This window comes from Streptomyces sp. NPDC006332 (assembly GCF_040612855.1).
Classification (GTDB): Bacteria; Actinomycetota; Actinomycetes; order Streptomycetales; family Streptomycetaceae; genus Streptomyces.
The window spans coordinates 1-113,739 of record NZ_JBEXRA010000004.1 but is presented as its reverse complement, the minus strand read 5'-3'; the positions used below and the strand labels follow the sequence as shown (position 1 = coordinate 113,739).

General features: G+C 70.0%; 100 protein-coding genes, 12 tRNA genes, 1 other RNA gene and 1 pseudogene (1 of these 114 only partly in view). 60 read left to right on the top strand and 54 right to left on the bottom strand.

Annotated features, from left to right (window positions below):
• Positions 1–519, bottom strand: the 5' portion of a protein-coding gene (locus ABZ027_RS05580) for a bifunctional DNA primase/polymerase (protein ID WP_356764637.1). 357 nt of this gene lie to the left of the window's left edge; only the first 519 of its 876 coding nucleotides appear in the window; its start codon is at positions 517–519; its stop codon lies off the left edge, out of view.
• A 209-nt stretch (positions 520–728) separates the two neighbouring features.
• On the opposite strand from ABZ027_RS05580, the gene ABZ027_RS05575 reads away from it, so the two are divergent.
• From ABZ027_RS05575 to ABZ027_RS05555, 5 genes are all read left to right on the top strand, one after another.
• Complete coding sequence (locus ABZ027_RS05575; protein ID WP_356764635.1) at positions 729–1,715, top strand: OB-fold domain-containing protein; 987 nt, start codon at positions 729–731, stop codon at positions 1,713–1,715.
• A 32-nt stretch (positions 1,716–1,747) separates the two neighbouring features.
• Positions 1,748–2,173 (top strand): MaoC family dehydratase, encoded by a 426-nt coding sequence (locus ABZ027_RS05570; RefSeq protein ID WP_356764908.1) that lies wholly within the window; start codon positions 1,748–1,750, stop codon positions 2,171–2,173.
• Positions 2,170–3,336 carry a lipid-transfer protein gene (locus tag ABZ027_RS05565; RefSeq protein WP_356764633.1) on the top strand — a complete coding sequence of 389 codons (1,167 nt, stop codon included), beginning with the start codon at positions 2,170–2,172 and terminating at the stop codon, positions 3,334–3,336. Before ABZ027_RS05570 ends, ABZ027_RS05565 begins: the two co-directional genes overlap by 4 nt.
• A gap of 170 nt (positions 3,337–3,506) precedes the next feature.
• Positions 3,507–4,076 (top strand): SigE family RNA polymerase sigma factor, encoded by a 570-nt coding sequence (locus ABZ027_RS05560; protein ID WP_356764631.1) that lies wholly within the window; start codon positions 3,507–3,509, stop codon positions 4,074–4,076.
• A gap of 147 nt (positions 4,077–4,223) precedes the next feature.
• Positions 4,224–5,900: a long-chain fatty acid--CoA ligase gene (locus tag ABZ027_RS05555; RefSeq protein ID WP_356764629.1), complete on the top strand. Its 1,677-nt coding sequence runs from the start codon at positions 4,224–4,226 to the stop codon at positions 5,898–5,900.
• Between the two features lie 145 nt (positions 5,901–6,045).
• Here ABZ027_RS05555 and ABZ027_RS05550 read toward each other — a convergent pair whose 3' ends face one another.
• Entirely contained in the window at positions 6,046–10,818 is a 4,773-nt protein-coding gene (locus ABZ027_RS05550) for a PAS domain-containing protein (protein ID WP_356764627.1), read from the bottom strand.
• Between the two features lie 266 nt (positions 10,819–11,084).
• Positions 11,085–11,627, bottom strand: a complete 543-nt coding sequence (locus ABZ027_RS05545) for an SSI family serine proteinase inhibitor (RefSeq protein ID WP_356764625.1) — start codon at positions 11,625–11,627, stop codon at positions 11,085–11,087.
• A gap of 166 nt (positions 11,628–11,793) precedes the next feature.
• On the opposite strand from ABZ027_RS05545, the gene ABZ027_RS05540 reads away from it, so the two are divergent.
• The 3 genes from ABZ027_RS05540 (at position 11,794) to ABZ027_RS05530 (ending at position 12,846) form a co-directional block, all read left to right on the top strand.
• A tRNA-Ser gene (locus ABZ027_RS05540) sits at positions 11,794–11,884 on the top strand.
• Between the two features lie 190 nt (positions 11,885–12,074).
• Positions 12,075–12,147, top strand: a tRNA-Arg gene (locus tag ABZ027_RS05535).
• A 372-nt stretch (positions 12,148–12,519) separates the two neighbouring features.
• On the top strand, positions 12,520–12,846 hold the full coding sequence (locus ABZ027_RS05530; RefSeq protein ID WP_356764623.1) for a hypothetical protein: 327 nt from the start codon (positions 12,520–12,522) through the stop codon (positions 12,844–12,846).
• A 150-nt stretch (positions 12,847–12,996) separates the two neighbouring features.
• Here ABZ027_RS05530 and ABZ027_RS05525 read toward each other — a convergent pair whose 3' ends face one another.
• Positions 12,997–14,163: an NAD(P)-dependent alcohol dehydrogenase gene (locus ABZ027_RS05525; protein WP_356764621.1), complete on the bottom strand. Its 1,167-nt coding sequence runs from the start codon at positions 14,161–14,163 to the stop codon at positions 12,997–12,999.
• A 147-nt stretch (positions 14,164–14,310) separates the two neighbouring features.
• On the opposite strand from ABZ027_RS05525, the gene ABZ027_RS05520 reads away from it, so the two are divergent.
• A complete protein-coding gene (locus ABZ027_RS05520; RefSeq protein WP_356764619.1) occupies positions 14,311–14,901 on the top strand; it encodes a TetR family transcriptional regulator in 591 nt (196 codons plus the stop codon).
• A 35-nt stretch (positions 14,902–14,936) separates the two neighbouring features.
• Here the strand turns inward: ABZ027_RS05520 and ABZ027_RS05515 are convergent, their stop codons facing one another.
• From ABZ027_RS05515 to ABZ027_RS05505, 3 genes are all read right to left on the bottom strand, one after another.
• Positions 14,937–15,623 (bottom strand): hypothetical protein, encoded by a 687-nt coding sequence (locus tag ABZ027_RS05515; protein ID WP_356764617.1) that lies wholly within the window; start codon positions 15,621–15,623, stop codon positions 14,937–14,939.
• 134 nt (positions 15,624–15,757) lie between these two features.
• Complete coding sequence (locus ABZ027_RS05510; RefSeq protein WP_356764615.1) at positions 15,758–16,306, bottom strand: GtrA family protein; 549 nt, start codon at positions 16,304–16,306, stop codon at positions 15,758–15,760.
• 133 nt (positions 16,307–16,439) lie between these two features.
• Positions 16,440–16,928: a MarR family transcriptional regulator gene (locus ABZ027_RS05505; RefSeq protein WP_356764613.1), complete on the bottom strand. Its 489-nt coding sequence runs from the start codon at positions 16,926–16,928 to the stop codon at positions 16,440–16,442.
• A gap of 88 nt (positions 16,929–17,016) precedes the next feature.
• Here ABZ027_RS05505 and ABZ027_RS05500 point away from each other — a divergent pair, with 88 nt between their 5' ends.
• From ABZ027_RS05500 to ABZ027_RS05465, 8 genes are all read left to right on the top strand, one after another.
• Positions 17,017–17,436, top strand: a complete 420-nt coding sequence (locus ABZ027_RS05500; RefSeq protein WP_356764611.1) for an HGxxPAAW family protein — start codon at positions 17,017–17,019, stop codon at positions 17,434–17,436.
• Between the two features lie 48 nt (positions 17,437–17,484).
• A complete protein-coding gene (locus ABZ027_RS05495; RefSeq protein ID WP_356764609.1) occupies positions 17,485–18,360 on the top strand; it encodes a DUF2797 domain-containing protein in 876 nt (291 codons plus the stop codon).
• A 164-nt stretch (positions 18,361–18,524) separates the two neighbouring features.
• On the top strand, positions 18,525–19,265 hold the full coding sequence (locus ABZ027_RS05490; RefSeq protein WP_356764607.1) for a response regulator transcription factor: 741 nt from the start codon (positions 18,525–18,527) through the stop codon (positions 19,263–19,265).
• A complete protein-coding gene (locus ABZ027_RS05485; protein WP_356764605.1) occupies positions 19,262–20,902 on the top strand; it encodes a HAMP domain-containing sensor histidine kinase in 1,641 nt (546 codons plus the stop codon). The genes ABZ027_RS05490 and ABZ027_RS05485 overlap by 4 nt, the downstream gene beginning before the upstream one ends.
• Positions 20,903–20,916: 14 nt before the next feature.
• A complete protein-coding gene (locus ABZ027_RS05480; protein WP_356764603.1) occupies positions 20,917–22,509 on the top strand; it encodes a glycosyltransferase in 1,593 nt (530 codons plus the stop codon).
• On the top strand, positions 22,509–24,737 hold the full coding sequence (locus ABZ027_RS05475; protein WP_356764601.1) for a glycosyltransferase family 39 protein: 2,229 nt from the start codon (positions 22,509–22,511) through the stop codon (positions 24,735–24,737). Before ABZ027_RS05480 ends, ABZ027_RS05475 begins: the two co-directional genes overlap by 1 nt.
• A 57-nt stretch (positions 24,738–24,794) precedes the next feature.
• Entirely contained in the window at positions 24,795–26,291 is a 1,497-nt protein-coding gene (locus tag ABZ027_RS05470) for an MFS transporter (RefSeq protein WP_356764599.1), read from the top strand.
• Between the two features lie 144 nt (positions 26,292–26,435).
• On the top strand, positions 26,436–27,206 hold the full coding sequence (locus tag ABZ027_RS05465; RefSeq protein WP_356764597.1) for a TetR/AcrR family transcriptional regulator: 771 nt from the start codon (positions 26,436–26,438) through the stop codon (positions 27,204–27,206).
• Between the two features lie 32 nt (positions 27,207–27,238).
• Here ABZ027_RS05465 and ABZ027_RS05460 read toward each other — a convergent pair whose 3' ends face one another.
• Both ABZ027_RS05460 and ABZ027_RS05455 read right to left on the bottom strand, forming a co-directional pair.
• Positions 27,239–27,715, bottom strand: coding sequence for a PPOX class F420-dependent oxidoreductase (locus ABZ027_RS05460; protein WP_356764595.1), 477 nt, complete (start codon positions 27,713–27,715; stop codon positions 27,239–27,241).
• Between the two features lie 93 nt (positions 27,716–27,808).
• Entirely contained in the window at positions 27,809–28,183 is a 375-nt protein-coding gene (locus tag ABZ027_RS05455; RefSeq protein ID WP_356764593.1) for an STAS domain-containing protein, read from the bottom strand.
• Positions 28,184–28,393: 210 nt separating this feature from the next.
• Between ABZ027_RS05455 and ABZ027_RS05450 the strand changes: the two genes are divergently transcribed.
• From ABZ027_RS05450 to ABZ027_RS05440, 3 genes are read left to right on the top strand one after another with little or no spacing between them, the layout of a single operon-like run.
• Complete coding sequence (locus ABZ027_RS05450; protein ID WP_356764591.1) at positions 28,394–29,116, top strand: ANTAR domain-containing protein; 723 nt, start codon at positions 28,394–28,396, stop codon at positions 29,114–29,116.
• Between the two features lie 53 nt (positions 29,117–29,169).
• On the top strand, positions 29,170–29,889 hold the full coding sequence (locus tag ABZ027_RS05445) for a GAF and ANTAR domain-containing protein (RefSeq protein ID WP_356764589.1): 720 nt from the start codon (positions 29,170–29,172) through the stop codon (positions 29,887–29,889).
• Between the two features lie 51 nt (positions 29,890–29,940).
• Positions 29,941–30,327 (top strand): hypothetical protein, encoded by a 387-nt coding sequence (locus ABZ027_RS05440; protein WP_356764587.1) that lies wholly within the window; start codon positions 29,941–29,943, stop codon positions 30,325–30,327.
• Positions 30,328–30,365: 38 nt separating this feature from the next.
• Here the strand turns inward: ABZ027_RS05440 and ABZ027_RS05435 are convergent, their stop codons facing one another.
• From ABZ027_RS05435 to ABZ027_RS05425, 3 genes are all read right to left on the bottom strand, one after another.
• Positions 30,366–31,190, bottom strand: coding sequence for a YceI family protein (locus tag ABZ027_RS05435; protein WP_356764585.1), 825 nt, complete (start codon positions 31,188–31,190; stop codon positions 30,366–30,368).
• A 101-nt stretch (positions 31,191–31,291) separates the two neighbouring features.
• Complete coding sequence (locus ABZ027_RS05430; protein ID WP_356764583.1) at positions 31,292–33,874, bottom strand: MFS transporter; 2,583 nt, start codon at positions 33,872–33,874, stop codon at positions 31,292–31,294.
• A gap of 13 nt (positions 33,875–33,887) precedes the next feature.
• Positions 33,888–34,406, bottom strand: a complete 519-nt coding sequence (locus ABZ027_RS05425; protein WP_356764581.1) for a MarR family transcriptional regulator — start codon at positions 34,404–34,406, stop codon at positions 33,888–33,890.
• Positions 34,407–34,601: 195 nt separating this feature from the next.
• Between ABZ027_RS05425 and ABZ027_RS05420 the strand changes: the two genes are divergently transcribed.
• The gene (locus tag ABZ027_RS05420) at positions 34,602–34,802 is read left to right on the top strand and encodes a hypothetical protein (protein WP_356764579.1); all 201 of its coding nucleotides are present in this window, start codon (positions 34,602–34,604) and stop codon (positions 34,800–34,802) included.
• 462 nt (positions 34,803–35,264) lie between these two features.
• On the opposite strand, the gene ABZ027_RS05415 is transcribed toward ABZ027_RS05420, so the two are convergent.
• From ABZ027_RS05415 to ABZ027_RS05380, 8 genes are all read right to left on the bottom strand, one after another.
• Complete coding sequence (locus ABZ027_RS05415; protein ID WP_356764577.1) at positions 35,265–36,146, bottom strand: RNA polymerase sigma factor SigF; 882 nt, start codon at positions 36,144–36,146, stop codon at positions 35,265–35,267.
• A gap of 291 nt (positions 36,147–36,437) precedes the next feature.
• Positions 36,438–37,307, bottom strand: a complete 870-nt coding sequence (locus ABZ027_RS05410) for an RNA polymerase sigma factor SigF (protein WP_356764575.1) — start codon at positions 37,305–37,307, stop codon at positions 36,438–36,440.
• 150 nt (positions 37,308–37,457) lie between these two features.
• Positions 37,458–37,751, bottom strand: coding sequence for a Dabb family protein (locus ABZ027_RS05405; RefSeq protein WP_356764573.1), 294 nt, complete (start codon positions 37,749–37,751; stop codon positions 37,458–37,460).
• Complete coding sequence (locus tag ABZ027_RS05400; RefSeq protein WP_356764906.1) at positions 37,748–37,927, bottom strand: hypothetical protein; 180 nt, start codon at positions 37,925–37,927, stop codon at positions 37,748–37,750. Before ABZ027_RS05400 ends, ABZ027_RS05405 begins: the two co-directional genes overlap by 4 nt.
• 105 nt (positions 37,928–38,032) lie before the next feature.
• Positions 38,033–38,117 (bottom strand) — tRNA-Ser (locus ABZ027_RS05395).
• Positions 38,118–38,184: 67 nt separating this feature from the next.
• A complete protein-coding gene (tadA, locus tag ABZ027_RS05390) occupies positions 38,185–38,616 on the bottom strand; it encodes a tRNA adenosine(34) deaminase TadA (RefSeq protein ID WP_356764904.1) in 432 nt (143 codons plus the stop codon).
• A 56-nt stretch (positions 38,617–38,672) separates the two neighbouring features.
• Positions 38,673–39,212: a hypothetical protein gene (locus ABZ027_RS05385; protein ID WP_356764903.1), complete on the bottom strand. Its 540-nt coding sequence runs from the start codon at positions 39,210–39,212 to the stop codon at positions 38,673–38,675.
• A gap of 332 nt (positions 39,213–39,544) precedes the next feature.
• On the bottom strand, positions 39,545–39,847 hold the full coding sequence (locus ABZ027_RS05380) for a hypothetical protein (protein WP_356764571.1): 303 nt from the start codon (positions 39,845–39,847) through the stop codon (positions 39,545–39,547).
• Between the two features lie 139 nt (positions 39,848–39,986).
• Between ABZ027_RS05380 and upp the strand changes: the two genes are divergently transcribed.
• Positions 39,987–40,622: a uracil phosphoribosyltransferase gene (gene upp / locus ABZ027_RS05375; RefSeq protein WP_356764569.1), complete on the top strand. Its 636-nt coding sequence runs from the start codon at positions 39,987–39,989 to the stop codon at positions 40,620–40,622.
• A 97-nt stretch (positions 40,623–40,719) separates the two neighbouring features.
• Here the strand turns inward: upp and ABZ027_RS05370 are convergent, their stop codons facing one another.
• The 5 genes from ABZ027_RS05370 to ABZ027_RS05350 all read right to left on the bottom strand — a co-directional run bounded on the left by ABZ027_RS05370 (position 40,720) and on the right by ABZ027_RS05350 (position 43,336).
• The gene (locus tag ABZ027_RS05370) at positions 40,720–41,361 is read right to left on the bottom strand and encodes a LytR C-terminal domain-containing protein (protein WP_356764567.1); all 642 of its coding nucleotides are present in this window, start codon (positions 41,359–41,361) and stop codon (positions 40,720–40,722) included.
• A gap of 246 nt (positions 41,362–41,607) precedes the next feature.
• Complete coding sequence (locus ABZ027_RS05365; protein ID WP_003999914.1) at positions 41,608–41,904, bottom strand: type II toxin-antitoxin system VapB family antitoxin; 297 nt, start codon at positions 41,902–41,904, stop codon at positions 41,608–41,610.
• A gap of 190 nt (positions 41,905–42,094) precedes the next feature.
• A complete protein-coding gene (locus tag ABZ027_RS05360; protein WP_356764565.1) occupies positions 42,095–42,220 on the bottom strand; it encodes a hypothetical protein in 126 nt (41 codons plus the stop codon).
• An 89-nt stretch (positions 42,221–42,309) separates the two neighbouring features.
• On the bottom strand, positions 42,310–42,636 hold the full coding sequence (locus tag ABZ027_RS05355) for a hypothetical protein (RefSeq protein ID WP_356764564.1): 327 nt from the start codon (positions 42,634–42,636) through the stop codon (positions 42,310–42,312).
• A gap of 94 nt (positions 42,637–42,730) precedes the next feature.
• Positions 42,731–43,336 (bottom strand): HhH-GPD-type base excision DNA repair protein, encoded by a 606-nt coding sequence (locus tag ABZ027_RS05350; RefSeq protein WP_356764562.1) that lies wholly within the window; start codon positions 43,334–43,336, stop codon positions 42,731–42,733.
• Positions 43,337–43,451: 115 nt separating this feature from the next.
• Between ABZ027_RS05350 and ABZ027_RS05345 the strand changes: the two genes are divergently transcribed.
• The 3 genes from ABZ027_RS05345 to ABZ027_RS05335 all read left to right on the top strand — a co-directional run bounded on the left by ABZ027_RS05345 (position 43,452) and on the right by ABZ027_RS05335 (position 46,706).
• Positions 43,452–43,931 (top strand): cupin domain-containing protein, encoded by a 480-nt coding sequence (locus ABZ027_RS05345; protein WP_356764560.1) that lies wholly within the window; start codon positions 43,452–43,454, stop codon positions 43,929–43,931.
• A gap of 58 nt (positions 43,932–43,989) precedes the next feature.
• The gene (locus ABZ027_RS05340; protein ID WP_356764558.1) at positions 43,990–44,757 is read left to right on the top strand and encodes a glucose 1-dehydrogenase; all 768 of its coding nucleotides are present in this window, start codon (positions 43,990–43,992) and stop codon (positions 44,755–44,757) included.
• Positions 44,758–44,891: 134 nt separating this feature from the next.
• Positions 44,892–46,706: a copper resistance protein CopC gene (locus tag ABZ027_RS05335; protein ID WP_356764901.1), complete on the top strand. Its 1,815-nt coding sequence runs from the start codon at positions 44,892–44,894 to the stop codon at positions 46,704–46,706.
• 3 nt (positions 46,707–46,709) lie between these two features.
• Here the strand turns inward: ABZ027_RS05335 and ABZ027_RS05330 are convergent, their stop codons facing one another.
• From ABZ027_RS05330 to ABZ027_RS05320, 3 genes are all read right to left on the bottom strand, one after another.
• Positions 46,710–47,558 carry a DUF72 domain-containing protein gene (locus tag ABZ027_RS05330; protein WP_356764556.1) on the bottom strand — a complete coding sequence of 283 codons (849 nt, stop codon included), beginning with the start codon at positions 47,556–47,558 and terminating at the stop codon, positions 46,710–46,712.
• Positions 47,559–47,661: 103 nt separating this feature from the next.
• Complete coding sequence (locus ABZ027_RS05325) at positions 47,662–47,958, bottom strand: zinc-ribbon domain-containing protein (protein WP_356764554.1); 297 nt, start codon at positions 47,956–47,958, stop codon at positions 47,662–47,664.
• 76 nt (positions 47,959–48,034) lie between these two features.
• Positions 48,035–50,602 (bottom strand): SpoIIE family protein phosphatase, encoded by a 2,568-nt coding sequence (locus ABZ027_RS05320; protein ID WP_356764552.1) that lies wholly within the window; start codon positions 50,600–50,602, stop codon positions 48,035–48,037.
• A 217-nt stretch (positions 50,603–50,819) separates the two neighbouring features.
• Here ABZ027_RS05320 and ABZ027_RS05315 point away from each other — a divergent pair, with 217 nt between their 5' ends.
• Complete coding sequence (locus ABZ027_RS05315; RefSeq protein ID WP_356764550.1) at positions 50,820–52,436, top strand: MFS transporter; 1,617 nt, start codon at positions 50,820–50,822, stop codon at positions 52,434–52,436.
• Between the two features lie 49 nt (positions 52,437–52,485).
• On the opposite strand, the gene ABZ027_RS05310 is transcribed toward ABZ027_RS05315, so the two are convergent.
• Positions 52,486–52,761: a hypothetical protein gene (locus ABZ027_RS05310; protein WP_356764549.1), complete on the bottom strand. Its 276-nt coding sequence runs from the start codon at positions 52,759–52,761 to the stop codon at positions 52,486–52,488.
• Positions 52,762–53,029: 268 nt separating this feature from the next.
• Between ABZ027_RS05310 and ABZ027_RS05305 the strand changes: the two genes are divergently transcribed.
• Together ABZ027_RS05305 and ABZ027_RS05300 are read left to right on the top strand one after the other, a co-directional pair.
• On the top strand, positions 53,030–54,430 hold the full coding sequence (locus tag ABZ027_RS05305; protein ID WP_356764547.1) for a DUF2252 domain-containing protein: 1,401 nt from the start codon (positions 53,030–53,032) through the stop codon (positions 54,428–54,430).
• 114 nt (positions 54,431–54,544) lie between these two features.
• A complete protein-coding gene (locus ABZ027_RS05300; RefSeq protein ID WP_356764545.1) occupies positions 54,545–54,967 on the top strand; it encodes an SHOCT domain-containing protein in 423 nt (140 codons plus the stop codon).
• A 42-nt stretch (positions 54,968–55,009) separates the two neighbouring features.
• Here the strand turns inward: ABZ027_RS05300 and ABZ027_RS05295 are convergent, their stop codons facing one another.
• Entirely contained in the window at positions 55,010–55,867 is an 858-nt protein-coding gene (locus ABZ027_RS05295) for an oxidoreductase (RefSeq protein ID WP_356764543.1), read from the bottom strand.
• Between the two features lie 74 nt (positions 55,868–55,941).
• Here ABZ027_RS05295 and ABZ027_RS05290 point away from each other — a divergent pair, with 74 nt between their 5' ends.
• Together ABZ027_RS05290 and ABZ027_RS05285 are read left to right on the top strand one after the other, a co-directional pair.
• On the top strand, positions 55,942–56,595 hold the full coding sequence (locus ABZ027_RS05290; protein ID WP_356764541.1) for a DNA-binding response regulator: 654 nt from the start codon (positions 55,942–55,944) through the stop codon (positions 56,593–56,595).
• Between the two features lie 81 nt (positions 56,596–56,676).
• On the top strand, positions 56,677–57,012 hold the full coding sequence (locus ABZ027_RS05285; RefSeq protein ID WP_356764539.1) for a YnfA family protein: 336 nt from the start codon (positions 56,677–56,679) through the stop codon (positions 57,010–57,012).
• Positions 57,013–57,146: 134 nt separating this feature from the next.
• Here the strand turns inward: ABZ027_RS05285 and ABZ027_RS05280 are convergent, their stop codons facing one another.
• Together ABZ027_RS05280 and ABZ027_RS05275 are read right to left on the bottom strand one after the other, a co-directional pair.
• Positions 57,147–58,568: an ATP-binding protein gene (locus ABZ027_RS05280; RefSeq protein ID WP_356764537.1), complete on the bottom strand. Its 1,422-nt coding sequence runs from the start codon at positions 58,566–58,568 to the stop codon at positions 57,147–57,149.
• A 447-nt stretch (positions 58,569–59,015) separates the two neighbouring features.
• Entirely contained in the window at positions 59,016–60,476 is a 1,461-nt protein-coding gene (locus tag ABZ027_RS05275; RefSeq protein WP_356764535.1) for a hypothetical protein, read from the bottom strand.
• A 787-nt stretch (positions 60,477–61,263) separates the two neighbouring features.
• Here ABZ027_RS05275 and ABZ027_RS05270 point away from each other — a divergent pair.
• Positions 61,264–62,379, top strand: coding sequence for a site-specific integrase (locus tag ABZ027_RS05270; protein WP_356764533.1), 1,116 nt, complete (start codon positions 61,264–61,266; stop codon positions 62,377–62,379).
• A 5-nt stretch (positions 62,380–62,384) separates the two neighbouring features.
• Here ABZ027_RS05270 and ABZ027_RS05265 read toward each other — a convergent pair.
• A tRNA-Ser gene (locus tag ABZ027_RS05265) sits at positions 62,385–62,472 on the bottom strand.
• A 75-nt stretch (positions 62,473–62,547) separates the two neighbouring features.
• On the opposite strand from ABZ027_RS05265, the gene ffs reads away from it, so the two are divergent.
• Positions 62,548–62,638, top strand: an RNA gene (gene ffs, locus ABZ027_RS05260) — signal recognition particle sRNA small type.
• A 201-nt stretch (positions 62,639–62,839) separates the two neighbouring features.
• On the top strand, positions 62,840–65,332 hold the full coding sequence (locus tag ABZ027_RS05255) for a DNA polymerase III subunit gamma and tau (RefSeq protein WP_356764531.1): 2,493 nt from the start codon (positions 62,840–62,842) through the stop codon (positions 65,330–65,332).
• 57 nt (positions 65,333–65,389) lie between these two features.
• On the opposite strand, the gene ABZ027_RS05250 is transcribed toward ABZ027_RS05255, so the two are convergent.
• Positions 65,390–66,619 carry an RNA-guided endonuclease TnpB family protein gene (locus tag ABZ027_RS05250; protein WP_356764529.1) on the bottom strand — a complete coding sequence of 410 codons (1,230 nt, stop codon included), beginning with the start codon at positions 66,617–66,619 and terminating at the stop codon, positions 65,390–65,392.
• Between the two features lie 269 nt (positions 66,620–66,888).
• Between ABZ027_RS05250 and purD the strand changes: the two genes are divergently transcribed.
• The 4 genes from purD (at position 66,889) to ABZ027_RS05230 (ending at position 73,339) form a co-directional block, all read left to right on the top strand.
• The gene (gene purD / locus ABZ027_RS05245) at positions 66,889–68,166 is read left to right on the top strand and encodes a phosphoribosylamine--glycine ligase (protein WP_356764527.1); all 1,278 of its coding nucleotides are present in this window, start codon (positions 66,889–66,891) and stop codon (positions 68,164–68,166) included.
• Between the two features lie 303 nt (positions 68,167–68,469).
• Positions 68,470–70,434, top strand: coding sequence for a hypothetical protein (locus ABZ027_RS05240; RefSeq protein ID WP_356764525.1), 1,965 nt, complete (start codon positions 68,470–68,472; stop codon positions 70,432–70,434).
• Positions 70,435–70,775: 341 nt separating this feature from the next.
• Positions 70,776–72,302 (top strand): N,N-dimethylformamidase beta subunit family domain-containing protein, encoded by a 1,527-nt coding sequence (locus tag ABZ027_RS05235; protein ID WP_356764523.1) that lies wholly within the window; start codon positions 70,776–70,778, stop codon positions 72,300–72,302.
• A 137-nt stretch (positions 72,303–72,439) separates the two neighbouring features.
• A complete protein-coding gene (locus ABZ027_RS05230; RefSeq protein WP_356764521.1) occupies positions 72,440–73,339 on the top strand; it encodes a phosphoribosylaminoimidazolesuccinocarboxamide synthase in 900 nt (299 codons plus the stop codon).
• 109 nt (positions 73,340–73,448) lie between these two features.
• Here the strand turns inward: ABZ027_RS05230 and ABZ027_RS05225 are convergent.
• The 8 genes from ABZ027_RS05225 to ABZ027_RS05190 all read right to left on the bottom strand — a co-directional run bounded on the left by ABZ027_RS05225 (position 73,449) and on the right by ABZ027_RS05190 (position 78,171).
• A tRNA-Gly gene (locus tag ABZ027_RS05225) sits at positions 73,449–73,521 on the bottom strand.
• A gap of 23 nt (positions 73,522–73,544) precedes the next feature.
• Complete coding sequence (locus ABZ027_RS05220; RefSeq protein WP_356764519.1) at positions 73,545–74,159, bottom strand: response regulator transcription factor; 615 nt, start codon at positions 74,157–74,159, stop codon at positions 73,545–73,547.
• Positions 74,156–75,511 carry a histidine kinase gene (locus tag ABZ027_RS05215; RefSeq protein WP_356764518.1) on the bottom strand — a complete coding sequence of 452 codons (1,356 nt, stop codon included), beginning with the start codon at positions 75,509–75,511 and terminating at the stop codon, positions 74,156–74,158. Before ABZ027_RS05215 ends, ABZ027_RS05220 begins: the two co-directional genes overlap by 4 nt.
• Positions 75,512–75,565: 54 nt before the next feature.
• Positions 75,566–76,345, bottom strand: a complete 780-nt coding sequence (locus tag ABZ027_RS05210) for an ABC transporter permease (protein ID WP_356764517.1) — start codon at positions 76,343–76,345, stop codon at positions 75,566–75,568.
• Positions 76,342–77,337, bottom strand: coding sequence for an ABC transporter ATP-binding protein (locus ABZ027_RS05205; RefSeq protein ID WP_356764515.1), 996 nt, complete (start codon positions 77,335–77,337; stop codon positions 76,342–76,344). Before ABZ027_RS05205 ends, ABZ027_RS05210 begins: the two co-directional genes overlap by 4 nt.
• Before the next feature lie 153 nt (positions 77,338–77,490).
• Positions 77,491–77,566 (bottom strand) — tRNA-Gly (locus tag ABZ027_RS05200).
• A gap of 80 nt (positions 77,567–77,646) precedes the next feature.
• Positions 77,647–77,718: transfer RNA gene (locus tag ABZ027_RS05195), tRNA-Gly, on the bottom strand.
• A gap of 135 nt (positions 77,719–77,853) precedes the next feature.
• Positions 77,854–78,171, bottom strand: coding sequence for an Lsr2 family protein (locus ABZ027_RS05190; protein WP_356764513.1), 318 nt, complete (start codon positions 78,169–78,171; stop codon positions 77,854–77,856).
• 351 nt (positions 78,172–78,522) lie between these two features.
• Between ABZ027_RS05190 and purS the strand changes: the two genes are divergently transcribed.
• The 8 genes and pseudogenes from purS (at position 78,523) to purM (ending at position 86,248) form a co-directional block, all read left to right on the top strand.
• Positions 78,523–78,786 (top strand): phosphoribosylformylglycinamidine synthase subunit PurS, encoded by a 264-nt coding sequence (gene purS / locus ABZ027_RS05185; protein WP_356764512.1) that lies wholly within the window; start codon positions 78,523–78,525, stop codon positions 78,784–78,786.
• Positions 78,783–79,487, top strand: coding sequence for a phosphoribosylformylglycinamidine synthase subunit PurQ (gene purQ / locus ABZ027_RS05180; protein WP_356764510.1), 705 nt, complete (start codon positions 78,783–78,785; stop codon positions 79,485–79,487). The genes purS and purQ overlap by 4 nt, the downstream gene beginning before the upstream one ends.
• On the top strand, positions 79,484–81,742 hold the full coding sequence (gene purL, locus ABZ027_RS05175; RefSeq protein WP_356764508.1) for a phosphoribosylformylglycinamidine synthase subunit PurL: 2,259 nt from the start codon (positions 79,484–79,486) through the stop codon (positions 81,740–81,742). Before purQ ends, purL begins: the two co-directional genes overlap by 4 nt.
• A gap of 102 nt (positions 81,743–81,844) precedes the next feature.
• Positions 81,845–81,952, top strand: a pseudogene (locus tag ABZ027_RS05170) (ArsR family transcriptional regulator); the annotation flags it as partial.
• A 163-nt stretch (positions 81,953–82,115) separates the two neighbouring features.
• On the top strand, positions 82,116–82,913 hold the full coding sequence (locus tag ABZ027_RS05165; protein ID WP_356764506.1) for a sterol carrier family protein: 798 nt from the start codon (positions 82,116–82,118) through the stop codon (positions 82,911–82,913).
• Positions 82,914–82,994: 81 nt separating this feature from the next.
• Positions 82,995–83,477 (top strand): META domain-containing protein, encoded by a 483-nt coding sequence (locus ABZ027_RS05160; protein WP_356764899.1) that lies wholly within the window; start codon positions 82,995–82,997, stop codon positions 83,475–83,477.
• Between the two features lie 72 nt (positions 83,478–83,549).
• Positions 83,550–85,079 carry an amidophosphoribosyltransferase gene (purF, locus tag ABZ027_RS05155; protein WP_356764504.1) on the top strand — a complete coding sequence of 510 codons (1,530 nt, stop codon included), beginning with the start codon at positions 83,550–83,552 and terminating at the stop codon, positions 85,077–85,079.
• Positions 85,080–85,180: 101 nt separating this feature from the next.
• Positions 85,181–86,248: a phosphoribosylformylglycinamidine cyclo-ligase gene (gene purM / locus ABZ027_RS05150; protein WP_356764502.1), complete on the top strand. Its 1,068-nt coding sequence runs from the start codon at positions 85,181–85,183 to the stop codon at positions 86,246–86,248.
• Between the two features lie 162 nt (positions 86,249–86,410).
• Here purM and ABZ027_RS05145 read toward each other — a convergent pair whose 3' ends face one another.
• Both ABZ027_RS05145 and ABZ027_RS05140 read right to left on the bottom strand, forming a co-directional pair.
• A complete protein-coding gene (locus tag ABZ027_RS05145; RefSeq protein WP_356764500.1) occupies positions 86,411–86,665 on the bottom strand; it encodes a DUF3073 domain-containing protein in 255 nt (84 codons plus the stop codon).
• Between the two features lie 295 nt (positions 86,666–86,960).
• Positions 86,961–88,055, bottom strand: a complete 1,095-nt coding sequence (locus ABZ027_RS05140; protein WP_356764498.1) for a Glu/Leu/Phe/Val dehydrogenase dimerization domain-containing protein — start codon at positions 88,053–88,055, stop codon at positions 86,961–86,963.
• A 222-nt stretch (positions 88,056–88,277) separates the two neighbouring features.
• Between ABZ027_RS05140 and ABZ027_RS05135 the strand changes: the two genes are divergently transcribed.
• Together ABZ027_RS05135 and bldC are read left to right on the top strand one after the other, a co-directional pair.
• Positions 88,278–89,120, top strand: coding sequence for a hypothetical protein (locus ABZ027_RS05135; protein WP_356764497.1), 843 nt, complete (start codon positions 88,278–88,280; stop codon positions 89,118–89,120).
• Between the two features lie 551 nt (positions 89,121–89,671).
• Positions 89,672–89,878, top strand: coding sequence for a developmental transcriptional regulator BldC (gene bldC / locus ABZ027_RS05130; RefSeq protein ID WP_003949541.1), 207 nt, complete (start codon positions 89,672–89,674; stop codon positions 89,876–89,878).
• A gap of 461 nt (positions 89,879–90,339) precedes the next feature.
• On the opposite strand, the gene ABZ027_RS05125 is transcribed toward bldC, so the two are convergent.
• The 7 genes from ABZ027_RS05125 to ABZ027_RS05095 all read right to left on the bottom strand — a co-directional run bounded on the left by ABZ027_RS05125 (position 90,340) and on the right by ABZ027_RS05095 (position 97,057).
• Positions 90,340–90,627 (bottom strand): DUF6274 family protein, encoded by a 288-nt coding sequence (locus ABZ027_RS05125; RefSeq protein WP_356764495.1) that lies wholly within the window; start codon positions 90,625–90,627, stop codon positions 90,340–90,342.
• A 213-nt stretch (positions 90,628–90,840) separates the two neighbouring features.
• Positions 90,841–90,915 (bottom strand) — tRNA-Asp (locus tag ABZ027_RS05120).
• A 94-nt stretch (positions 90,916–91,009) separates the two neighbouring features.
• Positions 91,010–94,963 (bottom strand): ATP-dependent RNA helicase HrpA, encoded by a 3,954-nt coding sequence (gene hrpA, locus ABZ027_RS05115; RefSeq protein ID WP_356764493.1) that lies wholly within the window; start codon positions 94,961–94,963, stop codon positions 91,010–91,012.
• A gap of 146 nt (positions 94,964–95,109) precedes the next feature.
• A tRNA-Phe gene (locus ABZ027_RS05110) sits at positions 95,110–95,183 on the bottom strand.
• 24 nt (positions 95,184–95,207) lie between these two features.
• A tRNA-Asp gene (locus tag ABZ027_RS05105) sits at positions 95,208–95,282 on the bottom strand.
• 37 nt (positions 95,283–95,319) lie between these two features.
• Positions 95,320–95,392 (bottom strand) — tRNA-Glu (locus ABZ027_RS05100).
• A gap of 81 nt (positions 95,393–95,473) precedes the next feature.
• Positions 95,474–97,057 (bottom strand): metallophosphoesterase, encoded by a 1,584-nt coding sequence (locus tag ABZ027_RS05095; RefSeq protein ID WP_356764491.1) that lies wholly within the window; start codon positions 97,055–97,057, stop codon positions 95,474–95,476.
• Positions 97,058–97,168: 111 nt separating this feature from the next.
• On the opposite strand from ABZ027_RS05095, the gene ABZ027_RS05090 reads away from it, so the two are divergent.
• The 9 genes from ABZ027_RS05090 to ABZ027_RS05050 all read left to right on the top strand — a co-directional run bounded on the left by ABZ027_RS05090 (position 97,169) and on the right by ABZ027_RS05050 (position 109,028).
• Positions 97,169–97,519, top strand: coding sequence for a metallopeptidase family protein (locus ABZ027_RS05090; RefSeq protein ID WP_356764489.1), 351 nt, complete (start codon positions 97,169–97,171; stop codon positions 97,517–97,519).
• Positions 97,520–97,620: 101 nt separating this feature from the next.
• Entirely contained in the window at positions 97,621–98,166 is a 546-nt protein-coding gene (locus ABZ027_RS05085) for a hypothetical protein (protein WP_356764487.1), read from the top strand.
• 260 nt (positions 98,167–98,426) lie between these two features.
• Entirely contained in the window at positions 98,427–100,505 is a 2,079-nt protein-coding gene (locus ABZ027_RS05080; protein WP_356764485.1) for a DEAD/DEAH box helicase, read from the top strand.
• A 134-nt stretch (positions 100,506–100,639) separates the two neighbouring features.
• Positions 100,640–102,220, top strand: a complete 1,581-nt coding sequence (locus ABZ027_RS05075; RefSeq protein WP_356764483.1) for an amino acid permease — start codon at positions 100,640–100,642, stop codon at positions 102,218–102,220.
• Between the two features lie 109 nt (positions 102,221–102,329).
• Positions 102,330–102,402 (top strand) — tRNA-Lys (locus ABZ027_RS05070).
• A gap of 335 nt (positions 102,403–102,737) precedes the next feature.
• A complete protein-coding gene (locus ABZ027_RS05065; RefSeq protein ID WP_356764482.1) occupies positions 102,738–103,307 on the top strand; it encodes a hypothetical protein in 570 nt (189 codons plus the stop codon).
• Entirely contained in the window at positions 103,304–104,002 is a 699-nt protein-coding gene (locus ABZ027_RS05060) for a hypothetical protein (RefSeq protein ID WP_356764480.1), read from the top strand. The genes ABZ027_RS05065 and ABZ027_RS05060 overlap by 4 nt, the downstream gene beginning before the upstream one ends.
• Positions 104,002–108,741, top strand: a complete 4,740-nt coding sequence (locus ABZ027_RS05055) for a putative T7SS-secreted protein (protein ID WP_356764478.1) — start codon at positions 104,002–104,004, stop codon at positions 108,739–108,741. The genes ABZ027_RS05060 and ABZ027_RS05055 overlap by 1 nt, the downstream gene beginning before the upstream one ends.
• Positions 108,741–109,028 carry a hypothetical protein gene (locus ABZ027_RS05050; protein ID WP_356764476.1) on the top strand — a complete coding sequence of 96 codons (288 nt, stop codon included), beginning with the start codon at positions 108,741–108,743 and terminating at the stop codon, positions 109,026–109,028. Before ABZ027_RS05055 ends, ABZ027_RS05050 begins: the two co-directional genes overlap by 1 nt.
• A gap of 82 nt (positions 109,029–109,110) precedes the next feature.
• Here ABZ027_RS05050 and ABZ027_RS05045 read toward each other — a convergent pair whose 3' ends face one another.
• Positions 109,111–109,371 (bottom strand): winged helix-turn-helix domain-containing protein, encoded by a 261-nt coding sequence (locus ABZ027_RS05045; RefSeq protein ID WP_356764475.1) that lies wholly within the window; start codon positions 109,369–109,371, stop codon positions 109,111–109,113.
• 26 nt (positions 109,372–109,397) lie between these two features.
• On the opposite strand from ABZ027_RS05045, the gene ABZ027_RS05040 reads away from it, so the two are divergent.
• The 3 genes from ABZ027_RS05040 (at position 109,398) to ABZ027_RS05030 (ending at position 110,829) form a co-directional block, all read left to right on the top strand.
• Entirely contained in the window at positions 109,398–109,742 is a 345-nt protein-coding gene (locus ABZ027_RS05040; RefSeq protein WP_356764473.1) for a hypothetical protein, read from the top strand.
• A 419-nt stretch (positions 109,743–110,161) separates the two neighbouring features.
• Entirely contained in the window at positions 110,162–110,509 is a 348-nt protein-coding gene (locus ABZ027_RS05035) for a DUF6247 family protein (protein WP_356764471.1), read from the top strand.
• The gene (locus ABZ027_RS05030) at positions 110,506–110,829 is read left to right on the top strand and encodes a hypothetical protein (protein ID WP_356764469.1); all 324 of its coding nucleotides are present in this window, start codon (positions 110,506–110,508) and stop codon (positions 110,827–110,829) included. The genes ABZ027_RS05035 and ABZ027_RS05030 overlap by 4 nt, the downstream gene beginning before the upstream one ends.
• 245 nt (positions 110,830–111,074) lie before the next feature.
• Here ABZ027_RS05030 and ribA read toward each other — a convergent pair whose 3' ends face one another.
• Together ribA and ABZ027_RS05020 are read right to left on the bottom strand one after the other, a co-directional pair.
• Positions 111,075–111,713: a GTP cyclohydrolase II gene (ribA, locus tag ABZ027_RS05025; protein WP_356764467.1), complete on the bottom strand. Its 639-nt coding sequence runs from the start codon at positions 111,711–111,713 to the stop codon at positions 111,075–111,077.
• A gap of 127 nt (positions 111,714–111,840) precedes the next feature.
• A complete protein-coding gene (locus tag ABZ027_RS05020) occupies positions 111,841–112,353 on the bottom strand; it encodes a MarR family transcriptional regulator (protein WP_356764465.1) in 513 nt (170 codons plus the stop codon).
• Between the two features lie 62 nt (positions 112,354–112,415).
• On the opposite strand from ABZ027_RS05020, the gene ABZ027_RS05015 reads away from it, so the two are divergent.
• Positions 112,416–113,552, top strand: a complete 1,137-nt coding sequence (locus ABZ027_RS05015; RefSeq protein ID WP_356764463.1) for a dihydrofolate reductase family protein — start codon at positions 112,416–112,418, stop codon at positions 113,550–113,552.
• The last annotated feature ends 187 nt before the right edge of the window (positions 113,553–113,739 follow it).

Sequence of the window (113,739 nt, the reverse complement as noted above, 5' to 3'; positions counted from 1 at the left end):
CGAGCCGGGGCCGACGAGGTAGCCGCCCGCTCCCCGGATGTCGATGCCGGCGGCGAGCCGGCCGGCCGAGTTGGGGACGACCACGTCCGGCGGTCCGCTCAGCCAGAGGTGCCGGCCGCCGCTCGGGGTGAGCACGACGACCGTGTCGGGGATCGTGAACAGGTGCCGAAGGGCGAGCTCGCGCAGGGCGGCCGAGGCGTCCGTACCGGACTTCGTGTCGAGGTCGACACCGACCAGGTGGTGTGGCGGGAGGCCGCACGCGATGCCGTACCCCGTGGCCCAGGGCGCGGCGGCGAACAGCTCGCGGACGCGCGCCGGGTCGGTGGCGGCGTCGTAGACCCCGTGGCCGAAGCGCCCGCACTCGCCGTGGCAGGGCAGGGCCGTTGGGTCGTCGCGGTGGGGTGAGCGCAGGGCCGGGAGCTTGGTCCGGGACAGGGGGAAGACGGCCAGTCCGCGTTCGGCGGCTGACAGGGCGTGCGCGAGGGCCAGCGTCGTGGCCTGCCGGTTGGTGGTGGCCATGGCTCTATTTTCGTACGGATGTTCGAAAAAGGGAAGAGGAGGCGACCATGACCATGGCTCGCCGGAGGGTGGGGTGATTCGGGTCCCGTGGTGGTGAGCAGGGGTGTCGGAGCGGCCTGTCCGCGGAGGGACGCCTTGACACCTCTCCGTATCTGACGGACAGTCAGAAACCTTCGTGGGGACGTGATGTGGACGGTGAGGGGGCGACGATGGGTGAGCAGGCGGAGGTGCGCGGCGAGGATGATCCCGGCGCCGGCGGCGAGCAGGGGGCCGGTGCCGCCCCGCTCACCCTGGACCTGCGGCTGAAGGCCTTCGAGGGGCGGCAGGCAGCCGTGGCCGGCGTCGGCAAGGACCCCGTCAACGCGCCCATGATCCGGCACTGGTGCGAGGCGATGGGCGACGCCAACCCGGCGTACACCGGCGCGGACGCGATCGCCCCACCGACGATGCTCCAGGTGTGGACCATGGGCGGCCTCTCCGGTCACACCGCGCGGACCGGGGCGTACGACGAACTGCTCACCCTCCTCGACGAGGCGGGCTGCACCTCGGTGGTCGCCACCGACTGCGAGCAGGAGTACGGCAGAGCCCTGCGTCCCGGTGACGAGGTCACCTTCGATTCGGTCATCGAGTCGGTGTCCGATCGGAAGACGACCAAGCTCGGCACCGGGTACTTCGTCACGACCCGGATGGACGTCCGGGCGGGCGACGACCTGGTCGGCACCCACCGCTTCCGCATCCTCAAGTACGCCCCGGCACGCAGACCGGCGGACAAGCCGCCACGATCCCGCCCCGCAGCGCGCCCCCGTCCCGTCGTCAACCGCGACAACGCCGGGTTCTGGGACGGCGTACGACAGCACCGGCTGCTCATCCAGCGGTGTACCGCCTGCGCGACACTCCGTCTGCCCTGGCTGCCGGGCTGCACCGCGTGCGGCTCCCCCGACTGGGACACCGTCGAGGCGGGCGGCGAGGGCAGGGTCTTCTCGTACGTCGTCCTGCACCATCCGCCCTTCCCCGCCTTCGACCCGCCCTACGCGGTGGCCCTGATCGAACTAGCGGAGGGCGTCCGCATGATCAGCAACGTGGTCGGCGTGCCGTACGACAAGGTGCGGATCGGGCAGTCGGTGCGACTCGAATTCCAGGAGTACGAGGACGAGTTGGTGCTGCCGGTCTTCCGCGCCGGGGAGGAGACCGGATGAGAGGAGACCGGATGAGGGCGGCCGGACACCGCGTGCGGGCCGGGGACCAACTCCCGCCCCTGGAGATCCCGATCACCCGCACCCTCGTCGTCGCCGGCGCCATCGCCTCCCGCGACTACCAGGACGTGCACCACGACGCCGAGCTGGCCCGGCAGAAGGGCTCCCCCGACATCTTCATGAACATCCTGACGACCAACGGCCTGGTGGGCCGGTACATCACCGACCACTTCGGCCCCCGGGCGGCGCTCCGCAAGGTGGCCATCAGGCTCGGCGCCCCCAACTACCCCGGCGACTCGATGGTGTTGACGGGCACGATCGAGGACGTGACCGACGAAGCGGACGGCGACACCGTGACCGTCCGCGTGGTCGGAGCCAACGCGATCGGCAGACACGTGACCGGCACCGTGACGGTCACCCTGCCGAAAGCGGAGCCCAACAAGCCGAGGAGGCCGCGGTGAGCGCCCGTTCGCGGGACGCCCTCGGCGGACGGGCGGCGATCGTCGGCATCGGGGCCACGGAGTTCTCCAAGGACTCGGGGCGCAGCGAGCTGCGGCTGGCGGCGGAGGCGGTGCGGGCGGCGCTGGACGACGCCGGCCTTGGGCCGGCCGACGTGGACGGCATGGTGACCTTCACGATGGACACCAGCCCGGAGATCACCGTCGCCCAGGCCTGCGGGATGGGGGAGCTGTCCTTCTTCTCCCGCGTCCACTACGGCGGCGGGGCGGCCTGTGCCACCGTCCAGCAGGCCGCGCTCGCCGTGGCCACGGGCGTGGCCGAGGTGGTCGTCTGCTACCGCGCCTTCAACGAGCGGTCGGGCCGCAGATTCGGCTCGGGCGTGCAGCACCGGGAGCCGTCGGCCGAGGGGGTCGCCCTGGGCTGGTCCCTGCCCTTCGGGCTGCTCACTCCGGCGTCCTGGGTGGCGATGGCGGCCCAGCGGTATCTGAACACGTACGGTCTGACCCCGGAGGCCTTCGGGCAGGTGGCGGTCACGGACCGCCGATACGCGGCCACCAATCCGGCCGCCTACTTCCACGGCCGCCCCATCACCCTCGCCGACCACGCCGCCTCCCGCTGGATCGTGGAGCCGCTGCGCCTGCTGGACTGCTGCCAGGAGACCGACGGCGGCCAGGCCCTCGTCGTCACCTCCGTCGAACGGGCCCGGGACCTGCCCCACCCGCCGATAGTCGTCTCGGCGGCGGCCCAAGGCGCCGGCCGGGGACAGGAGCAGATGACGAGCTTCTACCGTGACGACCTGACCGGCCTGCCCGAGATGGGCGTGGTGGCCCGGCAACTGTGGCGGACCTCGGGCCTCACCCCCGCCGACATCGACGTGGGGATCCTGTACGACCACTTCACGCCGTTCGTGCTGATGCAGCTGGAGGAGTTCGGCTTCTGCGAAAGGGGAGAGGCGGCGGATTTTGTACGCCGGGGCGCGTTGCCGTTGAACACCCACGGGGGGCAGCTCGGCGAGGCGTATCTGCACGGGATGAACGGCATCGCGGAAGGCGTACGACAGATTCGCGGCACGGCCGTGAACCGGGTACCGGGTGCGAGCCGGGTCCTGGTGACCGCGGGGACCGGGGTGCCGACATCGGGCCTGGTCCTGACCACGGACGGGTGAACCGCGGGGATCGCGGAGGGGCGACCCGCAGGGGTAATCCCGCAGCAGGCCCGGTCCGCTCGTCCACCTTCAGGAGGTGCAGCCAGCTCCACCCCTACAACCTGAGGGGGACTCGTCTTCGGGACCTACGGCCGATGAGCCGCAGGCGCCCTCGCTCATAGCGTTGAGCCATGACCACACCCGTCTGCACCAGCGCTTCGACGGCCGCCGCACCGGCGACGCAGACCCGTCCGTACCCCACTTCGTACCCCACGTTCGCGTCGTACGTGAAGGCCCGCCAGCCCGTGCTGCTGCGCACCGCCCGGTCGCTGACCGCGAACCCGAGCGACGCGGAAGACCTGCTGCAGACCGCGCTCACCAAGACGTACGTGGCCTGGGAGCGCATCGAGGACCACCGTGCGCTCGACGGTTATGTGCGCCGCGCGCTGCTCAACACGCGCACCTCGCAGTGGCGCAAACGCAAGGTCGACGAGTTCGCGTGCGACGAGCTGCCCGAGCCGGAACCGGCGCCCGCCGGCGACGACCCGGCCGAGCAGCAGGCACTGCACGACGCGATGTGGCAGGCGATCATGAAGCTGCCCGCCCGGCAGCGGGCCATGGTCGTCCTCAGGTACTACGAGGACCTCAGCGAGGTCCAGACGGCAGAAGTGCTCGGGGTGTCCGTCGGCACGGTGAAGTCGGCGGTGTCCCGCGCGCTGGGCAAACTCCGCGAGGATCCCGAGCTGGTCCTGGTCCGTTAGGTCCAGTCGGGCAGCCCCTTACAGGGTGCGACGCCTCCGTACCGTCCTCACGCCATGAGCGCAACATGACGTGATCGATCACCCTCCCCTAGTGACATACCGAGCGGTATGCGCGCAGAATGCGGTGACCTTACTACCGCGTAGGCGATGTCGCCACGGGAGGACGCCGTGCTGAGCACCATGCAGGACGTACCGCTACTGATCTCCAGGATCCTGACCCATGGGTCCACGATCCACGGCGCATCGCAGGTGATCACATGGACCGGTGACGACGAGCCGCACCGACGCTCCTTCGCCGAGATCGGCGCGCGGGCCGCGCAGTTGGCGCACGCCCTGCGGGAGGACCTCCAGGTCGCCGGGGACGACCGGGTGGCGACGCTCGCCTGGAACAACTCCGAGCACGTCGAGTGCTACTTCGCGATCCCCTCCATGGGCGCGGTCCTGCACACGCTCAACCTCCGCCTCCCGCCGGAACAACTGGCCTGGATCGTCAACCACGCCGCCGACCGGGTGGTGATCGCCAACGGTTCGCTGCTCCCGCTGCTCGCCCCGCTGCTCCCGCACCTCAAGACGGTCGAGCACGTGGTGGTGACCGGGCCGGGGGACCGCACCCTCCTCGCGGACGCCGCCGTCCAGGTGCACGAGTACGAGGACCTGATCGCCGGGAAGCCGACCACGTACGACTGGCCGGAGCTGGACGAACGCCAGGCGGCCGCCATGTGTTACACCTCCGGGACGACGGGCGACCCCAAGGGGGTGGTCTACTCCCACCGTTCGGTCTACCTGCACTCCATGCAGGTCAACATGGCCCAGTCGATGGGCCTGACCGACCGGGACACCACGCTCGTCGTGGTCCCCCAGTTCCATGTGAACGCCTGGGGCCTGCCGCACGCGACCTTCATGACCGGCGTGAACATGCTGATGCCGGACCGCTTCCTGCAGCCCGCCCCGCTCGCCGAGATGATCGAGCGTGAGAAGCCGACGCACGCGGCCGCCGTCCCCACCATCTGGCAGGGCCTGCTGGCCGAGCTCTCCGCCAAGCCGCGCGACGTCTCCTCCCTCACCCAGGTCACCATCGGCGGCTCGGCCTGCCCTCCCTCGCTGATGGAGGCGTTCGACAAGCTGGGCATGCGGGTCTGTCACGCCTGGGGGATGACGGAGACCTCGCCGCTCGGCACGATCGCCCGTCCTCCGGCCCACGTGGTGGGCACGGACGAGGAGTTCGGGTACCGGCTCACGCAGGGCCGTTTCCCGACGAGTGTCGAGGCGCGCCTGACCGGCCCCGGCGGCGAACGCCTCCCCTGGGACGGCGAGTCGGCGGGCGAGCTGGAGGTCCGGGGCCCCTGGATCGCCGGTTCCTACTACAACGGCCCCGGCGCCGAACCCCTCCGCCCCGCCGACAAGTTCAGCGAGGACGGCTGGCTGAAGACGGGCGACGTGGGGTCGATCTCGCCGGACGGCTATCTCACCCTCACCGACCGCGCCAAGGACGTCATCAAGTCCGGCGGGGAGTGGATCTCCTCGGTGGATCTGGAGAACGCGCTGATGTCCCACCCGGCCGTCGCCGAGGCGGCCGTCGTCGCCGTCCCCGACGAGAGGTGGGGCGAGCGCCCGCTGGCCACGGTCGTCCTCAAGGAGGGCGCCACCGCCGACTTCGAGTCCCTGCGCGCCTTCCTCGCCGAGGAGGGACACATCGCCAAGTGGCAGCTCCCGGAGCGCTGGTCGATCGTCGAGGCGGTACCGAAGACGAGCGTCGGCAAGTTCGACAAGAAGGTGCTGCGCAGGCGGTACGCGGACGGGCAACTGGACGTCACGCAACTGTGAAGCCCTGACCGACCCACGCGCCGCCCCACGGGACGACGACGCCCGTGCCGAGCGGAGGATTCACCTCCCCGCTCGGCACGGGCACGCAGGGGCCGCGTGGATGGCCGGCGCGGCTACGAACGCACCCCGCCGGTCGCGTCGAGCGTCAGTTGGTGCCGATGCGGGCCAGCAGGTCGACGATCCGTGACTGCACCTCGGTGCTCGTGGACCGCTCCGCCAGGAACAGCACCGTCTCGCCGGACGCCAGCCGCGGCAGGTCCGCCTGATCGACGGCGGCGGTGTAGACGACGAGCGGGGTGCGGTTGAGCTGGCCGTTCGCGCGCAGCCAGTCGAGGATCCCGGCCTGTCGCCGATGCACCTGCATCAGGTCCATCACGACGAGATTCGGCCGGAGCTGCCCGGCGAGCGTCACCGCGTCCGCGTCACTCGCCGCACGGGCCACCTGCATCCCGCGCCGCTCCAGCGTCGCGGTCAGCGCGAGCGCGATCTCCGCGTGCTCCTCGATCAGCAGGACGCGCGGCGGGTGCTGCTCGGTGTCACGCGGCGCCAGCGCCTTCAGCAGTACGGCGGGATCGGCGCCGTACGCCGCCTCCCGCGAGGCCTGTCCGAGCCCGGCCGTCACCAGCACCGGCACTTCGGCCGCGACCGCCGCCTGCCGCAGCGACTGCAGCGCGGTCCGGGTGATCGGTCCGGTCAGCGGGTCCACGAACAGCGCGGCGGGGAAGGCCGCGATCTGTGCGTCGACCTCCTCGCGCGAGTGCACGATCACCGGCCGGTAACCACGGTCGCTGAGCGCCTGCTGGGTGGTGACGTCCGGGGCCGGCCACACCAACAGCCGCCGCGGATTGTCGAGCGGCTCCGGCGGGAGCTCGTCGTCCATCGGCTGCGGCCGTGGCGGGTCCGCCACCTCGATGGCACCGCCCGGACCGTCCAACGGCTCGGGTCCCTCGGCCGCGTTCTCGTCCGGCGCCCCTATGGCGTACGACCGCCCGGAGCCCTCGGTCGCCTGGGCGAGCCGGGACTGCCCGGCCAGCGACGGCTGCGGCGGCTGGGCCTGCGGCGGTACGAGGGCCTGGTCGGCCTGCGGATGCGGGCGGGCCGTCTGCTCCGGGTGACCGGTGGGTTCGGTCCGGGTACCGAGCTTGCGACGCCGACCCGAGCCGCCCGACTGATGCGGGGGAGGCGTGGCCGACGGACCGGCCGAGGCGGGGGTGGTCACCGGATGGGGCGCCTGGGCATGCCGCGTGAACGGCACCCCCTGTCCGAGAGTCCGCACGCTGATGGCCCTGCCCTGAGTGGAGTTCGGGTCGAACGCCGGGTCAGGAGGTGTGGTGGGCGCGGGGGGCGCGGCCACGGGTGGTGCGGGTGTGGCGGCGGCGCCGGGTGCGGGCGTCGCGGGCGTCGCGCCGGCCACACCGGTTGCGCCCGTCGCCTCGGCGGGGAGGGGCTGGGCGACGTGGGGGTGCGCTGCCGGGGGGGCCGGGGTGCCGGGAGCGGGGGTGGCCGTCTGCGCGGGTGGCGCCGCCGGTGCGCTCTGCGCCGCCGGTGCGGGCTGCGCGGGTGGTACGGGCTGTGGGTGCTGGGGCGCGGCGGGGCTGCCCTGACCGGGAACGGCCTGGCCAGGGGCGATCTGACCGGGCGCGGCCTCGGCCGGGAGCGGCTGGCCGGTGGCGTTGGCGTGCGGCACGTCGGGTGCAGCCGGCGCGGGCTGCCCGGGTACGGGAGCGCCGGGCACGGGCTGTCCTGGCACGGGCTGCCCGGCTACCGGCTGGCCCGGTGCGGCTTGCTCGGGGGGCAGACCGACCTGACCGGTGCCGTTCTGCGCGGGAACGGCTTCGGGAGCCGTCGTGGACGCGGGCGCGGCGGCAGGGACACCCTGCCCCGGTGCCGACGGCACCGCGGTGACCGGAGCGACTGCGGCGGACTGCACCCCGATCGGCAGGCCCGGCGCCATCTGAACCCCGTGGATGACCGTGCTCGGCATGGGCGCTGGGACGCCCGGCTGACCCGCCTGCCCGTCCGGCACCGGCTGACCGGGCAGCGCCGACTGTCCTGCCGTACCGCTGTGTCCTGCCGTACCGCCCTGGCCGACCACGCCACCCTGACCGGCGGCCGGTGCGGCCCCCTGGCCCGGGTGGCCCTGAGACACACCCGGCTGGGGCACGCCTGCCGGGACCTGCGCCCCCTGTGCCGCGACGCCCTGGGCCGGAACCTCCTGCGCGGGAGCCGCGGCGCTCTCCGACTCCGCCGGCCGGCCGACTGCCCGCCGACGGCGCCCCGTGGGCGCGTTGGTCGGGTGCGGCTGCGGCGGAGTGTGATCGTCGGCCTGGCTGCGCGGCACGGCGTCGTGCCGACCGTCGTCGACACCGGCGCCGGTGGCAACCGCCTGGCCAGGAACCTGCACCTGAACCTGTTCCGGGACCGGGCCCGCGGCGGGCGCGGCAGCGGTGGCGACGTCAGTGGCGTCGCCGACATCGGTGGTGGCCGCGGCAGGCGGCACGGCCTGCCCGTTCGGGCCCTGGGTGGTTCGGTCCGCCGCGGCGGGCGGCAGGGCGAACACCGTACGGGGCCCCGCCTCCTGCGTGGCGGCGGCGCGCTCCGTCGCGGCGGCCAGCGCCCGCCGTCGGCGCCCGGTCGGCTGCTGCGGACTCTCGGCGTCGGCCGGCGGACGGGCGGTCCGGGCCGGATCGGGGGAGGCCACGGCCGGCAGGGCCGGGGGCAGCGCGTGCTGTTCACCGGCGTCGAGCCGGGCACGACTCCCCTCGGGTACGGGCACCCCCTGCGGCGGTACCGTCCCGCCCAGGCCGTTCCCGGCTGCCGCGGTCCCGGCCGCGTGCTCGGCGGCGGTGCGGACCGCCCCTTCCGAAACACCAGCACCACCCGCGACATCGCCACCGGCTCCAGCGGCCTCAGCACCGCGGGTACCACCGACACCGTCACCACCGGCGATCTCGGCGGGCCGTCCCCGGCGCCGCCCGCTACCGCCGGACGCCTCACCGGCCTCGCTCCCGGCCTGGGCCGGGACGGGCGCGGGTTGCTGCGCGGCGGCCGCCCGCCGCCTGCGCCGCCCGGTCGGCGCCACGGCCTCCGGGTCGGTTCCGTCGGCCTCGGGGCCCGGCACCTCGATCTCCAGGAAGGCGTCCGTGGTGGCCCGCCGGGCCCGCCGCCGTCCGCCGCCCGAGGTGGCCTGTTCGGGCAGCGCGACCTCGCCGGGCCCGGCCTCCAGGGCCATCGGTCCCGGAGCCGCGACGGCCCCGGCCCCACCCCCGAGAGGCACTTCGAGGACGTAGGCGTTGCCGCTCATGCCCGGCACTTCGTGTGTCTGCAGCACGCCGCCGTGGGCCCGCACGATGCCGCGCACGATCGGCTCGTGCACCGGGTCTCCCCCGGCGTACGGCCCGCGCACCTCGATCCGTACGACCTCGCCGCGCTGCGCCGCGGCCACGACGACGGTGTTGTCCATGTAACCGCCCGTCGACACGGGCGCGTTGCCGGTCGCGTCGACGCCGGCGACATCGGCGACCAGGTGGGCGAGCGCGGTGGCGAGCAGCCGGGAGTCGACCTCGGCCTCGATGGGCGGCGCGTGCACGGCGAACTGCACCCGTCCGGGCCCGATCAGCTCCACCGCTCCCTCGACGCCCGCCGCCACCACGGCGTCGAGCATCGCCTTCGTACGGGTGATGCTCGCCGCCCCGGTGTCGAGGCGCTGGTAACCGAGGACGTTGTCGATGAGGGTCGTGATCCGCGAGTAGCCCGCCGACAGGTGATGGAGTACCTGGTTGGCCTCGGGCCACAGCTGCCCGGCGTCGTCGGCGGCCAGGGCGGACAGATCACGGCGCAGTTCGTCGAGGGGTCCGCGCAGCGACTGCGCGAGCAGCGTCAGCAGCTGCTCGTGGCGTCCGGAGAGGGCCTCGTAGCGGTCCTTCTCGCGCTCACCGAGCGCCGCGTACCGTTCCTCGCCCGCGGCGAGCTCCTCCTCGTGCTGCTCCTGGATCTCCTCCAGCTCGGTCACGTGCTTCTGGCGCAGCGCGGTGAGCTCGGAGGCGTGTTCCTCGGCGAGCCGTTCCAACTCCTCCGCGTGGCGCTTCTCGACGGTCGCCTTCTCCTCGGCGAGCGCGTCGTAGGGACGCCGGTCGGCGAAGGTCATCACGGCGCCGACGAGTTGGTCGCCGTCACGGACGGGCGCGGTCGTCAGGTCGACCGGAACGCTGTCGCCCTTTTTCGACCACAGCACCTGCCCGCGCACCCGGTGCTTGCGCCCGGAGCGCAGGGTGTCGGCGAGCGGCGACTCCTCGTACGGGAAGGGCGTGCCGTCGGTACGGGAGTGCAGCACGAGGTCGTGCAGTTCACGACCGCCGAGGTCGCTGGCCCGGTAGCCCAGTATCTGAGCGGCGGCCGGGTTGACGAGGACGATCCGCCCGTCCGTGTCCGTCCCCACGACGCCCTCGGACGCCGCGCGCAGGATCATCTCGGTCTGCCGCTGCGAGCGGGCGAGTTCGGCCTCGGTGTCGACGGTGCCGGTCAGGTCCCGCACGACGAGCATCAGCAGCTCGTCGCCGCTGTAGCCGTAGCCGTCGTAGGCCTGTTGGCCGTTCTCGAGGGTCGCGCTGGTCACCTCGACCGGGAACTCGGTGCCGTCGGTCCGCCGGGCGATCATCCGGGCCGGCTTGGTCCGCCCGCGTGGATCCATGTGGTCGGGCCGCCGCATGGACCCGGGGATGAGCTTGGAGTCGAACTGCGGCAGCAGATCGAGCAGTCCCCGCCCGACCAGAGCGGTCCCCGGCGTCTCGAAGGCCTCGAGCGCGATGGTGTTGGCGTTGACGACGGTCCCATTGGCGTTGACCAGCACCAACGCATCGGGAAGCGCATCCAGTATGGCTGCGAGGCGAGCAGCGCCTCGGGATGGCCTGCTGCTCACGCGACGCTTCCTCCCTGTTACCGCACCTTGCCGACCGCTCGGGCCATCTTGCCAACCTGCCCGCGACGTGTCACCCGAGGGAGTCTACGGGCAGCGGTTGCGCTCGCGACGCCGGATGAGAGGGAGGTCGCACGACGAAGTGACGTAGAACATGTGACCGCATACCCGACCGCCCGCCTGGGCTCCCGGTTCACCTCGATGTGACCTGGGCGGAACCTTTCCGGGACCTTTACGGAGCCGGGGCCTCCGCCATGGAACGGCGGGAGTCAGAAATCCGAGCTCAACTTGGGCAGCAGGGGCACGAAGCGGTCCCAGCGCCCGATCTCGCAGCCGTTGCCGCGGTCGAACGTCGCGTCGACGGGTCGCCCGGCCCAGGTTCCGGTGACATGAGCGGTGGCGGGCCCGCCGTACTGCAGGGTGCAGACACTGTCCGCGGGCACCGGCCCGAAGACGTCCCTCCCCCACCAGGTGTTCCGGTCGACGACGGCACACGCGCCGCCGACGTCCGGGTGAGTCCCCCGAGCGGGATGACAGTTCACCTCGTACGTCCCGTCGACGGAAGCGCCCGCCTGCCGCACGGTGACGGTGAGGTGATCACCGACCGGCTCGCCCCGGTCCTCGTCCGGAACGGGCGGGGGTGCGAGGACGGCGGCAGCGGCAGGGGGGAACCGGGTGGACGGCGGGGCAGGGGCGGCTGCCGCCGGCAGGGCGGACGCCATGGGCACGGACCCGACGGCGCCGACTGAGCCGACGGCGAGAAGGAGACGGGTGAACCCTGCGAACCGGCTGCGCCGGGCGACGTGTGTCATGACCTGACTAACGCGGTGGGCCGCGGGACGTTGCGCCCCCCGACCGCCGGTAACGACTTTGCCCTGCGGCCCGCCCGCCTAGTACCGTGGGAGGCGATTGGTGACACCGCGCTCGACTGTGTCATCATCTGCACGCACCACTCGCGCTCGCGCGGGAGGTTGTGCTGGAGGCGTCGCCTAGTCCGGTCTATGGCGCCGCACTGCTAATGCGGTTTGGGACTTCAATCCCATCGAGGGTTCAAATCCCTCCGCCTCCGCACCAGATCACGAAGCCCCGGTCCACAGGCCGGGGCTTCGTCGTCTCCCCGACATCCCTCTTCTGGAGTATTTCCGCAGGTCACAAGGGGTATGGCTAACGGATTTCACATGGCGGCGGCAGTCATGTAATGTTCTTCCTGTCGCCGCGAGCGGGCCAGAAGGACCAGGAACGGCACAAAAACAAAGCAAGCACTCGTAGCTTAACGGATAGAGCATCTGACTACGGATCAGAAGGTTGCAGGTTCGAATCCTGCCGAGTGCACACAGGTCAAAGGCCCCGGAGCGATCCGGGGCCTTTGGCGTTTCAGAGGCGTACAGCACAATCCGGGCGATCACCGGGTCCCTCTTCCGCTCCATCGCTCACTGCGTTCTGCCGACGGGCGTTTCGATGCTGCCGTACCACTCTCGGCGACGCTTCCGACTACCTTCGCCCTGGCCTCTCCGGAGCCGCCCGGTGTGTACAGTGCGGGCCCCGACAACCACTGGGGGAGACGGGGAGATGGCAGGCGCCGAGTGCACCGCATGCAGGATTATCGGGGGCATTGAGCCGCTCCCGGGTGGGACCCTCCTCAGGACAGCGAAGTGGGTCGTGCAGCATTCGAAGGGCCCACTGGGTCTGGGCACGCTGGCGGTCATGCCGATCCGGCATGTTGTACATACGTCCGACCTGTCACGCAGTGAATCCGCCGAGCTTGGTCCGCTGCTGCAGCGAACAAGCGCAGCGGTGACCGCCACCATGAGCCCAGAACAGGTCTATGTCTGCCTCTGGTCCCACGCCGACGCGATTCCCGGACACCTTCACTTCGTGGTGCAGCCTGCATGCCGAGATGACATGACCCGGTACAACGCCTACGGGCCGGTTCTGCAACTGGCCATGTCCGAAGCCAATCGGCTGCCGAGCGAGGCAGCAGTCGAAGAGGTCTGCGTTCGCCTACGGGCCGAGCTCCGCGCCTCTGGGTAACCCTCACGTCGCGGAAGCTGATGCACTTTCTCTCGTCAGTGCCACGTCAGGAGCTGGCGCAGGTAGCTGCGGCTGAGGCTCTTGAAGTCACCATGGTTGCTGGGACCTGTTGGGTCGGGGCGGTTGCCGGGCGTGCATTCGTTCATGGCCTCAGCGTCTGACGACGCGTGCGCGTGCGGGACTTGGGGACTCGCTCGTGGCTTCCGGTTGCTCCGCCATGGTGGTCCGGGGTCGGTCCAGGTCGGACATGTCGAGGACGAAGCGGTAGCGGACGTCGTTGTGTTGGAGGCGGTCGAGGGCCTCGTTCACGTGCGACGAGGGGAGCAGTTCGATGTCGGCGGTGATGCCGTGGTCGGCGCAGAATTCCAGCAGGGCGGCGGTGGCGGGCCTGCCGCCGCTGCCTGCGGAGCTGAGCTTCTTGCGTCCCACCAGCAGGTCGGTGGTCTCCACGGTGACGGGGCCGAGATGCCCGAGCTGGCTGAGCGTTCCGTCCAGGGCGACCAGGCGTAGGTAGGGGGCGAGGTCGTGTGGGGCGGAGACGGTGTCGATGACGACGTCGAACCGTTCATGGGCGTCGGCCATCTGCTTCGGGGCGGTGGAGACGATGAGATCGCCGGCGCCGAGGCGACGGGCGTCGTCGGTCTTGTCCGGTGAGCGGCTGATGACCGAGGTGTCGGCGCCGAGCGCCACGGCGATCTTGACGGCGAGATGGCCGAGGCCGCCCAGTCCCGCGACGGCGACGCGCGTTCCCGGGCCCACGCCCAGGGCATGCAGTGGTTCCCAGACGGTGACTCCGGCGCAGAGCAGCGGAGCCGCGGCGGCAGGGTCCAGGGCGGCGGGGAGGGGGTAGGCGAACCGGTCGCGGACGACGTACTCGCGGCTGTAGCCGCCCAGGGTGGTCGACCCGTCGTGGCGGTCCCGGCCGCCGTAGGTGAGGGTCGGGAAGGCGTGGCAGAAGTTCTCCTGGCCGAGCCGGCACATGGCGCACGTGCCGCACGAATCGACGATGTTGCCCACCGCCACCGGATCACCGACGGTGAAACCGGTGACCTCGGGCCCGGTCTCGGTCACCACGCCCGTGAACTCGTGCCCCGGCACCAGGGGCGTGCTGCCGGTGTCGCCCCTGTCGGCGTGAGCGTCGTGGGTGCGGACGGCATGCAGGTCGCTGTGGCAGACGCCGCAGTAGTCCACGCGGATCGCGAGGTCGTCGGGGCGTAGGTCGCGCCGTTGCAGTGGTGTCCGGCGCAGTGTCTCCAGCGATGGCCGCCGCGGTGGCGTCCCCGTGGTCGTCGCCTGCCAGCCGACTGTGGTCCTCATGGCACTCCGCTCCTGATCGACAGTGATAGAGAGTGAAAGAGGGTGATAGACAGACTGTTCGGTCTGTTTGGTTGGCAAGCTACAGGGATGTGGGGCGTCAGGCAAACCAACTGTTCTGTTTGGTAGCGTGACGGAATGCGTGACGGAATGGTTGACCAGCCTCTGACCCCGCGTGGAGCGGCGACGCACCGGCGCATCATCGAGGTGGCGACCCAGGAGTTCGCCGAGCACGGGATCGCCGGAGCGCGCGTCGAGCGGATCGTGGCCGCGGCACGCACCAACAAGGCCCAGCTCTACGCCTACTTCGGCAGCAAGGAAGGGCTCTTCGACGCGATCTTCTTCGGCTCCCTGGAGCGGATCGTGAACGTCGTCCCGATCGACGCCACCGACCTCGCGGACTGGGCCGTGCGCCTCTACGACGAGTATCTGCGCCGCCCCGACCTGATCCGCCTCGCCACCTGGGCGCGTCTGGAGCGACGCCCGGCGGGCCACCTGGTGGACGACCCCGACCGCCTCGACGACGACAAACTGCGTGCCATCGCCGAGGCGCAGGCGGCCGGCCTGGTGCGCCCGGGGGACCCGTTCGACGTGATGGCCATGGTGATCGCCATGTCCATGGCCTGGTCGCCGGTCAGCAACGTCTACGCGGCGACCGCAGAGGAGCCCGCGGAAGTCCACGAGCGGCGTCGTGCCCTGCTGCATGAGAGCGTCCGCCGCGCGATGGCGGCCGACCAGTAGTCGACTGGCGCAGTCGGAGGACCTGGTCGGAAGACCTAGCCGTAGAACGGGCCGGGGGTGCTCCAGGTCGTGTGGCCGAAGACGTTGTCGTCGGCGATGGTGACCTTGATGTTGCTGACCTTGAGGCCGTACTGGGCCGGGGTCATGCCCGTGGGGCAGTTCACCGTGACCGCGGGGAAGTTCATGTAGAACTGCGGGCCCGCGTCCCGGGTGGGGTTCTGGCGGTGCTCGTAGAGGACCCAGTTGGCGTCCGGGGTGTAGTAGGTCGGCAACAGCTCCTGCTGCTCGGTGCGGATGACGAAGCTGGTGCCATGGTCGAAGGTGCCGTCGGGGCGCAGGCACCCGAAGGTGCGGGCGGTGTCGGCGTAGGCCTGGAACCGGTCGTCGGTGCTGCTCAGGCCGGCGATGTAGCCAGGCTGGTTGCGGACGTTGTGCAAGGTGACGTCCAGTTTGAAGCCGCCGCAGCCCGGAGTCGGGTCGTAGTCGTGGTAGATGTTCAGACACTTACGGTCGCCGAAGTAGGCGGCGGGATCCGGGTTGTAGGGCTTCGGGACGACCGTGCCGTGGAACTTCACCGTCGCAGAGACGCCGTCGGCGGTGTGTGCCGGGATGTCGACCGTGGTGGTGGCCTGGGCGGTGCCCGGGCCGGACAGGGCGAGGCCGGTGGCGGCGAGCAGGGCGATGGTCACTCGCGCCAGTGCTCTTCGGGTTGCTTTTCGCATGTGAAGGAGACCCCCTCGTGCACGTGGTGCACTCGCATACGGACAAGGGCGGGCGAACAAGAGCGGGCGAACAATGACAGACGCACCGTGACAGACGAACGGTGGCATGGGCACGCTAGTCGGTCATCGCTCGGTCATCCGGCAAAAGCCTTGGTCCTCACAAACGGAAGGTTCCAGTCGTCCGGTGGGCGGGGCGTCCGTGTCGCCGACTGCTTCCGGTCGCCGTCGGCGAAGACGAACAGGCGCAGGACCAGGAAGCGGCCGATGCCTGCGAGGCCGGACGCGGTGAGGTAGACCGTCTGTTCCCACAGCAGACTCGGCGACGAGTGCACCGCGTGGAGGATGAACATCGCGGCGCAGGTCGCCACGTAGGCGGCCGTCGCCGAGCCCGCGGACTGCAGGTGGCGGCGCCGGCCGGGGCGGCGGCCGGTGCCGAAGGTGAAGAGCGCGTGCAGCTCGGTGCACAGGAGAGTGGACGCGACGGTGATCACCGCGTTCGCGGCCACCCAGGGCATCGTCCTGGCCAGCAGCGGTACGGCGAGGCCGGCGAGGAGACCGACACCGCCGCCGCAGATCACGAACCGTAAGAAGGAGGCGAGGGGGCCCGGAGTCGCGAGGGTGCCGCGGACGGGCCGGGGCTCGCCGCGCGTGGGCTGCGGCTGCGGCGGGAGCGGCGACTCCATGACGTTTCCTTCCGGACGGGGCGGGCTTCGCTGGGTTCAACGATGCCTTCGTCCGCTAGCGGGAACGATGGAGCGGACTACCGGACTGGGGGTATGGCCAGCCCCACCACGCGGGGGTCGACGCCCTCGTGGGTCACTTCCCCTTGGCGTCCCGGTCCCGGAGTTCCTCGATGTAGCTGTGGGCCACGGTCGTCGCGCGGGTGAACCAGTCGGTGATGGCGGCCAGTTCGTCGGCGGCGTAGTCGGAGAAGAGGTCGTTCAGGCGGGCGTAGTGGGGCTCGTAGAGGGCGACCACGCGAGTCACGGCGTCCGGGACGGCGGCCACGCGGACGCGGCGGCGGTCCGCAGGGTCGGGGACGCGGGTGACGTAGCCGGCGCGTTCGAGGCGGTTGAGGATGCCGGTCACGCCGCCGGTGGTGACGTGCGCGCGTTCGGCGATGTCGCCGGCCGTCAGGAGGTTCTCGCCCGCCTGGAGGACGTAGGCGAAACACAGGAGGTCGGAGACGTTCAGGCCCAGTCGCTGGGCCATCTCCTGTTGGCCGAGCAGGTGGGCCGCGACGAGGGAGTCCATCGCCGACAGCGCCTGGGCCGGAGTGGCAGGGGGGCGCGACTTGGCTGGCATTGCGGGTTCCTGTTTCCCTTAGCTTGTGAGAGGTTCATGAAGTAAATTACTTACGCTGTGAGATACCCGTACCGAGGAAGGCGGGCACGTGAGCGCACATCAGTATGACGAGGGACACACGGTCGCAGGCTGGACCGGTTTCGGCATCGCGACCGTCGGGACGGCGGTGCTGGGGCTGGGCGTGTGCACGGTGTCCACCCCGCTCCTGGTGGCCGGGGCCGCGATCGACGTCGTGAGCCTCTTCGCCGCCTGGGCACTGCATCTCGCCGGCTGGGGCAAGGCGCCGGGGAAACGGCCGAGGGAGCAGTGGGGGATGCGGGTGCGGGACACGGGGGCGCGGGGCGGGCATCCCGGGTGTGTCGGGTGCCGGATGGCGGGGCGGGGAGTTCGGCGTACGGCTGCGGCTGCGGCTGCGGCTACGGCTACGGCAGGGGGTGGGGCGGCGTCCGGTGTCGTGCCTGTTTCCGCAGGTGAGGTGGAGCCTGCCGCCGCCACCTCCGGTGGCTGACCCTCGCGAAGCCGTCATTGTCAGTGGTGCCCCCTACTCTCGGAAGTGATGGCACAGGCATGGAAGTGCTCGGGGCTGCGGTGGTCCGCGGACGGTCCCGTGCTGCTGTGGGACGGCGGGCGGCGCAGTGCGCTGACCTGGGGGAAGAGGGTGGCCTTCGGGGTCGTGGAAGGGGGCGGTCGGACATGTGTGGGTGCGCGGGGGCATCCCTGTCCGGTGCGGGCGGCCGTGTCGGGGCGGAGTACGGGGGCGCGGTGCGAGGAGTGCGCGCGGCTGGACCGGGCGCACTCCGTCGCCGCCGACACCCTCGCGGACGACCCGCGACCGTACCGGGTGTATCTGGCGTGGTTCGGGCCCGGGATGGTCAAGGTCGGGATCACCGCCGAAGAGCGCGGCTCGGCCCGGCTGTTGGAGCAGGGCGCCGTCTGCTTCAGCTGGCTGGGCACCGGCCCACTGATGGCGGCCCGGCGTACCGAGGAACTGCTGCGTGCCGCGCTCGGCGTGCCGGACCGGATTCCCTACGCCGAGAAGCGGGCGGTACGGGCCCGGTTGCCGGGGTCGGCGGCGGAACGGGCCGCTGAGGTCACGGAGTTGCACGGGCGTGCGGTGGCCCTCGGCGGCTGGCCGGAGTCGCTCGCGCCCGCGCCCTGCCGACCCGTCGATCACGTCGACGCGTTCGGGCTCACCGACCTTCCGGCCGCCGTCGGCGAGGTCGCCGAGCTTGCCGCCGGGGGCATGGTGAGCGGTCGGCTGGTGGCGGCCGCCGGACCGGACCTGCACCTGGCGACGGGGACCGGCGCAGTGGTCGTTCTCGACACGCGGCTGCTCACCGGGTGGGAGCTGGTTCCCGCCGAGGGGGAGCAAGTCACCGTGCCGGTACGGCAGTTCAAGGCGTCGCCGAGCGTGCAGTCGGGGCTGTTCTGACCCAGGGAGCTCCGGGATGCTCCGGGCCGGTGAGGGAACCGGCCGGGATCATGAGGCGCCCATGAAGGGTTCCCAGGGCGTCCCTGAGAGTGGCCTGTGCGTTTCTCAGGAAAATCACAGACTGGCGAAAGGGTGTTCTCAGGGGGCCCCGACATGGTTTCACCATGACCACGACCTCGCCCCAGGGGCGCACCGAACTGCTGAGGCCGGACGGGAGCCCCGTCCGAGTGCTTGTGGTGGACGACGAGTTGTCGATCACCGAACTGCTGTCCATGGCCCTCCGCTACGAGGGCTGGCAGATCCGGAGTGCCGGTGACGGCACGGGCGCCATACAGACCGCCCGTGAGTTCCGCCCCGACGCCGTTGTCCTGGACATGATGCTGCCGGACATGGACGGACTGGCCGTGCTGGGACGGCTGCGGCGTGAGCTGCCGGACGTGCCGGTGCTGTTCCTGACGGCGAAGGACGCCGTCGAGGACCGGATAGCCGGGCTCACCGCCGGGGGCGACGACTATGTCACCAAGCCGTTCAGCCTCGAGGAGGTCGTGGCCCGGCTGCGGGGTCTCATCCGGCGCTCCGGCGCGGCCGACCGGCGCTCCGAATCCGTCCTCGTGGTCGGGGACCTCACCCTGGACGAGGACAGCCACGAGGTGTCGCGGGCCGGCGAGGGCATCCACCTCACCGCCACCGAGTTCGAGCTGCTGCGGTTCCTGATGCGTAACCCGCGGCGCGTGCTCAGCAAGGCGCAGATCCTCGACCGTGTGTGGTCGTACGACTTCGGCGGCCAGGCCAATGTGGTCGAGCTCTACATCTCCTACCTGCGCCGCAAGATCGACGCGGGTCGTGAGCCGATGATCCACACCCGGCGCGGCGCCGGTTACCTGATCAAGCCCGCCGTGTCATGAGCGGACGACGACGGCCGCGTGCGCAGAAGCGAGCAGGTAAGCCGCGCACCCTGCGGACCCGGCTCGTCGTCGCGTCGGTGGTGCTGATCGCGGTGGTCTGCGCGGTGATCGGAACGGTGACGACGCTGGCGTTGCGGTCGCATCTGTACGAGCAGTTGGACGGCAAGCTGCAAGAGACCGCCATGCGCGCGGTGGGCGGCCGCATGGACGGCAAGAAACCGCCCGGCGGCGATGACAAGATCCCGCCCGTCCCCACGAACGACACCCCGGCGAGCGCCAAGGCCGCGAAGTTCGTCAAGCAGCCCCCGACGCAGCCCAAGACCATCGCCGCGTATGTGAAGAACGGCAAGATCGCCAGTGCGGCCATCGCCGAGCAGGAGAAGGACAGCAACGGCGTCTTCAAGGAGATGCGGGCCGGCGGTCTCAACACGGCGCAGCAGGCGGTCCTCGCCTCGGTGGCCAAGGACGACAACGCCCACTCCGTGGACGTGCCCGGCATCGGGGAGTACCGCGTCACGTATGTCAGCAGCAGGGACGGCAGCGACTCGTACTACATCGCCCTCCCCACCGACGACGTCAACAGCACCATCAACACCCTGATCCTCGTGGAGCTCAGCGTCACCGCCGCCGGTCTCGGCGCCGCCGTCATCGCCGGGTACGTCCTCGTCGGCGTCGCCACCCGCCCCCTCCGCCGGGTCGCCGCCACCGCCACCCGCGTCTCCGAACTCCCCCTGCACACCGGCGAGGTGAACCTCAGCGAGCGGGTGCCCGAGTCCGAGACCGATCCGCACACCGAGGTCGGGCAGGTGGGCGCCGCGCTCAACCGGATGCTCAACCACGTCCACGGGGCCCTGCACGCCCGTCAGCAGAGCGAGACGCGGGTACGGCAGTTCGTCGCGGACGCAAGCCACGAGCTGCGCACCCCGCTCGCCTCCATCCGCGGGTACGCCGAACTCACCAGACGCGGCAGGGAGGAGGTCGGGCCGGACACCCGGCACGCCCTCGGGCGCATCGAGTCCGAGGCCGGCCGGATGACCCTCCTCGTCGAGGACCTGCTGCTGCTCGCGCGCCTCGACGCCGGGCGGCCGCTCCAGTTCGAGCAGACGGACCTCGTACCGCTCGTCGTGGACACCATCAGCGACTCCCGCGCGGCCGGCATGGACCACAACTGGCGTCTCGACCTGCCCGACGAACCGGCCCTGGTCTCCGCGGACGCGGCCCGGATCCAGCAGGTGCTGGTCAACCTGCTGGGCAACGCCCGCAAGCACACACCGCCCGGTACCACCGTCACCGCGCGGGTGCAGCGGCGCGGCACCTGGATGTGCGTGGACGTCGAGGACAACGGTCCGGGCATCCCGTCCGACCTGCTCCCGCACGTCTTCGAGCGGTTCGCGCGCGGTGACTCGGCGCGTTCGAGGGCCACCGGCTCGACCGGTCTGGGGCTGGCGATCGTGCAGGCCGTGGCGAGTGCGCACGGCGGTGCGGTGACCGTGGACAGCGTTCCCGGGCGCACCGTGTTCACCATGCACCTGCCCGCGTCGGGTCCCGCGATCCCGCATCCGGCGCCCGAAACGAACTGGCAATCGCACTCACAGGCACAGCACAGCGCCGCCATATGGGTGCAACAGGGGGCCTGACCAGAGTCGTTGGCATGCGAACCGACTCTTCTCCCGGCACCCTGCCGGCGCGGGAGCACCTCCCGGCCACAGACGCCGGAACGCCTGTCCTGGACGTCGTGATCCCCGTCTTCAACGAGGAGAAGGACCTCCAGCCGTGTGTGCTGAGACTGCGCGAGCACCTCAAGCACACGTTCCCGTACACGTTCCGCATCACGATCGCGGACAACGCGTCGACGGACACCACCCCCCAGGTGTCCGCGCGGCTGGCGGCGGAACTCCCGGAGGTGCGGGCGTTCCGGCTGGAGCAGAAGGGCCGCGGCCGGGCGCTGCGGACCGTCTGGTCCGCGTCGGACGCCCCCGTCCTCGCCTACATGGACGTGGATCTGTCCACCGACCTCAACGCCCTGCTGCCGCTGGTGGCGCCGCTGATCTCGGGCCACTCCGACCTGGCGATCGGCTCCCGGCTCGCCCGTAGCTCCCGGGTGGTGCGCGGGCCCAAGCGGGAGTTCATCAGCCGCGCCTACAACCTGATCCTGCGGGGCTCGCTCCAGGCCCGCTTCTCGGACGCCCAGTGCGGTTTCAAGGCGATCCGCCGCGATGTCGCGCAGGTGCTGCTGCCGCTGGTGGAGGACACCGGCTGGTTCTTCGACACCGAGATGCTGGTGCTCGCCGAGCGCGCGGGACTGCGTATCCACGAGGTCCCCGTCGACTGGGTCGACGACCCGAACTCCACGGTGCACATCGTGAAGACGGCGACCGACGACCTCAAGGGTGTGTGGCGGGTCGGCAAGGCCCTGGCCACCGGGTCGCTGTCCCTGGACCGGATCACCCGGCCGTTCGGCGACGACCCGCGCGACCGGGAGATCCAGGACGTACCGAAGGGGCTGGCCCGCCAACTCGTCGGGTTCTGTGTCGTCGGCGGGCTGTCCACCCTCTTCTACCTCCTGCTCTACACCCTCTTCCGGCAGTTCGGCGGCTCCCAGGTGGCCAACGCGCTCGCGCTGCTGGTCTCGGCGGTCGCGAACACCGCGGCCAACAGGCGACTGACCTTCGGGGTGCGCGGGCGGGGCGGCGCCGTCCGACACCAGGCGCAGGGGCTGGTCGTCTTCGGTATCGGCCTCGCGCTGACCAGCGGCTCCCTCGCCGCCCTGAACGCGGCGAGCTCCGAGCCGGCGCACTCCACCGAGCTGGCGGTCCTGATCGCCGCGAACCTGGCGGCGACCGTGCTGCGCTTCCTGCTCTTCCGGGCCTGGGTGTTCTCGGACCGGCGTGCGGACGACAGCCCGTACACCGTCCCCGTCCCGCACGACCCGGCCTCCCCCGCCCACACCACGGCGCCGCAGGCTCAGCAGCCGTACGCCCCTCAGCCCTACGGCGGGCAGCCGTACGCACCTCAGCCCTACGGCCGGCAGCCGTACCCACCACAGCCCGACGGACAGCACCGGTACGTCCAGCAGCCGCCGCTCCCGCAGCGGCCCACGGCGCCGACGTACACCAGCGGGCCCGAGAGCTCGTACCAGACCACCCAGTTCCGCGCCGGTGAAGCCGCGGACCGCACCCGGGGGGACGCGACCGCGCAACTGCGGCCGGTGCGCCCCGCCGACACCGACCCGAGGAACTCCTGATGAGCACCGACACCGACCGGACGACCCCACCGGGCCCCAGCGCCTGGGGACCGCCGACGGCCACCACGAGTACGGCCGTGCGCGAACCGTCGCTTCCCGAGGCGCCCCCGCCGACCGCTCCCGAATCCGGTGAACCCCGGCAGCCGTTCGTACGGAGACTGTGGCGGGGCCGCCCCGAGGACCCGCGCTGGGCGCGCCCGGCGTTCCTCGGCCTGCTCCTCGTGACAGCCGTGCTCTACCTGTACGACCTGAGCGCCTCCGGATACGCCAACTCCTTCTACTCCGCGGCCGTCCAGGCCGGCAGCGAGAGCTGGAAGGCGATGTTCTTCGGCTCGCTGGACGCGGGCAACGCCATCACCGTCGACAAGCCCCCGGCCTCGCTGTGGCCGATGGAGCTGTCGGTCCGGATCTTCGGCCTGAACTCGTGGGCGATCCTGGCCCCCGAGGTACTGATGGGCGTCGGCACGGTCGCCGTCGTGTACGCCTCCGTGCGCCGCCGGTTCAGTCCCGCGGCCGGTCTGATCGCGGGCGTGGTGCTCGCGTTCACCCCCGTCGCGGCGCTGATGTTTCGGTTCAACAACCCGGACGCCATGCTGGCCCTGCTGATGGCTCTGGCCTGCTACTTCGTCGCCCGGGCCGTGGAGGACGGCCGGACGAGGTGGCTGGTGTGGGCCGGGGTCGCGATCGGTTTCGCGTTCCTCGCGAAGACCCTGCAGGCCTTCCTGATCCTGCCGCCGCTGGCCATCGTGTACGCGGTCTGCGCGCCGGTGAGGCTGAAGAAGCGTTTCGGGCAGCTGGCCCTCGCGACGGTCGCGCTGGTCGTCTCGGGCGGCTGGTGGGTCACGATCGTCGAGCTGTGGCCCGCCTCCTCCCGCCCCTACATCGGCGGTTCGCAGAACAACTCCTTCCTGGAGCTGACCTTCGGCTACAACGGCCTCGGCCGGCTGAACGGCGACGAGACCGGCAGCGTCGGCGGCGGTGGTGGTGGCGGGAACACCGGTAGCGGCATGTGGGGCGAGACCGGCTGGGACCGGATGTTCAACTCCGAGATCGGCGGCCAGATCTCCTGGCTGCTGCCCGCCGCGCTGATCCTGCTGGCCGGCGGCCTGGTCGCCACCCGGAAGCTCAAGCGGACCTCGACGACCCGCGGCCTGTTCCTGGTGTGGGGCGGATCGCTGCTGATCACCATGGCCGTCTTCAGCTACATGGCGGGGATCTTCCACCAGTACTACACGGTCGCCCTCGCCCCCTACCTGGCCGCAGTTGTTGGCATGGGCGCGGGGCTCCTGTGGGAGAGGCGCTCCGACATCCGGGCGTCGCTCACCCTGGCGGCGGCGGTGGTCGCGAGCGCCGCCTGGGGCTATGTCCTCCTCAACCGCACTTCCGACTACCTGCCCTGGCTCAAGTGGCTGGTCCTGGTCGGGGGATTGACCGGGGCGCTCGGGCTGATCTTCGTCGCCCGGCTGGGCAGGCAGCTCGCGCTGGCCGCGGTGGGGCTGGGCCTGGTGGCCGCACTGGCCGGGCCGACGGCGTACACCCTCAGCACCCTGGGGGAGGGCCACACCGGCTCCATCGTCACGGCCGGTCCGGCGGGCGCGAGCATGATGGGCGGCGGTCCGCGTGGCGGCCGGGGCGGCTTCGGGGGCGGTGGGATGCCGGGCGGGCAGAACGGCAACGGCCCAGCGCAGGGCCAGAACCCGCAGGGCAACGGCTTCCCGGGTGGCGGCGCCGGCGGCTTCGGCGGCGGGATGCCGGGCCAGAACGGCAACGGCACACCTCAGGGCCAGGGCCAGGGCCAGAACCAGCAGGGCGGCCCGACGATGGGCGACGGCGGCGGCATGCGCGGTGGTGGCGGTGCCGGTGGCCTGCTCAACGGCGCCTCCGTCAGCTCCGAGGCCAAGAAGCTGCTGGAGGCCGACTCCGACACCTACACCTGGGCGGCCGCGGCCATCGGCGCCCAGAACGCCGCGAGCTACCAACTCGCCACGGGTGACGCGGTGATGGCGATCGGCGGCTTCAACGGCACCGACCCGTCCCCGACGTTGGCCCAGTTCAAGACCTACGTGGCGGACGGCAGGATCCACTACTTCATCTCCTCCGGCACCGGCGGCGGCATGAGCGGCGGCAGCGACGGTACGTCCTCGCAGATCACCACCTGGGTCGAGGCCAACTTCAAGAAGGTGACGGTCGGTTCGGCCACCTTCTACGACCTGACACGGAAGGCATGACCAAGCAACAGGCGTGAGTGCTGTACGTCGTATAGCAACTGCTCTACGGTGTACGGCATGACCGCATCCCCCCAGGAACAGGCCCCAGCTCCCGCACGGGCCGACGGCCACCCCCAGCGCTGGCTGATCCTCGGTGTCATCTGTCTCGCGCAGCTCACCGTGCTGCTCGACAACACCGTCCTGAACGTGGCGATCCCCTCGCTCACCCGTGAGCTGGACGCGTCCACCTCCGACATCCAGTGGATGATCAACGCGTACTCGCTGGTGCAGTCCGGCCTGCTGCTCACCGCGGGCAGCTCCGCGGACCGCTACGGCCGCAAGAAGCTGCTGGTGGCGGGGCTCGCCCTGTTCGGCATCGGTTCGCTCGTGGCGGGTCTGGCGACCACCAGCGGTCAACTGATCGCGGCGCGCGCCGGCATGGGTGTCGGCGGGGCACTCCTGATCACCACCACGCTCGCCGTCGTGGTCCAGATCTTCGACGACACCGAGCGGGTGAAGGCGATCGGGCTGTGGTCGACGGTCAACTCGCTCGGGTTCGCCGTCGGCCCGCTGCTCGGCGGGGTGATGCTCGACCACTTCTGGTGGGGCGCGATCTTCCTCATCAACATCCCGGTCGCGGCCATCGGTCTGATCGCCGTGCTCGTCCTCGTCCCCGAGTCCAGGAACCCGCAGGGGGACCGCCCCGACCTGCTCGGCGCGCTGCTGTCCACCATCGGCATGACGAGCGTCGTCTACGCGATCATCTCCGGACCGGACGACGGCTGGACCTCGGCGCCCACCCTCACCTCCGCCGCGATCGGGGTCGTGGTGCTGGGCGGGTTCGTGGCGTGGGAGCTGCGCACCCCGTACCCGATGCTGGACATGCACTTCTTCCGCAACCAGAGGTTCACCGGAGCCGTCGCGGGCGCGGTCCTCGTCGCCTTCGGGATGGCCGGATCGCTCTTCCTGCTCACTCAGCACCTCCAGTTCGTGCTCGGATACGACCCGTTGGAGGCCGGTCTGCACACGGCGCCGTTCGCGCTCACCATCGTCGCGCTGAACCTCACCGGGGTGAGCGCGCTGCTCCTGCCGAGGCTGGGCACACCGCTGACCATCGCGTCCGGGATGACCTGCCTGGCGGCGGGGCTCGCGTCGATCGCGCTGCTCGGCGGGGACGGGTACGGCGGCATGCTGCTCGGGCTGATCATCATGGGCGTCGGTGTCGCCTTCGCCATGCCTGCCATGGCCAACGCGGTGATGAGCGCGATACCGCCCGAGAAGGCGGGCGTGGGCGCGGGCGTCAACGGGACGCTGGCGGAGTTCGGGCAGGGGCTTGGGGTCGCGGTGCTCGGCGCCGTACTGAACTCACGGTTCGCGGCGGCGGTTTCGGTGGCGGCGGTCTCGCTGCCGACGGCGTTGGCCGAAGCCGGGTCGGCCGGGGAGCGGCGGCAGATCACGGACGCGTTCGCCTCCGGGCTGGAGACCAGTCAGTTGGTGGGGGCGGTGGCCGTGCTGTTCGGGGGGTTGGTCGCCGCCGCGTTGTTGCGTCGGGCTGAGCGGGCAGACTCCGCTTAGTGGCCCGGGTGGCCAGGTCGGTCGGCGGCCGCGGGTCCGCCGTGTCGTGGTCGCGCGCCACGCGGCGGTGCCGCATCCGGGTGCGGGCCGGCGCCCGGCCGGGCGCCTAAGCTGGCCGGCGTGTGACGTCGAGGAAGGTGCGCCATGGTGAAAGCGGCCCAGCGGGCGGCGCGGACCAGTGTGTGGCTGGAGGGAAAGGCGCGTCGCGGTGGGCGGGGTGGCGGGCAGCCGTCCGGGCTGGACCGGGAGCGGATCACCGAGGTCACCGTGCGGCTGCTGGACTCCGAGGGACTGGACCGCTTCTCCATGCGTCGGCTCGCCGCCGAGCTGAACGTCACCGCGATGTCCGTCTACTGGTACGTCGACACCAAGGACGACCTCCTCGAACTCGCCCTGGACGCGGTCTTCGGCGGGCTGGACCTGCCCGACCCGGACGCCGACGAGGACTGGCGCGACCAGCTGCGCACCCTGGCCCGGGCGTACCGGGCCCTGCTGGTCCGCCACCCCTGGCTGTCGCCGCTGGTCGGCCGCTACCTCAACATCGGCCCCAACAACATGGCCTTCGTCCGGGTGATGCAGCGCGTCATCCGCAAGGCCGCCCTGCCCGTGCACGGCGTCACCGGGGCCATCTCGGCGGTCTTCCAGTTCGTGTACGGCTACGGCACGATCGAGGGTCACTTCTTCGCCCGGGTCGCGGACGCCGGCATGTCCCCGGACGAGTACTTCCGGCACTCCCTGAGCACGGTGACGCTGGCCCCGGACGCCGCCGAGGTGATCCAGGAGTCCACGGAGATCATGGAGGCCCGCGGCGGCGACACGGTCGAGGAGATGATGGAACGCGACTTCGAGTTCGCGCTGGAGCTGCTGCTGGCCGGGATCGAGGCGATGGTGGAGCGGGGCCGGGACAGGCCCTGAGGGCGCCCTACGGGGTGCCGTTCAGCCCTCGTTCACCCCTCGTCGCCGGAGACCAGCCGGGCCGGGAAACCGCCGGTGGCGACCGGGCCCCAGCGGTCCGGCGTGATCCGGATGATCGACTTGCCCTGCTTGAGCATGGCCGCCCGGTACTCGTCCCAGTCGGGGTGCTCGCCGGCGATGTTGCGGTAGTACTCCACGAGCGGCTCGACGGAGTCCGGCGAGTCGACGACCTCGGCGGTGCCGTCGACCTGGACCCACGGCCCGTTCCAGTCGTCGCTCAGCACGATCAGGCTGACCCGCGCATCCCGCCGGGCGTTGCGGGTCTTGGCGCGTTCGGGGTAGGTGGACACGACGATCCGCCCGGAGTCGTCGACGCCGCAGGTCAGCGGAGACCCCTGCGGGCCACCGTCGGACCGGCGGGTCAGCAGGATCGCGTGGTGCCGGGGCCGTACGAAGTCCAGCAACTCGTCCAGCGATACGGAGGTGTTGGTCGCGATGTTCGGTGCCATGGCGTCAGCCTAGGACCCCGGCCCACGACAGCCGCCCAGGACACCCGCGCACGGCACCTGTCCCGTACACCAGTACGCCACGGGTGGCGCGCCCTACTCCTTCAGCGCCTCACCCAGGTTGTCGTACACCGGCACGTCCCGCCGCGCCCCCGTCAGCTCCAGCACCCGGTGGGCGGCCCCGTCGGGCAGCGCCACCACCCGCACCCGCACCCGGGGACGCAGGCGCAGGCGGACCTCGTCGATGAGGCGGACGCCCTGGGAGTCCATGAAGCGGGTCGAGGTGAGGTCCAGCACCAGGACCCGCAGCCGACCGGTGCGGGCGTCGGCGGCGGACATGACCCGGCGCAGCAGGCTCTCGGCGTTGCTGTGGTCGATCTCGGGCGGGAGGACCATCAGCGTCGTGCAGCCGGGCAGATCACGTAGATCACGCAGCTCGCAGGGATGGGGGAGGAAGGTCACGACACTCACCTGGCAGACGTTCGTCCGGATTCAGGGGAGGCCACTTCCTGACCTGTCGTCCCCCATTCCACCACGCCGACCACCGCGCCCGGAAGTGGTCCCCGCCTCCGTCAGCCGGGCGTCACTTCGACGCAACCAAGCAAGTAAAGTGCTGTCCATCCTGTGCTCGCAGTCAGGAATGTGCTGCGGAGCTCTCCTGCGCACGTCCTTTGGGCGTGCATGCCGAAGAGGTTCGTGGTGGCTGCGTCCGAGTTTCCTGTTTTGCCCCCCTTTGCCGCCGATTTCGAGCTGGCGGAGGCCTTGACGGTGGCAGCTCAGCAACTGCACGACACGCTGACCCCGCAGAACACCATGCGCACCGCGGTCCGGCTGGCCGTACACCTGCTGCCCGCCGCCGACCACGCCGGCATCTCCGTGATCGAGCGCACCCAGCACCGCCGTGCCGTCGCCTGGACCGACGACGTGGTGCGTTCGGCGGAGTCCCGGCACACCGGACGTGACCAGGCGCCGTACTGGGAGAACCTGTGGACCACGCCCGTCGTACGGCTGGAGGACAGCGAGGCCGACGACAGCGGCACCGCCCTGTCCGAACTGGGCCTGCGCTCCGCGCTGGCGCTGCGGCTGCGCGCCGACCGCCGCCGGCTGACCGTCCTCACGGCCTACTCCCGCAAGCCGCGCGCCTTCGACGAGGCGTCCACCCGCCTGGGCCGGCTGTTCACCGCGCACGTCAGTCTCGCCCTCGACTCGGCCACCGTCCGGGAGCAGTTGACGGAGGCGATGCGCACCCGGGACCTGATCGGGCAGGCCACCGGCATCCTCATGGAACGGATGGACATGGACGCGGCGGAGGCGTTCGAGTCCCTGGTCAAGGCCTCGCAGCGGGAGAACATCAAGCTGCGCGACCTGGCCCGGCGCATCGTGGATGCGAACAACGCCACATGACCGGCCGGGAAAGCCGGGGAGTTAACAGGCGTTGACGGGATATCCGTACGGTCATGAGCCCCGAGATGTCCGACACGCTGGAAATGGCCATCGTGCGCAGCAACGGTCTCGACACGCTGTTGCGCGATCTGACCGACCGCGCGGTGCAGGCAGTACCCGGCGCGGTCGCGTGCAGCATCACGGTGCGCCGCGCCGACCGGCTGCTGACCCTGGCCGGCAGCCAGGGCCTGCCCAACGGCCTCGACCAGCGCCAGTACGAACACGACTCGGGGCCCTGCGTGGAGGCCGCCGAGACGAGCCGCGAGCAGTACGCACCCGACCTGGAGACGGAGACCCGCTGGCCCAGGTACACGTCGTACGCGCTCTCCACGGGCGTGCGCTGTGTGCTGGCGATCCCCATCGAGGTGGAGGGCGAGAGGGGCGCCGCCCTCAACCTCTACGGTGTCGAGACGGGGTCGCTGGGTCCGGGCAGGGGCGCGGCCTTGGCCTTCGCCGCCCGGGTGGGTGACGCGATCAACGTCGCCCTGCGCGTCGAGCGTCGCCAGGAGTCGGTCGCCGACGTGCGCACCGCGCTGCTCTCCCGCAGCGTCATCGACCAGGCCGTCGGCATCCTCATGGCGCAGGAGCGGATCGACGCCCAGATCGCCCTGGAACGCCTGCGCCGGGTCTCGCAGAACCACAACGTCAAACTCCGTGACCTGTGCACCGACCTGGTGGCACGGATGAGCCGCGGCGACGGGCGCGCGTCCGACCGCTCGTCCGGACGGAACTGAGTTCGTACGGACGCCTGCGCTGTCGGGCCCGCAGCACCTACCGTGGCCCGCATGAGCGCGGAAGACCTCAGTCGCGAGGACCAGTGGCCGCTGCCACCCGCCTGGATGTGGGACTGCGCCGAGTGCGTCCGCCGCTACGAGGCGATGAAGCACGTGCAGGCCGTCATCGCCGGGCTCACCGCGGAGGACCCCGGCGTCGACTGGGACGTCACCGACAGCGTCGTCGGCACGCAGATCAGCCTGAGCCGTCATCTGGCCGAGGCGCACCGCGCGTCACTGCCCGACTGGGACCCCTCCTGTACGACCTGCGCCGACCACCGCGACTCACTCGCCAGGGCGTCCCGGTCTCCCGAACTGCTCCCGGGCGCGGTCATGGTGGCCGAGGAGCACCGCGCCCGTCATCTGTTCGCCCCGCCGCGCGTCGTCGGACTGATGTAGGCGTTGCCGGGCAGGACCGGCCTCATGAAAGGACCCCCTCAGGCCGCCTGCGGCAGCGACTCCCCCTGCACCGCCTGTACGTCCAGCTCCACCTTCAGCTTCGTGCCGATGGCGGCGATGCCCGCCTGGACGACCTGGTTGTAGTTCATCGCGAAGTCCTCGCGGTGCAGTTCCGCCGTCGCCCGGTAGGCCGCCCGGGTGCCGCCCCAGGGGTCGGCGCCGGTGCCGAGGTAGGCGAGGTCCAGGTCGACCGGCCGGGCGACGCCGTGCAGGGTCAGCTCCCCGTGCACGGTCCAGCGGTCCGAACCTGCCGCCGTCAGCCCGGTCGAGTGGTACGTGATCTCCGGGAACCGCTCGACGTCCAGGAAGTCCGCGGACCTCAGGTGGGTGTCGCGCATGCCGTTGCCGGTGTCGATGGACGCCGCCTGGATGACCGCCTCCACCCGGGACTTGGTCACGTCGTCCGGGGCGACCTCGATCGAGGCCGTGAACTCCGTGAACCGTCCGTGCACGGTCGAGATGCCCAGGTGCTGGGCGGCGGCGGCCACAGTGGAGTGCGCCGGGTCCACGGTCCACGGCCCCGGCGGCGGCAGTTCGGTCCCGCCCTGCCGGGCCAGCGTCACCGTGCCGACCTCGGCCCGGCCGCTCGCCGTGACCACGGCACTCGCGGCGGCGGGCGCGTACCCGACGGCCGTGACGATGACGGTGTACGCCCCCGGCGCCAGCGCGGTCGTGTCCCGTACGGCACCCTCGGCGTCGGCCTCGGCGCGCAGCACCTGCGAGCCGGTCATGTCGGTCACGGTGACCACCCCGTGCGAGACGGCCCATCCGTCTCGCGTACGGATCTTCGCGGTCAGTCCCATCACGTTTCTCCCTGCGAAAGTATTACAAATTGACCATAAAGAGACCGGCCCGTGCCAGGCACGCTCCGAGGGAGACGTGCCCGGCACGGGCCGGGTCCGAACTACTCGCCGGGGTGGGAGAGTTCGATGTCGTGGCCGTCGACGCCCTGGCCGTGCACAGTCAGCGCGGTCGCGACCGGTGCGTACCCGGTCGCGATGACCGTGTAGTCGCCCCCGTCCAGATCGGTGAAGGCGTACGCCCCGTCGTCCCCGGTGGTGGCGGTGGCGACCACGTTGCCGGCCGCGTCGACCAGGGTCACCCGGGCGTCCGCCAGCGGACCGTGCGGCGCCCGCACGACCCCCTGCAGCTGGGCCCCCGCGTCCAGGTCCACCTCGACCCGGGTCACCCCGGTGCCGCCGACCTCCACCGGCAGGGCGCGCGGACGGTATCCGGCGGCGTTCACCGCGACCGTCACCGCACCGGGCACCAGCTCCGTGAACGAGAACTCGCCCTGCTCACCGCTGACCGCGGTGGCCAGCAGGTCCCCGCGCACGTCGGTGACGATGACCATGGCGTCCTTCACCGGGCTGCCGGTGTGGGCGGCCCGCACCAGCCCGCTCAGGCCACTGGTACCGCTCAGCAGGATGTCGTACGCCACCGGCTCCTCGCCCACCACGACGGTGGACGCCTGCGGCTGGAAGCCGTCCGCCGAGGCGATCAGCACGTACGAGCCCGTGCCCGGAGCGTCCAGCCCGTAGGAGCCGTCCGACTGCGCGACCGCGCGGCCCAGCTGACGGCCGGCCAGCGAGATCAGCGTCACCGCCGCACCCGGGACCGCGACACCCTCCGCGCCGCGCACGAAACCGTGCACCGGCACACCGGACGAACCCTCGGGACGGGCGATCGTGGCCACCGCGGCGAGCCGCTGCGTGCCCTCGGGACCCGTCCGGGTCTCGGTCGTGGACTCGGTGACGGCCCAGCTCGGGACGTGCGCCTGGGCGGAAGCGGGAGCACCGGCGGGAGTCCCTGCCGCGGGAGTCTGCGCCTCGGCCGGTGCCTGCACCTCGGCGGGAGTCTGTGCGGCGGCCGGGGCCGCCTGGTCCGGGGTCTCCTCCGAGGCGGTCTGCGCGAGTGCGCCCTTCGTCCGCAACGGGACCTCCTTGATGAACAGCGTGATGAGGAAGGCGAACAGGGCCAGGCCCGACGCGATCAGGAAGACGTCGGCGATGCCGTGGCCGTACGCGCTCTCCATGACCGTGCGCAGCGGCGCGGGCAGCTTGTCCATGTCCGGGATGGAGCCGGAGTCGGAACCCCCGGCCATGGAGGCGTACTTGGGGCCGAGGTCGGCGATGCCGTCCTTGGCGTAGTCGGTGATGCGGTGGGCCATGACGGCGCCCAGCGCGGAGACACCGACCGCACCGCCGAGGGAACGGAAGAACGTGACCGTGGAGCTGGCCGAGCCGAGGTCGGCGGGGGCCACCTGGTTCTGCGTGGACAGCACCAGGTTCTGCATCATCATGCCGATGCCGAGGCCCAGCAGGGCCATGAAGATCGCCATCTTCCAGTAGTCCGTGTCGTACCGGACGGTGCCCAGCAGGCCCAGGCCCGCCGTGACCAGCACGCCGCCGGTGACCAGCCAGACCTTCCACTTGCCGGTCCGGGTGATGAACTGCCCGGAGACGGTGGAGGAGATGAACAGACCGCCGATCATCGGGATCGTCATGACACCCGACATCGTCGGCGACTTGTCCCGGGCCAGCTGGAAGAACTGGCTGAAGAAGACGGTGCCGGTGAACATCGCGACGCCCACGAAGAGCGAGGCCAGCGACGACAGGGTGATGGTGCGGTTGCGGAACAGCCGCAGCGGGATGATCGGTTCGCTGGCCTTGGACTCGACGAGCACGAACAGCAGGCCGAGCACGATCGAGCCGCCGACCATCGCGTAGGTCTGCCACGACACCCAGTCGTACTTGTCACCGGCGAAGGTGACCCACAGCAGCAGCAGGGAGACCGCGGCGGAGATGAAGAACGCGCCGCCCCAGTCGACCTTCACGTCCCGCTTCACCACGGGCAGGTGCAGGGTCTTCTGCAGCACGATCAGCGCGATGACCGCGAACGGCACACCGACGTAGAAGCACCAGCGCCAGCCGAGCCACGAGGTGTCGGTGATGACACCGCCGAGCAGCGGACCGCCGACGGTGGCGATGGCGAAGGTCGCGCCGAGGTAGCCGGAGTAACGCCCGCGCTCACGCGGCGAGATCATCGCGGCCATCACGATCTGCGCGAGGGCGGACAGACCGCCGACGCCGATGCCCTGCACCACTCGGCAGGCGATCAGCATGCCCGGGTTCTGTGACAGACCCGCGGCGGCCGATCCCAGCACGTAGATGACGAGGGCTATCTGGACGAGAGCCTTCTTGCTGAACAGGTCGGAGAGCTTGCCCCACAGGGGCGTGGCCGCCGTCATGGACAGCAGCGCGGCGGTGACGACCCAGGTGTAGGCGGACTGGCCGCCGCCGAGGTCGCCGATGATCTCGGGAAGCGCGTTGGTGACGATCGTGGACGACAGGATCGCCACGAACATCCCGAGCAGCAGCCCGGAGAGCGCCTCCATGATCTGCCGGTGCGTCATCGGCTCGCCGTCGGAGGCCCCTCCTCCGTGCTTGGTGTGGGCCCGCACACCGGCTGGTGTGGTCGTTGCCATGAGCTTCCTTCTCTTACTTGGTGATCGCGGGTGTACGGGTGGACCGGTCCGTGGACCGTTCGAGCGAGGGCGTGGTGGGCGGCCGGGGTTCCGGATGCGTGACACGGCAGTCGTCGAAGCTCGACCTGAGCCGCGTCATGAGGTGGGTGAGCTGTACGACCTCGTCGTCACTCCAGTCGTCCAGCCGTTCGGCGAGCATCTGGCACGTCCGTCGCGACAGCTCGTCCAACCGGTCCCGGCCCGCGGGCGTGAGGCGCAGAATGCGCGAGCGTTTGTCCGCCGGATCGGGGGAGCGTTCGATCAGACCCCGGTCGGCGACGTGGGCCACGTGCCGGCTGGTCACCGACATGTCCACGGCGAGCAACTCGGCGAGCTTGCTCATGCGCATGTCGCCGTAGCGGCCGAGGAGGGTCAGCACGGCGGCGGAACCACTGGGGCAGTCGGGCGGCAGAAGACGTCCCAACTCCCTGCGTACGGCGCCGAAGGCACTGAACTGACGCATCAGCTCCTCGTACTGCGCCTGCCCTGCCATCACACCTCCCTTGTTTGTTGCTTAGGGCAACCATAGAAGCTGTTGGTTGCTACAGGCAAATAGAATCCCGGGGCAGCCATCCAAAAACTTGGCAAAGGCATGTATTGCGAACGTAAACGTGCAGGTAAGGGGGTGTTGTGAGGGCTGACGGTCTCCACTTGGGCCTCACCCCCGGATTCGCTAGGGTCTCGGGGCATGGCTAACACCCAGGGCCCCCAGGGCAACAACGACCCGGCCGGCAGCACCCAGATGTTCCGCGCGTTCGTCGACGAGGCCCCTCAGGGCCGCCGGCAGCAGGCTGCTGCCGCCTCCAGCGGTCCCCGCCTCGGCCTCATTCTCGGCGTGGTCGCCGCCGTGGTGGTCGTCGCCGCCGTGGCCTGGCTCGCGCTGAAGTAACCACGCGCGCTGAAGTAACCACCTTCACCGGCCGGTCGCCTCGCACGTCCGATGTGCGTGCCCCGGCGGCACGCACCCCCTCTCGGTTTCGCTCCGATCGGGGGTACCCCCCTCGCGTCGACGCACACCATCCGGGTACTCAGCCGTGCGCGTACGCCCGAACTCGGGGTGCCCGAACTCGGGGTGCTCGGAGTCAGGGTGCTCGGACGCGGGCGGAAGCGAGCTGTCCGTCCCGCCGTCGTGCCACCGCCGTACCCGAGCGCCGGGGTGGGGCCGACGGCCGTGCCTGTGCCGGCCGGTCGGCACCGCCTCGTCGCCTCGCCGTCTCCGCCCGCGGCCAGGTCCGCGTCAAGACGGACGACGGCCGCCGACGCGCCGATCAAGGCGCCCCGACGGCCATGTGCTCACGTCGCTCGGAGCACCGCCGTCATGGGCTGGCGCTCCGTCATACCGGAACCCGGGTCAGTCCGAGATGAGGCCTTCCCGCAGCTGCGACAGCGTCCGCGTCAGCAGCCGGGAGACGTGCATCTGGGAGATGCCGACCTCCTCGCCGATCTGCGACTGGGTCATGTTCGCGAAGAAACGCAGCATGATGATCTGCCGCTCGCGGGGCGGGAGCTTGGCCAGCAGGGGCTTGAGGGACTCGCGGTACTCCACACCCTCCAGGGCGGTGTCCTCGTAGCCGAGGCGGTCCGCGAGGGAGCCCTCGCCGCCGTCGTCCTCCGGGGCCGGGGAGTCCAGCGAGGAGGCGGTGTACGCGTTGCCGACCGCGAGGCCGTCGACGACGTCCTCCTCCGACACCCCGAGCACCGCGGCGAGTTCGGCCACCGTGGGCGAGCGGTCCAGCTTCTGGGAGAGCTCGTCGCTGGCCTTGGTGAGGGCGAGCCGCAGCTCCTGGAGGCGACGCGGGACGCGCACCGACCAGGACGTGTCTCGGAAGAACCGCTTGATCTCGCCGACCACCGTCGGCATCGCGAACGTCGGGAACTCCACGCCCCGTTCGCAGTCGAAACGGTCGATCGCCTTGATCAGGCCGATGGTGCCGACCTGGACGATGTCCTCCATCGGCTCGTTGCGCGAGCGGAAGCGCGCGGCCGCGTAGCGGACCAGCGGGAGGTTGAGTTCGATGAGGGTGTCCCGGACGTACGCGCGCTCGGGGCTGTTCTCGTCGAGTGCGGCAAGCCGCAGGAAGAGGGAGCGGGACAGGGTGCGGGTGTCGAGAGCTCCCGAGCTCGGGAGGGCCGGGGCCGGCGCGGCCTCGACGGCCGTTACGTCGTCGAGTGCGGGCGCAGGCTCGCTCTTTGTGAGCGTGAGCACCTTCGAGCTGCCCTGGTCTGCGGACATGCCACCCCCTTTGGGTCGCGAGGACGGTCGTGGCGGACGCTCCCACGGAGGAACGCAGCCTTCACCTGAATACCGGAGCCGAAGCCTCGGCAAACGCGCTTCCCGCAGAATGTCACATGTCGGCAACACGCTGTAGATACATGTCGACATACGAGACGCGAATACGCCCTGGAAGGAGGGGGTCTGACGGTCTTTCGACACAGAAATGCAGGGATCCGCGCTGGTGAGCGATTCGCTCGCGACGGTGACTCGTCGCTCATGTATTCGGTTATGCCCCGAACCGGTATGCGGTTACGCCTCGATCCGGTTCGCCGAACGCAATCGCTGGAAGCTACGCGCGAGTAGCCGCGAGACGTGCATCTGGGACACGCCGAGTTCCGCGCTGATCTGCGACTGGGTGAGGTTGCTGTAGTAGCGCAGCAGCAGAATTCGCTGTTCCCGTTCCGGAAGCTGGACGAGCAGATGGCGGACCAGGTCGCGGTGCTCGACGCCGTCCAGGGCCGGGTCCTCGTAGCCGAGCCGGTCCAGCAGTCCTGGCATGCCGTCGCCCTCCTGGGCGGCCTCCAGCGAGGTGGCGTGGTAGGACCGTCCGGCCTCGATGCAGGACAGCACCTCCTCCTCGGTGATCCGCAGCCGCTCGGCGATCTCGGCGGTCGTCGGGGTGCGCCCGAAGGACGTGGTCAGGTCCTCGGTCGCCCCGTTGACCTGTACCCACAGCTCGTGCAGCCGTCGCGGTACGTGGACCGTGCGGACGTTGTCCCGGAAGTACCGTTTGATCTCGCCGACCACCGTGGGCATCGCGAACGTCGGGAACTGCACGCCCCGGTCCGGGTCGAAGCGGTCGATGGCGTTGATGAGCCCGATGGTGCCGACCTGGATGACGTCCTCCATCGGCTCGTTGCGGGAGCGGAAGCGGGCGGCCGCGTAGCGCACGAGCGGGAGGTTCGCCTCGATGAGCGCCCCGCGCACCCGGTTGTGCTCCGGCGTACCCGGTCGCAGGTCCTTGAGCTGGGCGAAGAGCACCTGGGTGAGGGCCCGGGTATCGGCACCGCGGCTGCGTTGGGGTGCCGTCGGCACCGGGGGCTGGGCGGGAGCCTCTTCCTGAGGCGGCGCAGTACTGGCCGACACGGACAACGCCACCTCTTCATCGGTCTTCACCATCGGTCAACTCATCCATCAAAAGCGGTCATAGCATCACAAGACATGTGCACTGTGTGCAAGCACCGCATAACACCGTGTTGAGGGAAGAATTGGGCTGTAAAGACCAAAGCCCCCCGCCGTGCAGGCGGGGGGCTCCGAAGGCGGCGTCGCTCAGTACTCGTAGTCCGCGATCACCCAGGTGGCGAACTCTTTCCACAGGGTGACGCCGGCCTGGTGCGCCGGGTGTTCCAGGTACCGGTGCAGCGCGGCCACGTCGTCGAAGCCGGAGTTGATGGCGAAGTCGTACGCGATGGGCCGGTCGCTGAGGTTCCAGCCGAGCTCCCAGGAGCGGATCTCGGGAATCGTGCCGTCGAGGGAGCGGAAGGCCTCCTCGCCCTTCGCGACCCGGGGGTCGTCGCGCTCGACACCCTCGTTGAGCTTGAAGAGGACCAGGTGGCGGATCATGAGTTCCCTCCCTGGGCGACCCAGGACATGAAGTCGCCGATGGACTTCGCGGCGTCCGATATGCCCTCGAAGCCTATCTGGACGTAGTCCGCGGCCTTGGCCGGGTCCGTGATGATCACATACAGCACGAAGACCACGAGCACATAGACGGCGATCTTCTTCGAGTTCACCGCCATCGCGGCCTCCCCTGTCTCTCCTGTCACGGAGCCTGCTTCTGGCACGCCCGACGCGGGCACATGATCGCACGAAGGGCCCCGTCTGACGACGGGGCCCTTCTCAAGCGGTAGCGGAGGGATTTGAACCCTCGGTGACTTGCGCCACACTCGCTTTCGAGGCGAGCTCCTTCGGCCGCTCGGACACGCTACCGAGGGAGACCTTACAGCAAGGCGGGGGATGGTTCGAAATCCGTTTCCCCGGCCCTTGTGACGGCAGGTCAGCGGGTCCGGAAGAAGTCGGTGAGCAGCCCGGCGCACTCCTCGGCGAGCACTCCCTCGATGACCTCCGGCCGGTGGTTGAGCCGCCGGTCGCGGACGACGTCCCAGAGGGAGCCGGCTGCCCCCGCCTTCTCGTCCCGGGCGCCGTAGACCACCCGGTCCACGCGGGACTGGACGACGGCGCCCGCGCACATCGTGCAGGGCTCCAGCGTCACGACCAGCGTGCAGCCGGACAGCCGCCACTGGCCCAGCTCGGCGGCGCCCCTGCGGACAGCGAGGACCTCCGCGTGGGCCGTGGGGTCACCGGTGGCCTCGCGTTCGTTGTGTCCGGCCGCCAGCACCGTCGTGCCGTCCGGGGCGAGCAGGACGGCGCCGACGGGGACGTCCCCGTCGCGGCCGGCCTGCTCGGCCTCGGCCAGGGCGAGCCGCATCGCGGCCCGCCACCGGTCACGTACCGGGTCCGGCGGTCCTGGCAAGGAGCTGTCTGTCAGCGGACCAACTCCAAGGTCTCCGAGGCGCCCAGGGACTCGGCGATCTCGGTGACCGCGTCCGTGGCGAGCGCCTTCAGCTCCTTCTCGCCGACGCCGAGATCGTCGAGGATCTCGGCGTCGCCGACCGGGCCGTGCGGCACGGCCTCGGCGGAGCCGGCGGCGTCCGGGCCGTCGTCGTCCTCGTCGTCGTCCTCTCCGTCCTCGGTGCCGTCGAGGTCGAGGGAGTCCAGGTCGGCGAGGTCGTCGTCACCGGGATTCCGGCCGAGCAGTTCGTCGGTGAGCAGGATCTCGCCGTACGAACTGCGAGCGGCGGCGGCGGCGTCCGAGACGTAGATACGGGGGTCGTCCTCCCCGTCGATGCGGACGACGCCGAACCAGGCGTCCTCCTGCTCGATGAGGACCAGCACCGTGTCGTCCTCGAGCGAGGCTTCCCGGGCCAGGTCGGCCAGGTCCGACAGGGTTTCCACATCGTCGAGTTCCGTGTCGCTCGCTTTCCACCCGTCTTCGGTGCGCGCGAGCAGTGCGGCGAAGTACACCGTGACTCTCCCACTGGTCATAGGCGTGCCGGTTGGAGGTCCCCCCGGCGGAGGTCGAGGGCGGGGAGAGCTGGGCTCCAAGCCCCACCCACTCGGAATCGTGGCAGAAACTAGACGCTCAGGGGACTTCTTCGGCTCCCTGTGTGTCCGGTTGCCGCCGGTCTCGTGGCAGCGGAGGTTCCGTCGAGGCCTCACCAGCGCACTCGTTGCCGCCAACAGCGGATCGTACGCGGCTTTCTAGCCGCCCACGCACCGCCACCCGCACAACATGCGCGCGGCGCGTGATCTTTCCCCGACGCCGCCCTTTCGGCGTGTCCTGGCCCCCGCGTCCCTCACCAACGGAAGGTCCGCATGCGCATCGCGCGCCTCAGCCGGGCGGTCTTCGCGCGGCGGGGCTGGACGCGGTCGCGCAGTTCGCGGGCCTCGGCGAGGTCGCGCAGGAACTGGGCGCGGCGCCGTCGGCGCTCGGCTTCCGTCTGCGGAGCGTCCGCGCTCCGCGGTACGCCGGGTATCTCCGGCCTTCTCGAAGCGCCCGGTGTCTCCGGCGCGTTCGAGGCGTACCTCGGGCTCGGCTGCTTGTGTGTCCCCGGCGGTGTGCGCGGCGACGGATTCTTGCGGGTTTCCCGGTCAGGCATAGGTTCACCACCCCAGTCCGTCCCTCCCACCTTCCCCCGGACCGGCGGTTTGACGCCAGTGAGCCGGCGAAGCGGGTGGCCCGGGGCTTGCCCCGTCCGGGGGGATCCGGCTCCAGCGGGCCCGGTTACTGTTGTCGCCATGCGTCTCCACGTCGTCGACCACCCCTTGGTCGCCCACAAGCTCACCGCGCTGCGCGACCAGCGCACCGACTCCGCGACCTTCCGCCGTCTCGCCGACGAGCTGGTCACCCTGCTCGCCTACGAGGCCACGCGCGACGTGCGCACCGAGCAGGTCGACATCACGACGCCGGTCGCCGGGACCACGGGCGTCAAGCTGTCCCACCCGCGTCCGCTGGTGGTGCCGATCCTGCGGGCCGGCCTCGGCATGCTGGACGGCATGATGCGGCTGCTGCCGACCGCCGAGGTGGGCTTCCTCGGCATGATCCGCAACGAGGAGACGCTGGAGGCCTCCACGTACGCCACGCGCATGCCGGAGGACCTCTCCGGGCGCCAGGTGTACGTCCTGGACCCGATGCTCGCCACCGGCGGCACCCTGGTCGCGGCGATCCGGGAGCTGATCGGGCGCGGCGCCGACGATGTGACGGCCGTGGTGCTGCTGGCCGCCCCGGAGGGCGTCGAGGTCATGGAGCGCGAGCTGGCGGGCACCCCGGTGACGGTCGTGACGGCCTCCGTCGACGACCACCTCAACGAGAACGGCTACATCGTCCCGGGCCTGGGCGACGCGGGGGACCGGCTGTACGGGGCGGCCGAGTAGGACCGCGCCTTCGTTCCCGTACCGTTTCCGCGCGATTCCGTACGGTTCTGGACGGCTTGTTCCGTGCGGTTTCGGTTCGTGTGTTTCGGTACGACGCTCAGCAGGTCTTCTTCGACGAGGTGGACGCCGGCTGGGGCTCGGCCAGTTTGGCCAGGGCCTTGTCGGCGTCCTTCTTCGTGGTGAGGGTCTTGAAGCCGTTGCCGAGGACGAGGTCGATGTCCGTGCCCTTGCGGGCGGCGTCGGTGCGGCGCTCGGCCGTGCCGAGCTGGGTGGCCAGGACGGGCAGCGAGGTGTTCAGGGAGGACGCGGGGCCGAGCAGCATCCCGGTGCCCTTGACCTTCTTGTCGTACTCCTTGGTCGCGTTGCCCACGTCGCCGATCTTGAAGCCGCGCTTCTTCAGCTCGTCGGCGGTCTGTTTGGCCAGGCCGCTGCGGGACGTCGCGTTGAACACGTTGACGGTGATCCGGCGCGGCTCGGGCACGGCGGCACCGGCGGACGCCGAGGGGGTGGCCCGGGTGCCGCAGTCGGCCTTGGAGCCGGCCGCGGCGGCCTTCTTGCCGCCGCCGGTGAAGACGTCGATGAGCTGCAGGGTGCCCCAGCCGATCAGGCCGAGCGCTGCCGCGGAGGCGACCGCCGCGAGGGCGAGCCTGCCGCGCCGCCGGGATCGGCGCATCCGGGGGTATTTGTCTCCCGTGATCCGGTACTTGCCGCCCATGCCGGGGGGAGTCAGCATGCTCATGGGCGCAGCGTAGTGCGCCCGGGCTGCGATTCCTACTAGATGATCATCGGACGCGGCGCGGTCCAACCCGAAAGGGCCAACCCATATCGAGGCAAGCCATACCGAGCCGAGACCAGCTCACCCGCACCCATCCGACCCATGCCGAACCGACCCGTCACCGGGCGGGTCGTCGCTGGGGCGGGGCGCCGGTCGCGTCCGTCGGTTACGTCCGCCGTCGGTCGCGGTCGCGTTCGCCGGTCGGGCTCGTCAGTCGAGTTCGAGCACGCGCGCGTGGAGTACCTGGCGCTGCTGGAGCGCCGCCCGGACCGCGCGGTGCAGGCCGTCCTCCAGATAGAGGTCGCCCTGCCATTTCACGACATGCGCGAAGAGGTCGCCGTAGAAGGTCGAGTCCTCGGCGAGCAGGGTTTCCAGGTCGAGCTGGCCCTTGGTCGTCACGAGCTGATCGAGGCGGACCGGGCGCGGCGCGACGTCCGCCCACTGCCGGGTGCTTTCCCGGCCGTGGTCGGGGTACGGCCGGCCGTTTCCGATGCGCTTGAAGATCACACGGAAAGCCTACCGGGCGAGCCTCGCCGGGCGCAGCCTCCCGGCTCGGCTCGCGCGAGCACGTGTCGATGGTTTCTGGTCAATATCGGTCGAAGGGGGGTGTGCGATCCGGGCGCCGGCACCTGTGCGAGGCCGGTGCCGACGGACGCCGATGCCCGGCGGAGACGGTGGATCCGCCTCCGCCGAACGGTCAGCGGCTGCCTCGCTCCTTCGGGGGCAGTGGCGGTTTTCCGTCCTTCAGCCGTGGTTTGGGTGTGTTGCGTGCGGCCTCGGCGCGCAGCAGCGCGCGCAGGATCGCGTACGGGTCGGTGGGCATGGTGGTGTTCCTCCCGTCGTGCCGGGACGACGTGCTCAGACCTCGCGCTGAGACGTCGTGCTGACCTGCCTTGCTCGGGGCGGGCTCGGTCAGCAGCGCAGGACGACGGTGTGCAGGGCAGCGTGCGGGGCCCACGGGGCGTACGGCGGTTTCGGCGGCGCCGGGTGCGGGAGGCCCCGCGGCGCGGCGGGTGCCGGGCCGGGGCGGGGTGCGCGGCGCGGGGAAACGGCGGGGCGGTGGGCGTCGTGGGCCGGTGGCCGCGGGGCCGTGTCGAGGACGTCGTACTCGACGATCTCCATGGCGGCGACCGGCGGCGCGGACCCTTCGGCGGGCCCGCCCGGCACCAGGACGGCGAGCAGCAGCACGAGCACCCGTAGCCAGGCGCGGCTCCGGGGAAGGCCTCGTGCGGTGCTCATGGGAGGTCATCTCCCCGTGCAGCGCCGGATGTTCAGCACACTGGAAGCCAGAACCGCCCGTTCGGTGGATCGGCCGCTACGGCTGGATCGGCCGCTACGGCGTCCCGGTGGCCTTCGACGCCTTCGCTGCCTTCGCCGCCGCCTTCATCTCCTGCTTGTGCGCCCGCACCTTGGTCAGCGACTCGGGCCCGGTGATGTCGGCGACGGAGCGGAACGACTTCGGTTCGCCGTAGGATCCGGCGGCCTCCCGCCAGCCCTCGGGACACACGCCGAGTTGCTTGCCCAGCAGGGCCAGGAAGATCTGCGCCTTCTGCTTGCCGAAACCGGGCAGGTCCTGGAGGCGTCGCAGCAGTTCCCGGCCGTCGTCGACTCCCTTCCAGACCAGTTCGGCCCGGCCGTCGTAGTGCTCGACGAGGTACTGGCACAGCTGCTGGATCCGTTTCGCCATGGATCCCGGGTAGCGGTGCACGGCCGGCTTCTCGGACAGGAGTGCGGCGAACGCCTCCGGGTCCTGTGCGGCGATCTCGTGCGCGTCCAGGTCGTCGGCGCCGAGCCGGTCCGCGATGGTGCGGGGGCCCTTGAACGCCCACTCCATCGGAACCTGCTGGTCCAGCAGCATCCCCACGAGCGCGGCGAGCGGGGAGCGCCCGAGCAGTGCGTCGGCCTCCGGGTCCTGGGCGAGGTGAAGAGTGACGTCCATGCCCCGATCATGCCTCCTGAGGCCTCGCATCGCTCCTCGGTACGGCTCCGGTCCGGCCGCGACGGGCCGGTTCCACGCCCAACTGGCTTTCGTCGGGCGGCGGTAGCCTGCCCTGGTGACGCCTGACGAGCTGGTCGCCCACTACGGCCTGGAGCCCATCCCGCGCGAGGGCGGGCTGTTCCGGCGGACCTGGGCGGGGCCCGAGCGGCCGGACGGGCGGCCCGAGGGCTCCGCGATCGTCGCGCTGCTCACCGCCGCGCCCGGCGACTTCTCGGCCCTGCACCGGCTGCCCACCGACGAGATCTGGCACTTCTACCTCGGCGACCCGCTGGACCTGCTGCTTCTCGCCCCGGACGGCACCTCGCGCACCCCCGTCCTGGGCCCGGACCTCCTCGCCGGCCAGCACGTCCAGCTCACCGTCCCGGCGGGCACCTGGATGGGCGGCCGGGTCGCGGCGGGCGGGGAGTGGGCCTTCTTCGGCTGCACGATGGCACCAGGATTCACCTACGAGGGCTACGAGCACGGGGACGCGGCTACGCTGTCGGCGCGTTATCCGGCGCGGGCGGACCGGATCGCGGGACTGTGCCGTCCATGAGCCGCCGCCGAGTTCCCAGCGCCCGCCGAAGAGTTCCCCTCGCCCGCCGGACAGCCCCATGACAGCGGGCCTCCTGGAGGGCCAGGTCGCCCTGGTCACCGGTGCCGGCGGCGGCATCGGGCGGGGCATCGCGCTGCGGTTCGCGGACCGGGGCGCGGCGGTCGCCGTGCACTGCCGTACCGGAGTTCGGGCGGCGCGGGAGGTGGCCGGGCGGGTACGGGACTCGGGCGGGCGGGCCGTCGTACTGGAGGCGGACCTCACCGACGAGGACGCGTGTCGGCGGCTGGTGCGGGAGGCCGCCGAATGGGGCGGCGGGCGGCTGACGGCGCTGGTCAACAACGCGGGCGTACAGCCCACGCGGCCGCTGCCCGGGATGACGGCGGCCGAGTGGCGGGCGGTCGTGGACACCAACCTGTCCAGCGTCTTCGCCTGCACCCAGGCGGCGGCGGAGGTCATGCGGGAGCAAGGCGGCGGCAGCGTCACCCACATCGCGTCGATCGAGGCGGGCCACCCGGCGCCGGACCACTCGCACTACTCCGCCTCCAAGGCGGCCGTCGTCGCGCACGCCCGGGCGGCGGCCCTGGAATACGGTCCCCACGGCATCCGCGTCAACACGGTCTCGCCCGGACTGATCGACCGGGACGGGCTGGCGCGGGCCTGGCCGGACGGGGTGCGACGGTGGCAGGACGCGGCGCCGCTGGGACGGCTGGGGCGGCCGGAGGACGTCGGTGACGCCTGTGTGTTCCTGGCCTCGCCGCTCGCGTCCTGGATCACCGGGCACGACCTGGTCGTGGACGGCGGGGTGTCGGCGCGTCCGACATGGTGAGCGGCGGTGCGGTGAGCGTTGCGGAGCTCGCGTCCGTACGTATCCGGAAGGCCGAAGTCCACAGACGGAGAAGTGACGTGGAGCGTGACGGTGAGCTCAGGGCGGGACGACGACGCCGACAACTACAAGGCCTGGTGCTGCTGGGCACCGTGCTGGTCCTGCTCGTCCTCGGCGGCGCGGGAACCGCGTCGGCGCACGCCGCCCTCCGCGCCAGTGACCCCAAGGACGGAGCCGTCCTCAAGTCCGCTCCCCGCGACATCTCACTGACCTTCACCGAGTCGGTCGGTCTGATCAAGGACTCCTTCCGGGTCATCGGCCCCGACAACCAGCAGCTGGACATCAAGGACGCGCGGAACGCGCCGGACGGCGCCGACGCGGTCCGGGTGACTCTGCCCCCGAAGCTCGGCGAGGGCACCTATGTGGTGGCCTGGCGGGTGGTGTCCGCCGACAGCCACCCGATCTCGGGCGCCTTCACCTTCTCCGTCGGCAAACCCTCCCCGAACCCGCCGGTCCTCGACGCAGGCCCGGTCGAGGACCCGGCGACCGCCGGTCTCTACAACATCGTCCGCTACCTCGCCTACCTCGCTGCCGCCCTGCTCCTCGGTACCGCGGTCTTCATGACCGTGTGCCGCCCGCCGGACACCGGCCCGCTGCGCAGGCCCCTGTGGGTGGGCTTCTGGACCCTGCTCGCCACCACCGTCCTCCTCTTCGCCCTGCGCGCCCCCTACGAGGCGGGCGTGGGCCCGGCGTCCGCCTTCGACGTCGACGCCCTGCAAGGCACGGTGACGACCCGCTACGGCACGGTGCTGCTGGTCCGCCTGGCCCTGCTGCCCCTGGCCGCGTTCTTCGTCGTACGGCTGCTGCGGGGCACCGAGTGGTCGCGCGTCCTGCTCGGGGCGGGGGCCGCGCTCTGTGTGGGCCTCGCGCTGACCTGGGCGGCCGCCGAACACGCCTCCGCCGGGATCCAGGTGCCGGTGGCGATGACGTCGGCGGTGCTGCACGTGCTGGCGATGGCGGTGTGGCTGGGCGGCCTCGCGGCCCTGCTCCTCACCCTGTACCGCTCGTCCGCGGCCCCGGCCCGGATGGTCGCCCGCTACTCCCGGCTCGCCTTCGCCTCGGTGGCCGTCCTCGTCGTCACCGGCGTCTACCAGTCCTGGCGCGGCCTCGGCTCCTGGAGCGCGCTCACCGACACCGCGTACGGGCGCGCCCTCACCTTCAAACTGCTCGCGGTGGCGCTGCTGTTGACGGTCGCCGCGCTGTCCCGGCAGTGGACCGCCCGGCTGGCGGAGGCGGAGGCCACCGCCGAGACGCCGGTGAAGGTGCCGGCGGAGGTCGAGTCGGAGGCGGTCGTACGGGAGCGGGTGCCGGAGCCGGTGGGAGGACCGGCGGGGCCCGCCGGGGAAGACCCGGCGCCCGAGGCGGAGCCCGTCGACCCGCCCGCCTCCGAGGACCCCGGCCGGCGTCGGCTGCGGCGTTCCGTGCTGGTGGAGGTCGCCATCGGTGTCGTGGTGCTGGTGCTCTCGACGGTGCTCTCCAGCACCCTCCCCGGCCGCGCGGTCGCCGAGGCGAAGCAGACCGAGCAGTCGGCGCAGTCGGGCGGGATCCCCGTCGCGTCCGTCGCCATCGTCCCCTTCGACACCGGCACGCCCCGCGGCTACGGCAAGGCGCAGATCACCCTCCTGCCGGGCAGCGCGGGCGACTACTCGGTCGAAGCCGTGGTCTACGGTCCCGACGGCGGCCTGTCCAGCGTCCCGGAACTGCGCCTCTCCTTCACGTTCCCCGCCCAGGACATCGGCCCCATCGACGCCAAACTCACCAACAAGGGCGGCTACTGGGGCACCGATTCACTCAAGCTCCCCATCCCCGGTGACTGGATGATGAAGGTGACGGTCCGGATCTCGGACATCGATCAGGTGAGCGAGGAGCAGAAGGTGCGCATCAACGGCTGAGGGTCAGCGGGCGAGCAGGCCGGACATGGTCTCGGCGGCCCGGACGGCGGCGTCGCCGCAGCAGTTGTTGAACAGGACGTGGAGCTGGTCCACCCGCTCGGCGAGGGCCCGTAAGCGCGGTGCCCACTGGGCGAGTTCGGCGGCCGAGTAGTCGTGCCGGAAGCGGTCCTCCTTGCTGCCGGTTCCCCAGGCGGCGCTGCGGCCATGGAACCGCACGACGGACAGACGCGGTGTGGTGACCGGCGTGACGGGCCGCAGGGAGGACGCGAGGGTCTGCGCCATGTCGACGGCGACCGCCGTGAAGCCGTGACGGGACAGCAGGTCGCGGGTCGTCTCCGTCCGTTCCTCGTCCGCCCACCAGCGCGGATGCCGGAACTCCACGGCGACCGGCCAGCCGGCCGTCCGTCGCGCGCACTCCCGCAAGAACGCCTCCGCCCGGGCCCCGGGCACGAACCACGGCGGGAACTGGAACAGGACGGCACCGAGCCGCCCCGCGGCCCTCAGCGGCTCGATCCCGGCGGTGAACCGCGCCCACACCGCGTCCAGCACCGCCGGGTCCCCGGCGTCGGGCGGCAGCCCGTCCGGCATCACCGCGGCCCGTGTCGGATGCCCGGTGAGCAGGGAGAACGCCTTCACGTCGAACACGAACCCGTCCGGCGTCCGCTCCACCCACAGCCGGCTGTTCCGTTCGCCGGGCAGGGCGTAGTAGCTCGCGTCGACCTCGACGACCGGGAAACGCCCGGCGTAGTACCTCAGCCGTCCCTCGGCGTCCCGCCGTCCGGCCGGATACCAGCCGCTGCCCACCAGGGCACGGTCGGTCCAGGAACAGGTGCCGATCAGCAACTCACCCATGCGGCAGCGGCTACCCGCCCCCCGGGCAGGGACGCACCGCGGCTCACAACCGGCGTGGCAGCACCGGCTTGTCAGTCAGCGCCGGCGGGTCAGCACCGGCTCGTCAGGACTGGTACGGCTGCTGCTGGTGCGGCTGCCCCTGCTGTCCCTGGCCGCCGTACCCGGCGGTGCCCTGCGCCAGCAACTGCTCCGCCTGCTCCTTGGTGATCTTCTGCTCCGCCCCGCAGAACGTGCACTGGGTGGTGTGCTTGGTCGAGATGGGGAACAGCGGCACGAAGAACAGGCTGAACTTCGTCACCCGCTTCCTGAGCGCGTGAGCGGACGGATTCCCGCACTGTCCGCACACGAGCGTCAGTATCGCGAGCTGGTACAGATACCCCTTGGTGCCGAAGATGATCACGTCGCTGATCCTTTCCGAGCCGTCGACCTCCGACGCAGTGCCGGTCTGGCCGACGGTACAACGCCGCGAGCGGGTGTCAGCCTGGATCGACGGTCTGCTCCGCCCAGATCGTCTTGCCCTTGGCGGTCTGGCGGGTGCCCCAGCCCCGGCTCAGCTGGGCGACCAGGAGCAGACCACGGCCGCCCTCGTCGTAGGTGCGGGCACGACGCATGTGGGGTGCCGTGCTGCTGGCGTCCGAAACCTCGCAGATGAGGCTCGTGTCGTGGATGAGACGCAACTGGATGGGCGGTTCCGCGTGCCGGACGGCGTTGGTGACCAGTTCGCTGACGATCAGTTCGGTGACGAAGGACGCGTCGGTCAGGCCCCAGGTGTCCAGCTGGCACAGGGCGTTCTTGCGGGCGTTGGCGACGGCGGCGGGGTCGGGGTCCACGTCCCACGCGGCGACCCGGTCGGCCTTGAGCGCCCGGGTGCGGGCGACGAGCAGGGCCACGTCGTCGGCGGGCTGCTCGGGGAGCACGTCGGAGAGCACCCGGTCGCACAGCACGTCCAGGGAGCCCACGGGCCGGGCGAGGGCCTGACCCAGCCGGGACAGACCGTCGTCGATGTCACGGTCACGGTCACGTGAGTCGATCAGGCCGTCGGTGTAGAGAGCCAGCAGACTGCCCTCGGGCAGCTCCGTCTCCGTCGACTCGAAGGGCAGCCCGCCCAGGCCCAGTGGGGGTCCGGCGGGAACGTCGAGCAGTTCGACGGTGCCCTCCGGGCTCACCACGACCGGGGGCGGGTGCCCGGCCCGGGCCAGCGCACAACGACGGGAGACGGGGTCGTACACGGCGTACAGACAGGTCGCCCCGACGTCTCCGGAGATCTCCCCGTCCCCCGCGGGCCGTCGCGCGCCCTCCGCCTCCATGGCGAGGCGGCCCACCAGGTCGTCGAGGTGGGTGAGCAGCTCGTCGGGGGGCAGATCGATGTCGGCCAGGGTCCGTACGGCCGTCCGCAGCCGACCCATGGTCGCGGCGGCACGGACGCCGTGGCCCACCACGTCGCCCACCACCAGCGCGACCCTGGCCCCGGACAGGGGGATCACGTCGAACCAGTCGCCGCCCACCCCGGCCCGGGCGCCGGCCGGCAGATAGCGGGAGGCGACCTCCACCGCGCTCTGCTCGGGCAGCCGCTGCGGAAGCAGGCTGTGCTGGAGGGCGACCGCGGTGCGGCGCTCGCGGGTGTAGCGGCGGGCGTTGTCGATGCAGACCGCCGCCCGGGCCGCCAGTTCCTCGGCCAGCACCAGGTCGTCCGCCTGGAACGGGTCGGGGTGCCGGTGCCGGGCGAAGACCACGATGCCCAGCGTGGCTCCGCGCGCCGACAAGGGCACGGTGATCGCCGAGTGGAAGCCGAAGTCGCGGATCCGGGAGGACCGGACGGGGTGCTGGGCCACCCAGTCGACGATCGCGCGCTCGTCCATCTGATACAGCACGGCCCGCCCCGCCCGCACGCTCTCCACCGCCGGGGAATGCTCCGGATACTCCTCCACCTCACCCGGTGCCACGACCGCCTCGGGGACCCCCGGGTACACGGACTGGTGGGCGATGCGCCGCAGCGTGATGCTGCCGTGCGCCGTGAGCGCCTCCGCCGGCCAGTCGGGCAGGGTGTCCAAAGACGTCAGGAGATCGACGCTGACGAAGTCCGCGAGTTCCGGAACCACCACGTCCGCCAGCTCCTGCGCGGTCCGCGTCACATCCAGCGTGCGACCGATGCGGGCGGTCGCCTCGGCGATCAGCTGGAGGCGTGTGCGGGCCCAGTGCTGCTCCGACATGTCGTGCCCGGCGGAAGCCACGCCCAGGACGCGGCCGTCCGGATCCTGCAAGCGGTAGAGGTGGACCGACCAGGCGTGCTCACGGGTTTCGCCGGGCGCCCGGGAACGGTTCTCGACGTACTGCGGCTCACCGGTCTCCAGGGCCAGCCGCATCGCCCGCTCGGCCTTCTCCGCCGCCGGGTCGTCGGCGAGTACGTCCGTCAGCCGCAGCCCGCGCATGTCGTCGTCGCTCAGGCCCAGCGCGTCCTGCCCCAACCGGCTGGACCGGCGGAAACGCAGATCCGTGTCGTACACCGAGATCGCGCAGCACGGCGAGTCGTGGAAGCCATGCCGGACGAGGGCGTCGTCGCTGTGCGGGTAGGGGTGCGGGGGCTGGGCGGCGGTGGTGGTGTCAGCTTCGGCTTCGGCCATTGCTACGGCTTCGGCGTCGGCCTTGTCCGTTTCGGTTGCCCCGAAACCGGCCGCCGCTACGGCCCCGGCGGAGACCAGCAGCCAGTTCCCTGCCGACGCGGATCCGTCCTCCGGCTCCCTGTGATGCGCCAGGACCCTGGCGTCCAGGCGGTGGCCACCACGGTGCCGCAGGGCGAGCGTGCCGTGCCACCTCGGCAGTGCGGAGAGCGCCGCGAACTCGCCCGCTGCGGGCTCCTCGGCGAGCAGGGACGCCGCCGACCGTCCCAGGACCTGCGCCGGTGTGTACCCGAGCAGACGCTCGGCCCCCTCGTTCCAGCCGGTCACGGTGCCGTGGTCGTCGACGACGGCGCGCGCGGTGAGCACCTTGCCGACGGCGTCTCGGACGGAACGCGTTCCGTGGTCCTCGGCGACACGCCGCTTCATGGCCTCTCATCTCACTCCCGCCGCGTTCTCCACCGGGCGGAGCCCCGCTCCAGCCCAGGGCGCGTGCCGCCGCGGCGTTCGAGTGCACGCCACACACCCGCTGAGTTCCGTCTCTTTTGGTACTGATTACCCCATACCACCCTCAGTAGCAGCGAAACGGCTGATCGAGCAGGTGTCGATGAGCCGTTCCCCTCCGGGCCGCTGGGACGATTCGGGCATGACGACCGGGGCAGGCGCCACGCGGAACTCGGCGACGGCGCGACTGGTGCTTCTGACACTCGCGGCGGGGCAGTTCCTGATGGCGCTCGACAGCTCCGTCATGAACGTCTCGATCGCGACGGTCGCCGACGACGTGGGCACGACGGTGACGGGCATCCAGGGCGCCATCACCGCCTACACCCTCGTGATGGCCATGTTCATGATTCCCGGAGGCAAGATCGGGGCGCTGCTCGGCCGCAGACGGACGTTCATGATCGGCTGCGGCGTCTACGGCTGCGGGTCCCTGGTGACCGCGCTCGCACCGAACCTGCCCGTACTGCTGCTCGGCTGGGCCTTGCTCGAAGGGATCGGCGCGTCCCTCATCCTGCCCGCGATCGTGGCCCTCGTGGCACGCAACTTCGCCCCGGAGCGCCGTCCCACCGCCTACGGGCTCGTGGCCGCCGCCGGGGCCGTGGCGATCGCGGTCGGCCCGCTGATCGGCGGTGTCGCGACGACGTACTTCTCCTGGCGCTGGGTCTTCGCCGGTGAGGTCGTGGTGGTGGTCGGCATCCTGCTGCTCGCCCGCCGTATCGCGGACGCGCCGATCGGCGAACGCCGGCGGGTCGATCTCGTCGGGGCCGTGCTCTCCGCACTCGGGCTCGGGATCTTCGTCTACGGAGTACTCCGCTCCGACGAGTGGGGCTGGTTCCAGCCCAAGCCCGACGCCCCTTCGTGGCTCGGCGTCTCGCTGGTCGTGTGGCTGATGCTGGCAGGCCTGGCGCTGATCTGGCTCTACCTGCGCTGGGAGGCCCGCATGGTGCGGCGGGGCAGGGAGCCGCTCGTCGACCCGGCCATCCTGCACAACCGGCAGCTCACCGGTGGGCTGACGATGTTCTTCTTCCAGTACCTGGTGCAGATGGGGGTCTTCTTCGTCGTACCGCTCTATCTGTCGGTCGCCTTGGGCCTGTCGGCGCTCATGACGGGCGCCCGCATTCTGCCGCTCTCCCTGACCCTGCTGGCGGCCGCGATCCTGATCCCCCGCTTCTTCCCGGACGTCTCCCCGCGCCGGGTCGTGCGGCTGGGCATCCTCGCGTTGCTCGCCGGCGCGGTGGTCCTGATGGCCGCGCTGGACGAGGACGCCGGGGCGGAGGTCGTCACCGTCCCCCTCCTGCTGATCGGGCTCGGCATGGGCGCGCTGGCGTCCCAACTCGGGTCGGTCACCGTGTCCGCGGTGCCGGAAGCGCGGAGCGCGGAGGTCGGCGGTGTGCAGAACGCCGTGACCAACCTGGGCGCCTCGATCGGTACCGCGCTCGCCGGGTCGATCCTGATCGCCTCCCTCACGACCTCCTTCCTGACCAGCGTCGACCAGAACGACGCGGTCCCGGCCGACGTCAAGAGCCGGGCGAGTGTCGAACTGCAGAGCGGCGTGCCGTTCCTGTCGGACGCACAGCTCGAGTCCGCCCTCGACGACGCGGGCACCAGCCCGGAGGTGACCCGGGCGGCACTCGACGCGAACGACGCCGCCAGACTCGACGGGCTGCGTGCCGCGCTGGCCGTCCTCGCGCTCACCGCTCTCCTCGCGCTGTTTTTCACCCACCGGATCCCCACGACCCAGCCCCGCGGATCGGAGCCCTGACGACTCAGCGCTCCGACGCCACGCCCCTAGGAACGGGAACCGGCGGCGCTCACCGGGGCCTTTGGTGCTTGCGGTCCCGGCGGCGCCGCACGGTGACGGCGCAGGCGAGGATGCCGAGGGCCCAGGCGATCAGGAGGGCTCCCCACAACGGCATGGTCACCAGGGGGATCAGCAGGCGGATCTCCGTGCGCGCGCTGTTCTCGAAGATGAAGATCAGAGCGATCGCGGTGATCAGGAGGAACGGCATGACGCGGCGGACACCCGGCCGGGAGAAGAAGGGCGTGCGCTGCTTGTGCTGCTGGGGTTCTGTGCCGGTCGGAGCCATCGGACATCTCCATCGCCTCTGCCCCCTTCCCCCCTGCATCCAGCGTCCTCTCCCCGCACCCGACCCGCGACTTCCCGCACCCGTGCCCCGACCGAAGCAGCCGCAGCCCCGCCCCGGGGGAGCACGGCGACCTCACCGAGCGGGCCCGGCGTCCGGATGCTGCCCCGAGCGGATTGTGCAACCGTGGGGACAGGGCCAGGCAGGCCGGCAGGCAGGTCCGGCTCGGGGCGGACGCCCCGCGGGCCCGCTCCACGCAGGAGGTGCCGTCATGGCTGACCTGGTCGGCGGGAGAAGTCCGAAGGAGCGGGCGGCACGGGGACGGGCCGCCAGGGCGGACGCACCTCGCTCCGCGCACGCGGACTACCAGCCCACGGCGAAGCGACCGGACCCGGTGGACACCCTCGAGGCACAGTCGGCGGCCCGGGTGCCGGAACTCGTGCCCATCCGCTACGGCCGGATGCTGGAGTCGCCCTTCCGCTTCTACCGCGGTGCCGCCGCCCTCATGGCCGGCGACCTGGCCGACACCCCTCGCTCGGGCATCACGGCCCAACTGTGCGGGGACGCACACCTGTTGAACTTCCGGCTGCTCGCATCGCCCGAACGACACCTGGTGTTCGACATCAATGACTTCGACGAGACGCTGCCCGGCCCCTGGGAGTGGGACGTCAAGCGACTCGCCACCAGCCTGGTGATCGCCGGACGCGAGAACGGCTTCACGGACGCCGAACGGGCCGCCGTGGTGCGGGCCGCCGTCCGGTCCTACCGGGAGCGGATGCGCCACTTCGCCGGGCTCGGCAACCTCGCCGTCTGGTACACCCAGGCCGACATGGACGTACTGCGGGAACTGGCGGACCGGAGGCTGGGGGCGCGGGGGCGGGAGCGTACCCGGCGGGCCATGGCCAAGGCGCGCGGTCGCGACAGCCTCCAGGCCTTCGAGAAGCTCACCCGGGTGGTCGACGGGCAGCGCCGGATCACCCCCGACCCGCCCCTGATCATGCCCCTGCAGAACCTCCTGCCCGGCGTCCAGCGCGACGCGCTGGAAGACCAACTGCGTGCGCTGATCGAGAGGTACAGCGAGAGCCTGCAGTCCGACCGGCGCCATCTGCTGCGTCAGTACCGGCTGGTCGACATGGCCCGCAAGGTCGTCGGCGTGGGCAGCGTCGGTACTCGCTGCTGGATCGTCCTGCTGCTCGGCAGGGACGACGAGGATCCGCTGCTGCTCCAGGCCAAGGAGGCCGACCTGTCGGTGCTGGCCCCGCACGTGGGGGCGAGTGCCTACGACAACCAGGGCCAACGCGTCGTCGCCGGACAGCGCCTCATGCAGGCCACCAGCGACATCTTCCTCGGCTGGGAACGCGTGGTCGGTATCGACGGACGCCAACGTGACTTCTACGTCCGCCAGTTGCGGGACTGGAAGGGCATCGCCGAACCCCAGACCATGGCCCCCAAGGGCATGCGCGCCTTCGGGGAACTCTGCGGCGCCACCCTCGCCCGAGCCCACGCCCGCTCGGGGGACCGCGTCGCCATCGCCGCGTACCTCGGCGCCGGCGACACCTTCGACCGCGCGCTCACCCACTTCGCCGAGAGCTACGCCGATCAGAACGAGCGCGACCACCAGGCCCTCACCGACGCGGTGCGCACCGGACGAATCCCCGCACAGAGCGCATAACACGCACAGCGCACCGCGACGCACAGGACCTGCGACGCACAGGACCTGCGACGCACAGGACCTGCGACGACTGTCCCGCCCGCCAGGCACGGCCTCAGGCTCAGGAGGACGACGATGACCGACAACCTGTATCTGGCCTATGACTATCCGCTTCTGGGCGCGTTCTGGACGATGATGTGGGTCTTCCTGTGGATCCTGTGGATCATCCTGCTGTTCCGGGTCATCGGCGACATCTTCCGCGACGACTCGCTGAGCGGCTGGGCGAAGACGGGGTGGACCTTCTTCGTGATCGTCCTGCCGTACCTCGGAGTCTTCGTGTACCTCGTCGCCCGCGGACGTGGGATGGGCAAGCGCGACCAGGAACACGCCAAGGCCCAGCAGGAGGCGATCGACGCGTACATCCGGCAGACGGCCGCCGGAGGCGCGGGCACGGGCGGCCACGCCGACGAGCTGGCCAAGCTCTCCGAGCTGAGGAACAAGGGCGACATCACCGACGAGGAGTTCCAGCACGCCAAGCGGAAGGTACTGACGTCCTGAGCGGAAGCCCGAGGGCTGGGGCCTGGTTGAGCGGTCCTCGGCTCAGGCGAGGTCGAGGAGGTCCTCCCGGGTGAGGGCGATCGACCCGGCGGCGGTGTTCTCCTCCAGGTGGGCGAGGGAGCCGGTGCCCGGGATGGCCAGGGTGACGGGTGAGGAGGCGAGCAGCCAGGCCAGGGCGATCTGGGGGATCGTGGCGTCGTGCCGCTCCGCGACCTTGGCCAGGCGGTCGTCCGTGAGGTCGCTGATGCCGCCGCCCAGCGGGAAGTACGGCACGAAGGCGATCCCGGCCTCCTCGCAGGCGGCCAGGAGCCGGGCGTCGTCGCGCTTGCCGGTGTGGAAGTGGTTCTGGACCGCCACGACGGGCGCGATCGCACGGGCCTCGGCGAGATGGCCGGAGTCGACGTGGCTGAGGCCGAGGTGGCGGATCAGGCCCTCCTCCCGCATCGCGGCCAGCACCTCGAAGCGTTCGCCGACGGACTCGCCGCGCGGCGGCGGCTCGATGCCCCCGATGCGCAGGTAGACCAGGTCGAGGCGGTCCACGCCGAGCTCTTCGAGGTTCTCCTCGACCAGCGACCGCAGTCCCGCCGCGTCGGTGGGCGCGGCCAGGCCACCGTCGGGGGTGCGGACCGGGCCGACCTTCGTGGCGATGACCAGGTCGGCCGGGTAGGGGTGGAGGGCCTCACGGATCAGGGTGTTGGCCCGGACGGTGCCGTCGCCGCTGGCGTAGAAGGCGGCGGTGTCGATGTGGTTGACGCCCAGCTCGACGGCGCGGCGCAGGACGGCGCGACCGGTCTCGGGGTCGCGGGGCGGGCCGTGGAAGGCGTTCGTGGGCAGGCGCATGGCCCCGAAGCCGATCCGGTTGATCAGAAGGTCGCCACCAAGGCGGAAGTCGTTGCTCATGCACTCAGCCTGAACGCCGGGGCGCTGCGGCCGCGAACCCGTGGCAGCTTGCTGCCATCGGGCAGAATGGCGGCGTGGCAGAGACCCTGACGCTCCGCGGCGACCTGGAGTTCATCGCTCGTACCGAGCGGCTGTTCTCCTCGGTGCGGGAGGAGTTCGTCTGCGCCGCCCGCGATCTCGACACCTGGCCGCGTCCCGACGCCCGGCGGGCCACCCGCGACCGGCTGCGGAGCAGCGGCACGCACCGCATCCGCAAGCTGTACAGCCCGGCCGCGCTGGCCGACGAGCGCGGCCGCGAGCATCTGCGCGAACTCGCCGACCACGGCGCCTCGGTACGGATCGCCGCCACCGCCCTCCCCCACGAGACGATCCTCATCGACCGCCGCTTCGCCGTCCTCGCCGGCCTGCCCGCCCCCGGCGGCCGCGAGTACACCCTGACCACCGCACCCACCCTGGTCGGCGGCGTGTACGCGCTGTTCGAAGCCGCCTGGGAAACCGCCACCGACCTCAAGACCTTCCTCCGCGGCGAGCAGCCCCGGCTCGATGCCGGGAGCCGGACGGTCCTGCGCGCACTGGGATCGGGCGCCACCGACGAGGCGGCAGCCCGCCAGCTCGGCATGTCCCTGCGGACCTACCGTCGCCGCGTCGCCGAACTGCTCGACACCCTGGACGCGGGTTCGCGCTTCCAGGCCGGGGTACGCGCCGGCGAACTGGGCCTGAACGGCTGAATGGGCGGCGGTCGGCTCCCCCGAGGCACCCACCGACCCGGTTCCGATCCCCACCACGGCCCGCCGGTAGCCTCACCGACCATGACCGTCGCACGCTCCTTCGCCCTCTTCGCCGTCGCCGCCCTCTTCGAGATCGGCGGCGCCTGGCTGGTGTGGCAGGGCATCCGCGAGCACCGGGGATGGATCTGGATCGGCGCCGGTGTGATCGCCCTCGGCCTCTACGGAGTGGTCGCCACCTTCCAGTCCGACGACCACTTCGGACGCATCCTCGCCGCGTACGGCGGGATCTTCGTCGCCGGTTCGATCGCCTGGGGCATGGTCGCCGACGGCTACCGTCCGGACCGCTGGGACGTGTGCGGCGCCCTGATCTGCCTCGCCGGCATGGCCGTCATCATGTACGCGCCCCGCAGCCACTGAGTCCCCGGCGGACGACCACGATCGAGTCCGCGCGGGCATGGTCCAGAGCTGAGTGGTGTGGCCACCCGCACGGAAAGCCGACGGAGACGGAAAACCGAGACCGACATCGTGCCCGGTGAGGCATTGGTGGAGGCTCAAGTCCGGCGCCAGGCGTTGAGCAGTTCCTCGGGGCCGTACACCGCCTGTAGGCCGGAACAACTGACCCCGCTGCGGGAGACCACCACGAGTGGTACCGGCTCGTCGGTGATCGCTGCCCGGTGCTTCTGCAGCGCGGCCAGGTCGTGGCCGTCGAACGCGGAGTTCTCCAGCCACTTGACGGAGCCGAGAAAGAGCAGCTGTTGGGCCACGGGCTGCCGGTCGGCGCCCACCAGGTCGATCTCGACGTCGTTGCTGCGGGTCCAGTACCCGCCGATCGCCGGGGTCGCGGGCAGGGGTCCGTCCGGCAGGAGGCGGGCGAGGGCTTCCCGGACCAGGGGCTCGATCGCGCGGCCACGCCAGCTCGTCCACCGCTCCTTGATCCGGGTCAGTGTGAGATCTCCCCTCATCCGCTCGATCTCCGCCATGTGGGGATCCAGGAAGGCGAGCCAGAACCGCAGGTAAGGATCGGCCACCCGGTAGCGGCGTTCCTTCGACGGCCGCAGGGAGAGCGGCAGCTCGGCTGCTACCACCCGTTTCTCGGTCAGGACATCCGTGGCCCGGGTGAGAGTGGTGTGGGCGATGCCGCCGGCCGCGCGAGCGATGTTGGTGAAGGTTCGCTCCCCGGATCCGATGGCCCGCAGGACCTCTCTGCTCATCGCCTGCGGTGGGAACTCCGCGGCCAGTGAGCGCTCGGCGGAGACCAGCAGCGCCGAGATCGGGTTGTCCAGCGAGTCGCGGAGGAACTCCAGCACATTCGCTCCGGCCCGCCACTCGGCGCAGATCAGGGGGAGACCCCCCGTGATCAGAGCGGCGTCGAACGCGGCCGCCGGGGACAGGCCGAGCATCTCGCCGATGTCGGCCGGATTCAGGGGCCCCACGACCATTTCCCGGCCCCGCTGGTGAAAGGGACGGTCGTAGCTGTTCAGCGCCTCCATCATCGACAGGTCGGACCCGACCAGGAGGAGAAGGACCGGCTTGCGGCTGAGCAGCCGGTCCCAAGCGCGCTGGAGCATGCCCTCGAAGGCGTCCACGCGGTCCATGAGATACGGGACCTCGTCGATGACGATCACGCTCGGGCTGTCCTCGGGAAGGATCTCCGCGAGCAGCCTGAACGCCGCGTTCCATTGCCCCGGAGTCTCCTCGGAGAACAGTCCCCGCTGCGGCAGGGTGGACCTGGCGACGGCGTCGAGGAGCTCCGTCAGTTCGTCCTCCGCCGTGCCGCCCGCCGCAGTGAAGAACAGGTACGGCGTCTCGGTGCGCCGGAGGAACTCCTCGACGAGGCTGGACTTACCGACCCGCCGCCTTCCCCGCATGAGGACGCACTGCCCCGGTTTCGCCGATCCGACGGCATCGTGAACTCCCTGCAAGGTGTTGCCGAGCACGCTCAGTTCACGGTCCCGCCCGATGAAACGACGCATGCAAGCCTCCCGGTGGAGATAGTATCTACAGCGATACTATCTCCACCGATACTCTAGCCGCCGATTGTCATAGCTCTCATTCAAAGGGTTGAAAACGCGCTCGCCGTCCCGCAGGTGGCACATCCTTCGAGGCAGGACGGGTCGAGCACATGAGGCGGCTGAGGGTGCGCACCGCTCGGTCCTTGGCCCCATCAACATACGAAGTGATGGCGCCTTTCGGGTCTGGTCCGTGAGGCGGTTCTGCGCGGCCTGCACAGCTGACCGAACGCGAGGAGCGACACTGCCAAGTGACCTCGGAGGCCCACCTCCTTCATACGGCAGGGCAGATGCGGCTCAGCGCCGCTGGCGGACGCCAGCACAGTAGACAAAGAACCGGACAAGAGCGGCGGCTCAGAGCCGGTCGTCGGCTATGTCAGCTCACTCAGGCTCCAGGTAGTTTATTTCCATTCAGCCCACGAAAGTGTGCAAAATCCTTTCAGTAGGTATCTTGCAATTTGTGGTATACGTTGACACGCCATATCTTTCCGCTTCCCTCTCTACTTCTGCCGCATCAATGTCCTGGTACGCCTCGAGAACCTTTTTCTTGAAGTCGAACGACGAAATAAAGTTGTCTGGCGTGAATTCCGGGCCCCAGAAGGCGGTCAAATATCGCGACTTGCGCGTCAGGTTGATCATGTTGTTATTGTGGCGCACTCGGCCGTGATATATGACATACTCTCCGCAATCTTTCGGGGGGCAGTAGTAATTTCCCTCTTCCTTGTCCCAGGAATACCAGGGGTATCCAAATTGCTCGTCGACTCTACCTCGATCTCTTCTCATGATGTCGATTTCCAAGTGCGCCTCTAGTTCGTCATACTTGGCATTCCTGGGCAGTCTAACTACCTCCTCTGAGACGAATTCTTCTCCGACGTCAAGCTCGGTGCCGGGCCCTTGAAAGTGCCCCGAGCTTATTATTTCCTCCTTGATCTCACGGATGAATCGTTCGGCTTCACTTGCGTCGCCAATCTCCTCTGTGTCGCTTTTCCACCGCTCCATCCCCTCGCCTTTAGCGGAGTAGCTGGCCGATCTCCCCCAGACGGTGAAATCATCGTTGATGAAGTAGACGGGAATACCCCCGTCGTTTTTGGCGTAAAGCTTGAGTGGGATGGTGACATACTTGCCATTGGCGCTTGTTTGCGGTGTACCAAATTCCGTCTTGAGGACAAAGTGGATCGGGGCAGCGGTGGGTTCGTACATGGTCGAGTAAGCAATACTGACGGCCGTCAGTACCGAAGTGAAGGCCACCCCCGTTGCGAACTTCGTCGGATGTGGAGTTCCATGCCAAGACTTTTCGCGAACGAGCAAGAAAATTGCCCATATGGACCAGACGAGAAGTGGAAGAAAAGCGAATAGGTAGGGTGTGTATTCCGTCTCCTCGAACCACATGAATAGGAGAATTGCATTAGTCGGAAATGCGATGAGCGCTCCAATTATGGTGATCGCTCCAGATGCCTTCCACTGCCGCTTGCCGTAATAGTCTAGGGCTGTAAATGCCGCTAGCCCTTGCAGTAGGCTCAGTAGCACGAAAATGATGCCGACTATTCGTTGTGCAAAAGTGAGTGCCTTAAGGGCATCCGGCCAGCCGATAAGCAGATGCCAGGCGGCAGATGCGAGCATCCCTGTGACCATTAGGAGGAGTATTGTGCGCCTTCTCCATGGGTGGTCCGGCCACACCTTGCTATCCCCTCCGCGCCAATGTATGGATGTCGGGTCCTCTATGTCCATATTTTTCGGGTAACCGAGGCGACTGAGGATCTTTCGCAGTTCGCGAGATGACCAGGCGCTGCCGACGGTCTTACCGCTGATGACGACCTTGCGAAGGCCGCGGTTGTCAGGTGGCTCAACAATCACCCATGGCTGAATGCTCATGGAATAAAGATCGAACCTGAGTCGGCGATGTTCAAAAGTAACTACTCCGTTCGGGGCCTAGCCCAAGGCGCAGCCCGGGGCCTGATGACGAACGTGGGCAGCATCGCATCGCGGCACCCCGACACTGAACTGTCCGCATGACCGTACGAGGGGCCGTGACGGGGAGGTTCGCGCCCGTGCGTTGCAGGCGTGCACACCGAACGGCCCCGCGTCGCCAGCGGCAGTAAGCCACGGCCGCGTCAACTCCCGACTTGTAGGCGGCCACCGAATCCCGGTGGGGTCCGTCGCTCGACCTTGCGCACGGTCTCAATGAGTTCACGCGGCCCGCCGTTCTGAAGCGTGGTGCAGACCTCAGACCAGGTCGCCATGCCGTACTCCGTAACCAGCCTCGCGCCGTCCGACATGACGGCCGCAGAGCGGATGCCGGGTAGTGGCGTCGTTCCTGTCAGGGCGTGCTGGGCCGCTTCCGGGCTGGACGAGACCCCCAGTACCCCTCTGGCGTGTTGAGCACCTGCCGCTGCGCAAGCACGAGGCGCTGTAGAGCCTCCCTGTGCCCTGGGGTGTGGATTTCGTGGCGCTCCACCTCAGCCCGAAGGTCTAGTGATCACGGTGTGTCCCTGGAGGCCATCGAGAACGATTGGCGAATCAGTAAGAACGAGGTTGTCAAGAACGCCGTTTCGGTGCCGCAGGATCGCAACTGTGGCTGATGGCGCGAGTACCTCCGCACGCATGCGAGCGAGGTACCTGCATGTGCCCGTCGTCATGTTGAAGGACATCTGAAAGCTTTTTGGGTTACTCCTCAACGGTCGAGAGCTGGCTTGAGTACTGGGCCGAGAACATCGCCAAGCCGTACGTCTCCGAGAACACGTACGACGGGTACGAGGTCGACGTACGCGTTCACTTCGTCCCCGTCCTGGGCGCTCACAGGCTCGACCGCCTGGAGCCGGAGCACCTCGAACGCTTCTACCGGAAGATGCAGGCGTCCGGGAACTCCGCCGGCACCGCCCACCACGCTCACCGAACGATCCGGGTCGCCCTCGGTGAGGCCGTGCGACGCGGCCACGTCGTCACCAATGCGGCCGAGATCGCCAAGGCTCCTCGTCTCGAAGAAGAGGACATCGAGCCTTACACGATCGAAGAGGTGCAGAGTCTCCTCGTCGAAGCGGCCAAGCGTCGCAACAGCGCCCGGTGGGTTGTCGCCCTGGCGCTCGGTCTCCGCCAAGGGGAAGCGCTCGGGCTCCACTGGGAAGACGTCGACCTTGCGGCGGGGTACGTCCGTATCCGCAAGAACCGGATCCGCCCCAAGTACGCGCACGGCTGCGGCGCCAATCCGTGCGGTCGGAAGGCGGGCTACTGTCCCGAGCGGGAGCAGACCCGCCGCGAGCACAAGTCCACCAAGTCCCGGGCCGGACGGCGCACCATCGGTCTGCCCGATCCGCTGATCAAGATTCTCCGCCAGCACCAGGTGGCCCAGGAGCTGGAGCGGATCGCGGCCGATGCCGACTGGGAGGGCAAGGGGTACGTATTCGCCTCGCCGGTCGGCGGAGCGTTGAGCCCGAACACCGACTTCCACACCTGGAAGCGGCTGCTCCGGGATGCCGGTGTCCGGAACGGCCGTCTCCATGACGCTCGCCACACCGCCGCCACCGTTCTCCTGATCCTCGGCGTCCCTGACGTCGTGATCGACTCGATCATGGGGTGGGAGCCCGGGGGAGCGGCCCGGATGCGCGCCCGCTACATGCATGTGACGGGGACCATGCTCCGCAAGGTCGCCGCAAGTCGGCGACGCTCTCTGGGAGCTCCCCGAAACGGACTCAGAGACGAACTGAGACGGAAACTGAGACGGACAACGACGAAGGGCCCCGCTGCAAGCAGCGGGGCCCTTCGACATCGTGCCCGGTGAGGCACTGGCGGAGGATACGAGATTCGAACTCGTGAGGGGTTGCCCCCAACACGCTTTCCAAGCGTGCGCCCTAGGCCTCTAGGCGAATCCTCCGCCGGGAACATTACATGACGTTGGGAGGTGCTTGCGAACTCGTTCGGCTGCCCCGCGATCAGGTACGCTGGGGCCAGCCCCTCACGCGGCGCTATCTGACTGAACTCCCCCAGGGCCGGAAGGCAGCAAGGGTAGGTTGGCTCTGGCGGGTGCGTGGGGGGTCTTCTGCGTTCCGCGCGCTGCGAGGGCGGCGCACAGTGCTGTTGGCTGATGAAGGCATGTCACGGACGAGATGCCGGTAGCAGGCCACCCGGCGCCGCACTGAACGCCTGGGTTTTCGGCCCGTCGGCGTCGCGGGGACGGCGTCCCGAAGCTTGAGGTATCTGGGCGGTCCGCGTTGTCAGTGGGCGCCTATAACCTCGTATGTGTGTCGTCTCTCGCGCTGTACCGCCGCTATCGCCCGGAGTCGTTCGCCGAGGTCATCGGGCAGGAGCATGTAACCGACCCGCTGCAGCAGGCGCTGCGTAACAACCGGGTCAATCACGCGTACCTGTTCAGCGGTCCGCGCGGGTGCGGGAAGACGACCAGCGCGCGGATCCTGGCGCGCTGCCTGAACTGCGAGCAGGGGCCGACGCCCACACCGTGCGGGGAGTGCCAGTCGTGCCGTGACCTGGCGCGCAACGGGCCGGGGTCCATCGACGTCATCGAGATCGACGCCGCTTCGCACGGTGGTGTGGACGACGCGCGTGAGCTCCGGGAGAAGGCCTTCTTCGGGCCCGCCGGCAGCCGGTACAAGATCTACATCATCGACGAGGCCCACATGGTCACGTCGGCCGGCTTCAACGCGCTGCTCAAGGTCGTGGAGGAGCCCCCGGAGCACCTCAAGTTCATCTTCGCCACCACCGAGCCGGAGAAGGTCATCGGGACCATCCGCTCGCGGACCCACCACTACCCGTTCCGGCTGGTGCCCCCGGGGACCCTGCGCGACTACCTCGGAGAGGTCTGCGGACGCGAGGACATCCCCGTCGCGGACGGCGTGCTGCCGCTGGTGGTGCGCGCGGGCGCGGGTTCCGTACGTGACTCGATGTCCGTCATGGACCAGCTGCTGGCCGGCGCGGGTGCGGACGGCGTGACGTACGCCATGGCGACCTCACTGCTCGGGTACACCGACGGCTCACTCCTCGACTCCGTCGTCGAGGCCTTCGCCACCGGTGACGGCGCCGCCGCCTTCGAGGTGGTCGACCGCATCATCGAGGGCGGCAACGACCCCCGGAGGTTCGTCGCCGACCTGCTGGAGCGGCTACGGGACCTGGTGATCCTCGCCGCCGTGCCGGACGCCGCCGAGAAGGGGCTCATCGACGCCCCCGTCGACGTCATCGAACGGATGCAGGCCCAGGCCGGCATCTTCGGCGCCGCCGAGCTGAGCCGCGCCGCCGACCTCGTCAACCAAGGGCTCACCGAGATGCGCGGCGCCAACTCGCCGCGCCTCCAGCTGGAGCTCATCTGCGCGCGCGTACTGCTGCCGGCCGCGTACGGCGACGAGCGCTCGGTCATGGCCCGCCTCGACCGCATCGAACGGGGTGTGAACTTCTCCGCAGGCGGCGCGGCCCCCGCCATGGGCTACGTGCCGGGGCTCGAGGCGCACGGGGGAGCGGCGGGGGCGATGAGTACGTCGACTCCGTCGACTCCGTCGACTCCACCGGTTCCACCGGGAGGCGGGGCCGCGGCGGCTCGGGCGGCGGTCCGTGCTGCGGGTTCGGGGCCGGGTACGGGCCCCGCCACGGGGTCGGCCAATGATCCGAACGGCCCCGCCTCGCCCCCTGTCGCACCGCCTGCCGAGACCTCTCCCCCGCCCGTTTCTTCCACCGGCGCGACCTCCGCCCCGGTGTCCGGCCCGGGCGGCGACGGCCAGCCCGGACAGCCTCAGGCACCCGGACAGTCCCCGCACCCCCAGCAGCCCCAGCCGTCCCCCGCGGCGCCCCCCTCCTCGACCCCACCCGACGCCGCAGCCCCGACGCCCCCGGCACCGGGCGCCTGGCCCACCGCGGCCCCCGCGGGCGGCGCTCGACGCCCCGGCGGCTGGCCCACCGCCGCTCCTGCGGGCGGCGGCCGCCCGCAGGCCGCGCCGAACCAGCCCGCGTCCTCGCCCGCGCCGGCACCCCCGCCTGCCGCGCCCTCCCCGACTCCGGCGGCCGCACCGCCCGCCCCAGCCGCAGCCGCTCACGCGTCCCCGGCCGGCGGCCTCGACCCTCGCACGCTCTGGCCGAACATCCTGGAGGCGGTCAAGAACCGCCGCCGCTTCACCTGGATCCTGCTCAGCCAGAACGCGCAGGTCACCGGCTTCGACGGCACGACACTCCAGCTCGGCTTCGTCAACGCCGGCGCTCGTGACAACTTCGCGGGCAGCGGCAGCGAGGACGTACTGCGGCAGGCACTGGTCGAGCAGTTCAGCGTGAACTGGAAGATCGAGGCGATCGTCGATCCCTCGGGCGGCGGCTCCGCGCCCCCGGCGCCCGGCGGACCCTCCGGTTCCAGCGGCGGCTACGGCGGCGGCAGCCCGGCCGGCGGTTACGGCTCGGGCGGCGGTGGCTACGGGGGAGGCGGTGCCGGTACGACCCCGCAGCACCCGGCGTCCACGCAGTCCGCACCTTCCGCCGCCCCCACCTCTTCCCCGTCCTCGCCCCCGTCGTCCCCCTCGTCCTCGTCGTCGATGTCCGCGTCCTCGGGAGCCTCCGCCTCCACGGCCGCCCCCGCTTCCGGCCCCCGGCAATCCGCCCCCGAACCGCGGCGCGCGGTCTCCCTCGAGGACGACATCCCCGAGGACGACGACCCCGACCTCGACGAGTCGGCCCTCTCCGGCTACGACCTCATCGTCCGGGAGCTGGGAGCGACGGTGGTGGAGGAGTTCTCCAACGATTGACATGCTCCTTGGGCTGAAGCCCGAGGATTCTGGCCGTCCTCATCTGTTGCTGCGTCGCTACGCGGCACAGGTTCGGGTGAGGGTTCCGTGGCTTCCTGTTTCTTCGCGCTGTGCCGGGACGAGTCCCGGTCTTACCGGCGCTCCGCAGGCCGATGCCGCCAGTCCGACGGCCTGTTTCACATTGATCGCGGCGTTGGTGTCCCGGTCGTGGACGGTGCCGCAGGCAGGGCAGGTCCATTCCCGTACGTGCAGGGGTTTGGGCCCCTCCCGATGACCGCAGGTGGAGCACACCTGACTCGTGGGCTCGAACCGGCCGATCTTGACGAACGTCCGGCCGTACCTTTTCGCCTTGTACTCCAGCATGGTCACGAACTGGGCCCAGCCCGCGTCGTGCACGCTTTTGGCCAGCCGGGTGCGCGCGAGCCCGGATACCGCCAGGTCCTCCACGGCGACCGCTTGGTTCTCGCGGATCAACTTCGTGGAGAGCTGATGGTGGAACTCCTTGCGCGCATCGGCCACAGCCGCGTGGGCACGGGCGACCTTCATCCGGGCCTTTGCCCGGTTCTTCGACCCCTTCCGCTTGCGGGACAGCTCCCGCTGGGCCTTCTTCAGTTTCTTCTCCGCCCGGCGCAGAAACCGCGGCGAGTCGATCTTCGTGCCGTCGGAGAGGACCGTGAAGTGGGCCAGGCCCAGGTCGATGCCGATCGCGGCCTCGCAGTCCGACTCCGTCCAGCGGGTCCGGTCGGTGTCTGGATCGGTGTCGATGACGAAGCTGGCGAAGTACCGTCCTGCCGCATCCAGGATCACCGTCACACTCGACGGCGTCACCGGCAGGACCCGGGACCACTTCACCTTCACGTCGCCGATCTTCGGCAGGGACAGCCGCCCGCCCCCGGTGATCTTCCAACGGGCGTTCGCGGTGAACCGGATCGCCTGCCGGGAATCCTTGCGCGACCTGAGACGCGGCGCACCCACCCTCGGACCCCGGCGCTCGCCCTTCAGCGAGGCGAAAAAGTTCCGGTACGCCGCCGCCACGTCCCGCAAAGCCTGCTGCAGGACGACCGAGGACACCTCACCCAGCCAGGAACGTTCAGGGGTCTTCTTGGCCCAGGTGATCAGCTGCTGGGACAGGACAGCAGCACTGGGGTAAGGCTGCTGGGCCGTACGGGCATCCTCACGGGCACGTACCGCGTCGTTGAACACGACACGGGCACACCCGAACGCCCGCGCCAACGCGGCGCGTTGACCAGGCTCCGGGTACAACCGGAAGGCATACCGAAGCTGCATTCGGTGATCGTACGAACACACGACACCCCATGTCGCCGGGAACACTCGTTCCCCGCCTCACTCCCTGTTCGCAGCGCCCGGCTCCACCCAACGACACCGCGACGCTCCGCGCCGCAACCACGAGACTCGCTTCACCATCGGGCTGAAGCCCAATGCACTGCCAATGAAGCTCGGTAGCCGAGCGCGCCCACCCACCTTGGAGGAACCCACAATCCTCCCAGCCCCACCCCTTCGGAACCCCGCACAAAAACCCCGTTAGGCTGACCCCCGTGAAGGTCCTCGTCATCGGTAGCGGTGCCCGCGAACACGCCCTGTGCCACTCCCTGTCCCTCGATCCCGACGTCACCGCGCTGCACTGCGCCCCCGGCAACGCCGGTATCGCCGGGGTCGCCGAGCTGCACGGTGTGGACGCTCTGGACGGCTCCGCCGTCTCCGCGCTGGCCGCGCAGCTCGGCGCCGACCTGGTGGTCGTAGGCCCGGAGGCGCCGCTCGTCGCCGGGGTCGCCGACGCCGTGAGTTCGGCCGGTATTCCGGTCTTCGGTCCCTCCGGGGAGGCCGCGCAGCTCGAGGGCTCCAAGGCCTTCGCCAAGGAGATCATGGCCGCGGCGGGGGTACCCACCGCCCGCTCGTACGTCTGCACGAACCCCGAAGAGGTCGACGCGGCCCTCGACGCCTTCGGGGCCCCGTACGTCGTCAAGGACGACGGACTCGCCGCCGGCAAGGGCGTCGTCGTCACCAGTGACGTCGAGGCGGCCAGGGCGCACGCGAACTCCTGCGAGCGCGTGGTCATCGAGGAGTTCCTCGACGGCCCCGAGGTCTCCCTCTTCGCCATCACCGACGGCGCGACGGTCCTCCCGCTCCAGCCCGCGCAGGACTTCAAGCGCGCGCTCGACGGCGACGAGGGCCCGAACACCGGCGGCATGGGTGCGTACTCCCCGCTGCCGTGGGCGGACCCGAAGCTGGTCGACGAGGTCATGGAGACCGTCCTGCAGCCGACCGTCGACGAGATGCGCCGTCGCGGCACCCCCTTCTCCGGCCTGCTCTACGCCGGTCTCGCGATCACCTCTCGCGGCGTCCGGGTGATCGAGTTCAACGCCCGCTTCGGCGACCCGGAGACCCAGGTCGTCCTGGCCCGCCTGAAGACCCCGCTGGCCGGTGTCCTGCTGGCCGCCGCGACCAGCAACCTCGCCGACCTGGAGCCCCTGCGCTGGAGCGAGGACGCGGCCGTCACCGTCGTCGTGGCCTCGCACAACTACCCCGGCACCCCGCGCACCGGCGACCCGATCACCGGCCTGGCCGAGGTGGCCGCCGAGGACGCGCCGCACGCGTACGTCCTGCACGCGGGCACCCGCCAGGACGGTGACGCCGTGGTGAGCGCGGGCGGTCGGGTCCTGTCCGTGACGGCGACCGGCAAGGACCTCTCCGAGGCCCGTGAGCGGGCCTACCGGGCAGTGGGCCGGGTCGGTCTCGACGGTTCCCAGTACCGCACGGACATCGCGGCGAAGGCGGCTCTGGACGCGGCCACCGGTGCGGGCGCCGACGCCTGAGAAACCGGGCGGGAAATCCCGCCGACGATAAACCCGACAGGCCCCGTATCCGTCTCAGGATTCGGGGCCTGATCCTTGCTTTCTGTCGCCTACCTTTCCCCAAAGCCATTCCATCGAGCGACCGATGCCCCATCCGGCTGACGGGGGCCGGGGCCCCAACTATGGTGCGGCGCAAGCATTCCGGCACTTGGCCCACCGGCATTGCGATGTCAGTGCCTGGTGCCACAGTGGGGGAGTAGCAACGCTGGGCAGAACCAGGCAACCAGGACAGCGGGGAGGGGGTGAGGTCCGGTCGTGACAGGTATGGGTGTGGAGGTAGGCGCGCAGGCCGCGCGGCATCGGGCACTCGCCGTGCTGCGCATCCGCAGCCGGGCGCTGGCTGTCGCGCTGGTGCCCGCGGCCGTCGCCGTGGTGCTGCTGGCCGGCGGCGCCACGGACCATCTCGTGGGCCCGTTCTGGAGCGGGGCCCGCTGGGCGGTGACAGCGGCCGCCGTCCTCGTGCTGCTCGCCGCCGCGGGCATCGCGCTGGTCGTCTCCCGGGCCCGTCCCGCCGTGAGCCCGACGGTACCGATCGCTGAGGAGTCGGCCCCCGACCTGTACCGCATGGTGCGCGACCTCGCCGACCGCCTCGACGTGCCCGCTCCCTCCGCGATAGCGCTCACCCCGGACTGCGACAGCTGGCTGGAGGACCGTACCCACCCGGCCCATGGCCCGCCGCCGCGGGAGAACCAGGACGAGATTGCCGGCGCGCATGGTGCACCCCGACGGTCCGCCGCCGCTCCGGTGCTGGTCATCGGCTCCCCGTTCCTGTGGTGGATGCGCGTGGGCGAACTGCGCGCGGTCCTCGCCCCGGTCGTGGCCGGTACGGGGCCCTCGGCGCACCCGGACATAGCGGCTGCACGCCGCTTCGTGCGGGGCCTGGACGCCGCGGTGGCCGTGGCCTCGGCACCCCGCCGCGACCCGGTCACCCGTACGGTGCTCGCGGGCGTCGGCTGGGTCGTCCGGCTTCTGCTGCGCAGCTGTCGCGGTCATGCCGCCGAGATGGAGCGCGGGGTGGCCGCCGCGGCAGCCGAGCGTGCACAGGCTGTGGACTACGGGCTGAGGATCGTCGCCCAGGAGCAGGTGGGTCTCGCGTACGCGGGCTGGGACCGGCTGCTGACCAAGGTCGCGCTGCCCGCCTGGCGCATGGGCCGCTGGCCGTCCCGACTGGACGCGGGAGTCGTCGCGGCACTGACCGAGCTGTCCCGCCGGGACCGCCTGGCCGAGGGCTTCGCCTCCAGGCTGGGCGAGCGCCCCGCCTGTGACCTGCTGGAAGAGCCCGGCACGGTGGATGAGGCGGCCTCGCTCCTCGCCGCCAGACTCTTCCACGGAGGTCCCGCGGAGACGGGTTCGGGCTGGTCCCCGGTGGGCTGGCAGGAGTATCCGGAGGAGGTCGTCGACCGCAAGTGGCGCACGGACGCCGCCCGTCTCGACCGCGTCCTGGACACCCTCGGCGTCCGCCGCTCCCCCGACCCGGCGTCCCTCGCGCCTGCCGCGCCCACCCTGGCCCGGATAATCAACCACCTGTCCGAGCCGCCCCCGCCCACCGACGGCACCACGATCGCGCCCCTCGGGTCCAACCCTGCGAACGGCGACATCGAAGCCGAGGGCGACTCCGAAGCCGAGGGCGACACCAACCCTGCTGAGGACGGCCGCGCCGTCCCCGGCGATCCCCGTCGCGGCTACGCCTCCGCCCCCCAGCCCGACCAGCCCCCGCACGACAGCTCTGCCGGCACGGACCAACAGGACGACCCCCGTGACCCCCACGACCCCTCCAGGCCCTCCCAGGCCCCTTCCCGCACCCTCCCCCACGGCAGCGAGCGCGGTGCCGATCTCGCCGATCGGCTCAGAGCCGAGGTCGCCCGGGAGGAGGCGGCTGCCGCTCCATGGACGGACGGGAACCAGCTCGCGGCCGGACAGGGCGGTCCCGACACCATCCTGTGGGACGGTGGCATGCTGCCCCTCTTCCCCTTGCAGCCACCCCGTACCGGACGCGAGCTGCTCGCCGACCACGTCACCGCGATGGTCTGCTGTGCCGCCATCGACAACGCCGGCGCGACACCGGGCCTCGACTGGCTGGACGGGCCGTCGCTGCTGGTCAACGGTGAGCGGACGACCGACCTGACCTCCCGCGTCCTCAGCCTCGTGGAGGAAGGTGACCCCACGCCGCTGCGAGCCTGGCTGGTCGAGTCGGGTATACGCCCGGAGAAGCCGGTCCGCCTCACCTGACGGCTGCCTGGCCCCCGCCCCGGGCCATGACTCCCGGTAATCGGATTCCCTTGTTCCACTTTCGGTCAATTCGCAACGAATAGTGACAGCCCGCGTGCTTAATGTGATGTGCTGGGACCGTTCGCGCGCATGGCAAGAGCTTGCGACATACGACAGGTGGATGACGCACGCCCCACGCACACGCCTCGCGCCTCGCGCACCAAACCGCACGGCACCAAACCGCACGGCACCAAACCGCACGGCAACAAACCGCACGGCAACACGACGCACGCACCACAGCCCGCGCAACAGGCCTCGCACCACACGACACACCAACGGGGGCACGAGGGAGGGAAGCGACGATGGGATCGGGAGCGCGACAGGAGCAGATCCGCCGCTGGGAGTCGGGAGCACTCGCGCACGCCGTGACGGATCCCTTCGGCCAGGGCCCCGTTCCCTGGCTCCGCGGCAACGTGACCTACTTCGACGACTCCGGTCAGGTCGTCCCCTGGTACGTCGACCCCACCCAGCAGCCTCCCCCCGGTGCGACCCGGGGTGCCGGCACCGGCCACCACCGCGTCCCCGCCCCCCGAAGCGCCGGAAGCCCCCGCTCCGCCGACGACGTCCACCGCCAGATCAAGGGCTTCACCTCCACGGGCGCGGTCGCCCCCGGTGAGGCCGTCGACTTCCACATCACCGTCGACCCGCCGCAGGAATTCGCCGTCGACATCTACCGCATCGGCCACTACGGCGGTGACGGCGCCGCCAAGATCACCACCAGCCCCCGGCTGCCCGGCATCGTCCAGCCGCCGCCCCTCACGGCCGACCGTACGGTCTCCTGCCACCACTGGTGGCTGTCCTGGCGCCTGCAGGTCCCGTCGTTCTGGAGTGTCGGAGCGTATGTCGCCGTCCTCACCACCGCCGACGGTTACCGCTCGCACATCCCCTTCACCGTCCGCCACGACCACCCCGCGGACCTGCTTCTCGTGCTGCCTGACGTGACCTGGCAGGCGTACAACCTCTACCCGGAGGACGGCCGCACCGGCGCCAGCTTCTACCACGCCTGGGACGAGGAGGGCCGGCTGCTCGGGGAGTCCGACGCGGCGACGACCGTCTCCTTCGACCGCCCGTACGCGGGCGCCGGCCTCCCCCTGCACGTCGGCCACGCCTACGACTTCATCCGCTGGGCCGAGCGCTACGGCTACGACCTCGCCTACGCCGACGCCCGCGACCTGCACGCCGGTCACATCGACCCCACGCGTTACCGCGGTCTGGTCTTCCCCGGCCACGACGAGTACTGGTCGGCGGCCATGCGCCGCACCGTCGAACGGGCCCGCGACCACGGCACCTCACTCGTCTTCCTCTCCGCCAACTCCGTCTACTGGCAGGTGGAGTTGGGTCCCTCACCGTCCGGCGTCCCCGACCGCCTGCTCACCTGCCGCAAACGCCGAGGACCGGGCAAACCCGCGCTGTGGCGCGAGATCGACCGCCCCGAGCAGCACCTGATCGGCATCCAGTACGCCGGTCACGTGCCCGAACCCAGCCCGCTGGTCGTCCGCAACGCCGACCACTGGCTGTGGGAGGCGACCGGCGCGCACGAGGGCGACGAGATCGAGGGTCTGGTGGCGGGCGAGGCGGACCGCTACTTCCCGCGCGCCCCGCTGCCCGAGCACGACGACCGCGTCCTGCTCGCCCACTCCCCGTACACCGACCGCCAGGGCGCGCGCCGCCACCAGGAGACCTCCCTCTACCGGGCCCCCTCCGGCGCGCTGGTCTTCGCGTCCGGGACGTTCGCCTGGGCGCCCTCCCTGGACCGGCCGGGCCACGTCGACACCCGGGTCCAGCGCGCCACCGCGAACCTCATCGACCGCATCTGCAAACACGACTGACCACGCACCGGCCGGTCCCCGTGTCCGGAACCGCTCCCCCGTACGGGAGAATCGACCCCGTTGGGCCCGCCCGTCGCCCCCACCACTCCCTTCGGGCCCCATGGGCGCTCCTTTTTCTTCAACCACGGGGAGGAACCGTGTCCGGATTCGTAGAAAAGCCCGAGCCGATCCAGGTTCCGGGCCTGGTGCACCTGCACACCGGCAAGGTCCGCGAGCTGTACCAGAACGAGGCGGGCGACCTCGTGATGGTCGCCAGCGACCGCATGTCCGCCTACGACTGGGTGCTGCCGACCGAGATCCCCGACAAGGGCCGGGTCCTCACCCAGCTCTCCCTGTGGTGGTTCGATCAGATCGCCGACCTGATCCCCAACCACGTCCTGAGCACGGACCTGCCCGCCGGCGCCCCCGCCGACTGGGCCGGCCGCACGCTGATCTGCAAGCAGCTCCAGATGGTCCCGGTGGAGTGCGTGGCCCGTGGCTACCTCACCGGCTCGGGCCTGGTCGAGTACAACGAGTCCCGTACGGTCTGCGGCCTCGCCCTTCCGGAAGGCCTGGTCGACGGCAGCGAACTCCCCGCCCCGATCTTCACCCCCGCGACCAAGGCCGCGGTCGGCGAGCACGACGAGAACGTCTCCTACGAGGAGGTCGCCCGTCAGGTCAGCGCCGAGACCGCCGCCAACCTGCGCCAGGCCACCCTCGCCGTCTACTCACGCGGCCGGGACATCGCCCAGGAGCGCGGGATCATCCTCGCGGACACCAAGTTCGAGTTCGGCTTCGAGGGGGAGACCCTGGTTCTCGCGGACGAGATCCTCACCCCGGACTCCTCCCGTTTCTGGCCGGCCGACCAGTGGCAGCCGGGCCGGGCACAGCCGTCGTACGACAAGCAGTACGTCCGTGACTGGCTGACCTCGCCGGAGTCCGGCTGGGACCGCAAGAGCGAACTCCCCCCGCCGCCGCTGCCCGAGGAGGTCGTGGAGGCGACCCGGGCCAAGTACCTGGAGGCGTACGAGCGCCTCACGGGCACGGCCTGGAGCTGATCGACCCACACACGAGAGCCCCGGCGAAAGCCGGGGCTCTCGCCTGCCCCACGCGTCACACGACGCACGACGAAGGCCCCGGTCGCGGTGACCGGGGCCTTCGAATACGAGCGGACGACCAGGTTCGAACTGGCGACCTCAACCTTGGCAAGGTTGCGCTCTACCAACTGAGCTACGTCCGCGCTGCGCCGTGGCGCGAGAGCAACTATACCCAACCTTTCTCGCGCGCGAGCCGCACAGCCGAGTGACGGTTCTCCGCCCCGAGCTTCGAGACGGCCGACGACAGATAGTTCCGCACGGTCCCCTGCGACAGCGCGGCCCGCTCGGCGATCTCCGCGACCGGCGCCCCGTCCACGGCGAGCTCCAACACCTCCGCCTCCCGGGCGGTCAGCGGCGAGTCCCCGGCGGAGATCGCGTCGGCGGCCAACTCGGGGTCGACGTACCGATTTCCCGCGTGCACCGTGCGGATGATCTCCGCGAGCCGCTGCGCGCTGACGGTCTTCGGCACGAACCCACGCACCCCCGCCTCCAGGGCCCGCTTCAGATGCCCGGGCCGCCCATGACTGGTCACGATCAATACCCGGCAGTCGGGCAGCCCGGCCCGGAGGGATGTGGCCACCTTCACACCGTCCGCCCCCGGCATCCGTAGATCGAGTACGGCGACGTCGACCTTGTGCGCCAGCGCCATCGCCAGCGCTTCCGGCCCGGAGGCCGCCTCGGCCACGACCAACAGATCGTCCTCCAGGGACAGCAGCGCGGCGAGCGCGCCGCGGATCAGATGCTCGTCGTCGGCGAGCAGGAGCCGTACGGGAGCGGTCATCTCGTGACCTCACCCATGACCGCCGTATCGCTCGCAACCGAAGTGATCTTCACGCCCATCGTCGTAGTCAACGGCACCTCGGCCACCACCCGGAACCCCCCGGCCTCGGTGAACCCCGCCTCCAGCGATCCGTCCACCGCCGCGAGCCGCTCCCGCAACCCCGTCAGCCCCGACCCACCGCTCCCGTCGGAGGCCCGCGCCCTGTCGTTCTCCACGGTCAGCACCACCCGTCGGCCCGTCGTCGCCCGCCCCTCGCCAGGCGGCCCCTGAGCCACCCGCCCCTCAGCCGGCTCCCCTTCCGCCACCAGCTCTTCCACCAACCCTTCGACCACCCGGACGACCACCACGCACCGCTCCGCGTCCCCATGCCGCAGCACGTTGGTCGTGGCCTCCCGCACCACCCACCCCAGCGCCGACTGCACCTCGGCCGGAAATTCGGACACCTCGCCGCCGGTGACCTCGGACCGGATTCCCGCTGCCGTCAACACGCCCTGCGCACCGGCGAGTTCGACCGCGAGGTCGACCTCCCGGTACCCCCGTACGACAGCCCGCACCTCGCGCTGCGACTCCTGCGCGATGCGCTGCACCTCGATCATCTGCTCCACGGCCTCGGCCCGCCCGCGCCGCGCCAACTGGACGGCCAGCTCGCTCTTCAGCGCGATCACGGCGAGGTCGCGTCCCACCACGTCGTGCAGGTCCCGGCCGAACCTCAGCCGCTCCTCGGCGACGGCCAGCCGGGCCCGGGTCTCGCGGGCCGCGTCGAGTTCGTAGACGGCGTCGAGGAGCCAGAGGGAGAAGACGGCGGAGAAGGCCAGTACGCCGGCGCCGAACAGGACCATGAACGCAGAGAAGAGCGCGGTGGTGCCGGGCAGACCCATGGGGAACGCCACAACGGCGGAGCCCCCCGCGAAGCCCCCGACGATCGCGAAGACGCGCCGCCGGTTGCGGACACCGAGCGAGATGAACCCGGCGCCGAAGGTCAGAACCAGGCCGTAGACGGCGCCCGTGGCGCTGTCGACGTGCTCACCCTCCGGTCCGTGTTCCGCGATGCCGACAGCGGCCACCGCGACGCCCGCGGTGACGGCGGACAACAGCCACAGCAGCCGCACGGGCTGCGGGCGATGGCCCCGCGTCCAGTCCAGCGCCCGGGAAGCGGTCACCCCGCAGAGCACGGTGTGCCCACCCACCAGCACCAGCAGCGTCGCAGCAAGCCACCCGCTCACCTGGCCGAGGATCGCGAGCCCGGCCGTGGCGCCCTCCAGCACCGCGAAGAAGTGGAACGACCACCGCGTGTACGTCTCCACCTTCGCCGGTGTGTTCTTACGCCGCCACCAGCCGCTCGGCCCCCGCATCCGCCTGTCCCCGTCCCATTCCTCGTACTTCGTGCTCGTTCTCGTGCCGGTGGCTCAGCGCCTCGGCTCCCACCGGAACCACCGTCGTACAGCAAACACGCCGAACGCGGTCCAGGCCAGGGCCGTCAGCACCGGTCCCCCCGCCTCGTAGACCGACAGCTCACCGCTCCACCCGCCGCGCACGAGTGTGATCACCGGTGTCAGCGGCAGCAGGTCGAGCACCGTCGCCAGCCGGTCGGGCATCAGCTCCAACGGGACGGTGATCCCCGATCCGACCATCGAGATCATCATCAACGGCAGCGCGGTGACCTGCGCGCTTTCCACCGTGCGGGTGAAGCTCGCCGTCACGGCCGCCAGCGACGCGCACATCACCAGACCCAACAGCACGCCGACGACGACGAGATGGGGTGCCTCGGGGGCAGGCAGGCCGAGCAGCGCGGCACAGCCCGCCGCCAGGATCAGCGACTGGACCAACCCGGTTCCCACGGACGGCAGCGCGGCCCCGGCGAGGATCTCCCGGTCCCGCAGCTCACCGGTGCGCAGCCGCTTGAGGACGAGTTCCTCGCGCCGCCCGACGAAGACGCCGATGAGCGCGGAGTACACAGCGAACAGCAGCGAGAAGCCGACGGCTCCCGGCAGCAGTACCAGCCCGACGCTGAGGCCGGTGTCCGCGAGGTCCATGTCCTCGACCACGGACCGCACGCTGAACGGCAGCACCAGCGGCACGAACACGGCCGCGACGATCGTGCCCTTGCTGCGTCCGAACAGGGTCAGCTCGGCCCGTGCGAGGGCCCCCACCCGCCCCGCCGCCGTGGTGACGGTCCCGCCGCTCATACCGCGTACTCCTCGACATTCGCGGAAACGTCCGCACGATCATCCGAATCAGCCTCGGCCGATCCGGCCGCCTCCCGCGCGATCCCCAGGAACGCCTCCTCCAGCGAGGCCGACCGCACATCGAGCCGCCGCAGCTCCACCCCCGCCTCGGCCGCCCACCCCAGCAGCCCGGTGGCCGCCCGCTGAAGCTCCTGGGTCAAAAGTCGTACGGTGCTCCCCGCCACCTCATGTCCGCACACCCCCAGCTCGCCGAGCGGCGGCAGATCCCCCAGGAAGTATCCGTCGGGCAGGTCGAAGGAGATCCGGGACGGCTGCGCGGCGGTCACCTCGGCCGGGGTGCCGGCCGCCGCTGTGCGACCCGCGTGAAGGATCGCCAGCCGGTCGGCGAGACCCTCGGCCTCCTCCAGGTAGTGCGTGGTCAGCAGCACGGTCGTACCGCCGTCGCGCAGTGCGCGCACCAACTCCCAGGTCTCCCGACGCCCTTCGGCGTCCAGCCCGGTCGTCGGCTCGTCCAGGAACAGCACCTCGGGTCGGCCGAGCAGCGCGAGCGCCAGGTCCAGGCGGCGTCGCTCACCTCCGGACAGCTGCTTCACCCGGACGCCGGCCCGCCGCTCCAGACCGACGAGTGCGAGCGCTTCTCGTGGCGGGCGGGCCCCGCTCACACAGCCCGCCCACATCCGCGCGGTCTCCGCGACGGTCAGTTCGGAGGGAAAGCCGCCCTCCTGCAACATCACCCCGGTCCGCGGCCGTACGACGTGCCGCTCGGTGTAGGGATCGTGCCCGAGGATTCGTATCCGGCCGCTGGAGGGAGGTGCGAGTCCCTCCAGCAGTTCGACGGTCGATGTCTTTCCGGCGCCGTTGGTGCCGAGCAGCGCGAAGACCTCGCCGCGGCGCACGGAGAACGTGATCCCGCGTACGGCTTCGAACCCGCCCCCGTACACACGGCGCAGATCAGTGACCTCGATCACGTGTTCGCGTTCGTCGGTGTCCATGCCCTCAGCCTCCCGGTGATCCGGGACCGGTGGCAGTGCGGGTTGTCATCACCGCACATGACAAATGTCAGAGGTCAGAGCCCAGAGGACCAGAGACCAGTTCCCAGCACATACACGAAAAAGACCCCGGTCGAAACGACCGGGGTCTTGATCTGGAGCGGACGACCAGGTTCGAACTGGCGACCTCAACCTTGGCAAGGTTGCGCTCTACCAACTGAGCTACGTCCGCATTGCCTCCGACCGGCTCTCACCGATCGGCGCGAGCACCAGCCTACCTGATCCACAAGTGTGGTCGGACCAGTGGTGCAGAGCGGGTGACAGGAATTGCACACTGCGCCTTCCCCCTGGAAGGGGGATGTTCTACTACTGAACTACACCCGCATGTACTCCGTGGACTTGGCTTTTCGGCCTTGCCCCTCGGCGTGCTTCAGACTCTAGCTGATCAGGTGGGGTGCAACGCAAGTCGGTTGCCCTCAGGGCCCGCTGACGGTTCCTGAGGGCGCCACACCGTGGCTGTCACCGTGCGGCGGCGAACGCCTCGTAGACCTTCTTCGGGATGCGCCCGCGCGCCGGGACGTCCATCTTGTTCGCCTGTGCCCAAGCACGGACGGCCGCCGGGTCCGGCGCGACCTCCGTCTGCTTGTACGTCTTGCCGGACCTCGACCGCTTGCGGCCGGCGTCCACGTACGGCGCGAGCGCCGTACGCAGTTTCTTGGCATTGGCTGGGTTCAGGTCGATCTCGTACGACTTGCCGTCGAGTCCGAAGGCGATCGTTTCCGCCGCTTCCGAGCCGTCGATGTCGTCAAAGAGAGTGACCACGACCTTCTGCGCCACGAATATCGGTCCCTTCGTGCGGCATCTCTGCGATGACGTGCCAAGACGTCTGGGAGATGCCGACTGTCCGCCTGTTAATGGGCAAAGTATCTGCTATTGACAATTCATTTGTACAGTGCCCGGCATTGCAATGTGAAGCCCGACTAAATCTGTCCGCGTGTCCTCGGCGCAATAGGTCTGGTGCATCGATCCGGGATCTTTCCCTGAACTTTTCGTGAAGCTCCGGCTCCGATACCGGATCGTGACAGCCGTCACGTAGATTCCTACAACTCTACCCGCGTAGAAATTTTGTACGGGTAGTCTGAAGGCACCTGCAGGAACCTGCTCAGCACCACAACACCGGGAGTGCCAGTGGCACGCGTCGTAGTCGACGTCATGCTCAAGCCGGAGATCCTCGACCCCCAGGGCCAGGCGGTGCAGCGCGCACTGCCGCGGCTGGGTTTCGAAGGGATCTCCGACGTACGTCAGGGAAAGCGATTCGAACTGGAAGTTGACGGGACGGTCGACGAGGCCGTGCTCGCCCGCATCCACGATCTTGCGGAATCTTTCCTCGCCAACACCGTGATCGAGGACTTCACCGTCAAGGTGGAGGAAGTCGCGGAGGCCGCGAAGTGACCGCTCGTATTGGCGTCGTCACTTTCCCGGGCAGTCTTGACGACCGGGACACGCAGCGTGCGATCCGTCTCGCGGGCGCCGAGCCGGTCGCCCTGTGGCACAAGGACAAGGACCTTCATCAGGTCGACGCCGTGGTGCTGTGCGGTGGTTTCTCCTACGGCGACTATCTGCGCGCCGGTGCGATCGCCCGCTTCTCGCCGGTGATGGAGACCCTCATCGAGCAGGCGAAGGCCGGGCTGCCGGTCCTCGGTATCTGCAACGGGTTCCAGATCCTCACCGAGGCCCACCTGCTTCCCGGCGGGATGCTCGGCAACGACCACCTCCACTTCATCTGCCGCGACCAGAAGCTGCGGGTGGAGAACGCGGACACCGCCTGGACGACCGACTACGAGGCCGGCCAGGAGATCAACATCCCGCTGAAGAACATGGACGGCCGGTACGTCGCCGACGAGTACACCCTGGACAAGCTGGAGGCCGAGGGCCGCGTCGCCTTCCGGTACGTCGTCCGTGGCGACGCCGCTGCCGGATACGGCAACCCCAACGGCAGCCTCCGGGACATCGCCGGCATCACCAACGAGGCCGGCAACGTCGTAGGCCTGATGCCGCACCCGGAGCACGCCGTGGAGCCGCTCATCGGCTCCGGCCGCACCGACGGTCTCCCCTTCTTCACCTCGATCCTCAAGAAGCTGGTGGGCGCATGAGCAGGACGCCTCTGGACACGGTCGAGCACGCGACCGCGACCCCCGACGTCGAGCTGCCCTGGGCCGAACTCGGACTGAAGAAGGACGAGTACGAGCGGGTGGTGGAGATCCTCGGCCGCCGCCCGACCGGCGCCGAGCTCGCCATGTACTCGGTCATGTGGTCCGAGCACTGCAGCTACAAGTCGTCCAAGGTGCACCTGCGCCAGTTCGGCGAGAAGGCCCCCCAGTCCGACGCGCTGCTCGTCGGCATCGGCGAGAACGCGGGCGTCGTGGACGTCGGCCAGGGCTACGCGGTCACCTTCAAGGTCGAGTCGCACAACCACCCGTCGTACGTGGAGCCCTACCAGGGCGCCGCGACCGGTGTCGGCGGCATCGTGCGCGACATCATCGCGATGGGTGCCAGGCCGGTCGCCGTCGTGGACCCGCTCCGTTTCGGCGCCGCCGACCACCCCGACACCAAGCGCGTGCTGCCGGGTGTCGTCGCGGGCATCGGCGGCTACGGCAACTGCCTGGGTCTGCCCAACATCGGCGGCGAGGTCGTCTTCGACGCCTGCTACCAGGGCAACCCGCTGGTCAACGCCGGTGCCATCGGTGTCATGCGGCACGAGGACATCCACCTCGCGAAGGCGTCCGGCGCGGGCAACAAGGTCATCCTGTACGGGGCCCGCACCGGCGGCGACGGCATCGGCGGCGCGTCCATCCTGGCGAGCGAGACCTTCGACGACGCCAAGCCGTCCAAGCGGCCCGCGGTCCAGGTCGGCGACCCCTTCCAGGAGAAGCTGCTCATCGAGTGCACCCTGGAGGCCTTCAAGGAGAAGCTGGTCGTCGGCATCCAGGACCTCGGCGCGGCCGGTCTGTCCTGTGCCACCTCCGAGCTCGCCTCCAACGGCTCCGGCGGCATGCGCGTGACGCTGGACGACGTTCCGCTGCGTGACTCGACGCTCTCGCCCGAGGAAATCCTCATGAGCGAGTCGCAGGAACGCATGTGCGCGGTCGTCGAGCCGGAGAAGGTCGACCGGTTCCTGGAGATCTGCGACAAGTGGGACGTCATCGCCACGGTCATCGGTGAGGTGACCGACGGCGACCGTCTGGAGATCTACTGGCACGGCGGCAAGATCGTCGACGTCGACCCGCGCACGGTGGCGCACGACGGCCCGGTCTACGAGCGCCCGTACGCCCGCCCGCAGTGGCAGGACGCGCTGCAGGCGGACGACGCGAACAAGCTGCCGCGGCCGGCGACGAGCGAGGAGCTGAAGGACCAGGTCCTGAAGCTGGTGTCCTCGCCGAACCAGGCCTCCAAGTCCTGGATCACCTCGCAGTACGACCACTTCGTGCAGGGCAACACGGTGCTGGCCCAGCCCGAGGACTCGGGCATGATCCGCATCGACGAGGAGACCGGCCTCGGCGTCGCCATCGCGACGGACGGCAACGGCCGGTACGCCAAGCTGGACCCGTACACGGGCGCCCAGCTGGCCCTCGCCGAGGCCTACCGCAACGTGGCGACGACCGGCGCCAAGCCGCTCGCGGTCTCCGACTGCCTGAACTTCGGTTCGCCCGAGGACCCGGCGGTGATGTGGCAGTTCGCGGAGGCCATCCGCGGTCTCGCCGACGCCTGCCAGCAGCTCGGCACCCCGGTGACCGGCGGCAACGTCTCCCTGTACAACCAGACCGGCGAGGCGGCCATCCACCCGACCCCGGTGGTCGCGGTCCTCGGCGTCATCGACGACGTGGCCCGGCGCACCCCGGTCGCCTTCCAGGAGGAGGGCCAGCTGCTTTACCTCCTGGGCGACACGCGTGCCGAGTTCGGCGGTTCGGCCTGGTCGCAGGTCGTCCACGACCACCTCGGTGGCCTGCCGCCCGAGGTCGACCTGGAGCGTGAGCGGCTGCTGGCCGAGATCCTGATCTCCGCCTCCCGCGACGGCATGATCGACTCCGCGCACGACCTGTCCGACGGCGGTCTGGTCCAGGCCGTGGTCGAGTCGGCGCTGCTCGGCGGCAAGGGCGCACGGCTGATCGTGCCGGACGGTCTCGACGCGTTCACCTTCCTGTTCTCGGAGTCGGCGGGCCGCGCGGTCGTCGCCGTCCCGCGTTCGGAAGAGGTCCGCTTCAACGACATGTGCGGTGCGCGGGGTCTGCCCGTCACCCGCATCGGTGTCGTCGACGGAGACTGTGTGGAGGTCCAGGGCGAGTTCGCGCTCTCCCTGGAGGAGCTGCGCACGGCACACGAGGACACCATCCCGGCGCTGCTCGCGTAGGCCTGGTCCGCCTGCTGCCGGCCGTACGGCTGTGGAGGCCCCGCCCGTTTCGACGGGCGGGGCCTTCGTCGCCCGTGCGCGGCTGTGACGGGGCGGCCCCTGGCCGCCGAGTCGTTCGCCGCGCTCGGTCACCCGGTCCGGCTGCGGCTGCTGGGCGAGATCCTCGGCGGTCGCCGTACCGCCGCCGAACTGCCGGCCCTGAACCACCTGTCAGTGGACCCGGGGGGACGCTCACGAAAGGTCGGCTGATGGACGGCCGGATCCGGACACCGCACAAGGCCTGGTCTCCCACCGGCAGTGCCTCCGCGTCCCGCCCAACCGCGAGATCTTCTACGCGCCCACGAGCACACCCGGCCCGCCTACGCTGACCCCCATGCCCCCGGCCAAGAAGCGTGCGCGTACCTACGACCCCGGCAGGATCCGCACGGCGGTGCTCACCCAGTTCCGGAGCGTACGAGAGGCCGTACGCGCTCTCACCCCCGAGCAACTCGCCCTGCCCACGCGGCTGGCGGGCTGGACCGTCCGGGACCTGGCCGCGCACGTCGCGATGGCGGTGGAGACCGTCAGCCGCAACCTCGAGCGGGCGGAACCCCCGAAGGCGGAGCTCGCCCTCCTGGACTGGCCCTTCGCCACCGCCGCGCGAGCCGCGAGCATCTCCGAGGACACCCTGGACCTCGCCGCCGCCCACCCCGACCTGAACGCCCTCTACGCCCGCACCGAGGAACGGCTCACCGAGGCCATCGCCACCGCTCCCGGCGGCCGCCTCCTCGCCGCCCGTACCGGCGCCATCACGCTCGCCGACTACCTCGTGACCCGCACCGTCGAACTCGTCGTCCACACCGACGACCTCAACGCCGCCGTCCCCGGCCTGGACATCCCGTACGACCGTCAGGCGCTCGCGGCCGCCACCCGGCTCCTGGCCGACGCCCTCGCCGTCAAGGCTCCCGGCGGCTCCACCGAGGTGCGGATCCCGCCGTACGCCGTGGTCCAGTGCGTCGAAGGACCCCGGCACACCCGCGGCACCCCGCCCAACGTCGTCGAGACCGACCCGCTGACCTGGATCCGGCTCGCGTGCGGACGGTCGACCTGGACGGACGCGGTGAAGGAGGCGAAGGTCAGCGCGAGCGGGGAGCGGGCGGACCTGGGCGGATTGCTGCCGTTGCTGGGCTGAGCCCGGACCCTGAGGGGAGCGGGAGAGGGCCCAGGTGGACCGGAGTGGAACCGATCACCCCGTATGTCCCGTCGAACCGGCATGTACCGGCAGAAGCAGCGACTGATCAAGCCCCTGATCACGACGGCCGCCGTGGCCCTGCTCCCCCTCGCGGCGGCCTGCGGCAGCGAGAAGGCGGGCAGCGGCGGCGAACAGGCCGACAGCGGAGCGGTCGGCGCCGAACGGCCCGTCACCGATGTGCGCTGGAACATCGACAGCGTCACCGCCGACGGCACGACGCACCAGACCGACGAGAACGCCCACCTCACCTTCGACAAGAAGACCGGCAAGGTCGGCGGCCGGCTCGGCTGCAACCACGTCAACGCCAAGGCCACCGTGCGCGACGGACATATCACCCTGGGCGCCCCGGCCACCACCCGAATGATGTGCGACGCCTCACTCATGAAGACCGAACGGGCCCTGCTGCGCCTCTTCGACGGGCAGGTCAGCTACCGGATCGACCAGGAAACTCTCACGCTGACCAGCGCAAACGGCACGAGTGCGCGGGCGGTCGCCGCCGAGTGATCCACTTCGGCCCAGAACTCTGGAGCATTCCCCAATTCGGACCAGTGGTCGATCTCGCCTACACTCGGTGGCGTGCCACGTGGTGACGGTCGACTCAGTCATGATCTGCTCCCCGGTGAGAAAGGCCCCCAGGACGCATGCGGCGTCTTCGGTGTCTGGGCTCCGGGCGAAGAGGTCGCCAAACTCACTTACTTCGGGCTCTACGCCCTTCAGCATCGAGGTCAGGAATCCGCGGGAATCGCGGTCAGTAACGGTTCCCAGATCCTCGTCTTCAAGGACATGGGACTGGTCTCCCAGGTCTTCGACGAGACCTCGCTCGGTTCGCTCCAGGGTCATATCGCGGTCGGTCACGCCCGCTACTCGACCACCGGGGCCTCCGTGTGGGAGAACGCCCAGCCGACGTTCCGGGCCACCGCGCACGGTTCCATCGCGCTCGGCCACAACGGCAACCTGGTCAACACGGCGCAGCTCGCCGAGATGGTCGCCGACCTCCCGAAGGACACCAACGGCCGCTCGACCCGCGTCGCGGCCACCAACGACACCGACCTGCTCACCGCGCTCCTCGCGGCCCAGGTCGACGACGACGGCAAGCCGCTGACCATCGAGGAGGCCGCCCCCGTGGTCCTCCCCCAGGTCAAGGGCGCCTTCTCGCTCGTCTTCATGAACGAGCACACCCTGTACGCCGCCCGCGACCCGCAGGGCGTCCGCCCGCTGGTCCTCGGCCGGCTGGAGCGTGGCTGGGTGGTCGCCTCCGAGTCCGCCGCCCTCGACATCTGCGGCGCGGCGTACGTCCGCGAGATCGAGCCCGGCGAGTTCGTCGCCATCGACGAGAACGGCCTGCGCACCTCACGATTCGCGGAGGCGAAGCCCAAGGGCTGTGTCTTCGAGTACGTGTACCTGGCCCGCCCCGACACCGACATCGCCGGGCGGAACGTGTACCTCTCCCGCGTGGAGATGGGCCGCAAGCTCGCCAAGGAAGCCCCGGTCGACGCCGACCTGGTCATAGCGACCCCGGAGTCCGGCACCCCCGCCGCCATCGGCTACGCGGAAGCGTCGGGCATCCCCTTCGGCGCCGGGCTGGTCAAGAACGCCTATGTGGGCCGGACGTTCATCCAGCCCTCACAGACCATTCGCCAGTTGGGCATCCGGCTGAAGCTGAACCCCCTCAAGGAAGTCATCAAGGGCAAGCGCCTGGTCGTCGTCGACGACTCGATCGTGCGCGGCAACACCCAGCGCGCCCTGGTCCGCATGCTCCGCGAGGCGGGCGCGGCGGAGGTCCACATCAGGATCTCCTCGCCGCCCGTGAAGTGGCCCTGCTTCTTCGGCATCGACTTCGCCACCCGCGCCGAGCTCATCGCCAACGGCATGACCATCGACGAGATCGGCACCTCGCTGGGCGCCGACTCCCTGGCGTACATCTCCATCGACGGCATGATCGAGGCGACCACGATCGCCAAGCCGAACCTCTGCCGTGCCTGCTTCGACGGTGAGTACCCGATGGATCTCCCGGACCCCGAGCTGCTCGGCAAGCAACTCCTGGAGACCGAGCTGGCCGCCGGGCCCGCCGCCACGGCCGCGGCCGACGCGATCCGACGCCCGTAGACAGCCCCGGATCATCCGCAGACGACCGCAGTACGACCGCCGTACGACTGCGATGACGACTGCGATGACGACTGCAAACCGACACGAAAGTTCTCACCGCCATGTCTGAGACAACTGGTGCCAGCTACGCAGCCGCGGGCGTCGACATCGAGGCGGGCGACCGCGCCGTCGAGCTGATGAAGGAGTGGGTGAAGAAGGCGCAGCGCCCCGAGGTCCTCGGCGGCCTCGGCGGTTTCGCCGGCCTCTTCGACGCCTCCGCCCTCAAGCGCTATGAGCGCCCGCTGCTCGCGTCCGCGACCGACGGCGTCGGCACGAAGGTCGACATCGCGCGCCAGCTGGGCGTCTACGACTCCATCGGCCACGACCTGGTCGCGATGGTGATGGACGACATCGTGGTGTGCGGTGCCGAGCCGCTGTTCATGACCGACTACATCTGCGTCGGCAAGGTCCACCCCGAGCGGGTCGCGGCCATCGTCAAGGGCATCGCCGAGGGCTGTGTGCTGGCCGGCTGCGCCCTGGTGGGCGGCGAGACGGCCGAGCACCCCGGCCTGCTGGGCCCGGACGACTTCGACGTCGCCGGCGCCGGTACCGGCGTGGTGGAGGCCGACCGCCTGCTGGGCCCGGAACGCATCCGTACGGGTGACGCGGTCATCGCCATGGCAGCCTCCGGTCTTCACTCGAACGGGTACTCGCTCGTCCGGCATGTCCTGCTGAACCAGGCCGGTCTCGCACTGGACGCGCGGATCGAGGAGTTCGGCCGCACGCTGGGTGAGGAACTGCTGGAGCCCACCAAGATCTACTCGCTGGACTGCCTGGCCCTGACCAGGACCACCGACGTCCACGCCTTCAGCCACGTCACCGGCGGCGGCCTCGCCGCCAACCTGGCTCGTGTGATCCCGGACACGCTGCACGCGATCGTCGACCGCTCCACCTGGACCCCGGCCCCGGTGTTCGACCTCGTCGGCAGGACCGGTCAGGTCGAGGGCCTGGAGCTGGAGAAGACCCTGAACATGGGCGTCGGCATGATCGCGATTGTGCCCGAGGAGTCGGCGGACGTGGCCCTGGCCACCCTGGCCGACCGCGGGGTCGAGGCGTGGGTGGCCGGCGAGATCACGGACCGCGGCGATCACACCACGGGTGCGGAACTGGTCGGCACGTACGCGAACTGAAAGTCACGTACTCGAACTAAAAGCGTGTCCGCTGCCACCGGAGAGCGTCTGTGCTCCGGTGGGCGTCCACGCGATCTGTACGACGCCTGGCCCGACGAGGGGCAGAGCAAAACCCGGTCCGGCGGTGGAAACCGCTGGACCGGGTCACGCTGAGCTGAATCGTCAAGCGCCGCGGCGTTGTGACGCGGGACCGGACTGATCGTCCTCGTCCTCATCGTCGTCGTTGTACAGATCCGCGTACTGGGCGTACGGGTCGTCTTCGTCTTCGTCGTCCTCGAACGGCTCGCCGTTCGGAGGCTGACTCGAAGTCGAAGCGCCCAGCTCGCTGGCCAGACGCGACAGGTCAGTCCCGCCGCTGTTGTACTTCAGCTGGCGGGCGACCTTCGTCTGCTTGGCCTTGGCCCGGCCGCGCCCCATGGCTCGACCCCCTCGGTGACGGGGCTCGACGGCCCCAGAGTCTTGACACGCGTTCATGATCTGGAACGGGCTCTCCGTGGAGAGACCGGTCCGTAGGGCTTCCACGGTACCTGAGCCCGCGCCCATACGGTACGTCGCCCGCAGGACGTGCCCGAACCCAGGACCCTCGGGGTGCCCCGTCCCCGCTGGTCAACCGCGATTTTAACCACTTCTCGGCAGGCGACCCGCCGACGGACGTGAGAGTTCTCTCTAAGTGTGCGCCGACGGGTACCGATCAAACCCGGGAAGTGCCTTCTCAGCTCCTCCCGCGCGCCTCCGCCATCCGCTGTTCGGCGATCCGGTCGGCGGCGGCGGCCGGCGGAATCCCATCTGCCTTCGCACGTGCGAATATGGCGAGCGTGGTGTCGTAGATCCGCGCGGCCTTGGCCTTGCACCGTTCGAAGTCGAACCCGTGCAGCTCGTCGGCGACCTGGATGACACCGCCGGCGTTCACCACGTAGTCCGGCGCGTAGAGGATCCCGCGGTCGGCGAGGTCCTTCTCGACGCCCGGGTGAGCCAGCTGGTTGTTCGCGGCGCCGCAGACAATCGTCGCGGTGAGCGCAGGCACCGACTCGTCGTTCAGGGCCCCGCCGAGCGCGCAGGGAGCGTAGATGTCGAGACCCTCGACCCGGATCAGCGCTTCGGTGTCGGCGACCACCGCCACGGACGGGTGCGTGTCGGCGATCCGCCGCACGGCTTCCGGCCGCACGTCGGTGATCACGACGCGGGCGCCCTCCTCCAGGAGGTGCCCCACCAGGTGGTGCCCGACCTTGCCCACGCCGGCCACGCCGACCGTGCGGTCGCGCAGCGACGGGTCGCCCCACAGGTGCCGCGCGGAGGCCCGCATGCCCTGGTAGACGCCGAACGCGGTGAGGACGGACGAGTCGCCCGCCCCGCCGTTCTCCGGCGAGCGCCCGGTGGTCCACCGGCACTCACGGGCCACGACGTCCATGTCGGCGACGTAGGTGCCGACGTCGCACGCGGTCACGTACCGGCCGCCGAGTGAGGCCACGAAACGGCCGTACGCGAGCAGCAGCTCTTCGGTCTTGATCAGATCGGGATCGCCGATGATCACGGCCTTGCCGCCGCCGTGGTCCAGACCGGCCATGGCGTTCTTGTAGGACATCCCGCGCGCGAGGTTCAGCGCGTCCGCGACGGCCTCCGCCTCGGTCGCGTAGGGGTAGAAGCGGGTACCGCCGAGCGCGGGGCCCAGTGCGGTGGAGTGGAGGGCGATGACGGCCTTCAGGCCAGTGGCCCGGTCCTGGCAGAGCACGACTTGCTCATGACCGCCCTGTTCCGAGTGGAACAGGGTGTGCAGTACATCAGCAGGTGCGCCGGTTACGTCGGTCACGGTGGTGACTCCTGTAAGTAGTTGCGGCGGTCGGAGACCAGCTCCCGTGTGGGTGGCGGGGACTGTGAGCACGAGATTAGAGCCTGGAGGCCCCGTCATCGGCGCAGCGCTCGGGATCACCTCCACCCGGAGCAACCTCGTGGGACGATTTGCATGGGTTTCCCGCTCGTCGGGTGCGGGTTTCGCAGGTTTTCCCGGCAGACGGCGGGGGAGGGAGCAGGCGTGCCCAAGGTGTCCTCCGTGATCGTCCCGTACGCGACCTATCTGCGCGTGTACGAACCGCTGGCCGCCTTCCCGGAGCCGGAGCGCGGCTACTGGGCCCGCTATGCCCGCCGTGCCGACCGCCCCTCGTACCAGGACGAGCTGCGCCGCTCCCTGGCCGACCTGCTGCCCACCCCGCCGATCCCGGTGCCGGTGCACGAGAGCAGCGACGCGTTCGTGCTCGATGTGGACGGGGCGGTGTGCGTCTGTCCGTGGCGCACCCGGCTGCGCGGCTGGCAGGCCCTGGACGAGCTGCCCGAGGAGCTTCCGCAGCCCGTCCTGGACGCGGTGCTGCCCCCCGTCGTACGGCGTCAGGCGGCCCAGGACTACGAGCGGTGGCTGGCCCGCAACCCGGACGCGCGGCCTTGGATCCGTACCGCGACCTGGCAGGTGCCGCTGAACTGGTTCGTGCTGGTCTCCGACGAGGAACGCCGGTTCGACAAGGGCTCCGGCGACGCCCCGCCGATGCTGCGTTACCGCACGCCCATGGTCCAGGCCCGACGGCGGGTGGCGCGGGCCCTGAGGACGCTCAAGGACGCCATCGACGAGGGCGCGCTGATCGACGGCCTGATCGACGTGGGGCGCTGGCTGGAGGAGTTCCACCCGCGCTCGCTGGTGGAGCTGGACTACGGCGGTCTGGTGCACGTGCTGCCGGCCGGCGAGCTGGAGGACGATCACTCGGCGGCCGACGTGGCCGCGGGGATCGAGGCGCTGCGGCGCGGTGAGGGTGACGAGGCTGCGGAGGCGTACGCCCGGCTCGTGGAGCGGTGGCGGTCGGTGCGTAACCGGCGCTCGGCGAACTGAACGCGCCCCCTGGTGGCGAACCGACGTTTGACCTGACGCCCGTTTTGGGGTTTCGTCCTCGCACATATGTACTGAGGTTTCGTCAACAAGGGACGTAGTTCCGGATCAGGGCGTTCGCCCCAAGTGTGTCAAGCGTGACGGAACGCACGTACGCGGCCCTTGCGCCCCTTGCCCCTCCTCATGCCAAAATAGGACAAGGAGTCCGGGGAGGACTCCTTTCGCCCCGTTGCCTTGCGATGTGGGCGAAATCTCAGCATTGCACGCTTTGGGGGGCCTGATGTCTCCTGATCGTCCTGTGACTGATCGTCACAGTGGCGTGACTGTCCGCTATGGCATGGTCCATCGGCTTCCGTGGCTGATGAACACCTGGAGGGGCAATTCCATCGGTTTGGCCTACGCGGCTGGACAGATGGTGTAGTTGTAGTGCCGAGGACAAGCCGTTCGTCCTATAACCGACTCGACTCGCGTCCGCCATTTCGGGCAACGCGGGTCAAGGTGCAGAATTTAGAGGAATGAACCGAGAAGGTTCGGTTCTCCCGAGGAGGCCGCTCATGACCGCTCGCACCCCTGATGCCGAGCCGCTGCTGACCCCGGCTGAAGTCGCCACGATGTTCCGCGTCGACCCGAAGACGGTCACGCGGTGGGCGAAGGCCGGCAAGCTCACATCCATCCGTACGCTCGGCGGGCACCGCCGTTACCGCGAGGCTGAGGTCCGCGCGCTGCTCGCGGGCATCCCGCAGCAGCGCAGCGAGGCCTGAACAACTGAATAACCGGGCAAAACCGGCAGGTCCCCCACTTGTCGTAGCGCCCGGCACCACAGCTCCAAGCGACGCGGGTCCTGCCCCAACAGGCCTCACGCCCAAGCCTCCAGGGGCTTTCCGAGCACAACACAGGGTGCGTCGTCGATCGCGCTGGACTCCGCCGAGTCCAGCGCGATCTTTTTGTGTGCGGAACGTGTCCGATGAGGCGGGTCTGTGAGCGGCCTTGTCGGAGTCTGGGGAGGGCTGTCGGGTCCGCTGTGGACCGCTCTCCGAGGGTGGTGCAATTGCACATATAAAATTGACCACTTGTAGGTGAGGCGTAAGTACCGCAGTTTCAAAAACTCATGCGGTGACACCCGTCACACGTCACAGTCCTTGTTGCGCCTTACTCAGGTGCGTTAGAGGAGGCATGTGTTCCAGCGGCCCCTGGGTGGTGGGCGGTTGGGAATCGCCGGTGGTCACGCGGGGGCGGGGCTCCCGTCCTCCGCGTCCGCGTCCACGTCCCTGGCGGTCTCCTTGGCAGGCTTCGGGGCGGCTGGCGGGCTGGCTTGCGGGGTGGTTCGCCGGGCGGCGGGTGGCACGGGCGGCGGGCTGGTCGGCTGCACGGTCGGTGGGGCGGAGTCCATCGCCAGCCGCAACAGGCGGTGGCAGATCGGACAGTGGCGCGTCAGATGGCGATAGGAGGAGGCGGCCGACAGGTGCGCACGGAGCAACGCCCGTGTCTCGTGCCTGGTCGATGCCGCCATACGCCACCTCCGGGAGGCCGCACGCGAGGCAGCCCTGACTTCTGGGTACCGGGGGAACGGGACGCCGTCAAGACGGCGTGTACGTCCCCGCGGGGCCCCTTGACGGGGTCATCCCAGAAGAAACCCAGGCCCTGCCGGGTGGCGAGGCTCGCGCGGGCGTCGGACACGAAGAAGGGCCCGCATCCCTGACGGGGTACGGGCCCTTCTCTACTGCGGTCCTGACGGGATTTGAACCCGCGGCCTCCACCTTGACAGGGTGGCGAGCACTCCAAACTGCTCCACAGGACCAGGTTTTGCGGCGCTGATCGTGCGTTGCGCTGCGAGACGAGACTCTACAGGAGCTGGCGCCTCCTGGTCGAACTCACCCAGGGTGCGGATGTCACTACGGTACGGCCGCGTCGATCGCCTTCACGATCCGCTTGTCGGAGACCGGGTAGGCCGTCCCCAGCGCGTGCGCGAAATAGCTGACCCGCAGCTCTTCGATCATCCACCGGATGTCCCGCACCGAGGACGGCACCGGGCGGCCCTGCGGCAGCTGTTCCAGCAGCCACGCGTACTCGTCCCGCATCTCGTGGACCTTCTCCATGCGCGTGGTGTCCCGCTGGACGTTCGTCGGCATCTGCTGCAACCGACGGTCCGCGGCGACCAGATAGCGCATCAGGTCGGGCAGCCGCCGCAGCCCCGCCTCCGTCACGAAGCCCGGCTTCACCAGGGCGTCCAGCTGCCCCCGTACGTCCGCCAGGTTCGCCAGCAGCACGGCACTGCGTACGCCCTTCAACCGGCGCTCACAGGCCTGCCAGGCGGCCAGCACCTGCTGCACCTGGCCCACCGTACGGACGGTCGTGTCGACGATCTCCGCGCGCACCTTCTCGTACAGCTTGCGGTACGACTCCTCGTCCCACACCGGGCCGCCGAAGTCACCGATCAGCTTGTCCGCCGCGGCCATGGCGCAGTCGTCGAAGAGCGCCTGGATCGACCCGTGCGGATTCGCGGACAGGGCGAGCTTCTGCGCGTTGGTCAGGCGATCGCTCGCGAATTTCGCCGGGTTGACCGGGATGTTGCGCAGGATCAGCCGCCGGGTGCCCTTCCACATCGCCTCCGCCTGCTCGGCCTCGGTGTCGAAGAGCCGTACCGAGACGGTGTTCGCCGTCGGTCCGTCGTCGACCAGCGCCGGGTACGCCTTCACCGGCTGGCCGGCGCGCCGGGTCTCGAAGACGCGGGTCAGGGAGCCGATCGTCCAGTCGGTGAGGCCCTTGCGCTCCAGGGACTCGCCGCCCTGACGCTGGGCGGTGGCGGCCGCCGCCTGGGACAGGGCCTGCCTCGCCTTCGGCCGCAGACGGAGCTTCAGCGCCTCCAGGTCCTTGTCCTCGGCCAGCTTGCGGCGGCGCTCGTCGACGATCCGGAAGGTGATGCGGAGATGGTCGGGGACCCTCGACCAGTCGAAGTCGTCCGCGGTGAAGGGGACGCCGACCATGCGCTTGAGCTCACGCGCCATGGTTGTGGTGAGCGGCTCCTGGAGGGGCACCGACGTGTCCAGGAACCGCTTCGCGAAGTTCGGCGCCGGCACGTAATGACGACGGATCGGCTTCGGCAGGGAGCGGATCAGTTCGGTGACGACCTCTTCCCGCAGGCCCGGGATCTGCCAGTCGAAGCCCTCGTCCGTGACCTGGTTGAGGACCTGGAGGGGAACGTGGACGGTCACACCGTCCGCGTCCGCGCCCGGCTCGAACTGGTACGTCACCCGGAACTTCAGCGGGCCCTGCCGCCACGAGTCCGGATAGTCGGCCTTGGTGACCGCCTCCGCCGACTCCCGGATGAGCATCTCCCGCTCGAAGTCGAGGAAGTCGGGCTGCTCGTGCCGCTTGCGCTTCCACCAGGAGTCGAAGTGGGCGCCGGAAACGACGTGTTCGGGCACCTTCTGGTCGTAGAAGTCGAAGAGCGTGTCGTCGTCGACCACGATGTCCCGGCGCCGGGCCCGGTGCTCCAGCTCCTCGACCTCGCTGAGGAGTCTGCGGTTGTCGGCGAAGAACTTGTGGTGCGTGCGCCAGTCACCCTCTACCAGGGCGTTGCGGATGAAAAGCTCTCGGGAGGTCTCCGGGTCGATCCGGCCGTAGTTGACCTTGCGCTGCGCGATGATCGGGACGCCGTACAGCGTGACCTTCTCGTACGCCATCACCGCCGCCTGGTCCTTCTCCCAGTGCGGCTCGCTGTACGTGCGCTTCAGCAGGTGCTCGGCGAGCGGCTCGACCCACTCCGGCTCGATCTTCGCGTTGACCCGCGCCCAGAGCCGGGACGTCTCCACCAGTTCGGCGGACATCACGAAACGCGGGGGCTTCTTGAAGAGGGCCGAACCGGGGAAGATCGCGAACTTGGCGTTGCGGGCGCCCAGATAGTCGTTCTTCGCGCCCTCCTTCACGTCCTTCATGCCGATGTGGGAGAGCAGGCCGGCGAGGAGCGAGACGTGGACGCTCTGGTCGGCCGCGTCCTCCTCGTTCAGATGGATGCCCATCTGCTTGGCGACCGTGCGCAACTGCGTGTAGATGTCCTGCCATTCGCGGATGCGCAGAAAGTTCAGGTACTCCTGCTTGCACATGCGCCGGAAGGAGGAGGAACCCCGCTCCTTCTGCTGCTCCCGCACGTACCGCCACAGGTTGAGGTAGGCGAGGAAGTCGCTGGTCTCGTCCCGGAAGCGGGCGTGCTGCTGGTCGGCCTGGGTCTGCTTGTCGGCGGGGCGCTCGCGCGGGTCCTGGATGGACAGCGCGGCCGCTATGACCATGACCTCCCGGACACAGCCGTTCTTGTCGGCCTCCAGCACCATCCGGGCCAGCCGCGGGTCCACGGGCAGCTGCGCGAGTTTGCGGCCGGTCTGCGTGAGCCGCTTGCGTACGTCCTTCTCCGCGGGGTCCAACGCGCCCAGTTCCTGGAGGAGCTGGACACCGTCACGGATGTTGCGGTGGTCCGGCGGGTCGATGAACGGGAACTTCTCGATGTCGCCGAGTCCTGCCGCGGTCATCTGCAGGATGACAGAGGCGAGGTTCGTCCGCAGGATCTCCGCGTCGGTGAACTCGGGCCGGGCGTCGAAGTCGTCCTCGCCGTAGAGGCGGATGCAGATGCCGTCGCTGGTGCGACCGCAGCGGCCCTTGCGCTGGTTGGCGCTGGCCTGCGAGATCGGCTCGATGGGCAGGCGCTGGACCTTGGTGCGGTGGCTGTAGCGGGAGATACGGGCGAAACCGGGGTCGATGACGTACTTGATCCCGGGAACGGTCAGCGAGGTCTCCGCGACGTTGGTCGCCAGGACGATCCTGCGTCCGGTGTGCTGCTGGAAGACACGGTGCTGCTCGGCATGCGAGAGCCGGGCGTACAGGGGCAGCACCTCGGTGAACCGGAACTTCTTCTTCTCCAGCGCGTCCGCGGTGTCCCGGATCTCCCGCTCCCCGGAGAGGAAGACGAGGATGTCGCCCTTGCCCTCGCCCATCAGCTCTTCGACGGCTTCGGTGATCGCGGTGATCTGATCCCGGTCGGAGTCCTCGCCGTCCTCCTCCAGGAGCGGGCGGTAGCGGACCTCCACGGGGTACGTACGCCCGCTGACCTCGACGATCGGGGCATCCCCGAAGTGCCGGGAGAAGCGCTCCGGATCGATGGTCGCGGAGGTGATCACGACCTTCAGATCGGGTCGCTTCGGCAGCAGTTGGGCGAGGTAGCCAAGGAGGAAATCGATGTTCAGGGACCGCTCGTGGGCCTCGTCGATGATGATCGTGTCGTAGGCGCGCAGCTCGCGGTCGGTCTGGATCTCGGCGAGCAGGATGCCGTCCGTCATCAGCTTGACGAAGGTGGCCTCCGGGTTCACCTGGTCGGTGAACCGCACCTTCCAGCCGACGGCCTCACCGAGAGGCGTGTCGAGCTCCTCCGCGACCCGCTCGGCGACGGTACGGGCGGCGATACGACGGGGCTGGGTGTGCCCGACCATGCCGCGCACCCCGCGCCCCAGCTCCAGGCAGATCTTCGGGATCTGTGTCGTCTTGCCGGACCCGGTCTCGCCGGCGACGATGACCACCTGGTGATCACGGATGGCGGCCGCGATCTCGTCCTTCTTCTGGCTGACGGGCAGCTGCTCGGGGTAGCTGACGGCCGGCACACGCGCCTTCCGCGCAGCCATACGAGCCTCACCCTTGGCCACCTCCGCCTCGATCTCAGCGAGTACGGCGGCCCGAGCCTCGGGCTTACGGATCTTGCGCGCACCTTCGAGCCGCCGCCCGAGTCGCTGCGCGTCGCGCAAGGAGAGCTCGGTCAGGCGGGGGGCGAGGTCGCTGAGGGCGGGGGCAGGGTGCGTAGACATACGGGACCCAGGATCTCACCCTCGCGAATTTCGTGGCGAACGCTTTTGTGTCCGGCGGTGTGATCAGGGCCCTCGGACGCTCATAGCCCGAGCCGATGCATGCGACACACAACAAGGCCCCGATCCGAAGATCGGGGCCTTAGCTGTGGCTGGGGCCGGGGTCGAACCGGCGACCTATCGCTTTTCAGGCGATCGCTCGTACCAACTGAGCTACCCAGCCACGAGGTTTCACGTGAAACCCCAGCGGTCCTGACGGGATTTGAACCCGCGGCCTCCACCTTGACAGGGTGGCGAGCACTCCAAACTGCTCCACAGGACCTTGCTGTGCGTACGACAGTGTCGCACACGGTATTGCGTGCCCCCAACGGGATTCGAACCCGTGCTACCGCCTTGAAAGGGCGGCGTCCTAGGCCGCTAGACGATGAGGGCTATCGGCCCGCCTGGGCGCTGTGTCAGCGCGTCGGGGACGTGTGAAGCATAGGCGATGGCGGGAGGGATCGCCAAAACGGTTTAGGGGGCCTCGGCGGACGGGGTGGAAGGGCTGGGGGAGGACGAGCCGGGGGAGGGGGTGGCGCCGGGCTGGTTCTCCTTGACCAGGTGGCGGCTGACCTCGGCTGTCGTCAGGCCCAGGCCGCCCAGTTCGATCTCGTCCCAGGCCTGGAGCCGACGGGTGTCGCGGTCCATGTAGAGGATCGAGGCCTGGATGGGGTCGGGGTACTTGCCCTCCACCGCGCGCAGTCCGCTGCCGCCGGTGGAGCCCTCGAGCCGCAGCCGGGTGCCGTACTTCATGACCTCCATCTCCTCGTGGTGGAGGTGGCCGGCCAGGGCCAGCGGGACCGCGCCGTCGACCTCGCGGACCGCCGCCGGCTCATGGGCGACGGCGATGTCGGCGGGGGTGCCGGCCGCGCGCTGGTCGCGCAGGGCCGAGGCCAGGCGGGCGCCCGCCAGTACCTGGGCCGCGTCGCCGCCGGGCCGCGTCGAGCGGTCGGGCGTGAACTGCGGGTCGCCGATGCCGGCGAAGCGCAGGCCGGCGATGGTCTGCGCCCGGCCGTCGTCCAGGACGTGCACGTTCTTCATCCGGGACAGATAGCGCTGGGTGAGCGTCGAGTCGTGGTTTCCGCGGACCCAGACGTACGGGGCGCCCAGGTCCTCGATCGGGTCCAGGAAGCCGTTCTCGGCGGCCGTGCCGTGGTCCATGGTGTCGCCGGAGTCGACGATCACGTTCACCTTGTACTGCTCCACCAGCGAGGCGATGATCTTCCAGCTCGCCGGGTTCAGATGGATGTCGGAGACGTGCAGAACGCGGATGGTGGACGGGTCGGGTGCGTAGGCCGGGAGCGTGGAGGTGGCGTCGTACAGCTTCGTCACGTTGGTGACCAGACGGGCCAACTCCTTCTGGTAGACGTCGAATTCGGTGACGATGCTGCGGGCGTTGCCGACCAGGGACGGTGCCGAGGAGAGCAGTCCGGAGAACTTCGGTTCGAGGACCGACTCCGGGTTCCAGGTCGCGTACGCCGTGGTGCCCGAGGCGGCGAGGAGGGTGAACGCCAGGCCGCCGGCGGCGAGGGCACGGCGAGGGCGGCGGTAGACCGCGAGACCCAGGGCGGTGGCGCCGGAGACGACGGCGACACAGGAGCGGACGGCCAGGTCGAGGGTGCCGTGGGCGACGTCCTGGGTGACCTCGTCCTGGAGTCCGGCGAGGCGTTCGGGGTGGTCGACCAGGGCATGGGAGCGGACCGGGTCGAGCTGGTCGACGTTGACGTCCAGGCGGACGGGGGCGTGGTGGCTGTCCATCTGCAGCGCGCCGAGCGGCGAGACGTTGATCTTCGTGCCGCCGGTGAGTGACGGACGCAGGGTCATCGTGGTGTTCATGGGGCCGACCGGGGCCCGTACGTTGCCGACGATCAGCAGGCCGAGCCAGGCGCCGAGCACGACGACGGCGACGAGCCCGAGGGCGCGGACCCAGGGGTGCGGCTGCTGGACCAGTTCGACGACCGGTTGCGGGCGCCCCGTGCGGTAGCGGCGGGCGATGGTGCGCGGGGTCCTGCGGATGGGGTTCACGAGGTTCCGGACGGCGACGGGGACGCGGGCCATTGGTCCCGTATGCCCAAGTCCGCCTGTTGATATGCGGGAGTTTGGGGAGCGCGGGGAGTGCCGGGGCGCTCGTGACTCTCGTACAGGCGTTCCGTACCGGACAATGGGCCTGTGCTGGAGATGACGCGCGAGGAGTTCGAGGAACTGGTCGCCGAGGCGCTGGACCGGATTCCGCCGGAGTTGACGCGGCTGATGGACAACGTCGCGGTGTTCGTCGAGGACGAGCCCTCGGCGGACGATCCCGAGCTGCTCGGGTTGTACGAGGGGACTCCGCTGACCGACCGGGGTGAGTGGTACGCCGGCGTGCTGCCGGACCGGATCACGATCTACCGGGGGCCGACGCTCAGGATGTGCGCGTCGCGGGAGGAGGTCGTCGCGGAGACGGAGGTGACCGTGGTCCACGAGATCGCGCACCACTTCGGGATCGACGACACCCGGCTGCACGCACTCGGGTACGGATGAGCCGTAGGGAGTGAAGGAGTTCGATACGGGCGCGTGTCCTCTTGTGGGCGACGGGAGTTGGACGGGTTGACTCGTTCACCCTCCACCGGAGGTGGCTGCCCGTGCGCCCCTTGTACGTACCCGTCCGTCTGGCCGCCACGGTCATGGCCGTCGCCGCTGCCGCCGGCTGTATGAGCGTGGGTGACGACGACGGGGGTGGCGGGGGCGCGAAGCCGTCGCACTCGGCCGGGCAGCGGGGTGGTGAGGAGCCCGACGGCGGGGCGGCGAGGTCGGGCGGTGGTGTGGACGTCGGCGCGGCGGCCGGTGGTGGCAGGCACGGGCCCGGCAAGCACAAGAAGGGCAAGGGGGCGTCGGCGCGGGCGTCTGCCCCGGCTGAGGCGGCGGACGGCGCGTCCGCCCCGGCGGAGGACGGGCAGGTCAGGCCCCCGAAGCCGGGGGTGCCGTCGCCGACCAGGGCCGACCCGGTGCCCACCGGGACGGTCGAGCAGCCGCCGCCACCGCCGACACCGACGCCGCCCCCGCCGCCGGCGTCGCCGACCCCCGATCCGCCGACCCCCGAGCCGTCGTCCTCGGCGCACGAACCGCCGGGACCGCAACCGCAGCTGGCGCAGCGGGAACCCGCACCGGAGGCGGGGGCACCGGCGTAACCCCCGCGCCAGCGGTGCGACTTGCGCGTGACCTGCGTGCGCGCCCGTGTGACCTACGTCTATCCGGCTCGGTTTGCCTTGGGGGGAGAGGGGTGCGTATGGTGGTAGATCGTTTGATCCCATTGCCCGGCGCCAACGCAGAGCGCGCCGTGTGGCGCGTTCTCTCCCTTGCCGTGGCTGACCGCATAGAGGCGGTCGTATTGCGAAACACGGAGTTGACGGGCGCGTGCCGACGAGACTCCGGAAGGTTTCGCATACGCATGTCCATTTCCATTACTGATCACGTCGTCGTGCCCGAGAACGAGGGCACCGAGGGCGCGGCGGACGCTCCCGAGGTCACCTTCGAGGACCTCGGCCTCCCTGAGGGCGTCGTGCGCAAGCTCGCCCAGAACGGCGTGACCACCCCCTTCCCGATCCAGGCGGCGACCATCCCGGACGCCCTGGCCGGCAAGGACATCCTCGGCCGTGGCCGCACCGGCTCCGGCAAGACCCTTTCCTTCGGTCTGCCGACCCTGACCCGGCTGTCCGGCAGCCGCAGCGAGAAGCACCGGCCGCGCGCCGTCATCCTCACGCCGACCCGTGAGCTCGCCATGCAGGTCGCCGACGCGCTGCAGCCCTACGGCGACGTCCTCGGCCTGAAGATGAAGGTCGTCTGCGGCGGTACGTCGATGGGCAACCAGATCTACGCCCTGGAGCGCGGTGTCGACGTCCTCGTCGCCACCCCGGGCCGACTGCGCGACATCATCAACCGCGGCGCCTGCTCCCTGCAGGACATTGAGGTCGCCGTCATCGACGAGGCCGACCAGATGTCGGACCTGGGCTTCCTGCCCGAGGTCACCGAGCTGCTCGACCAGGTCCCGGCGGGCGGCCAGCGCATGCTCTTCTCGGCCACGATGGAGAACGAGATCTCCACGCTGGTCAAGCGCTACCTGACCGACCCGGTCACGCACGAGGTCGACAGCGCGCAGGGCAACGTCACGACGATGTCGCACCACATCCTCATCGTGAAGCCCAAGGACAAGGCGCCGGTCACCGCCGCGATCGCCTCCCGCAAGGGCCGCACGATCATCTTCGTCCGCACCCAGCTGGGCGCCGACCGTATCGCCGAGCAGCTGTGCGACTCCGGTGTGAAGGCCGACGCGCTGCACGGCGGTATGACGCAGGGCGCGCGCACCCGCGTGCTGGAGGACTTCAAGAAGGGCTACGTCAACGCGCTCGTCGCGACCGACGTCGCCGCGCGCGGTATCCACGTCGACGGCATCGACCTGGTCCTGAACGTGGACCCGGCCGGCGACCACAAGGACTACCTGCACCGGGCCGGCCGTACGGCCCGTGCCGGTCGTACGGGCACGGTCGTGTCCCTCTCGCTGCCGCACCAGCGCCGTCAGATCTTCCGTCTCATGGAGGACGCCGGGGTCGACGCCGGGCGTCACATCATCCAGGGCGGTACGGCCTTCGACCCGGAGGTCGCCGAGATCACCGGTGCCCGGTCGATGACCGAGGTGCAGGCCGAGTCCGCGGGCAACGCGGCGGAGCAGGCCGAGCGTGAGGTCGCCCAGCTCAGCAAGGAGCTGGAGCGGGCGCAGCGGCGCGCGACCGAGCTGCGCGAGGAGTCCGACCGGCTGGTCGCCCGGGCCGCCCGCGAGCGCGGCGAGGACCCGGAGGCCGCGGTTGCCGAGGCGCAGGCGGCGGTCGCCGAGGCCGCAGCGGTGTCGGTGCCCGAGCAGCCGGTGGCGCAGGACTTCGACAACGCGGACCGGCCGGAGCGCTCCTACGAGCGTCGGGACAACGACCGCGGTGACCGTGGCTTCCGTCGGGACGACCGTCGGGACGACAACCGTGGCGGCGGCTTCCGCCGGGACGACCGTGGTGACCGGGGTGGCGACCGTGGTGGTCGTTCCTTCGAGCGTCGTGACGACAACCGTGGTGGTGGCTTCCGCCGGGACGACCGTCGCGACGACAACCGTGGCGGCGGCTTCCGCCGGGACGACCGTGGTGACCGGGGTGGCGACCGTGGTGGTCGTTCCTTCGAGCGCCGCGATGACAACCGTGGCGGTGGCCGTTCCTTCGAGCGTCGCGACGACAACCGTGGCGGCGGCTTCCGCCGGGACGACCGTCCGGCTCGTCCCTTCGAGCGTCGGGACGAGCGCGGTGGACACCGTGGCAGCGACCGTCCGTTCAACCGCGACCGCCAGGGTGACCGCCCCGGTTTCCGCTCCGGCGGCCACGACCGTCCCTCCGGCCGTCGTGACGACCACCGCGGCGGCGGCAGCACCGGCACCGGCACCGGCTCCTTCGGTCGCCGCGACGACAAGCCGCGCTGGAAGCGCAACGGCTGAGAAGCCTCTGTGAGCGGTGAACGCCGTGGTCCCCGGGATTCGGGGGCCACGGCGTTCCGCTGTGCGGGTGCAAGGGCTGTTTCTGGCCAAGTTGTGACGTGTGTCACGACTGCTGGGTGGGAATCGCTGGGGGCATGACAGATGACGCCATAGCGAGTGGGCCGTCGGACGGAAGACTCTCCGAGGAAGGACCCTCCGGTGAGGGGCTCTCCGACGAGGAACGCCTGGCCCAGCTCGGTTACACGCAGGTTCTCGCCCGACGCATGTCGGCCTTCTCCAACTACGCGGTCTCCTTCACGATCATCTCGGTCCTGTCGGGCTGCCTGACGCTGTACCTGTTCGGCATGAACACCGGCGGCCCGGCGGTGATCACCTGGGGCTGGGTGGCCGTAGGTCTGATGACCCTCTTCGTGGGCCTGTCGATGGCCGAGATCTGCTCGGCGTACCCGACCTCGGCCGGTCTGTACTTCTGGGCCCACCGGCTGGCTCCGCCCCGGACCGCGGCGGCCTGGGCCTGGTTCACGGGCTGGTTCAACGTGCTCGGCCAGGTCGCGGTGACCGCGGGCATCGACTTCGGGGCCGCGTCGTTCCTCGGCGCCTACCTCAATCTCCAGTTCGACTTCGAGGTGACCGCGGGCCGGACCGTCCTGCTGTTCGCCGGGATCCTGGTGCTGCACGGACTGCTGAACACCTTCGGCGTCCGGATCGTCGGTCTGCTCAACAGCGTGAGCGTGTGGTGGCACGTGCTGGGCGTGGCGGTGATCGTCGGCGCGCTGACCTTCGTACCGGACCACCATCAGTCGGCGTCGTTCGTGTTCGGCGAGTTCGTGAACAACACGGGCTGGGGCAGCAGTGCCTACGTGGTGGCGCTGGGCCTGCTGATGGCCCAGTACACCTTCACCGGCTACGACGCCTCGGCCCACATGACGGAGGAGACGCACGACGCGTCGACGGCCGGCCCCAAGGGCATCGTGCGGTCGATCTGGACGTCGTGGATAGCCGGCTTCGTCCTCCTGCTCGGCTTCACCTTCGCGATCCAGTCGTACGACGGCGCGCTCGCGTCACCCACGGGGGCGCCCCCGGCGCAGATCCTGCTCGACGCGCTCGGCGCGACCGCGGGCAAACTGCTCCTGCTGGTGGTGATCGGCGCCCAGCTGTTCTGCGGGATGGCCTCGGTGACCGCCAACAGCCGCATGATCTACGCCTTCTCGCGCGACGGCGCGCTCCCCTTCTCCCACCTCTGGCACACGGTGAGCCCGCGCACCCGGACGCCCGTGGCGGCGGTGTGGCTGGCGGCGGGCGGAGCGCTGGTGCTCGGTCTGCCCTACCTGATCAATGTCACGGCCTACGCGGCGGTGACCTCGATCGCCGTGATCGGCCTCTACATCGCGTACGTCATCCCGACGCTGCTGCGGCTGCGGAAGGGGGAGGCCTTCGCACGGGGCCCGTGGCATCTGGGCCGCTGGTCGCGGATCGTGGGTGTGGTGTCGGTCGTCTGGGTCGTCGTGATCACGATCCTGTTCATGCTCCCGCAGCTCTCCCCGGTCACCGCGGAGAACTTCAACTACGCCCCGGTCGCCGTCCTGGTCGTGCTGGGCTTCGCGGCGACGTGGTGGCTGGCGTCGGCCCGCCACTGGTTCCTCAACGCCGACCACGACCGCACCCGGGCCCGTGAAGCGGCCCGCGTCAACGCCCCCGAACCGGTTGATCCCTGACACTTGGCCCCCGCCCCGCTCCGTCATGACCGTCCGGCGCGGCCGTGTCGCCGATACCCGATCGGAGACACGGCCATGTGCGGTTATGCTCGGGGAGGCAACATCGTCTGGGCCCTTAGCTCAATTGGCAGAGCAGTGGACTTTTAATCCATTGGTTGTGGGTTCGAGTCCCACAGGGCCTACCGGTGGTGGGCGGGGGGTAGTGCCTCTGACCTGCTGCGCAGCGCCTGATTCGACTTCGGTCGGCTTGGGCGCTGTGTTGGTTTCGGGTCCCCTTGGGCGGATCCTGGACGTACATCAGGCTCGTCAGCTCGGACGGGAGCAGAGTCGGGTGGCTGGATGTGCCACAAAGTTTCCGGTGATCGGCGCGCCTCACCGGAACGCGGCCTCACTGACGTGAAGAGACTTCGCGATGTACTGACCACGTCAACACCCGATCCCCGCGCGACCGCCAGTTCCCGCCACGGCCGGTGATCCGCGTTGCGTTCGGCAATATGCGGATGTGATGATCCCAGGCATGGCTGAAGGAGGGGGCAGGGGCCCGGAAGTACCCAGGTCACGGCTGTACGAGTACCTGGAGACGGCCGACCCGGATGACGCGGTCGGGCCGACACCGCGGGACAGCGATGAACTGTCCTTGTCTGGCACCTTGTTGGGCGCCGCGGCCCCGCCGATCGCCGCAGCCTCCTCTCCAGGAACCGCGGACGACGTCGCCCGCGCCCGCCGGGAGTTCGCCGCCCTGCTCGGTGAGTTCCGCCGTACGCCCGTACTGGTTCCCCTCGACGATAACGAAGACCCCTTGGTCGGTGACTACCGCGGCGTGCGCTGGATCTATGCCTTCTCGGACGAGTCGGCGCTGGCTCGGTTCGCGATCGCGAGGGGTGAGGGTTCGCGGGAGTGGGCGTATCAGCGGGTGTTGGGAGCACGGCTGCTGGATGCGGGTGTTCCGGCGGCGGGCGTGCCGTGCGGGGTGGCGCTGGACGTCGGCAGCGAGGACGACGGTGTGCTGTTCCCGCCGGTCGTGGGGATCGTGCCGGACGCGGTGGCCGTGGACGTGGAGACGATGGACGGGGAGGAGCCGCGGTGAGCGGTGGCGGTGAGGGCGGCGGCAAGGACATCAAGGCGGCCGGCCTTGACGGCATTGCCAAGGGGATCAACCTCACGCTGGAGGAGTTGAAGGAACTCGGTGCCGACAGTGTTGCCGGTCAGGGCCGGGGGTTCGCGGAGCTGGCGTTGTCGGGGCTGGACTTGGGGCATGAGGATCTGAAGTCGGCGTTTTCGTCGTTCTGTGAGCGCTGGGAGTGGGGCGTGCGGGCGCTGGTGGAGGAGGGCAACCTGTTCGCGCACCATGTGGGTCTTGCGGCCGGGACGCTGTACGAGACGGATCAGTACGTCGGGGGCACCTTGAAGATCGCCGCGAACTCCCTTGCGGGCAACCCGTATCTGTCCGAGGACGAGGCCGCGAAGCAGGACTGGAGCGACATCGCCACCAGCGGTCTCGACTCCATGAAGAACCCTGACTACAGCAAGGAGTCCTTCGCGCAGGCGTGGGACAACAGCAAGCAGGGCTGGAACGACGCGGCCCGGGACGTGATGACCTCCCAGGCGATGGCCGGGCCGATCCCGAGCCCGCTGAACTACCAGCAGGCCACAGGCGCGACCGATGAGCAGTACGAGGACCTGATGGACGCCGCCTTCACGCCCTCCGCCGAGGAGCGGGCCCAGGCGGCGGCCGAGCAGCCGGAACCGCAGCAGTCCCCGCGGGGCGGGGAGAACGGCTGATGGACTTCGGTGATGTGGTCGACTCCGGCCTGGGCAAGCTCGAGGACGTCGGAAACGCCGCCACGAAACTCGTCGGCGAGGGCGTCGACAAGGGCTCGGATATTCTCGCGGACGGTCTGGAGTACGTCGGAGCCGACGGCGCGGCCAAGGTGGTCGAGTACGTCGGCGACCAACTCGCCTCCGACCTCGGCGCCACACCCGGCGAGAAGCAGCTCGGCGAGAGTGACCTGGCCGCCCAGCTGGTCCACGGCAGCGTGTCGGCCATCCGGGCCTCCGCCTCCCACCTGAAGGACTTCCGTACGTCCTTCGACACGGTCGGCGAGGGAATGCGGAAGCTGGACTCCTCGCACTGGAAGGGCGAGGCCGCCGACACCTTCCGTGAGAAGTTCGCCATGCATCCCCCCAAATGGCTGCACGCGGCGGACGCCTGCGACAAGGCGGGCAAGGCCCTTAGCGACTTCGCCGACACGGTCGCGTGGGCACAGGCCCAGGCACAAGACGCCATCGACCTGTACGAGAAGGGCACGAAGGCGTCCGAACAGGCGGTGGCCGCGTACAACAAGCGCGTCGACGCCTACAACGCCCGGATCAAGGCGAACGAGGACCCCGGCCCGCGTCCGGAACCCTTCTCCGACCCCGGCGCGGCGGACACCAAGCGGGCCCAGGAGATCCTGGCCGAGGCCCGCCGCCAGCGAAACGACGCCGGCCGTACCGCGGCCGCGTCGGTGCGCGCCGCCCTCGCCCACGCCCCGGCCGAGCCGTCGCGGCTCGACCAGATCGGGTCCAACCTCACAGACGGCTACCTGGCGGTCAACACCGAGCTCACCCACGTCGTGGGCGGTGCGGTCAAGGGCACGGCCGGCGCGGTGAACTTCGTCCGCGGCCTCAACCCGGTCGACGGCTACAACCTCACCCACCCCGCGCAGTACCTCCAGAACGTCAGCATGACCATCACCGGCCTCGTCTCCACCGCCACCCACCCCGATCGCGTACTGAAGTCCGCGTGGGAGGGCTTCAAGAAGGACCCGGCCGAGGGCATCGGCCGGTTGATCCCGGAGTTGTTCGGCACCAAGGGCGCGGGGCTGGCCCGGGGCGGGCTGCGGCTCGGGCTGAAGAAGGGTGCGGAGGACCTCGCTGAGCAGGGGGTGCGCAAGGGCGGGAAGACGGCTCGAAGCCGGGTGAACGAGGACCCCGCGCAGCCTTCCCGTGCCGGCGAAGCTGTGGAGAGCAAGGGCACCGACCCGATCGACCTCGCCACCGGCAAGATGTACCTGCCGCAGACTGACGTCAACCTCCCCGGCGCGCTGCCCCTGCTGCTCACCCGACGGGTGGAGTCCGGCTACCACCTGGGCCGCTGGTTCGGCCCGTCCTGGTCCTCCACCTTGGACCAGCGACTGGAGATCGACGCGGAGGGAGTCGTCTACGTCACGGAGGACGGCCTCCTCCTGTCGTACCCGCACCCCGCACCCGGCCTGCCCACACTGCCCAGCCACGGCCCCCGCCTCCCACTGGACCGTGTCGATGGCGGCTACACCATCACGGACCCTCAGACCCACCGCACCTGGCACTTCGCCGACCACGGCCCTGCCCTGGCGGTGCTGGAGCAGATCGACGACCGCAACGGCAATTGGATCACCTTTGACCACGACGAGGCGGCAGTGCCGTCGGCAGTCGTCCACAGCGGTGGCTATCGCCTGAGGATCGACAGTGCCGACGGGCGGGTCACCGGTCTGCACCTGGCCGGAGGTGGCGAGGACGGAGCAGATCTCCTGCTGGTCCGGTACGGGTACACGCAAGGGAACCTCACCGAGGTCAGGAATTCGTCCGGACTGCCGCTCAGGTTCAGTTACGACGACGCGGGCCGGGTCACGTCGTGGATGGACACCAACGAGCACCCTTACACGTACGCCTACGACGACGAGGACCGTTGCATCGCGCAGGGCGGCACAGAGGGGCACATGAGCCTCCGGCTGTCCTACAGCGAGAGAGACCCTGAAACCGGGCTGCGGACCACGACGGCGGTCAACGGCGAAGGCTCCGTACGCCAGTACCACGTCAACGACCTCCACCAGGTCGTCGCCATGGTGGATCCGGCAGGGCATACCCGGCGTTTCACCCGTGACCGGTTCAACCGCCTATTGTCCGAAACGGACCCCGTCGGCCGTACGACTTTTCTCCGGTACGACCCTCTGGGGAACCTGACGGAAGTCATCCGTCCGGACGGACGACGAACGGCGCTTTTCTACGACGCCCGTGGGCTGCTCACGCGCATGGTGCGCCCGGACGGAGGCTCACTCCGCCAGGAGTTCGACGCCCTCGGCAACCGGACCTCGGTCACCGATTCAGCAGACGGCAGCACATCCTTCACGTACGACGAGCACGGGCGTCTGTGCGCAGTGCGCGATCAGTACGGCCGGGTGACCGAAATCCGCTGCGACGCAGCCGGTCTGCCCGTCGAGGTCCGCGATCACGCCGGCGACACCATGAGATACGGGCGGGACGCCTTCGGCCGCGTCACATCCATCACGGACCCCTTCGGCGCGACCGGTGAGGTGGAATGGTCCGTGGAGGGCCATGTCACTCGCCGGCGGAACCCGGACGGGACCGAGGAATCGTGGACGTACGACGGTGAGGGAAACTGCCTCACCCACACGGACACGGTCGGCGGAGTGACGCGTTTCGAGTACGCCGAGTTCGACCTGCTGACGGCGCGCGTCGAACCGGACGGTTCTCGTTACGAGTTCGCCTACGACAACGAACTGCGCCTGACCAGGGTGACCAACCCCCACGGGCAGACATGGACCTACGAGTACGACGCGGTCGGCCGGCCCATCACCGAAACCGACTTCGGCGGACGCGTCACCCGGTGCTCGTACAACGCCGTCGGCGAGCTGATCTCCCGAACGAACGCCCTCGGTCAGGTCGTCTCCTTCGAGCACAACGAACTCGGTCAGGTCGTTCGCAAGAGCGTCGACGGCGAAGTGGCGACGTTCACCCACGACTTCACCGATCAGATCGCGCAGGCGGCCAATGCCCATACGAACCTGACCCTCCTGCGCGACCGGCACGGGCGCCTGGTCTCCGAGCGGATCAACGACCGGGAAGTGGCGTACCGCTACGACGAGTTCGGCAGGCTGGCGGGACGTACGACGCCGGCGGGTGCCGAGAGCGTCTGGGAATTCGATTCCGTGGGACAGCCTCGCCGGCTTACGGCGGACGGTCGTGACATCACACTGGAGTACGACGGGGTCGGCCGCGAAGTCGGTCGCCGGTTCGGTGAGTCCTTGAGTGTGTCCCGGTCGTTCGATGCCATGAACCGGCTGATCTCTCAAGCAGTGGACCACACTCGCGGGCGTATCCAGGCCAGGACCTACGAATATCGTGCGGACGGCAGCCTGACCAAGGTCCATGACCAGCTGAATGGCGTTCGGCAGTACGAACTGGACCTGACGGGGAGGACGACGAGGGTCAGCGGAGAGGGATGGGAGGAGTCCTACTCCTACGACCCGCTCGGCAACCAGGTGGCGGCCGGTTGGCCGGCCCGACCGTTCGGAGACGACGGCTGTGGCGAACGCGCCTACCAGGGCGCCAACCTCGTGCGTGCCGGCCGGATCCGCTACGAGCATGACGCGGCCGGACGTGTCGTACTCCGCCAGAAAACCCGACTGTCCCGCAAGCCGGACACGTGGCGGTACAGCTGGGACGCGGAGGACCGGCTCACCCAGGTCGTCACTCCCGACGGCACGGTGTGGCGGTACCAGTACGACCCCCTCGGCAGACGCACCGGCAAGCAGCGCATCGCGGAGAACGGCGTCGATGTACTGGAGCAGGTGGACTTCACCTGGGACGGTGTCTCGCTGTGCGAGCAGACGACCAGGTGGGGAGACTCGCGTGACTCGGTGACCGTGACGTGGCATCTCAACGGCGGCGAAGCGGTTGCCCAGAGCGAGCGCAGAGCCATGGTGACGGCCTCGCAGGAGGAGATAGACACCCGGTTCTTCGCCATCGTCTCCGACCTCTCGGGATCTCCCTGCGAACTGATCGACGAGTCCGGAGAAATCGCCTGGCGCTCCCGCGCCACAAACTGGGGAAAGCTTTCCTGGTCGGTCGGGAGTCAGGCCTACACGCCACTCCGTTTCCCGGGACAGTATTTCGACTCCGAGACGGGCCTGAATTACAACTACCTCAGATATTACGACCCCGAAGTCGCCCAGTACATCAGCCAGGACCCTCTCGGCCTGGCGCCGGCGGCCAACCCTGTCGGGTATGTAGATCGACCTTCTGTTTCCTGCGATCCGCTTGGGCTCGCGCCACAGAAGTCGCCGATCCCGCCCAAGCCGTATGAGACGACGAATCTTTCCGACTTGGCAAAGCAGTTCAATCCCGAGGGAGGGAACATGAACTGCACTTACGTCGGCGAGGCGTTCGAGCGGTATATGCGTGGGGAGGGAATAAAGTCCGTGCCTGGGGATATGGGGGGAGCGCAGCAACTGGATCGGCTGGAGAGTGTGTTCGGTGGGAGCTTCAGGGATAGAAGCTTCTGGGATATGGTCGACCATATCCGAAATTCTGGGCACGGCGCGCGCGGTATTGTCGCAGGGGAGTCTCCCATCCCAAATCAGCCGGGGCACGTATTCAACGTTGTGAACCATCAGGGTCGGGTTCTTTTCGTTGACGTCCAGACGGGTTTCGTCGACCCTATGATGTACAAGGGATTCAAATTGATGAGGGTGAATTGATGTATACGCCGGAGCGAGCAGAGCGACTGGCCGCGGATTTTCTCCGGCGGATATCTGCTGGTTGGGACAATGAAGTCGCCCTGTTCGAAGAGGACAGTCATAAGGCGGCGAAGGGTGACTTCTTCTACTTTAGCTATCAGTCTGTCAAATACTTGTCCACCAGAGATGACAAGTACCTCGTCTACGGGCCTCCCTGTATCTCCGTGCACAACGTGACCGGTGAGTGCCGCTTTGTGAGCATGCAGGACCTGAAGGCGGCTGGTGATCCGTTCAACTGGTGGCACTGAGCCTTTCCCAGTAAGGGATCGCGACGGCGGAACGGTCGACGCTCGGTCACCGAGTAGAGGTACGACGACTGCAACGGGACGGTTAGCCAGCGGTCCCGTTCTCCTCTGGGCTGTCAGTGGCGGACTCGGGCATCTCGATGATGAACGTGCCCTTCGCGGGCACAGTGTCGGCAATGCCTCGCTCCCGCAGCTCTCGGATCGCACGTCGGAGGGTGTTGATGCCGACGCCGTAGTGGGCCGCGAGATCAGGCTCTGAGGCCAAGCGTGCGCCGATGGGCAGGCTTCCCAAGCGAATCTGTCGGTGCAGAGACCCCGGCGAGGTGTGGAAGACCTCCTGGGGCACGGCCAACGCTGCATAGGAGCGTCGGCATGCACGACCTTATCCGCCGCACCCTCGAATGGCTGCGCCTTCTCCTCGGCCCAGGCACGGGCAAACGGCGCCGCACCCACCGCTACCCCCATCTGTGCCTGCACTTCACCGCCGTACGTCACCCCGCCGCACCTGTGCCCCCGTACGTCCCCCTCCACCGCTCCCCGTACGGCCTCCCCACCCCCCTCGACGGCGCCGACTCCGCCCTCGTGCGCCCCTACCTCACCGCCCACGAGCGGGAAGCCGTCCTCCAGCAACACCGTCGCCTCGCCCTCGTCCTCGCCGCCGACTTCGGGATCGACCTCGACCGGCACCTGGTCGGCGCGCAGGAGGTGGCCGCCTGATGGAACACACGACCAGCCCCGCGACGACCCCCACCTCCCCCTGCCTGCTGCCCTGGCCGTCGCCAAACGGCAAGCCCTGCTACCTGGTGACGGACAACGGCGGCGGGTACGTCTCTCGCCTCGCCGATGAGATGGAGGCCACGCAGCCGGCCATGGCCGCCGACGTGCTCGACCTCGCCCCCCCCGCTGCTGGAGGACCCCACGTCGCCGTAAAACGAGGTTCGCTGCGCCGGCATCCGGCTCGCCGAGTGCCTGGCCGACGCCCTGCGCGTCGCAGAGTCCCTGGGCCTGCGCCTGCCCGTACGGGACGCCGAGGACGACCTAGCGGAAGCGCCAAAGCCCGGCCAGGGTCAGGTCTCCCGGGACGCAGGGAGCGGACTATGGTCGCAACCACGACGCGTCGAAGGAGTTCACCGGTCATGACCGCCCATGCCGTCGAACCGACACCGGCCGTGCCGCCCATGCCCGAGCGGAACCCGAAGGCACTGCGCGAGGCGATCGCCCGACACACTCCGCAGTTGCTTCCCGACTTCGACGAGCACTGGAAGCGGGCGATCGCCGACACCTACGACATCGGCCCCCTGCCCGCGTTCCTGGCTCGTTGGTGGGTGGAGTACGCGATCGCCCGTGATCCGGATCTGGACGCTCATGTGGACGATCTCCATCGGCGTGCGGCGGAGGCCACTGACTATGCCGTGGCCAAGGCCCTTCTCGAAGAGGTGTCGGAGATCCGCTACGGCGCACGGGAGCTGGAGCCCGGTCAGTGACAGATGCCTTCATGGGGCCGCCCTGGCAGATGGACTGGCGGCTCGACGCTCTGGCACGCCGTGACGCGCTGCCTGAGTGCGCGAGGAAGATGATCGACGAGGCCCGCGCCGAACTGGTCACGGAGAAGGATCCCCACTTCCGGGGAATCGACACCGATGCTGACCTGCCGCCCACCATGTACGTCGAATCGGTTCGGTCCACCGACCCCAATGGGCCGCGCATCCTGTACTTCGACAACCACCGTGGCTGGGTGGTCTACACCTCAGTCCCACGGGCCGAGGACCCGCAGATCACCGTGGTGGAGGTCTTCTGGCAGTGAACCGGAGCCGGTCACAAGGGTGGCGGCCGTCCGCCGGGTGATCGGCTCCGGCGGGCCGCAGGACAGCGGCCCGTCCGCTTCCACGCGGCACGGTGCATCTCGTGGTGGCGTTCGTGTGCGGATCTTCATCAACGAGCTGCTGATCACTGCCACCGGCACGATCGCGGTGGTCGATGCCTGGAGGCTGCCCGAGACGGTGCAGCAGCGGGGGCCAGAGGTTCGGGTGGGTGCCGGCTCGTGCGGTGTCAGACCGCGTGGCCCGTCAGTTCGGGCAGGGGGAGTGTGTGCTGGGTCTGGAGGACCTTCGCGCGCAGGTAGTGGACGTTGTGGGCGGTGGTGAAGACGCCGGTGGGTACGCGGTCGTGGACGTCGATGCCCAGGTCGCGCAACTGGTCGGCTTTGTCGGGGTTGTTGGAGAGCAGGTCCAGGCTGGTGATGCCGAGGGCGTTCAGCATCTGCGCGGCGGCCGTGTAGTCGCGGGCGTCCTCGGGCAGGCCCAGCGCGGTGTTGGCGGCGTAGGTGTCGAGGCCCTGGTCCTGGAGGGCGTACGCGTCGAGCTTGTTGTAGAGGCCTATGCCGCGGCCCTCCTGGCGGAGGTAGAGCAGGACACCGCCGCGGTCCGCGATCCGCTCGACGGCCTCACGCAGCTGCGGGCCGCAGTCGCACCGGGCCGAGCCGAAGACGTCGCCGGTCAGGCACTCGGAGTGCAGCCGGACGAGCGGGGTGGTGCCGGGGGCCGGGTCGCCCAGGACGACGGCCACGTGTTCCTGACCGTCGGCGAGTCCGTGGAAGGTGACCAGTTCGGCGTTCACGCCGTAACCGTCGTGGAAGCGCAGCGGTACCCGGACGCGGGAGCGGGGGCTGGCGGCGGGGAAGTCGGGCATGCGGTTCTCCGGGTCCGGGGCGGCATCTGCTTCAGATTTGAAGCAGGTTTACGGGTACGGACCTTACCTCATGCTTTAAATTTGAAGCAATGGGTTGCGGTGTAGGTCACGAAAGAGAGGGGGGAGGTCACGAAGGGGAGGAGGAGCGGCGGCGCCACGGTACGTCGTCCGCGGCTGGGCGAGCCTCGTCGCTCTCCAGGGCTCGTGCGATCCCTGTACAGATCTCCTCCAGCTGGTCCACCTGCTCCTCGGTGAGCTGGTCGAACAGGGACGCCCGTACGGTCTCGACGTGCCCCGGCGCCGCCTGTTCCAGGACCGCCATCCCCTCCTCGGTGAGCGCGGCGATGCTGCCCCGCTTGTCCCACCTGCAGTTCTCGCGACGGAGTAGACCGTCCTTCTCCAGGCGGGTCACCGCGTAGGTCAGCCGGCTCCGGGTGATCTTCAGCTGCTCGGCGAGATCGGTCATGCGAAGTCGCCGCTCCGGTGACTCGGAGAGGGTGGCCAGAATGGAGTAGTACATGTGGGGCATGCCGGCGTCCTGCTGGAGCTGCCGGTCGAGCGCGTCCTCGAGGAGGTGCGCCGAGGCGATGTACGCGCGCCAGGCGCGCTGCTCCTTCGGGGTGAGCCAGCGAGTCGTCATGGCCCCAGTGTAAGTTTGTTTCAAACTTGAACCAAGACCTGCCTTCGAGAGGGACCGCGCCGATGCCTCACCCGTACGTCCTCCTCTCCGCCGCCGTCTCCCTCGACGGCTACCTGGACGACACCGGCCCCGAGCGGCTGCTGCTCTCCAGCCCGGCCGACTTCGACCGGGTCGACGAGGTGCGGGCCTCGGTGGACGCGATCCTCGTCGGCGCCGGGACCATTCGCGCCGACAATCCGCGGCTGCTGGTCAACTCGGCGTCGCGACGGGCCGCGCGGGTCGCGGCCGGGCGGTCGGAGTATCCGCTGAAGGTCACGGTCAGCGGGTCGGGGGACCTCGACCCGGACGCGAGGTTCTGGCACACCGGCGGGGAGAAGCTCGTGTACACGACCGAGAAGGGGGCGGAGCGGGTTCGTGCGCTGGGGCTGGGGCCGGCGACCGAGGTTGTCGCGTTGGGCACCGAGCTCGACTGGCGGGTGTTGCTGTCGCATCTGGGTGAGGTGCGGGGGGTCGGGCGGCTCATGGTCGAGGGGGGCGGCCTGGTTCACACCCAGTTGCTGCGGGAGGGGCTCGCGGACGAACTCCAGCTGGTGCTGGCTCCGTTGTTCGTCGGTGACCCGGGGGCGCCTCGGCTTTTCGGGCCCGGGCCGTATCAGGGCGGGCGGCTGAGGCTGGTGGAGACGCGTCCCATCGGGGACGTGGTGCTCATGCGGTACGAGCCGACGGCGCCCGGTGTGGGCAGCCTTGCCTCGGCTGCGGACCGGCGCTGGCTGGAGCTTGCCTGTTCGCTGGCTGATCGGTGTCCGCCGTCTCGGACGGCGTTCAGTGTGGGGGCGGTCGTGGTGGCGGCGGACGGTACGGAGCTTGCCCGGGGCTACTCGCGGGAGGGGGACGATCCGGTCGTGCACGCGGAGGAGGCTGCGCTGGCGAAGATCGATGCGGGGGATGTGCGGCTTGCGTCCGCGACGGTTTACAGCAGCTTGGAGCCCTGCGCTCGGCGGGCGTCACGGCCGGCGGCCTGTGCGCGGCTGATCCTCTCGGCGGGGGTGCGGCGGGTGGTTACGGCTTGGCGGGAGCCGGACACGTTTGTGCAAGAGGCTGATGGGAGTGGGGTGTTGGTGGCGGCTGGGGTTGATGTGGTGGTGCTGGGGGAGTACGAGGGGGTCGCCATGAAGGCTAATCGGCATTTGCTGGGGTGACGGGTGCCTCCGGCGGTGGGTGGGGTGCCTGCGGCGGACTGCGGGGGGTGGGGGTGCCTGCGGCGCCTGCGGTTCGGGGGTGGGTCGGGGCCGGGTCGGGGGTGTCCGTCCTCGGAACGTCGCGGAATCGGATTCTCACCAACTTGGCGGTGTTGACGCGACAACCGCTGCGGGCGGACACCCCCGA

Bases quoted from the DNA above. Each gene is read 5' to 3' on its own strand.
- ABZ027_RS05015 (WP_356764463.1), top strand. From the start codon at position 112,416: ATGCCTCACCCGTACGTCCTCCTCTCCGCCGCCGTCTCCCTCGACGGC.
- ABZ027_RS05295 (WP_356764543.1), bottom strand. From the start codon at position 55,867: ATGAGCAACGACTTCCGCCTTGGTGGCGACCTTCTGATCAACCGGATC.
- ABZ027_RS05215 (WP_356764518.1), bottom strand. From the start codon at position 75,511: ATGCGGGGGCCGAGCGGCTGGTGGCGGCGTAAGAACACACCGGCGAAG.
- ABZ027_RS05055 (WP_356764478.1), top strand. From the start codon at position 104,002: ATGGACTTCGGTGATGTGGTCGACTCCGGCCTGGGCAAGCTCGAGGAC.
- upp (WP_356764569.1), top strand. From the start codon at position 39,987: ATGCGTCTCCACGTCGTCGACCACCCCTTGGTCGCCCACAAGCTCACC.
- ABZ027_RS05285 (WP_356764539.1), top strand. From the start codon at position 56,677: ATGACCGTCGCACGCTCCTTCGCCCTCTTCGCCGTCGCCGCCCTCTTC.
- ABZ027_RS05340 (WP_356764558.1), top strand. From the start codon at position 43,990: ATGACAGCGGGCCTCCTGGAGGGCCAGGTCGCCCTGGTCACCGGTGCC.
- ABZ027_RS05555 (WP_356764629.1), top strand. From the start codon at position 4,224: ATGTCGCCACGGGAGGACGCCGTGCTGAGCACCATGCAGGACGTACCG.
- tadA (WP_356764904.1), bottom strand. From the start codon at position 38,616: ATGCGGCTCGCCCTGGCCGAGGCCGAGCAGGCCGGCCGCGACGGGGAC.
- bldC (WP_003949541.1), top strand. From the start codon at position 89,672: ATGACCGCTCGCACCCCTGATGCCGAGCCGCTGCTGACCCCGGCTGAA.
- ABZ027_RS05575 (WP_356764635.1), top strand. From the start codon at position 729: ATGGGTGAGCAGGCGGAGGTGCGCGGCGAGGATGATCCCGGCGCCGGC.
- ABZ027_RS05520 (WP_356764619.1), top strand. From the start codon at position 14,311: ATGGTTGACCAGCCTCTGACCCCGCGTGGAGCGGCGACGCACCGGCGC.
- ABZ027_RS05430 (WP_356764583.1), bottom strand. From the start codon at position 33,874: ATGGCAACGACCACACCAGCCGGTGTGCGGGCCCACACCAAGCACGGA.
- ABZ027_RS05280 (WP_356764537.1), bottom strand. From the start codon at position 58,568: ATGCGTCGTTTCATCGGGCGGGACCGTGAACTGAGCGTGCTCGGCAAC.
- ABZ027_RS05330 (WP_356764556.1), bottom strand. From the start codon at position 47,558: ATGGGTGAGTTGCTGATCGGCACCTGTTCCTGGACCGACCGTGCCCTG.
- ABZ027_RS05480 (WP_356764603.1), top strand. From the start codon at position 20,917: ATGCGAACCGACTCTTCTCCCGGCACCCTGCCGGCGCGGGAGCACCTC.
- ABZ027_RS05040 (WP_356764473.1), top strand. From the start codon at position 109,398: ATGCACGACCTTATCCGCCGCACCCTCGAATGGCTGCGCCTTCTCCTC.
- ABZ027_RS05370 (WP_356764567.1), bottom strand. From the start codon at position 41,361: ATGAGCATGCTGACTCCCCCCGGCATGGGCGGCAAGTACCGGATCACG.
- ABZ027_RS05405 (WP_356764573.1), bottom strand. From the start codon at position 37,751: ATGATCCGCCACCTGGTCCTCTTCAAGCTCAACGAGGGTGTCGAGCGC.
- ABZ027_RS05020 (WP_356764465.1), bottom strand. From the start codon at position 112,353: ATGACGACTCGCTGGCTCACCCCGAAGGAGCAGCGCGCCTGGCGCGCG.
- ABZ027_RS05315 (WP_356764550.1), top strand. From the start codon at position 50,820: ATGACGACCGGGGCAGGCGCCACGCGGAACTCGGCGACGGCGCGACTG.
- ABZ027_RS05145 (WP_356764500.1), bottom strand. From the start codon at position 86,665: ATGGGGCGCGGCCGGGCCAAGGCCAAGCAGACGAAGGTCGCCCGCCAG.
- ABZ027_RS05300 (WP_356764545.1), top strand. From the start codon at position 54,545: ATGACCGACAACCTGTATCTGGCCTATGACTATCCGCTTCTGGGCGCG.
- ABZ027_RS05080 (WP_356764485.1), top strand. From the start codon at position 98,427: ATGTCCATTTCCATTACTGATCACGTCGTCGTGCCCGAGAACGAGGGC.
- ABZ027_RS05485 (WP_356764605.1), top strand. From the start codon at position 19,262: ATGAGCGGACGACGACGGCCGCGTGCGCAGAAGCGAGCAGGTAAGCCG.
- ABZ027_RS05425 (WP_356764581.1), bottom strand. From the start codon at position 34,406: ATGGCAGGGCAGGCGCAGTACGAGGAGCTGATGCGTCAGTTCAGTGCC.
- ABZ027_RS05205 (WP_356764515.1), bottom strand. From the start codon at position 77,337: ATGGACACCGACGAACGCGAACACGTGATCGAGGTCACTGATCTGCGC.
- ABZ027_RS05125 (WP_356764495.1), bottom strand. From the start codon at position 90,627: ATGGCGGCATCGACCAGGCACGAGACACGGGCGTTGCTCCGTGCGCAC.
- ABZ027_RS05495 (WP_356764609.1), top strand. From the start codon at position 17,485: ATGGCACAGGCATGGAAGTGCTCGGGGCTGCGGTGGTCCGCGGACGGT.
- ABZ027_RS05240 (WP_356764525.1), top strand. From the start codon at position 68,470: ATGGGTGTGGAGGTAGGCGCGCAGGCCGCGCGGCATCGGGCACTCGCC.
- ABZ027_RS05220 (WP_356764519.1), bottom strand. From the start codon at position 74,159: ATGACCGCTCCCGTACGGCTCCTGCTCGCCGACGACGAGCATCTGATC.
- ABZ027_RS05560 (WP_356764631.1), top strand. From the start codon at position 3,507: ATGACCACACCCGTCTGCACCAGCGCTTCGACGGCCGCCGCACCGGCG.
- ABZ027_RS05415 (WP_356764577.1), bottom strand. From the start codon at position 36,146: ATGTCCGCAGACCAGGGCAGCTCGAAGGTGCTCACGCTCACAAAGAGC.
- ABZ027_RS05160 (WP_356764899.1), top strand. From the start codon at position 82,995: ATGTACCGGCAGAAGCAGCGACTGATCAAGCCCCTGATCACGACGGCC.
- ABZ027_RS05545 (WP_356764625.1), bottom strand. From the start codon at position 11,627: ATGACACACGTCGCCCGGCGCAGCCGGTTCGCAGGGTTCACCCGTCTC.
- ABZ027_RS05450 (WP_356764591.1), top strand. From the start codon at position 28,394: ATGCCGAAGAGGTTCGTGGTGGCTGCGTCCGAGTTTCCTGTTTTGCCC.
- ABZ027_RS05530 (WP_356764623.1), top strand. From the start codon at position 12,520: ATGCCGATCCGGCATGTTGTACATACGTCCGACCTGTCACGCAGTGAA.
- ABZ027_RS05235 (WP_356764523.1), top strand. From the start codon at position 70,776: ATGGGATCGGGAGCGCGACAGGAGCAGATCCGCCGCTGGGAGTCGGGA.
- ABZ027_RS05250 (WP_356764529.1), bottom strand. From the start codon at position 66,619: ATGCAGCTTCGGTATGCCTTCCGGTTGTACCCGGAGCCTGGTCAACGC.
- ribA (WP_356764467.1), bottom strand. From the start codon at position 111,713: ATGCCCGACTTCCCCGCCGCCAGCCCCCGCTCCCGCGTCCGGGTACCG.
- ABZ027_RS05305 (WP_356764547.1), top strand. From the start codon at position 53,030: ATGGCTGACCTGGTCGGCGGGAGAAGTCCGAAGGAGCGGGCGGCACGG.
- ABZ027_RS05470 (WP_356764599.1), top strand. From the start codon at position 24,795: ATGACCGCATCCCCCCAGGAACAGGCCCCAGCTCCCGCACGGGCCGAC.
- ABZ027_RS05320 (WP_356764552.1), bottom strand. From the start codon at position 50,602: ATGAAGCGGCGTGTCGCCGAGGACCACGGAACGCGTTCCGTCCGAGAC.
- ABZ027_RS05510 (WP_356764615.1), bottom strand. From the start codon at position 16,306: ATGGAGTCGCCGCTCCCGCCGCAGCCGCAGCCCACGCGCGGCGAGCCC.
- ABZ027_RS05445 (WP_356764589.1), top strand. From the start codon at position 29,170: ATGAGCCCCGAGATGTCCGACACGCTGGAAATGGCCATCGTGCGCAGC.
- ABZ027_RS05435 (WP_356764585.1), bottom strand. From the start codon at position 31,190: ATGGGACTGACCGCGAAGATCCGTACGCGAGACGGATGGGCCGTCTCG.
- ABZ027_RS05460 (WP_356764595.1), bottom strand. From the start codon at position 27,715: ATGGCACCGAACATCGCGACCAACACCTCCGTATCGCTGGACGAGTTG.
- ABZ027_RS05035 (WP_356764471.1), top strand. From the start codon at position 110,162: ATGACCGCCCATGCCGTCGAACCGACACCGGCCGTGCCGCCCATGCCC.
- ABZ027_RS05490 (WP_356764607.1), top strand. From the start codon at position 18,525: ATGACCACGACCTCGCCCCAGGGGCGCACCGAACTGCTGAGGCCGGAC.
- ABZ027_RS05350 (WP_356764562.1), bottom strand. From the start codon at position 43,336: ATGGACGTCACTCTTCACCTCGCCCAGGACCCGGAGGCCGACGCACTG.
- ABZ027_RS05525 (WP_356764621.1), bottom strand. From the start codon at position 14,163: ATGAGGACCACAGTCGGCTGGCAGGCGACGACCACGGGGACGCCACCG.
- ABZ027_RS05075 (WP_356764483.1), top strand. From the start codon at position 100,640: ATGACAGATGACGCCATAGCGAGTGGGCCGTCGGACGGAAGACTCTCC.
- ABZ027_RS05095 (WP_356764491.1), bottom strand. From the start codon at position 97,057: ATGGCCCGCGTCCCCGTCGCCGTCCGGAACCTCGTGAACCCCATCCGC.
- ABZ027_RS05380 (WP_356764571.1), bottom strand. From the start codon at position 39,847: ATGCCTGACCGGGAAACCCGCAAGAATCCGTCGCCGCGCACACCGCCG.
- ABZ027_RS05505 (WP_356764613.1), bottom strand. From the start codon at position 16,928: ATGCCAGCCAAGTCGCGCCCCCCTGCCACTCCGGCCCAGGCGCTGTCG.
- ABZ027_RS05515 (WP_356764617.1), bottom strand. From the start codon at position 15,623: ATGCGAAAAGCAACCCGAAGAGCACTGGCGCGAGTGACCATCGCCCTG.
- ABZ027_RS05165 (WP_356764506.1), top strand. From the start codon at position 82,116: ATGCCCCCGGCCAAGAAGCGTGCGCGTACCTACGACCCCGGCAGGATC.
- hrpA (WP_356764493.1), bottom strand. From the start codon at position 94,963: ATGTCTACGCACCCTGCCCCCGCCCTCAGCGACCTCGCCCCCCGCCTG.
- ABZ027_RS05355 (WP_356764564.1), bottom strand. From the start codon at position 42,636: ATGAGCACCGCACGAGGCCTTCCCCGGAGCCGCGCCTGGCTACGGGTG.
- ABZ027_RS05440 (WP_356764587.1), top strand. From the start codon at position 29,941: ATGAGCGCGGAAGACCTCAGTCGCGAGGACCAGTGGCCGCTGCCACCC.
- ABZ027_RS05465 (WP_356764597.1), top strand. From the start codon at position 26,436: ATGGTGAAAGCGGCCCAGCGGGCGGCGCGGACCAGTGTGTGGCTGGAG.
- purL (WP_356764508.1), top strand. From the start codon at position 79,484: ATGAGCAGGACGCCTCTGGACACGGTCGAGCACGCGACCGCGACCCCC.
- ABZ027_RS05050 (WP_356764476.1), top strand. From the start codon at position 108,741: ATGTATACGCCGGAGCGAGCAGAGCGACTGGCCGCGGATTTTCTCCGG.
- ABZ027_RS05475 (WP_356764601.1), top strand. From the start codon at position 22,509: ATGAGCACCGACACCGACCGGACGACCCCACCGGGCCCCAGCGCCTGG.
- ABZ027_RS05275 (WP_356764535.1), bottom strand. From the start codon at position 60,476: ATGAGCATTCAGCCATGGGTGATTGTTGAGCCACCTGACAACCGCGGC.
- purM (WP_356764502.1), top strand. From the start codon at position 85,181: ATGTCTGAGACAACTGGTGCCAGCTACGCAGCCGCGGGCGTCGACATC.
- ABZ027_RS05210 (WP_356764517.1), bottom strand. From the start codon at position 76,345: ATGAGCGGCGGGACCGTCACCACGGCGGCGGGGCGGGTGGGGGCCCTC.
- ABZ027_RS05410 (WP_356764575.1), bottom strand. From the start codon at position 37,307: ATGGTGAAGACCGATGAAGAGGTGGCGTTGTCCGTGTCGGCCAGTACT.
- ABZ027_RS05360 (WP_356764565.1), bottom strand. From the start codon at position 42,220: ATGCCCACCGACCCGTACGCGATCCTGCGCGCGCTGCTGCGCGCCGAG.
- ABZ027_RS05310 (WP_356764549.1), bottom strand. From the start codon at position 52,761: ATGGCTCCGACCGGCACAGAACCCCAGCAGCACAAGCAGCGCACGCCC.
- ABZ027_RS05400 (WP_356764906.1), bottom strand. From the start codon at position 37,927: ATGGCGGTGAACTCGAAGAAGATCGCCGTCTATGTGCTCGTGGTCTTC.
- ABZ027_RS05065 (WP_356764482.1), top strand. From the start codon at position 102,738: ATGGCTGAAGGAGGGGGCAGGGGCCCGGAAGTACCCAGGTCACGGCTG.
- ABZ027_RS05420 (WP_356764579.1), top strand. From the start codon at position 34,602: ATGGCTAACACCCAGGGCCCCCAGGGCAACAACGACCCGGCCGGCAGC.